Annotated in this window: 112 protein-coding genes, 7 tRNA genes and 1 pseudogene (2 of these 120 cut by a window edge); 83 read left to right on the top strand and 37 right to left on the bottom strand. The window is 60.8% G+C overall.

Annotation, left to right across the window (positions count from 1 at the left end; translation table 11 throughout):
* On the top strand, positions 1–1,330 hold the 3' portion of the coding sequence (gene mepM, locus G4923_RS04475; protein WP_111913439.1) for a murein DD-endopeptidase MepM. Its footprint begins 8 nt before the window's first position; 1,330 of the gene's 1,338 nt are visible here — the last part of the coding sequence; its start codon lies beyond the left edge, outside the window; its stop codon occupies positions 1,328–1,330.
* 66 nt (positions 1,331–1,396) lie between these two features.
* Here mepM and G4923_RS04470 read toward each other — a convergent pair whose 3' ends face one another.
* Positions 1,397–2,341, bottom strand: coding sequence for a D-2-hydroxyacid dehydrogenase (locus G4923_RS04470; RefSeq protein ID WP_163135678.1), 945 nt, complete (start codon positions 2,339–2,341; stop codon positions 1,397–1,399).
* A 161-nt stretch (positions 2,342–2,502) separates the two neighbouring features.
* Here G4923_RS04470 and G4923_RS04465 point away from each other — a divergent pair, with 161 nt between their 5' ends.
* Entirely contained in the window at positions 2,503–3,084 is a 582-nt protein-coding gene (locus G4923_RS04465) for a YjaG family protein (RefSeq protein WP_106885051.1), read from the top strand.
* Positions 3,085–3,149: 65 nt separating this feature from the next.
* On the opposite strand, the gene G4923_RS04460 is transcribed toward G4923_RS04465, so the two are convergent.
* Entirely contained in the window at positions 3,150–3,629 is a 480-nt protein-coding gene (locus tag G4923_RS04460) for a MarR family winged helix-turn-helix transcriptional regulator (RefSeq protein WP_025325615.1), read from the bottom strand.
* 163 nt (positions 3,630–3,792) lie between these two features.
* Between G4923_RS04460 and G4923_RS04455 the strand changes: the two genes are divergently transcribed.
* Positions 3,793–4,320, top strand: a complete 528-nt coding sequence (locus G4923_RS04455; RefSeq protein ID WP_111913441.1) for a hypothetical protein — start codon at positions 3,793–3,795, stop codon at positions 4,318–4,320.
* 9 nt (positions 4,321–4,329) lie between these two features.
* A complete protein-coding gene (locus tag G4923_RS04450) occupies positions 4,330–5,928 on the top strand; it encodes a BCCT family transporter (RefSeq protein ID WP_025325617.1) in 1,599 nt (532 codons plus the stop codon).
* Between the two features lie 78 nt (positions 5,929–6,006).
* Here G4923_RS04450 and mutS read toward each other — a convergent pair whose 3' ends face one another.
* Positions 6,007–8,577, bottom strand: coding sequence for a DNA mismatch repair protein MutS (gene mutS, locus G4923_RS04445; protein WP_163135676.1), 2,571 nt, complete (start codon positions 8,575–8,577; stop codon positions 6,007–6,009).
* A 264-nt stretch (positions 8,578–8,841) separates the two neighbouring features.
* Positions 8,842–9,249 carry a Spy/CpxP family protein refolding chaperone gene (locus G4923_RS04440; protein WP_240455258.1) on the bottom strand — a complete coding sequence of 136 codons (408 nt, stop codon included), beginning with the start codon at positions 9,247–9,249 and terminating at the stop codon, positions 8,842–8,844.
* A 249-nt stretch (positions 9,250–9,498) separates the two neighbouring features.
* On the opposite strand from G4923_RS04440, the gene pncC reads away from it, so the two are divergent.
* The 12 genes from pncC to G4923_RS04380 all read left to right on the top strand — a co-directional run bounded on the left by pncC (position 9,499) and on the right by G4923_RS04380 (position 16,990).
* Complete coding sequence (pncC, locus tag G4923_RS04435; protein ID WP_106887795.1) at positions 9,499–9,990, top strand: nicotinamide-nucleotide amidase; 492 nt, start codon at positions 9,499–9,501, stop codon at positions 9,988–9,990.
* A gap of 80 nt (positions 9,991–10,070) precedes the next feature.
* Positions 10,071–11,132 (top strand): recombinase RecA, encoded by a 1,062-nt coding sequence (gene recA / locus G4923_RS04430; protein WP_106885048.1) that lies wholly within the window; start codon positions 10,071–10,073, stop codon positions 11,130–11,132.
* 40 nt (positions 11,133–11,172) lie between these two features.
* Positions 11,173–11,673 carry a regulatory protein RecX gene (locus G4923_RS04425; RefSeq protein ID WP_163135674.1) on the top strand — a complete coding sequence of 167 codons (501 nt, stop codon included), beginning with the start codon at positions 11,173–11,175 and terminating at the stop codon, positions 11,671–11,673.
* A gap of 277 nt (positions 11,674–11,950) precedes the next feature.
* On the top strand, positions 11,951–14,575 hold the full coding sequence (gene alaS, locus G4923_RS04420; RefSeq protein ID WP_111913720.1) for an alanine--tRNA ligase: 2,625 nt from the start codon (positions 11,951–11,953) through the stop codon (positions 14,573–14,575).
* 16 nt (positions 14,576–14,591) lie between these two features.
* Positions 14,592–15,839, top strand: a complete 1,248-nt coding sequence (locus G4923_RS04415) for an aspartate kinase (RefSeq protein WP_005332431.1) — start codon at positions 14,592–14,594, stop codon at positions 15,837–15,839.
* Positions 15,840–15,932: 93 nt separating this feature from the next.
* A complete protein-coding gene (csrA, locus tag G4923_RS04410) occupies positions 15,933–16,121 on the top strand; it encodes a carbon storage regulator CsrA (protein ID WP_005315760.1) in 189 nt (62 codons plus the stop codon).
* Between the two features lie 213 nt (positions 16,122–16,334).
* A tRNA-Ser gene (locus tag G4923_RS04405) sits at positions 16,335–16,427 on the top strand.
* A gap of 3 nt (positions 16,428–16,430) precedes the next feature.
* Positions 16,431–16,507: transfer RNA gene (locus G4923_RS04400), tRNA-Arg, on the top strand.
* A gap of 98 nt (positions 16,508–16,605) precedes the next feature.
* Positions 16,606–16,682: transfer RNA gene (locus tag G4923_RS04395), tRNA-Arg, on the top strand.
* A 26-nt stretch (positions 16,683–16,708) separates the two neighbouring features.
* Positions 16,709–16,785: transfer RNA gene (locus G4923_RS04390), tRNA-Arg, on the top strand.
* Between the two features lie 26 nt (positions 16,786–16,811).
* A tRNA-Arg gene (locus G4923_RS04385) sits at positions 16,812–16,888 on the top strand.
* Between the two features lie 25 nt (positions 16,889–16,913).
* Positions 16,914–16,990 (top strand) — tRNA-Arg (locus G4923_RS04380).
* 402 nt (positions 16,991–17,392) lie between these two features.
* Here G4923_RS04380 and pbpG read toward each other — a convergent pair.
* From pbpG to pepA, 6 genes are all read right to left on the bottom strand, one after another.
* Positions 17,393–18,220, bottom strand: coding sequence for a D-alanyl-D-alanine endopeptidase (pbpG, locus tag G4923_RS04375; protein ID WP_106885045.1), 828 nt, complete (start codon positions 18,218–18,220; stop codon positions 17,393–17,395).
* A gap of 137 nt (positions 18,221–18,357) precedes the next feature.
* A complete protein-coding gene (locus G4923_RS04370; RefSeq protein WP_106885044.1) occupies positions 18,358–19,023 on the bottom strand; it encodes a DedA family protein in 666 nt (221 codons plus the stop codon).
* 18 nt (positions 19,024–19,041) lie between these two features.
* Positions 19,042–20,334: a hemolysin family protein gene (locus G4923_RS04365; RefSeq protein WP_025325627.1), complete on the bottom strand. Its 1,293-nt coding sequence runs from the start codon at positions 20,332–20,334 to the stop codon at positions 19,042–19,044.
* Positions 20,335–20,577: 243 nt separating this feature from the next.
* Positions 20,578–23,430 carry a valine--tRNA ligase gene (locus G4923_RS04360; RefSeq protein ID WP_163135672.1) on the bottom strand — a complete coding sequence of 951 codons (2,853 nt, stop codon included), beginning with the start codon at positions 23,428–23,430 and terminating at the stop codon, positions 20,578–20,580.
* A gap of 65 nt (positions 23,431–23,495) precedes the next feature.
* Positions 23,496–23,951, bottom strand: a complete 456-nt coding sequence (locus G4923_RS04355) for a DNA polymerase III subunit chi (RefSeq protein ID WP_025325629.1) — start codon at positions 23,949–23,951, stop codon at positions 23,496–23,498.
* Positions 23,952–24,200: 249 nt separating this feature from the next.
* Positions 24,201–25,712, bottom strand: a complete 1,512-nt coding sequence (pepA, locus tag G4923_RS04350) for a leucyl aminopeptidase (protein ID WP_041206455.1) — start codon at positions 25,710–25,712, stop codon at positions 24,201–24,203.
* Positions 25,713–25,884: 172 nt separating this feature from the next.
* Between pepA and lptF the strand changes: the two genes are divergently transcribed.
* Complete coding sequence (gene lptF, locus G4923_RS04345; protein ID WP_162627317.1) at positions 25,885–26,997, top strand: LPS export ABC transporter permease LptF; 1,113 nt, start codon at positions 25,885–25,887, stop codon at positions 26,995–26,997.
* Positions 26,998–27,131: 134 nt separating this feature from the next.
* Complete coding sequence (gene lptG / locus G4923_RS04340) at positions 27,132–28,202, top strand: LPS export ABC transporter permease LptG (protein ID WP_106885041.1); 1,071 nt, start codon at positions 27,132–27,134, stop codon at positions 28,200–28,202.
* A gap of 176 nt (positions 28,203–28,378) precedes the next feature.
* On the opposite strand, the gene G4923_RS04335 is transcribed toward lptG, so the two are convergent.
* Entirely contained in the window at positions 28,379–28,897 is a 519-nt protein-coding gene (locus tag G4923_RS04335; RefSeq protein WP_162520007.1) for an RDD family protein, read from the bottom strand.
* Positions 28,898–29,039: 142 nt separating this feature from the next.
* Here G4923_RS04335 and G4923_RS04330 point away from each other — a divergent pair.
* The 12 genes from G4923_RS04330 to G4923_RS04275 all read left to right on the top strand — a co-directional run bounded on the left by G4923_RS04330 (position 29,040) and on the right by G4923_RS04275 (position 37,661).
* A tRNA-Leu gene (locus G4923_RS04330) sits at positions 29,040–29,124 on the top strand.
* A 261-nt stretch (positions 29,125–29,385) separates the two neighbouring features.
* Complete coding sequence (locus G4923_RS04325) at positions 29,386–30,594, top strand: tyrosine-type recombinase/integrase (RefSeq protein WP_076361844.1); 1,209 nt, start codon at positions 29,386–29,388, stop codon at positions 30,592–30,594.
* Positions 30,595–30,838: 244 nt separating this feature from the next.
* Complete coding sequence (locus G4923_RS04320) at positions 30,839–31,048, top strand: helix-turn-helix transcriptional regulator (RefSeq protein WP_139406556.1); 210 nt, start codon at positions 30,839–30,841, stop codon at positions 31,046–31,048.
* A gap of 10 nt (positions 31,049–31,058) precedes the next feature.
* Positions 31,059–31,472, top strand: a complete 414-nt coding sequence (locus tag G4923_RS04315; RefSeq protein ID WP_163135664.1) for a hypothetical protein — start codon at positions 31,059–31,061, stop codon at positions 31,470–31,472.
* A 14-nt stretch (positions 31,473–31,486) separates the two neighbouring features.
* Entirely contained in the window at positions 31,487–32,071 is a 585-nt protein-coding gene (locus G4923_RS04310; protein WP_163135662.1) for an ash family protein, read from the top strand.
* Between the two features lie 91 nt (positions 32,072–32,162).
* Complete coding sequence (locus G4923_RS04305; RefSeq protein WP_163135661.1) at positions 32,163–32,423, top strand: hypothetical protein; 261 nt, start codon at positions 32,163–32,165, stop codon at positions 32,421–32,423.
* On the top strand, positions 32,416–32,574 hold the full coding sequence (locus tag G4923_RS04300) for a hypothetical protein (RefSeq protein WP_163135660.1): 159 nt from the start codon (positions 32,416–32,418) through the stop codon (positions 32,572–32,574). The genes G4923_RS04305 and G4923_RS04300 overlap by 8 nt, the downstream gene beginning before the upstream one ends.
* The gene (locus G4923_RS04295; protein ID WP_163135659.1) at positions 32,567–32,923 is read left to right on the top strand and encodes a hypothetical protein; all 357 of its coding nucleotides are present in this window, start codon (positions 32,567–32,569) and stop codon (positions 32,921–32,923) included. Before G4923_RS04300 ends, G4923_RS04295 begins: the two co-directional genes overlap by 8 nt.
* The gene (locus G4923_RS04290) at positions 32,920–35,184 is read left to right on the top strand and encodes a DUF927 domain-containing protein (protein WP_163135658.1); all 2,265 of its coding nucleotides are present in this window, start codon (positions 32,920–32,922) and stop codon (positions 35,182–35,184) included. The genes G4923_RS04295 and G4923_RS04290 overlap by 4 nt, the downstream gene beginning before the upstream one ends.
* Positions 35,185–35,628: 444 nt before the next feature.
* Entirely contained in the window at positions 35,629–35,772 is a 144-nt protein-coding gene (locus tag G4923_RS04285; RefSeq protein ID WP_163135657.1) for a hypothetical protein, read from the top strand.
* Between the two features lie 180 nt (positions 35,773–35,952).
* On the top strand, positions 35,953–36,357 hold the full coding sequence (locus tag G4923_RS04280) for a helix-turn-helix domain-containing protein (RefSeq protein ID WP_163135656.1): 405 nt from the start codon (positions 35,953–35,955) through the stop codon (positions 36,355–36,357).
* Positions 36,354–37,661, top strand: a complete 1,308-nt coding sequence (locus G4923_RS04275) for a type II toxin-antitoxin system HipA family toxin (RefSeq protein WP_163135655.1) — start codon at positions 36,354–36,356, stop codon at positions 37,659–37,661. The genes G4923_RS04280 and G4923_RS04275 overlap by 4 nt, the downstream gene beginning before the upstream one ends.
* Before the next feature lie 862 nt (positions 37,662–38,523).
* On the opposite strand, the gene G4923_RS04270 is transcribed toward G4923_RS04275, so the two are convergent.
* Positions 38,524–38,892 carry a VOC family protein gene (locus G4923_RS04270; RefSeq protein WP_163135654.1) on the bottom strand — a complete coding sequence of 123 codons (369 nt, stop codon included), beginning with the start codon at positions 38,890–38,892 and terminating at the stop codon, positions 38,524–38,526.
* A gap of 561 nt (positions 38,893–39,453) precedes the next feature.
* Between G4923_RS04270 and amt the strand changes: the two genes are divergently transcribed.
* Complete coding sequence (amt, locus tag G4923_RS04265; protein WP_139436913.1) at positions 39,454–40,881, top strand: ammonium transporter; 1,428 nt, start codon at positions 39,454–39,456, stop codon at positions 40,879–40,881.
* Between the two features lie 234 nt (positions 40,882–41,115).
* The gene (gene rlmD / locus G4923_RS04260; RefSeq protein WP_163135652.1) at positions 41,116–42,468 is read left to right on the top strand and encodes a 23S rRNA (uracil(1939)-C(5))-methyltransferase RlmD; all 1,353 of its coding nucleotides are present in this window, start codon (positions 41,116–41,118) and stop codon (positions 42,466–42,468) included.
* Positions 42,469–42,914: 446 nt separating this feature from the next.
* On the opposite strand, the gene tppF is transcribed toward rlmD, so the two are convergent.
* On the bottom strand, positions 42,915–43,529 hold the full coding sequence (tppF, locus tag G4923_RS04250) for a type IVa pilus pseudopilin TppF (RefSeq protein WP_163135648.1): 615 nt from the start codon (positions 43,527–43,529) through the stop codon (positions 42,915–42,917).
* A gap of 40 nt (positions 43,530–43,569) precedes the next feature.
* Here tppF and G4923_RS04245 point away from each other — a divergent pair, with 40 nt between their 5' ends.
* The 7 genes from G4923_RS04245 to deoD all read left to right on the top strand — a co-directional run bounded on the left by G4923_RS04245 (position 43,570) and on the right by deoD (position 50,734).
* Positions 43,570–44,361, top strand: a complete 792-nt coding sequence (locus G4923_RS04245; RefSeq protein ID WP_163135646.1) for a TatD family hydrolase — start codon at positions 43,570–43,572, stop codon at positions 44,359–44,361.
* Positions 44,362–44,570: 209 nt separating this feature from the next.
* Positions 44,571–45,845, top strand: a complete 1,275-nt coding sequence (locus G4923_RS04240; protein WP_106885034.1) for a NupC/NupG family nucleoside CNT transporter — start codon at positions 44,571–44,573, stop codon at positions 45,843–45,845.
* A gap of 123 nt (positions 45,846–45,968) precedes the next feature.
* A complete protein-coding gene (locus G4923_RS04235; RefSeq protein WP_005332215.1) occupies positions 45,969–46,139 on the top strand; it encodes a XapX domain-containing protein in 171 nt (56 codons plus the stop codon).
* A gap of 390 nt (positions 46,140–46,529) precedes the next feature.
* The gene (gene deoC / locus G4923_RS04230) at positions 46,530–47,303 is read left to right on the top strand and encodes a deoxyribose-phosphate aldolase (protein ID WP_106885033.1); all 774 of its coding nucleotides are present in this window, start codon (positions 46,530–46,532) and stop codon (positions 47,301–47,303) included.
* Positions 47,304–47,386: 83 nt separating this feature from the next.
* Positions 47,387–48,718, top strand: a complete 1,332-nt coding sequence (deoA, locus tag G4923_RS04225) for a thymidine phosphorylase (protein WP_025325641.1) — start codon at positions 47,387–47,389, stop codon at positions 48,716–48,718.
* A gap of 14 nt (positions 48,719–48,732) precedes the next feature.
* Positions 48,733–49,941: a phosphopentomutase gene (locus G4923_RS04220; RefSeq protein WP_163135644.1), complete on the top strand. Its 1,209-nt coding sequence runs from the start codon at positions 48,733–48,735 to the stop codon at positions 49,939–49,941.
* Positions 49,942–50,017: 76 nt separating this feature from the next.
* Positions 50,018–50,734: a purine-nucleoside phosphorylase gene (deoD, locus tag G4923_RS04215; RefSeq protein WP_106885030.1), complete on the top strand. Its 717-nt coding sequence runs from the start codon at positions 50,018–50,020 to the stop codon at positions 50,732–50,734.
* Positions 50,735–51,039: 305 nt separating this feature from the next.
* Here deoD and G4923_RS04210 read toward each other — a convergent pair whose 3' ends face one another.
* The 3 genes from G4923_RS04210 to G4923_RS04200 all read right to left on the bottom strand — a co-directional run bounded on the left by G4923_RS04210 (position 51,040) and on the right by G4923_RS04200 (position 54,798).
* Complete coding sequence (locus G4923_RS04210; RefSeq protein ID WP_163135642.1) at positions 51,040–51,981, bottom strand: DUF2950 domain-containing protein; 942 nt, start codon at positions 51,979–51,981, stop codon at positions 51,040–51,042.
* Positions 51,981–53,651: a DUF3300 domain-containing protein gene (locus G4923_RS04205; RefSeq protein ID WP_163135640.1), complete on the bottom strand. Its 1,671-nt coding sequence runs from the start codon at positions 53,649–53,651 to the stop codon at positions 51,981–51,983. The genes G4923_RS04210 and G4923_RS04205 overlap by 1 nt, the downstream gene beginning before the upstream one ends.
* A gap of 508 nt (positions 53,652–54,159) precedes the next feature.
* Positions 54,160–54,798: an AhpA/YtjB family protein gene (locus tag G4923_RS04200; RefSeq protein ID WP_106887793.1), complete on the bottom strand. Its 639-nt coding sequence runs from the start codon at positions 54,796–54,798 to the stop codon at positions 54,160–54,162.
* 127 nt (positions 54,799–54,925) lie between these two features.
* Here G4923_RS04200 and serB point away from each other — a divergent pair, with 127 nt between their 5' ends.
* Both serB and G4923_RS04190 read left to right on the top strand, forming a co-directional pair.
* Positions 54,926–55,930, top strand: a complete 1,005-nt coding sequence (gene serB, locus G4923_RS04195; protein WP_163135638.1) for a phosphoserine phosphatase SerB — start codon at positions 54,926–54,928, stop codon at positions 55,928–55,930.
* 29 nt (positions 55,931–55,959) lie between these two features.
* Positions 55,960–56,865, top strand: a complete 906-nt coding sequence (locus tag G4923_RS04190; RefSeq protein ID WP_163135635.1) for an alpha/beta fold hydrolase — start codon at positions 55,960–55,962, stop codon at positions 56,863–56,865.
* Positions 56,866–56,956: 91 nt separating this feature from the next.
* Here the strand turns inward: G4923_RS04190 and G4923_RS04185 are convergent, their stop codons facing one another.
* Complete coding sequence (locus tag G4923_RS04185) at positions 56,957–59,326, bottom strand: PilZ domain-containing protein (RefSeq protein WP_163135634.1); 2,370 nt, start codon at positions 59,324–59,326, stop codon at positions 56,957–56,959.
* A 100-nt stretch (positions 59,327–59,426) separates the two neighbouring features.
* Between G4923_RS04185 and radA the strand changes: the two genes are divergently transcribed.
* Positions 59,427–60,791: a DNA repair protein RadA gene (radA, locus tag G4923_RS04180; protein WP_111912119.1), complete on the top strand. Its 1,365-nt coding sequence runs from the start codon at positions 59,427–59,429 to the stop codon at positions 60,789–60,791.
* Positions 60,792–60,851: 60 nt separating this feature from the next.
* Here the strand turns inward: radA and G4923_RS04175 are convergent, their stop codons facing one another.
* Positions 60,852–61,235, bottom strand: coding sequence for a PilZ domain-containing protein (locus tag G4923_RS04175; protein WP_106887790.1), 384 nt, complete (start codon positions 61,233–61,235; stop codon positions 60,852–60,854).
* 110 nt (positions 61,236–61,345) lie between these two features.
* Positions 61,346–61,819 (bottom strand): sigma D regulator, encoded by a 474-nt coding sequence (gene rsd / locus G4923_RS04170; RefSeq protein ID WP_106885024.1) that lies wholly within the window; start codon positions 61,817–61,819, stop codon positions 61,346–61,348.
* 338 nt (positions 61,820–62,157) lie between these two features.
* Between rsd and hupA the strand changes: the two genes are divergently transcribed.
* Both hupA and G4923_RS04160 read left to right on the top strand, forming a co-directional pair.
* Complete coding sequence (gene hupA / locus G4923_RS04165; protein WP_163135632.1) at positions 62,158–62,430, top strand: nucleoid-associated protein HU-alpha; 273 nt, start codon at positions 62,158–62,160, stop codon at positions 62,428–62,430.
* Positions 62,431–62,543: 113 nt separating this feature from the next.
* Positions 62,544–62,969, top strand: coding sequence for a hypothetical protein (locus G4923_RS04160; RefSeq protein ID WP_106887789.1), 426 nt, complete (start codon positions 62,544–62,546; stop codon positions 62,967–62,969).
* A gap of 74 nt (positions 62,970–63,043) precedes the next feature.
* Here the strand turns inward: G4923_RS04160 and G4923_RS04155 are convergent, their stop codons facing one another.
* Together G4923_RS04155 and dusA are read right to left on the bottom strand one after the other, a co-directional pair.
* Positions 63,044–63,193: a hypothetical protein gene (locus tag G4923_RS04155; protein ID WP_106885023.1), complete on the bottom strand. Its 150-nt coding sequence runs from the start codon at positions 63,191–63,193 to the stop codon at positions 63,044–63,046.
* 2 nt (positions 63,194–63,195) lie between these two features.
* Positions 63,196–64,182, bottom strand: coding sequence for a tRNA dihydrouridine(20/20a) synthase DusA (gene dusA / locus G4923_RS04150; RefSeq protein ID WP_163135630.1), 987 nt, complete (start codon positions 64,180–64,182; stop codon positions 63,196–63,198).
* A gap of 136 nt (positions 64,183–64,318) precedes the next feature.
* Between dusA and zur the strand changes: the two genes are divergently transcribed.
* The 3 genes from zur to G4923_RS04135 are packed head-to-tail and all read left to right on the top strand — an operon-like array spanning position 64,319 to position 65,461.
* Positions 64,319–64,777 carry a zinc uptake transcriptional repressor Zur gene (gene zur, locus G4923_RS04145; protein ID WP_025325656.1) on the top strand — a complete coding sequence of 153 codons (459 nt, stop codon included), beginning with the start codon at positions 64,319–64,321 and terminating at the stop codon, positions 64,775–64,777.
* A complete protein-coding gene (locus G4923_RS04140; RefSeq protein ID WP_025325657.1) occupies positions 64,767–65,228 on the top strand; it encodes a chemotaxis protein CheX in 462 nt (153 codons plus the stop codon). Before zur ends, G4923_RS04140 begins: the two co-directional genes overlap by 11 nt.
* Positions 65,229–65,233: 5 nt before the next feature.
* Positions 65,234–65,461: a hypothetical protein gene (locus G4923_RS04135; RefSeq protein WP_163135628.1), complete on the top strand. Its 228-nt coding sequence runs from the start codon at positions 65,234–65,236 to the stop codon at positions 65,459–65,461.
* Positions 65,462–65,547: 86 nt separating this feature from the next.
* Here the strand turns inward: G4923_RS04135 and brnQ are convergent, their stop codons facing one another.
* Both brnQ and G4923_RS04125 read right to left on the bottom strand, forming a co-directional pair.
* A complete protein-coding gene (gene brnQ / locus G4923_RS04130) occupies positions 65,548–66,855 on the bottom strand; it encodes a branched-chain amino acid transport system II carrier protein (RefSeq protein WP_163135625.1) in 1,308 nt (435 codons plus the stop codon).
* A 191-nt stretch (positions 66,856–67,046) separates the two neighbouring features.
* The gene (locus G4923_RS04125) at positions 67,047–67,757 is read right to left on the bottom strand and encodes a tRNA1(Val) (adenine(37)-N6)-methyltransferase (RefSeq protein ID WP_163135623.1); all 711 of its coding nucleotides are present in this window, start codon (positions 67,755–67,757) and stop codon (positions 67,047–67,049) included.
* 128 nt (positions 67,758–67,885) lie between these two features.
* Here G4923_RS04125 and srmB point away from each other — a divergent pair, with 128 nt between their 5' ends.
* A complete protein-coding gene (gene srmB / locus G4923_RS04120; protein WP_106885020.1) occupies positions 67,886–69,109 on the top strand; it encodes an ATP-dependent RNA helicase SrmB in 1,224 nt (407 codons plus the stop codon).
* A 181-nt stretch (positions 69,110–69,290) separates the two neighbouring features.
* Here srmB and yaaA read toward each other — a convergent pair whose 3' ends face one another.
* From yaaA to tapT, 3 genes are read right to left on the bottom strand one after another with little or no spacing between them, the layout of a single operon-like run.
* Positions 69,291–70,064, bottom strand: a complete 774-nt coding sequence (gene yaaA / locus G4923_RS04115) for a peroxide stress protein YaaA (RefSeq protein WP_025325662.1) — start codon at positions 70,062–70,064, stop codon at positions 69,291–69,293.
* 32 nt (positions 70,065–70,096) lie between these two features.
* Positions 70,097–71,206 (bottom strand): PilT/PilU family type 4a pilus ATPase, encoded by a 1,110-nt coding sequence (locus G4923_RS04110; RefSeq protein WP_163135621.1) that lies wholly within the window; start codon positions 71,204–71,206, stop codon positions 70,097–70,099.
* A 26-nt stretch (positions 71,207–71,232) separates the two neighbouring features.
* Positions 71,233–72,267, bottom strand: coding sequence for a type IVa pilus ATPase TapT (gene tapT, locus G4923_RS04105; RefSeq protein ID WP_111912129.1), 1,035 nt, complete (start codon positions 72,265–72,267; stop codon positions 71,233–71,235).
* Positions 72,268–72,306: 39 nt separating this feature from the next.
* On the opposite strand from tapT, the gene G4923_RS04100 reads away from it, so the two are divergent.
* From G4923_RS04100 to G4923_RS04080, 5 genes are all read left to right on the top strand, one after another.
* Positions 72,307–73,008 carry a YggS family pyridoxal phosphate-dependent enzyme gene (locus G4923_RS04100; RefSeq protein ID WP_163135619.1) on the top strand — a complete coding sequence of 234 codons (702 nt, stop codon included), beginning with the start codon at positions 72,307–72,309 and terminating at the stop codon, positions 73,006–73,008.
* 126 nt (positions 73,009–73,134) lie between these two features.
* The gene (gene proC / locus G4923_RS04095) at positions 73,135–73,959 is read left to right on the top strand and encodes a pyrroline-5-carboxylate reductase (RefSeq protein ID WP_163135617.1); all 825 of its coding nucleotides are present in this window, start codon (positions 73,135–73,137) and stop codon (positions 73,957–73,959) included.
* A gap of 23 nt (positions 73,960–73,982) precedes the next feature.
* Positions 73,983–74,534: a YggT family protein gene (locus G4923_RS04090; protein WP_025325667.1), complete on the top strand. Its 552-nt coding sequence runs from the start codon at positions 73,983–73,985 to the stop codon at positions 74,532–74,534.
* On the top strand, positions 74,534–74,842 hold the full coding sequence (yggU, locus tag G4923_RS04085) for a DUF167 family protein YggU (protein WP_111912133.1): 309 nt from the start codon (positions 74,534–74,536) through the stop codon (positions 74,840–74,842). The genes G4923_RS04090 and yggU overlap by 1 nt, the downstream gene beginning before the upstream one ends.
* A gap of 4 nt (positions 74,843–74,846) precedes the next feature.
* The gene (locus G4923_RS04080) at positions 74,847–75,266 is read left to right on the top strand and encodes a DUF4426 domain-containing protein (RefSeq protein ID WP_025325669.1); all 420 of its coding nucleotides are present in this window, start codon (positions 74,847–74,849) and stop codon (positions 75,264–75,266) included.
* A 78-nt stretch (positions 75,267–75,344) separates the two neighbouring features.
* Here the strand turns inward: G4923_RS04080 and G4923_RS04075 are convergent, their stop codons facing one another.
* The 3 genes from G4923_RS04075 to G4923_RS04065 all read right to left on the bottom strand — a co-directional run bounded on the left by G4923_RS04075 (position 75,345) and on the right by G4923_RS04065 (position 77,091).
* The gene (locus tag G4923_RS04075; protein ID WP_163135615.1) at positions 75,345–76,175 is read right to left on the bottom strand and encodes a CPBP family intramembrane glutamic endopeptidase; all 831 of its coding nucleotides are present in this window, start codon (positions 76,173–76,175) and stop codon (positions 75,345–75,347) included.
* A 194-nt stretch (positions 76,176–76,369) separates the two neighbouring features.
* The gene (locus G4923_RS04070) at positions 76,370–76,666 is read right to left on the bottom strand and encodes a hypothetical protein (protein WP_005332293.1); all 297 of its coding nucleotides are present in this window, start codon (positions 76,664–76,666) and stop codon (positions 76,370–76,372) included.
* Positions 76,667–76,716: 50 nt separating this feature from the next.
* Positions 76,717–77,091 (bottom strand): YacL family protein, encoded by a 375-nt coding sequence (locus tag G4923_RS04065; protein WP_025325672.1) that lies wholly within the window; start codon positions 77,089–77,091, stop codon positions 76,717–76,719.
* A gap of 209 nt (positions 77,092–77,300) precedes the next feature.
* Here G4923_RS04065 and G4923_RS04060 point away from each other — a divergent pair, with 209 nt between their 5' ends.
* The 8 genes from G4923_RS04060 to G4923_RS04025 all read left to right on the top strand — a co-directional run bounded on the left by G4923_RS04060 (position 77,301) and on the right by G4923_RS04025 (position 84,836).
* On the top strand, positions 77,301–77,450 hold the full coding sequence (locus tag G4923_RS04060; RefSeq protein ID WP_371160489.1) for a sugar diacid recognition domain-containing protein: 150 nt from the start codon (positions 77,301–77,303) through the stop codon (positions 77,448–77,450).
* Positions 77,437–78,552, top strand: a complete 1,116-nt coding sequence (locus tag G4923_RS04055) for a sugar diacid recognition domain-containing protein (RefSeq protein ID WP_163135613.1) — start codon at positions 77,437–77,439, stop codon at positions 78,550–78,552. Before G4923_RS04060 ends, G4923_RS04055 begins: the two co-directional genes overlap by 14 nt.
* Positions 78,553–78,671: 119 nt before the next feature.
* Positions 78,672–79,934, top strand: coding sequence for a GntP family permease (locus G4923_RS04050; RefSeq protein WP_025325674.1), 1,263 nt, complete (start codon positions 78,672–78,674; stop codon positions 79,932–79,934).
* Positions 79,935–79,943: 9 nt separating this feature from the next.
* Positions 79,944–81,077 (top strand): glycerate kinase, encoded by a 1,134-nt coding sequence (locus G4923_RS04045; protein ID WP_163135611.1) that lies wholly within the window; start codon positions 79,944–79,946, stop codon positions 81,075–81,077.
* A 202-nt stretch (positions 81,078–81,279) separates the two neighbouring features.
* Positions 81,280–81,843, top strand: coding sequence for an NnrU family protein (locus G4923_RS04040; protein ID WP_163135610.1), 564 nt, complete (start codon positions 81,280–81,282; stop codon positions 81,841–81,843).
* Positions 81,844–81,902: 59 nt separating this feature from the next.
* A complete protein-coding gene (locus G4923_RS04035; RefSeq protein ID WP_163135608.1) occupies positions 81,903–82,439 on the top strand; it encodes a glutathione peroxidase in 537 nt (178 codons plus the stop codon).
* A gap of 82 nt (positions 82,440–82,521) precedes the next feature.
* The gene (locus G4923_RS04030; RefSeq protein WP_163135885.1) at positions 82,522–83,457 is read left to right on the top strand and encodes a LysR family transcriptional regulator; all 936 of its coding nucleotides are present in this window, start codon (positions 82,522–82,524) and stop codon (positions 83,455–83,457) included.
* Between the two features lie 182 nt (positions 83,458–83,639).
* On the top strand, positions 83,640–84,836 hold the full coding sequence (locus G4923_RS04025) for a NupC/NupG family nucleoside CNT transporter (protein WP_163135606.1): 1,197 nt from the start codon (positions 83,640–83,642) through the stop codon (positions 84,834–84,836).
* Between the two features lie 234 nt (positions 84,837–85,070).
* Here G4923_RS04025 and G4923_RS04020 read toward each other — a convergent pair whose 3' ends face one another.
* Positions 85,071–85,571 (bottom strand): methylated-DNA--[protein]-cysteine S-methyltransferase, encoded by a 501-nt coding sequence (locus G4923_RS04020; RefSeq protein WP_163135604.1) that lies wholly within the window; start codon positions 85,569–85,571, stop codon positions 85,071–85,073.
* A 27-nt stretch (positions 85,572–85,598) separates the two neighbouring features.
* Positions 85,599–86,015 carry an alternative ribosome rescue aminoacyl-tRNA hydrolase ArfB gene (gene arfB / locus G4923_RS04015; RefSeq protein WP_005332323.1) on the bottom strand — a complete coding sequence of 139 codons (417 nt, stop codon included), beginning with the start codon at positions 86,013–86,015 and terminating at the stop codon, positions 85,599–85,601.
* Positions 86,016–86,216: 201 nt separating this feature from the next.
* Between arfB and glnK the strand changes: the two genes are divergently transcribed.
* The 6 genes and pseudogenes from glnK (at position 86,217) to G4923_RS03985 (ending at position 91,726) form a co-directional block, all read left to right on the top strand.
* Entirely contained in the window at positions 86,217–86,555 is a 339-nt protein-coding gene (glnK, locus tag G4923_RS04010) for a P-II family nitrogen regulator (protein ID WP_005332325.1), read from the top strand.
* Between the two features lie 242 nt (positions 86,556–86,797).
* Positions 86,798–87,805, top strand: coding sequence for a Fe(3+) ABC transporter substrate-binding protein (locus tag G4923_RS04005; RefSeq protein ID WP_139743703.1), 1,008 nt, complete (start codon positions 86,798–86,800; stop codon positions 87,803–87,805).
* A gap of 39 nt (positions 87,806–87,844) precedes the next feature.
* Entirely contained in the window at positions 87,845–89,470 is a 1,626-nt protein-coding gene (locus tag G4923_RS04000; RefSeq protein WP_163135602.1) for an ABC transporter permease, read from the top strand.
* An 82-nt stretch (positions 89,471–89,552) separates the two neighbouring features.
* Positions 89,553–89,681 (top strand): annotated as a pseudogene (locus tag G4923_RS21485) (ABC transporter ATP-binding protein); the annotation flags it as partial.
* Positions 89,682–89,704: 23 nt separating this feature from the next.
* A complete protein-coding gene (locus G4923_RS03990; RefSeq protein ID WP_106885006.1) occupies positions 89,705–90,739 on the top strand; it encodes an ABC transporter ATP-binding protein in 1,035 nt (344 codons plus the stop codon).
* 81 nt (positions 90,740–90,820) lie between these two features.
* Positions 90,821–91,726, top strand: coding sequence for a Dyp-type peroxidase (locus tag G4923_RS03985; protein WP_163135600.1), 906 nt, complete (start codon positions 90,821–90,823; stop codon positions 91,724–91,726).
* Between the two features lie 78 nt (positions 91,727–91,804).
* Here G4923_RS03985 and argR read toward each other — a convergent pair whose 3' ends face one another.
* The gene (gene argR, locus G4923_RS03980) at positions 91,805–92,275 is read right to left on the bottom strand and encodes a transcriptional regulator ArgR (protein ID WP_005308670.1); all 471 of its coding nucleotides are present in this window, start codon (positions 92,273–92,275) and stop codon (positions 91,805–91,807) included.
* Positions 92,276–92,475: 200 nt separating this feature from the next.
* Between argR and G4923_RS03975 the strand changes: the two genes are divergently transcribed.
* The 6 genes from G4923_RS03975 to G4923_RS03950 all read left to right on the top strand — a co-directional run bounded on the left by G4923_RS03975 (position 92,476) and on the right by G4923_RS03950 (position 97,467).
* Entirely contained in the window at positions 92,476–93,216 is a 741-nt protein-coding gene (locus G4923_RS03975) for an ATP-binding cassette domain-containing protein (protein ID WP_163135598.1), read from the top strand.
* Between the two features lie 24 nt (positions 93,217–93,240).
* Positions 93,241–93,978, top strand: a complete 738-nt coding sequence (locus G4923_RS03970) for a transporter substrate-binding domain-containing protein (protein ID WP_025325686.1) — start codon at positions 93,241–93,243, stop codon at positions 93,976–93,978.
* Between the two features lie 3 nt (positions 93,979–93,981).
* A complete protein-coding gene (gene artQ, locus G4923_RS03965; protein ID WP_163135596.1) occupies positions 93,982–94,632 on the top strand; it encodes an arginine ABC transporter permease ArtQ in 651 nt (216 codons plus the stop codon).
* A gap of 2 nt (positions 94,633–94,634) precedes the next feature.
* On the top strand, positions 94,635–95,297 hold the full coding sequence (artM, locus tag G4923_RS03960) for an arginine ABC transporter permease ArtM (RefSeq protein ID WP_139743708.1): 663 nt from the start codon (positions 94,635–94,637) through the stop codon (positions 95,295–95,297).
* A 242-nt stretch (positions 95,298–95,539) separates the two neighbouring features.
* Positions 95,540–96,475, top strand: coding sequence for a malate dehydrogenase (gene mdh, locus G4923_RS03955; protein WP_111912157.1), 936 nt, complete (start codon positions 95,540–95,542; stop codon positions 96,473–96,475).
* A 413-nt stretch (positions 96,476–96,888) separates the two neighbouring features.
* A complete protein-coding gene (locus G4923_RS03950; RefSeq protein WP_234690161.1) occupies positions 96,889–97,467 on the top strand; it encodes a tetratricopeptide repeat protein in 579 nt (192 codons plus the stop codon).
* A gap of 86 nt (positions 97,468–97,553) precedes the next feature.
* Here the strand turns inward: G4923_RS03950 and hmpA are convergent, their stop codons facing one another.
* Positions 97,554–98,747: an NO-inducible flavohemoprotein gene (hmpA, locus tag G4923_RS03945; RefSeq protein WP_163135594.1), complete on the bottom strand. Its 1,194-nt coding sequence runs from the start codon at positions 98,745–98,747 to the stop codon at positions 97,554–97,556.
* Between the two features lie 111 nt (positions 98,748–98,858).
* Here hmpA and G4923_RS03940 point away from each other — a divergent pair, with 111 nt between their 5' ends.
* A complete protein-coding gene (locus G4923_RS03940; protein WP_163135592.1) occupies positions 98,859–99,326 on the top strand; it encodes an Rrf2 family transcriptional regulator in 468 nt (155 codons plus the stop codon).
* A 31-nt stretch (positions 99,327–99,357) separates the two neighbouring features.
* On the opposite strand, the gene G4923_RS03935 is transcribed toward G4923_RS03940, so the two are convergent.
* Positions 99,358–100,638, bottom strand: coding sequence for an HlyC/CorC family transporter (locus tag G4923_RS03935; RefSeq protein ID WP_163135589.1), 1,281 nt, complete (start codon positions 100,636–100,638; stop codon positions 99,358–99,360).
* A 40-nt stretch (positions 100,639–100,678) separates the two neighbouring features.
* Positions 100,679–101,470, bottom strand: a complete 792-nt coding sequence (locus tag G4923_RS03930) for a cytochrome C assembly family protein (protein WP_041204421.1) — start codon at positions 101,468–101,470, stop codon at positions 100,679–100,681.
* A gap of 286 nt (positions 101,471–101,756) precedes the next feature.
* Between G4923_RS03930 and ffh the strand changes: the two genes are divergently transcribed.
* From ffh to rplS, 5 genes are all read left to right on the top strand, one after another.
* Complete coding sequence (ffh, locus tag G4923_RS03925; RefSeq protein WP_025325695.1) at positions 101,757–103,136, top strand: signal recognition particle protein; 1,380 nt, start codon at positions 101,757–101,759, stop codon at positions 103,134–103,136.
* A gap of 179 nt (positions 103,137–103,315) precedes the next feature.
* Positions 103,316–103,564 (top strand): 30S ribosomal protein S16, encoded by a 249-nt coding sequence (gene rpsP, locus G4923_RS03920; protein WP_025325696.1) that lies wholly within the window; start codon positions 103,316–103,318, stop codon positions 103,562–103,564.
* 24 nt (positions 103,565–103,588) lie between these two features.
* Positions 103,589–104,110: a ribosome maturation factor RimM gene (gene rimM, locus G4923_RS03915; RefSeq protein WP_005332346.1), complete on the top strand. Its 522-nt coding sequence runs from the start codon at positions 103,589–103,591 to the stop codon at positions 104,108–104,110.
* Positions 104,111–104,144: 34 nt separating this feature from the next.
* Entirely contained in the window at positions 104,145–104,894 is a 750-nt protein-coding gene (trmD, locus tag G4923_RS03910) for a tRNA (guanosine(37)-N1)-methyltransferase TrmD (protein ID WP_041206410.1), read from the top strand.
* Positions 104,895–104,926: 32 nt separating this feature from the next.
* Positions 104,927–105,274 (top strand): 50S ribosomal protein L19, encoded by a 348-nt coding sequence (rplS, locus tag G4923_RS03905; protein WP_005313505.1) that lies wholly within the window; start codon positions 104,927–104,929, stop codon positions 105,272–105,274.
* Positions 105,275–105,400: 126 nt separating this feature from the next.
* Here the strand turns inward: rplS and G4923_RS03900 are convergent, their stop codons facing one another.
* Both G4923_RS03900 and mutH read right to left on the bottom strand, forming a co-directional pair.
* Positions 105,401–105,724, bottom strand: coding sequence for an isoamylase early set domain-containing protein (locus tag G4923_RS03900; RefSeq protein WP_005332348.1), 324 nt, complete (start codon positions 105,722–105,724; stop codon positions 105,401–105,403).
* A gap of 83 nt (positions 105,725–105,807) precedes the next feature.
* Positions 105,808–106,482 carry a DNA mismatch repair endonuclease MutH gene (gene mutH / locus G4923_RS03895; RefSeq protein WP_005332349.1) on the bottom strand — a complete coding sequence of 225 codons (675 nt, stop codon included), beginning with the start codon at positions 106,480–106,482 and terminating at the stop codon, positions 105,808–105,810.
* A gap of 733 nt (positions 106,483–107,215) precedes the next feature.
* Here mutH and rppH point away from each other — a divergent pair.
* The 4 genes from rppH to thyA form a co-directional block, all read left to right on the top strand.
* Positions 107,216–107,743: an RNA pyrophosphohydrolase gene (rppH, locus tag G4923_RS03890; protein WP_106884997.1), complete on the top strand. Its 528-nt coding sequence runs from the start codon at positions 107,216–107,218 to the stop codon at positions 107,741–107,743.
* Between the two features lie 13 nt (positions 107,744–107,756).
* Positions 107,757–110,036 (top strand): phosphoenolpyruvate--protein phosphotransferase, encoded by a 2,280-nt coding sequence (gene ptsP / locus G4923_RS03885; RefSeq protein ID WP_106884996.1) that lies wholly within the window; start codon positions 107,757–107,759, stop codon positions 110,034–110,036.
* A gap of 67 nt (positions 110,037–110,103) precedes the next feature.
* A complete protein-coding gene (lgt, locus tag G4923_RS03880) occupies positions 110,104–110,931 on the top strand; it encodes a prolipoprotein diacylglyceryl transferase (protein ID WP_041207083.1) in 828 nt (275 codons plus the stop codon).
* A protein-coding gene (thyA, locus tag G4923_RS03875) for a thymidylate synthase (protein WP_111913475.1) crosses the window boundary here: on the top strand, positions 110,928–111,105 show its 5' portion. The gene runs 617 nt beyond the window's last position; 178 of the gene's 795 nt are visible here — the first part of the coding sequence; it begins with the start codon at positions 110,928–110,930; its stop codon lies off the right edge, out of view. The genes lgt and thyA overlap by 4 nt, the downstream gene beginning before the upstream one ends.

Genomic DNA, 111,105 nt, shown 5'->3' with positions numbered 1-111,105 from the left:
TCTCCGTCCCTTGGTAGCGCAGGCTGCCAACTGGGAACCCCCGGTTCCCCGCAAACATTTTTACGCCATGCTATTGCTCACGGCCATGACGCTGTCAGCGGTAGCCGTATTGCCAGCTCCAGGTGACATCCTTGAGCGGCCATTGCGTCTGGAGTTGCCCATTGCCACCACTGGCACCGCAACCAACGAAGACAATACGGATTTTAACGACATCCCGGATCACGAGCTGGTGGAAGCCGCGGCGCCGGAAGATGACATTCCGGCCGATGCCACTCCCCAGTGGCAGGATTACCGGGTGCGCAACGGCGAGAACCTGACCACCATCTTCAACAATCTCGGCCTCTCCACCACCACCCTCTACAAGGTGCTGGATGCGGATGCCAAGAACAATCTGGCCCGCCTCAAGCCTGGCCAGACCATAGAGTTGCTGATCGATCAGGACAACATACTGCAGCAGCTGAAGATCCGCCTGAACATCAAGCAGACTCTGGTGCTGGAGCGTACCGACGACACTTACAGCGCCAACATGCTCAATGAAGAGGTGCAGTGGCAGCAGAAGAGTTATGACGGCGTCATCAATGGCAGCTTCTACGTCAGCGCCCGCAACGCGGGGATCCCGGCCAACCACATCCAGAAGATTGCCAACCTGTTCCAGTGGCGCCTGAATTTCGCCAAGGATCTGCAAAGAGGCGACAAGTTCAAGGTGTTGGTGAGACAGGAGACGGTGGAGGGCAAGAGCACGGGCAACACCCAGCTGCTGGGCGTCGAAGTGTTCAGCCAGGGCAAGGCGGTATCGGCCTGGCTGTCGGAAGATGGCAACTATTATGACGGTCAGGCGAACAGCCTGGAGCGCGGCTTCCGCCGGTATCCGACCCATAGTCGCTATCGGGTCAGCTCCAACTTCAACCCGGCCCGACGCCACCCCATTACCGGCCAGGTCCGCCCCCATGAGGGGACTGACTTCGCCCTGCCGGTGGGGACGCCCGTGATGGCGACCGGTGACGGTGTGGTACTCAAGGCGACCCGCCACCCCCTCGCGGGCACCTATGTGGTGATAAAGCACGGCCGTACCCTGATGACTCGCTATCTGCACCTGAGCAAGTTGCTGGTCAAACCCGGCCAGAAGGTGAAGATGGGGGACAAGATAGCGCTCTCCGGCAACACGGGCCGCTCTACCGGTGCCCATCTGCACTATGAGGTGCGAGTCAACAACCGCCCGGTGGACCCCATGAAGGTCAAGCTGCCGATGGCGGAGCCGCTCTCCGGCAAGGACAAGCGCCAGTTCCTTGCCAAGGTGAAGAGCTATCGCAAGGAGATGGAGGCGGGTTGAGCCCCTCTCTGCGGATACAAAAAAGGCCCCGCCAATCTGGCAGGGCCTTTTTGCTGGTGGTTGGGCTCAGTAACCCTTGTCGAAGTCGATGCGGCCATCGAGTTGCTGACCGTCGATGAAGCGGATGTAGTTGCGGATGAAGATCTGGGCCACATCTTCCGGGAAGCTGTAGGCGCTGTTGTGGGGGGTGATAATGAGATTGGGCTGATGCCAGAGCGGGCTGTCAGCGGGCAGGGGCTCCTGCTCGAACACATCCAGCACCGCAGTGCCCAGCTTGCCGCCGCGCAATGCCGCCAGCAGATCCCCTTCATGGACCGCATTGCCCCGGCCGACGTTGAAGAAGATGGCCCCCGGCTTGCAGTGGTTGAAGCGATCGGCGGTGAACAGATGGCGGGTCTCGCGGGTCGCCGGCAGTACGCTGACAATGACGTCGGCCTGGGCCAGCATCTTGTTCAGCGTCGGTAGCTGATACACCTGATCGAAGCCGGCGCGCTCATTGCCACTGTGGCTGATGCCGAGCACCCGCATGCCGAAGTGCTTGGCGGTGTGAGCTATGTGCTGGCCTATGCTGCCGGTACCCAGGATCAGCATGGTGCGCCCCTTGAGCCCCTGATAGGGATGGCTCTGCCACTGTTGCTGTTGCTGCTGTTCGCGGTAGAGCGGCAACTGGCGCGACAGGTTGAGCAGGTGGCCGAACACATACTCGCTCATCAGCGGCCCGAAGATGCCGCGCACATTGGTGAGCAGGTAGTCGCGGCGGCAGCTGGCATCCAGCAGCACGTCGACCCCGGCGTAGGTGGACTGGAGCCAGCTCAGCCTGTCGGCCTTGGCCAGCAGGGGTCTGGCCCGTGCCGGTTCTGCCATCAGGATATGGGCATCACCGATCATCTTCTCGGCATCGCTCTGGTTGTCGGCCCGCAGTATGTGCAGATGGGGGAGGCGGGCGGCCTTGAGCAGGCGTTCATAGTGGTTGTTGTCCTGGCTGAGCAGAAGCAGGGTACGTTGGCTCATACTCTTGTTCCTTATCATGTTTGCGGCACGGCGGAGGAGGGGTCTGTCCTCATCTTACCCCAGTTGATCGGGCAAGATAGTCGACCAGGGCGCTTTTTCGTTTTCGCCACGCCCCTCGTGGGCTACAATCTGCCCCACATTTTGCAAAGGATCCGACTCCAGTGTTTGGTGACAAGTTTTATAAGCGACTGGCCGAGCTGCAGCCTTGGCAGCAGACCGTCTACACCCTGGCGCTGGCAGAGCGCATGTACCCCAACTATGTGCTGTTTACCCAGGCAGCCGGTTTCGGGGATGCGAAGGCGTTTCGCCACGCGCTGGATCAGATGTGGAACTACCTCACCGTGAAGGGATCCCGTGTCAATCTGGGGGCCATCCTGGAGGCGTTCGAGGTCTATATTCCCGAGCCTGGCAAGTTTGAATCCTACGGAGCCTACCCGGCGCTGGATGCCTGCGTGGCGCTGGGCTGTGCCTACAACTCGGTGATCTGTCGGGTGGGGGAAGAAGCCATGGATGCCAGCCACGCTTCGGTCGGTACAGTGGCCGGTTTCATCGAGATGCTGGAAGAGCGGGATCTCAGTGACGAAGAGCTCTACGAGCACGAATACATCGAGGCAGAACTGGAGTTCCAGGTCGAGCTGCTCAAGCAGGTCGCCCATGAGCGCGACAGCGATCGCATCCTGGCCATCCGCACCTTTGCGGCCCAGGGCGGCGTCTCCAACATAGGCATCAGCCTGGAAGAGTGATCTCCCCGCACGCTTCCCATAAAAAAAGCTCCCATTCGGGAGCTTTTTTTATGGCCGTCGTTTGTTCAGGCACGCTCTTCGGTGAGCGGTCTGACGCTCAGCACGGGAGCCGCGTCTATGCCGTCGGCATTCATCATGGCCGAGATCCGTTGCAGGGAGGAGAGCAGTAGTCCCTGTTCCCAGTTCTCCAGGGCCTGGAAGCGCTGGATGAAGCTCTCCTGCAGCGGGGTGGGGGCCTGGGCGAGCAGGGCGCGACCCGCGTCAGTCAGTGTCGCATGCACCTTGCGCTTGTCGGTTTCGCTGCGGATGCGCTGCACCAGCTGGCGGCTCTCTAGCCTGTCCATGATGGTGGTCGCGGTGGCCTGGCTCATGTTGGTGTGATCGGCGAGCTGGCGCATGGAGATCTGGCCCAGCTCGTTGATCCCCTTGAGTAGCAGGAGCTGCGGCGACGTCAGCCCGGCCTCCTTGATCAGGCGCTTGGAGTGCATGTCGATGGCACGGATGATCTGGCGCAGAGCAATCAGCACTTCATCATGTTTTTCCATGGAGTCGGGGTCATCGCAGGGCAGTGGAGAGGCGCAAAATTCTCCGCCTAATCCCCAACAAGGTCAATATGGTTTTTGGTGTAATCATTTCTGCTCTAATGAATTTTATGTTAGGTTATTGGACAATTGCCGCATTTAAACCCGATATTTGAGGAGTGACATCATGAATGACGACCTGGATATCAAGTCCCTGGTTGCCGACCTTCGCGTGGTCAGGGTCCGCTATGAACTGCCAGATACCTCGGCTTTCGTGCGTTATCAGCCCGCCTATGACGAAGATCCCAACAACCTGCAGGTGCATCACTACGATGGTGAGCTGCCGCTCTCCTGCAGCGATACAGGTTCTTTCAGTCTAAAGGAGTTGGTGAACGAATTGCGCTACGCCTATGTGCTGGTGCACCTCTTCCCCGACGAGAGTGCCATGAACTTCTACCTGGCCGGTCTGGACAATGGCCTGGCCCAGCTCGAGTTCATCGGCGGCTCCTATGACTTCAACCGGCTCTGGATCACCAGCGGGATCTCCAGTCTGGGGGTGCCCATGGCCATCTTCCTCGGCAAGCGTCACGCCGTGAACGGCCAGCCTTCGGTCACCCTGGTGGATCACCGCGAGCGGGTGGCGGGTCGACTGGTCTATCGCGCCATCGGTGGTGCGGGGGATCACGTGGGTGAAGATTTTTTCAACAATGACTAAGGAGGCCCGATGAGAGCAACCAAAGGGCTATTGAAAGGCCTCAATCCCACCATGGCCATGACGGCCCTCACCGTCGTGACTCTGTTCCTGTTGTTTGGGGTGTTTGACCCGGATACTGCGGGAACCTGGTTCACCGGCGCCAAGGACACCATCATTGCAGGCTTCAAGTGGTACTACATTCTGGTGGTTGCCCTGTTCCTGTTCTTCGCCGTCTACCTGATGTTCAGCCGTTTTGGCAGCATTCGACTGGGCGACGACGACCAGGTACCGGAGTTCGGCTACTTCGCCTGGTTCTCCATGTTGTTCAGCGCCGGCATGGGCATAGGCCTGGTGTTCTGGAGCATAGCCGAGCCCATGTATCACCTGCAGGGCAACCCCTTCGTCACCGAAGGGATGACGCCGGAAGCGGCCCAGATCGCCATGCGCCTCACCTTCTTCCACTGGGGTCTGCACCCCTGGGCCATCTATGTGATCGTCGGCCTGTCGCTGGCCTTCTTCAGCTACCGTCGCAAGTTGCCGCTGGCCATTCGCTCCGTGCTCTACCCTATTCTCGGCGAGCGGATCTACGGCTTCTGGGGTCACGCCGCCGACGTGCTGGCGGTGTTCGGCACAGTGTTTGGGGTGGCCACCTCCTTAGGGCTTGGTGTCTCCCAGATGAACACCGGCCTCAACCAGATGTTCGGCATGGAAGTCTCCCAACACAGCCAGCTCTGGCTCATCGGCGGCATCAGTCTGATCGCCACCCTGTCAGCCATCTCAGGCGTGGGGCGCGGGGTGAAGATCCTCTCCGAGCTCAACATCTGGCTCAGCGCCTTCATCCTCGTCCTCTTCCTGGTGCTGGGTCCAACCACCTATATCCTCAACGCCTATGTGCAGAACATCGGTGATTACCTGCAAAACATCGTCAAACTGAGCTTCTGGACCAACACAGAGGCCAACGGCACCTCGGCCTGGCAATCAAGCTGGACCGCCTTCTACTGGGGTTGGTGGATAGCCTGGGCCCCCTTCGTCGGCATGTTCATCGCCCGCATCTCCAAGGGGCGCACCATTCGTGAGTTCGTGCTCGGCGTGCTGCTGGTGCCCTCCCTGCTCGGCATGTTCTGGCTCACTGTGTTCGGCGGTACCGCCATGCATCTGGAGCTGTTCGGCGGCGGTGGAGTGGTGGCGGCGGTCAACCAGGACGTGACCCTGGCGCTCTACAAGACGGTGGAGCTGCTGCACTGGGAGACCTTCGGCTGGATTGCGAAAGGGGTGCTGACCCTGCTCATCTGCACCTACTTCATCACCTCCAGCGACTCGGGCACGCTGGTCATCACCACCCTGCTCTCCATCGGCGATCAGGATCCCCCCGTGCTGCACCGCGCCATCTGGGGGCTGGGTCAGGGGCTGGTGGCGGCCATTCTGCTGGTATCTGGCGGCCTGGCGGCCTTGCAGGCGGCCAGCATCATAGCCGCGCTGCCCTTCTCGCTGATCATGCTGGCCATGTGCTATTCGCTGATGCAGGGGCTCAAGCAGGAGAGTCAGCATCAGTTCGAATACCGGCAGAAGCTCAAGCGCCACCCCGGCTCGGTCAATCTGAGCCTGCTGGATCGCATAGGTCCGGGCTGATGGCCCAGTGCCATTGAGGCAAAACGAAGGGGAACCGCGAGGTTCCCCTTTTTCATTGCCTGTGTTCCGATGTGGCCGTCAGAGCATCTGCTTGAGGCGATAGAGCAGGTCCAGCGCCTGACGGGGGGATAGCTCGTCCGGGCGTACCGCTGCCAGCTCTTCCACCACAGGATGGGGTTGTGGGGCCAGGGTCACCGGGGCCGGGCGGCTTTCACCGGCTGCGACCGGAGTGGCGCTTTCCAGCTCGTGCAGTTTGTGACGGGCCTGATGGATCACCGATTTCGGCACCCCCGCCAGCGCCGCCACTTGCAGACCGTAGGAGCGGCTGGCCGCCCCTTCCTGCACCGCGTGCATAAAGGCGATGGTGTCGCCGTGCTCGACTGCGTCCAGATGGACGTTGGCCAGCCCCGCCATCAGCTCCGGCAGACGGGTCAGCTCGAAGTAGTGGGTGGCGAACAGGGTGTAAGCGCCAATCTTGCTCGCCAGCTGTTCGGCGCAGGCCCAGGCCAGGGAGAGGCCGTCATAGGTGCTGGTGCCGCGGCCAATCTCGTCCATCAGCACCAGGCTGCGGGCGGTGGCGTTGTTGAGGATGTTGGCGGTCTCGGTCATCTCCACCATAAAGGTGGAGCGGCCGGAGGCCAGATCGTCCGAGGCCCCGATCCGGGTGAAGATGCGGTCGATGGGGCCGATGCGGGCGCTGTCGGCGGGCACGAAGGCACCGATATGGGCCAGCAGCACGATGAGCGCGGTCTGACGCATGTAGGTAGATTTACCCCCCATGTTGGGACCTGTGATGATCAGCATCCGGCGATCCCGCTCCAGCCGGATGGGGTTGGCGATAAAGGGATCGTTCATCACCTGTTCAACGACCGGATGGCGGCCCGCCTCGATCAGGATCTGATCCTCATCGATGAGCGTCGGGCAGCGGTAGTCGAGGGTCTCGGCCCGCTCCGCCAGATTGGCCAGCACGTCCAGCTCCGCCAGTGCGGCGGCAGACTCCTGCAGATCGCCGAGGTGGGGCAGCAGGGCGTCGAGCAGCTCTTCGTAGAGTCGCTTCTCCAGCGCCAGCGCCTGGGCCTGGGCGGTGAGCACCTTGTCCTCGTATTTCTTCAGCTCGTCGATGATGTAGCGTTCGTTGTTCTTGAGGGTCTGGCGGCGGATGTAGTGGGCCGGCACCAGATGGCTGTTGGCGCGGCTCACCTCGATATAGAAGCCATGCACCTTGTTGTATCCCACCTTGAGGGTGTTGATGCCGGTCAGCAGCTTCTCCCGCTCCTCGATGCGGGCGAGGCTGGCGGTGGCGCCGTTGGCCAGATCCCGCAGCTCGTCCAGCTCCTGATTGAAGCCGTCACGGATGACGCCGCCATCGCGGATCAGCACAGGCGGCACCTCCATCACGGCGCGCTCCAGCAGGTCGAGCAGCTCGGGGAAGGTGCTGGCGCGCTCGGCCAGCTGCTGCACCGCCTCGTGCTCGTTATCCGCCAGCAGGCGCTGCAACTCGGGCAACTGGGCGAAGGCCTGACGCAGGCGGGTGAGGTCGCGCGGCCGGGCCGAGCGCAGGGCGAGACGGGCCAGCACCCGCTCCACATCCCCCACCTGACGCAGCAGGTTGCCCAGCTCGTCGTAGAGGTTCTGCTCGATGAGCTCCTTGATGGTGCTCTGGCGACCCTTCAGGATCACCCGATCGCGGATCGGCTGGTGGATCCAGCGCTTGAGCAGGCGGCTGCCCATGGGGGTAGCGGTGCGGTCCAGCACTTCGGCCAGGGTATTTTCATAGCCCCCCGCCAGATTCTGGGTTAGCTCCAGATTGCGGCGGGTGGCGGCATCCATGATGACCGCATGATCGGGCTGCTCGAGGCGCACGCTGCGGATGTGGGGCAGGGCGGTGCGCTGGGTGTCCTTGACGTACTGCATCAGGCAGCCAGCGGCGCACAGGGCTGTCTCGCTCTGCTCGACCCCAAAGCCCACCAGATCCTGGGTGCCGAACTGCTGGCAGAGCAGCTTGCGGGCTGTGCCCAGCTCAAACTCCCACTCCGGGCGGCGGCGCAGGCCGCGGCGACCCTCGACGTGGCGCAGGAACTCGAAGGATTCCGGGTAGAGCAGCTCCGCTGGGTTGGTGCGTTGCAGCTCTGCTAGTAAAGTCTCTTCCTTGTCGAACTGGTTGATGAAGAAGCGGCCCGAGCCTATGTCCATGGTGCCGTAGCCGAAGCGGCGGCCGTCGTGGTAGACGGCGGCGATCAGGTTGTCCTGTCGCTCCGAGAGCAGCGCCTCGTCGGAGACTGTGCCCGGGGTGATGATGCGAATGACCTTGCGCTCCACCGGTCCCTTGCTGGTGGCGGGGTCCCCCACCTGCTCGCAGATGGCGGCGGATTCACCGAGCTGCACCAGCTTGGCCAGATAGCCCTCGATGGCGTGATAGGGCACCCCCGCCATGGGAATGGGGCTGCCCGCGGACTGGCCGCGCTTGGTCAGGGAGATGTCGAGCAGTTGGGACGCCTTGCGGGCATCATCGTAGAACAGCTCGTAGAAGTCGCCCATCCGGTAGAACAGCAGGATCTCCGGGTTCTCGGCCTTGAGGCCAAGGTACTGCTGCATCATGGGGGTGTGGGCGCTCAGGTTGGCGCTGGTGGCTTGGTGCTGTGCTGTCATGTTCTATTCCAGAAGGTGCTCTTGCGGGCAAGCGTCTGCCGTAATGGGTCTGAATCTGGTGGCCATTCTACATGGTCGGGCCGAGATGGTGAGGGGTTATCTCGCTTTGGGGAAGGCAGTCCTGAGGTTTCAGGGGCCGGGTGGCGTTGGCAGGCCGTCATGGGGATCAGAAGCGAGGAGGGGCGGGGGCGAGGCGTGCCGGGGGGAGGGGCAAGATCCCCGCCATCAGCGCGGGGATTGTGATCACAGCGTCAGGATGCGCTCTTAGTACATGGCTTCGTTGCCACTGAGCATCTCGTGCAGCTTGGTTTTCTGCTCCGGGGTCAGCACCTTGCTCACTTCGAACAGGTAATGGGCACGGTAGTAGCGGGCCTCGGCCTGCACGCTGCTGATGGTCTGTAGCTGCTTCCTGGCGGCGGCTTCGTCCCACTTGCCGGTCTTGATCATGTTGATGATGACGTCCTGACCGATGGCGTCGAGCTTGACCGAACCGAGTTCCTTGGCCGCTTTCTCACGCAGGCTCTTGATCTGCTCAACCTGTGCGGTTGAGAGGTTCAGCTCTTGCGCCAGGGTGGTTTCGCTCTGCAGCTCGGGGGCGCTCTCGGCGGCGAAGGTGTTGGTGGCAAAACAGATCGCCAGGGCAGTCATGGCGACTTTAAATTGATGCTTCATCTGCTTTCTCCAGTATCCAAAAAGATAGAAACCGCATACAGGGCGGTGCCTGTTGATTATAGGAAGCCCCCATGTACTGGAGCTTAAGCGTTGGCGACTTGCCGCTGTGGCGCACTTGCGTCCAATGTCCGGCAGGGCCATGCCGGTCGGTCGCTGACGCAGCCGGCCCCGGGTCGGTTGCTCGCGATTCGGGGCGACTGCATAATGACCCCCATGTTTCCCCCGCAAGGGGCCAGAGAGGGCATGATGATGGGGCTTGAGGCAGAGATCGACCGTTTATCCCGGGAGCTCGGCGAGGCATTGCAGGCACGAGGCTGGTTCGCAGCCACGGCGGAGTCCTGTACCGGGGGCGGCGTTGCCACGGCCATCACGGATATTGCGGGCAGCTCAGGCTGGTTCGACCGCGGCTTTGTCACCTACACCAACGAGGCCAAGCAGCAGATGCTGGGGGTGAGCATCGACAGCCTGCTGCGCCATGGCGCCGTCAGCGAGGCCGTGGTGCTGGAGATGGCCAGAGGGGGCCTGGCCCGTTCCGATGCGGGGATCTGCGTCGCCATCAGCGGCATTGCCGGGCCCGGTGGCGGCAGTGACGACAAGCCGGTCGGCACCGTCTGGTTCGCCTGGGCGGATCGCACGGGCCGTCATCAATCCCTGCTCGCCCGCTTCGATGGCGACCGCCATCAGGTGCGCCAGCAGGCGGTCAGGCAGGCCTTGTCCGGACTGCTGGCCCTGCTCAGATAAATTGGACTTGATACTGTATGCATAAACAGTATACTTAGCCCAACTTCACTTCTACATCACGATTCCCAGCGGAGATTGGCATGGATCAGAACAAACAGAAGGCACTGGCGGCTGCGCTGGGCCAGATCGAAAAGCAGTTTGGCAAAGGCTCCATCATGCGTCTGGGCGACAGCAAGACCATGGATATCGAAGCCATCTCCACCGGCTCCCTCTCCCTGGATGTGGCGCTGGGCATCGGCGGTCTGCCGTGCGGTCGTATCGTCGAGATCTACGGCCCGGAATCGTCAGGTAAAACCACCCTCACCCTGCAGGTGATCGCGGAAGCCCAGAAGAAAGGCAAGACCTGTGCCTTCGTCGATGCGGAACACGCACTCGATCCTATCTATGCCGCCAAGCTGGGGGTCAACGTCGACGACCTGCTGATCTCCCAGCCGGATACCGGTGAACAGGCGCTGGAGATCTGCGACATGCTGGTGCGCTCCAACGCCGTTGACGTCATCATCGTCGACTCTGTGGCGGCCTTGACGCCGAAAGCGGAAATCGAAGGCGAGATGGGTGACTCCCACGTCGGCCTGCAGGCCCGCCTGATGTCCCAGGCGCTGCGCAAGCTGACCGCCAACATCAAGAACGCCAACTGCCTGTGCATCTTCATCAACCAGATCCGGATGAAGATCGGTGTCATGTTCGGTAGCCCCGAGACCACCACGGGTGGTAATGCGCTCAAGTTCTACGCCTCCGTCCGTCTGGATATCCGTCGCATCGGCGCCATCAAGGACGGCGACGAAGTAGTCGGTAACGAGACCCGTGTCAAGGTGGTCAAGAACAAGGTGGCCCCGCCCTTCAAGCAGGCCGAGTTCCAGATCTTCTACGGTGCCGGCATCTCCAAAGAGGGCGAGCTGGTTGATCTGGGCGTCAAGCACAAGCTGATCGACAAGGCCGGTGCCTGGTACAGCTACAACGGCGAGAAGATAGGTCAGGGCAAGGCCAACGTGATGAAACTGTTCGCCGAGAACAAGGTGATGGCCGCCGAGGTGGAAGCCCGCCTGCGTGAGCTGCTGCTCTCCGGTGCCGTACCGGTCGAGAAGCCGGTGGCCGCGGTCGCCGAAGAGTTTGAAGACGAAAGCGAACAAGAGTTCGAATAAGGAATAAGGAAGGCCGGGTTAATACCCGGCCTTGTCATTTATGGTCGATGAATCCTCCCCCGAACCCGTTGAACTCTCCTTTGAAGAACTGTTTGCCGCCGCCCGCGCCTTTGCCATGCGCAGTCTGGCTCGCCGTGAGAGCGCCGAGTCCGAGCTGGCCAAGCGGCTACGGCTGCAGGGCTTCAATGAAGAGGTGATCGAGGCGGTTGTCGAGTATTGCCGCGGCTACAACTGGGTCAATGACGATCGTTACGGCGCCATGGCGGTGCGGGCCGGTGCGACCAAGGGGCATGGTCCCATCAAGATCCGCTTCGATCTGCGCCGCAAGGGGCTGGACGATATGCAGATAGACGCCGCATTCGATCAGCCGGAGCTGGATTGGTTCGAGCTGGCGTTCGCCCTGCTGGAGCGGCGTGCCAGAGTCGCCGATCTGGGGGATTTCAAGCTGCGGATGAAATGGCTCAAGTACCTGCTTGGGCGGGGCTTTACCCAGGATCAGGCGCGTTACGCCATCTCGGCATTGCAGCAGGGGGAGGAATAAAGGGCTGGTGCTGGCCATGGAGCAGTGGCGTGTTCCTGCGATGCGTGCAGATAAGAGAGGGCCTTTTCCCTGTTTTATCCTGTTTCTGATGGCCGCGGCGCCATGATCCGCCACCCAGCCGACTCCCCTTTCGGCCTGCTCCTGCACGGCGTCCTGCCGCTGCCCCGTCCATTGGGGGCTTTTTCACCCGTGACGGGCCCGCGCGTTTTACTTTACCCCGCAGAAAACTTACATTATTGCGATTAAAAGTCCGTATCCGAATCAAGCAGGATTTTCCATGTATATGTCCACGTCAGAGTTACGCGCAGCGTTTCTCGAGTATTTCCGCTCCCAGGGGCACCAGGTTGTCTCCTCCAGCTCGCTGGTGCCGCACAACGATCCGACCTTGCTGTTCACCAACGCAGGGATGAACCAGTTCAAGGACGTGTTCCTTGGCGCAGAGAAGCGTGCCTACAACCGCGCGACCACGGCCCAGCGCTGTGTACGGGCCGGCGGCAAGCACAATGACCTGGAAAACGTCGGCTATACCGCTCGTCACCACACCTTCTTCGAGATGCTGGGCAACTTCAGCTTCGGCGACTACTTCAAGCAGGACGCCATCCGTTTTGCCTGGGAATTCCTGACCGGTACCCTCAAGCTGCCCAAAGAGCGCCTGCTGGTGACCGTCTATGAAACGGACGACGAAGCTTTCAACATCTGGGCAAACGAGATCGGCGTGCCGGTCGAGCGCATCGTACGTATCGGCGACAACAAGGGTGCCGCCTTTGCCTCAGATAACTTCTGGCAGATGGGTGATACGGGTCCCTGCGGCCCCTGCACCGAGATCTTCTATGACCACGGTGATCACCTCTGGGGTGGCCCTCCCGGCTCGCCGGAGGAAGACGGCGACCGTTTCATCGAGATCTGGAACGTGGTCTTCATGCAGTTCAACCGTCAGGCTGACGGCACCATGGAGCCGCTGCCCCGTCCGTCCGTGGACACCGGCATGGGTCTGGAGCGTATCTCCGCCATCATGCAGGGCGTGCACTCCAACTACGAGATCGACATCTTCCAGGCGCTGATCAAGAAGGCCGCAGAGATCGTCGGCACCGAGGATCTGAGCAATCAATCCCTGCGCGTCATCGCCGACCATATCCGCTCCTGCGCCTTCCTGGTGGCTGACGGCGTCATGCCCTCCAACGAAGGCCGTGGCTATGTGCTGCGTCGCATCATCCGCCGTGCCGTGCGCCACGGTCGCAAGCTGGGTGCCACCGAGATCTTCTTCTACAAGCTGGCCGCCGAGCTGGCGGTGCAGATGAAGGACGTGGCTGCCGAACTCATCGCCCAGCTGCCGCTGGTCGAGCGCGTGCTGCGCATCGAGGAAGAGCAGTTCGTCCGTACCCTGGACAGGGGCCTGTTGCTGCTCGAAGAGGTGTTGGCGAACCTGGGCGATGCCAAGGTCATCCCGGGCGAGGTGGTGTTCAAGCTGTATGACACCTATGGCTTCCCGGCAGATCTCACCGCCGACGTGGTCCGCGAGCGCGAGATCGGTATCGACGAGGAAGGCTTCAAGGCCGAGATGGAGAAGCAACGCGCCCGTGCGAAGGAGGCCTCCAGCTTCGGCGTGAACTACAACGAGGTGTTGAAACTCGATTTCGAGACCCCATTTACCGGTTACAAGCAGCTGAGCCAAACGACTCAGGTGGTCGGCATCTACAAGGATGCTGTCGAAGTGAGTGGGCTGATCGCCGGTGAAGAAGCGGTGATCGTGCTGGCCGAGACCCCCTTCTACGCCGAGTCCGGTGGTCAGGTGGGCGACAGCGGCATTCTGAAAGTGGATGACGGCATCTTCGCCGTGACCGACACCCAGTATGCGGGCAATGCAATCATTCACAAGGGCTATATGGAGCTGGGTACCCTGGAGAAGGGCGCCGAGGTGGAAGCCGTGGTCGACGGGGAGCGCCGTCAGGCCGTGGCCCTCAACCACTCTGTCACTCACCTGCTGCACGCGGCCCTGCGCCAGGCGCTGGGTGATCACGTGACCCAGAAAGGCTCCCTGGTCGGGGCGGAGCGCATGCGCTTCGACTTCTCCCACTTCGAAGGCCTGACCATGGCGACCATTCGCCGGGTCGAGGAGCTGGTCAACGCCCAGATCCGTGCCAACCACGATGTCGTCACCCAGGTGATGGATCTGGAAGCGGCCAAGTCCGCTGGCGCCATGGCGCTGTTTGGCGAGAAGTACGAAGACGACGTGCGTGTCGTGCGCATGGGTGATTACTCCACCGAGCTGTGTGGCGGTACTCACGCCAAGCGTACCGGTGACATCGGCTTCTTCAAGATCATCGCCGAGAGCGGTGTTGCCGCCGGGGTGCGCCGCATCGAAGCGGTGACCGGCAAGGGCGCCATCGATTTCATGCACCAGCTGGCAGAGCAGTTTGAAGAAGCCGCGGCCCTGGTGAAAGGGGACCAGTTCTCCATCGGCAGCAAGGTGCGCCAACTGCTGGACAAGTCCAGGATGATGGAGCGCGAGCTGGAGCAGCTCAAGGCCAAGCTGGCCGCTCAGGCTGGCAGCGACCTGCTGAGCCAGGTCATCGAGATCAAGGGCCAGAAGGTGCTGATCGCGGCGCTGGACGGGGCCGATCCCAAGTCCCTGCGCGGCATGCTGGACGAGCTGAAGAACCGGATGAAGTCCGGTGTCGTACTGCTGGCAACCAGCAGCGAGGACAAGGTCAACCTGATCGCCGGCGTGACCAACGATCTGACCGCCAAGGTGAAGGCCGGTGAGCTGGTCAACCTGGTGGCCCAGCAAGTGGGTGGCAAGGGGGGTGGTCGTCCTGACATGGCCCAGGCGGGTGGTACCCAGCCTGATGCGGTGCCGGCGGCCCTGCAATCCGTTCACTCCTGGCTGGAAGAGCGCCTGTAAACGGGCGAGGTGATCTGTGGCACTCTATGTACAGAAGTACGGCGGCACCTCGGTCGGCACGCTGGAGCGGATCGAGGCGGTGGCTGATCGTGTTCAGCTGAGCCGCGCCCAGGGGCATGATGTGGTGGTGGTCGTGTCCGCCATGTCGGGCGAAACAAACCGGTTGCTGGGCATGGCCCAGCAGCTGGATCCGGATGCCAACCGGCGCGAGATGGATGTGCTGGTCTCGACCGGTGAACAGGTCACCATAGCGCTGCTGGCCATCGCGTTGAACAAACGGGGATGTCCTGCGGTCTCAATGACCGGTGATCAGGTTCGTATCCACACTGATTCCGCCCATGGCAAGGCGCGCATCACCCAGATCGACACCGAGCAGGTTCAGGCCGAGCTGGGTGCGGGCAAGGTGGTGGTGATCGCCGGCTTCCAGGGCCGTGATGAGCACAACGCCATCACCACCCTGGGGCGAGGTGGTTCGGACACCACGGCGGTTGCCGTGGCGGCGGCCATCAAGGCCGATGAATGCCAGATCTTTACCGATGTGGATGGGGTCTATACCACGGATCCGCGCATCGAGCCCAAGGCACGCCGCCTCTCCACCATCACCTTCGAGGAGATGCTGGAGATGGCGAGTCTGGGGGCCAAGGTGCTGCAGATCCGTTCGGTGGAATTCGCGGGCAAGTACCGCGTACCGCTGCGGGTGCTGTCGAGTTTTGTCGACGGAGAGGGAACCTTAATCACATATGGAGGTGAGAGGATGGAAGCACCCCTGGTATCCGGCATTGCGTTCAATCGCAACGAGGCCAGCCTGACCATTCTGGGTGTACCGGACAGGCCGACGGTGGCCGCGCAGATCCTGAATCCGATCAGCGACGCCAACATAGATGTCGACATGATAGTGCAGAACACAATGGGGGATGGCACCGCCGACTTCACCTTCACGGTGAATCGCGATGACTATCGCCGGGCTCGCGCCTTGCTGGAGGAGACCGCCACCCTGCTGGGGGCCGCCTGCGTGCAGGGCAACGGGGAGATCGCCAAGGTCTCCATCGTCGGGGTCGGCATGTGGAATCATCCCGGGGTCGCGCGCACCATGTTCAAGGTATTGGGCGAGGAGGGGATCAACATGCAGTTGATCTCCACCTCTGAAATCAAGATATCCGTGGTGATTGACGAGAAGTACCTGGAGCTGGCCGTGCGTTCGTTGCACTCAGCGTTCGGGCTGGATAATGAGCCTCATGAGCAGCCCTTGGGGAACAATCCCTGATTGATTTAGTTTCAACCATTTACCATATCGGTATCTTTGTAAGATAATGGCGCATATCGATATAAATACAAAACAGGATACAGGAGCAAGCGAATGCTTATTTTGACTCGTCGTGTAGGGGAAACCCTGATGATTGGTGACGAAGTGACTGTCACCGTGCTGGGCGTTAAAGGCAATCAGGTTCGTATCGGTGTGAACGCACCCAAAGAGGTCTCCGTACACCGCGAAGAGATCTACATGCGGATACAGGCCGAGAAAGTACCGGGCCAACCGAATTTCTAAGCCATCCCATTGGCAGCTTCAAGGCGACATCCCAGGTGTCGCCTTTTGTTTTTCCGGGCCCTGCAAATCGGCTTGCAGGGCCCGGAAGCAGGGGGTAAGTGTCGATATTGCTTGAATATTCCACGCTTTGACCAAATGCTGAGCGAACACGCTGTTTTCTCCAAAAAAGTGTTTGACTAAAAATCCCTGTGAAGTATTATCAGCCCCGCAAACGGAGAGGTGGCCGAGAGGCTGAAGGCGCTCCCCTGCTAAGGGAGTATGCGGCTTATACCCGCATCGGGGGTTCGAATCCCCCCTTCTCCGCCATTTGCGCCCGTAGCTCAGCTGGATAGAGTACCTGGCTACGAACCAGGTGGTCAGAGGTTCGAATCCTCTCGGGCGCACCATATTCGACTCACGATGAGTCATGTATCGACTGTCAGCAGGTTGGTACGCTAGAAAAGGCTTACTGTTGAGTAAGCTTTTTTTATCGCTTTAAATCAGGGCGCCCGTAGCTCAGCTGGATAGAGTACCTGGCTACGAACCAGGTGGTCAGAGGTTCGAATCCTCTCGGGCGCACCATTTAAAGTGAAATCAAAGATTTATGAGCGCCCGTAGCTCAGCTGGATAGAGTACCTGGCTACGAACCAGGTGGTCAGAGGTTCGAATCCTCTCGGGCGCACCATTTTAGGCAGTACCAAAAGTTTGTGAGCGCCCGTAGCTCAGCTGGATAGAGTACCTGGCTACGAACCAGGTGGTCAGAGGTTCGAATCCTCTCGGGCGCACCATTTTAGCAATACCAAAAGTTGATGAGCGCCCGTAGCTCAGCTGGATAGAGTACCTGGCTACGAACCAGGTGGTCAGAGGTTCGAATCCTCTCGGGCGCACCATACAGACAGCCTCGACGTCAGTCGGGGCTGTTTTTTTATGGGCGCTATTCCCCCGACCGTGGGGCTCTGCTGTCCTGATGGCGGTTGATGTGCCGCCGCATTGAACGACGCTTGTCGTTCCCGCCACATCACTCCTCGTCGTCGTCCAATCTTCCCCCGATCCCTATCAGGCCCTGCTACTCGGTGTCTTGTCATCCCCGCCCCATGCCCACCTCCAGCCACACACAGGCGCTGCTGCAGGCACGCTCTGTGCCCGCGGGCATCACGAGGGTGGTTGGGCCTAGGCTCTGGACGTTAAACGCCTTGGCGGCCGGCAGGGGCCTTTGGCGGGCAACAAAAAAGGATGCCGAGGCATCCTTTTTTGGTTTGAGTCGTTCACTCATTTTGGTTTGAATCGTTCACTCAGCTCTTCAGCCATTTGCGAATGCGGTTGGCATCGCCGATCGGGGTGCGTTTACCCACAGAGTTGAGCAGCACTATGGCGAGCTCCTGACGGTCCGGTTTGGCGCGCATCAGCAGGCAGCGACCCGCCTCGTCGGTGTAGCCGGTCTTGGAGAGGCGCACGTCCCAGTCCGGGTTCTTCACCAGGGGATTGGTGTTGTTGAACATCAGGCTGTAGGCCGGCGTGCTGAAGCGCATCTCCTTGTTGGTGTCCTGAGTGAACTGGCGGATCAGCGGCTGGCGATAGGCGGCGGTGATGAGCTTGGCGAGATCCCGGGCGGTGGAGACGTTGCGAGTCGACAGACCGGTGGAGTCGTAGAATCGGCTGTTGCGCATGCCGAGTTGCCTGGCCTTGTTGTTCATGGCGCGAATGAAGGCCGAGCGGCCACCCGGGTAGTGGCGGGCGAGGGCAGAGGCCATGCGATTCTCGGAGGACATCAGCGCCAGGTGCAGGGCATCGCGACGGCTCACCTTGGTACCGAAACGGACCCGGGAGTAGGTGTGCTTGATGTTGTCCCTGTCGTTCTGATCTATGGTCAGGGTCTGATTGAGGTTCTGGCGCGCATCCAGCACCACCAGTGCCGTCATCAGCTTGGTGAGGGAGGCGATGGGGCGCACCTGGGCAGGGTTCTTCTGATAGAGGGTCTTGCCCGTGTTGATGTCCATGACCAGGGCACTGCCCGACTTGATCTGCAGTTTGGCCGGGTTGGGCGCCGCCAGGGCTGCCTGCGATCCGAGCAGTCCTATCAATCCACATACCAGCGCGATTGCGCGAATCCGACACCCCATACAACCGACTCCATCCACAGCGAAAAAAGGCGCTAGATTCACTCATTTTTGCCCTCGCTTTACAAGAGCGGGAGGGTGGAATTCGTCACTATTTTCCATAAAAAAGGGCCGCCTGCCGGCGACCCCTGTGATTTCTCTCAATCCCTGGAGATGTGGACCTTGCGTCTGCTCAACCAGCGCCAGACCAGCGCTATCAAGCCGCCCACCAGCAGCACCAGCGGCAGGCAGAGGATGATGCTGAGGAACTGGGACTCATACTGCGCGGCCAGCTTGGTGTGGCTCAGGTAGTAACCCAGCCCGACCAGCGGGCAGATCCACATGATGGAGCTGATGAGGTTCACCACCAGGAAGCGACCCTGGGGTATCTCGTTGGCGCCGACGATGTAGGGATAGGCGGTGCGCACGAAGGCGATGTAGCGGGCGGTGATCAGGGTGATGATGCCGTACTTGTTGAGCAGGTAGTGCACCTTCTCCTTGTGCTTCTCATCCAGGTGGGACATCAGCCTGTGGTACATCTGGGTGTGGCCGAGGAAACGCCCCTGCATGTAGCCGAGCCAGGTGCCGACGAAGGTGGCCAGGATCAGCAGCGGGACGACAGCGAGCGGCAGTACCCCCTGATAGATGAGCACGCCGGTCAGGATCAGCAGGGTGTCACCGGGCAGGAAGGCGGTCGGGATGAAGCCATTTTCCAGCACCAGGAAGGTCAGCAGGACTATGTAGACCATGAAGACCATGTTGGGGTCGGACAGGGTCGCCAGATCCTGATTAATGAAGGCGTGAGCCAGGTGGTAAAACTGCTCCATACATGCAAACTCCGCAGGTTAGCTGGGTTGGTCGGTCAAAGGCATGGCAAGCACCTTGTCGATGCGCAGGCCGTCCATATCCACGATTTCCAGTTGCCACTGTTCCAGGGTGACCAGGTCTCCGGTCTGGGGAAGGCGGCCAAGGAGCAGCATGATAAGCCCTCCGAGGGTGTGATAGTGATGTTTTTCTTCTTCCGGCAGGCGAACCAGTTCCAGACAGTCCTTCAATTCCGGCAGCGGGATCAGGCCGTCGAGCAGCCAGCTGCCATCGGCACGCTGGAAGGCCCAGTTGTCCTCCCCGTCTTCCTGCTGGAAGTCGCCCGCCAGCGTCTCCAGCAGATCCTGCTGGGTGACCAGCCCCTGCAGCTCGCCGTATTCATCCACCACCAGCACCATGTGTTCGGCGTGGGCGCGGAAGTGGTTGAGCAGCTCCAGGCCGTTGAGGGTCTCCGGTAGCAGGCTGCCGTCCTGGGTGAGGGCCGCCAGATCGATGGGCTCCCCCTTGATGTAGGCGTGCAGCACCTTGCTGACGTTGAGTATGCCCACCAGATCAGAGAGGCTGCCGTCGCAGACCGGGAAGAAGCTGTGGCGATACTCCACCAGGCGCTGCAGGTTGGTTTCCAGCGGCAGGGAGAGATCCAGGTAGCGGATGTCGCTGCGGGGCACCATCAGGGAGGAGAGGCTGCGTTCGTCGAGGCGGAACACATTCCGTAGCATGGTGTGTTCGTGGTCTTCGATCACGCCGGCTTCGGAGCCCTCCACCAGCATGGCGTGGATCTCCTCCTGGGTGACGTTGTTGCTGTTGTTCTGATCGACCCGCAGCAGGCGCAGGCTGGCGTGGGTGGAGGCGGACAGCAGCCAGACGAAGGGACGGGTCAGGGTCGCCAGCCAGAGCATGGGGCGGGCCACCAGGCAGGCGATGCGCTCGGCACTGAGCTGACCGAGGCGCTTGGGCACCAGTTCCCCCACGACGATGGAGAGGTAGGTCACCAGCACCACGACAATCACGGTGGCGAGCAGGCTGCTGCTCTTGGGAGACAGCCCCCACTCCTGCAACCACTGCGCGAAGGGCTGGGCCAGCAGCGACTCACCGTAGATGCCGTTGAGCAGGCCTATGCTGGTGATGCCGATCTGGACGGCGGAGAGGAAATGGGTCGGATTCTCCCCCAGCTTGAGGGCGATGGCGGCAGAGCGGCTCCCCTCGCTGGCCATCTTGCTGAGACGGGCCTTGCGTGCGGTGACGATGGCGATTTCCGACATGGCGAAGACGCCATTGAGCAAAATCAATCCAAGCAGGATCAATATTTCCATACTGCAGCAGCACTCCCGGTAGAAAAGATCGCTGGCAGTGTAATGAATTTGCGGGCGATGCGCTTGTGAAAGGAAGTGATTTGGCCCGTGAATTTTTCAATTCCATCCATGACAAGAGGGCATCAGCCCTGAACGGACTCGTCGTCAGATTGGCAGCGGGACTATATAAGCGGGCTTGTCATCCGGGGGCGGAAAATGAAAAGCCCCCGATAAACGGGGGCTTTTTGGACTGGCGAGGGCCACTTAGAGGGCGGCGATCTCGGCCTGCTGGGCTTCCAGCTTGGTCAGCTGGAGACGGTAATCTTCCAGCTTCTCGCGCTCCTTGGCGATGACGGCGTCCGGCGCCTTGGCCACGAAGGCCTCGTTGCCGAGCTTGCCTTCGATACGGCCGCATTCACCGACGAGACGGGCAACCTCTTTGGCCAGACGGGCCAGTTCGGCCTCCTTGTCGATGAGACCCGCCATCGGGATCATCAGCTCGGTGGCACCGATCAGCTTCTTCACTGACAGGGGGGCGACTTCACCGTCCGCCAGCACGCGGATGGACTCCAGACGGGCCAAGGACTTGAGGAAGGCCTCGTTGTCACCGGCGCGCTGGGCGTCCTTGCCATCGCACTTGAGCAGCACGTTGAGGGCGACGCTCGGGGCCACGTTCATCTCGGCGCGGATGTTGCGGATGCCGACGATGAACTCCTTCACCCACTCCTGATCCGCCATGGCGGCATCGTCTACCTTGGCGGCATCGAATTGGGGGAAGGCCTGCAGCATTATGGTGTCGGCGTTGACACCGGCCAGCGGGGCCACCGACTTCCAGATGGTCTCGGTGATGAAGGGGATGATGGGGTGCGCCAGACGCAGCAGGGTCTCCAGCACTGTGACGAGGGTGTGACGGGTGGCGCGCTGCTCGGCCTCTGAGCCCTTGCCCAGCACCGGCTTGGTCAGCTCCAGATACCAGTCGCAGAACTGGTTCCAGATAAATTCGTACAAGACGCCGGCCGCGATATCGAAGCGGTAGGTATCGAGCGCGGTACGGAAGTCACGGATGGCCACCTGCAGCTGGGACTGGATCCAGCGATCCGCCAGGCTGAACTGCATCTCGCCACCGTGCAGACCGCAATCCTGATCTTCGGTGTTCATCAGCACGTAGCGGGAGGCGTTCCACAGCTTGTTGCAGAAGTTGTTGTAGCCGTCCAGGCGCTTCATGTCCCAGTTGATGTCGCGACCTGTGCTGGCCAGCGCCGCCAGGGTGAAGCGCAGGGCGTCGGTGCCGTGGGCCTCTATCCCTTCCGGGAACTGCTTGGCGGTGCGCTTGCCGATCTTCTCGGCCATCTGCGGCTGCATCATGTTGCCGGTGCGCTTCTCCAGCAGATCCTCCAGGGAGATGCCGTCGATCATGTCGAGGGGATCCAGCACGTTGCCCTTGGACTTGGACATCTTCTGGCCTTCTTCATCGCGGATCAGGCCGGTGATGTAGACGGTCTTGAACGGGACCTGCGGCTGGCCGTTCTCGTCCTTGATGAAGTGCATGGTCATCATGATCATCCGGGCAATCCAGAAGAAGATGATGTCGAAGCCGCTCATCAGCACGTCGGTCGGGTGGAAGGTCTTGAGCGCCTCTGTGTTGTTCGGCCAGCCCAGGGTGGAGAAGGTCCACAGGGCGGAGCTGAACCAGGTGTCGAGCACGTCTTCGTCCTGACGCAGTGTGGTCACGGACGGTATGCTGTGCTTGGCACGTACTTCCGCCTCGTCACGGCCCACGTAGACATTGCCGGCGTCGTCATACCAGGCCGGGATGCGGTGACCCCACCACAGCTGACGGGAGACGCACCAGTCCTGAATGTCGCGCATCCAGGAGAAGTACATGTTCTCGTACTGCTTGGGCACGAACTGGATGCGGCCATCTTCCACCGCCTCGATGGCGGTCTTGGCCATGGGCGCCACGCGCACGTACCACTGGTCGGTCAGCATGGGCTCGATGGGCACGCCGCCGCGATCGCCGTAGGGCTGTTGCAGCACGTGATCCTTGATTTCGGCCAGCAGGCCCAGCTCGTCCAGCCTGGCGACGATGGCCTTGCGGGCGGCGAAGCGCTCCATGCCGGCGAACTCGCTCGGCAGGGCGGCGTCATAGGCGGTGCTGGGGTTGCCGTTGGTGTCGACCACTTCGGCCTCGGCGCGCACGTGGGCGTCCAGGGTGAAGATGTTGATCATCGGCAGGTTGTGGCGCTTGCCCACTTCGTTGTCGTTGAAGTCGTGGGCCGGGGTGATCTTCACGCAGCCGGTGCCCTTTTCCATGTCGGCGTGTTCGTCGGCGACTATGGGGATCAGACGGTTCACCAGCGGCAGCAGTATGTGCTGGCCGATCAGCGCCTTGTAGCGCGGGTCTTCCGGGTTCACGGCGACCGCGGTGTCACCCAGCATGGTCTCCGGACGAGTGGTGGCGACGATCAGGTGATCCTGGCCTTCGGCGGTCTTGGCGCCGTTGGCCAGCGGGTAACGAAGGTGCCACATGTGGCCCTTGATCTCGCGGTTTTCCACTTCCAGATCGGAGATGGCGGTGTTGAGCTTGGGATCCCAGTTCACCAGACGCTTGCCGCGGTACATCAGGCCATCTTCGTAGAGACGCACGAAGACTTCCTGCACGGCCGCCGAGAGGCCCTCATCCATGGTGAAACGCTCGCGCTCCCAGTCCACGGAGTCGCCGAGGCGGCGCATCTGGTGGGTGATGGTGCCGCCGGACTCTTCCTTCCACTGCCAGATCTTGTCGATGAAGGCATCACGGCCGTAGTCGTGACGGGTCTTGCCCTCTTCGGCGGCGATCTTGCGCTCAACCACCATCTGGGTGGCGATACCGGCGTGGTCTGTGCCCGCCTGCCACAGGGTGTTCTTGCCCTGCATGCGGTTGTAGCGGATCAGGGTGTCCATCAGGGTCTGCTGGAAGGCGTGACCCATGTGCAGGCTGCCGGTGACGTTCGGCGGCGGGATCATGATGCAGAAGGAGTCTTTGCTGGTGTCGCCGTGGGGCTTGAAGTAACCCTGGGCTTCCCAGTGCTGATAGAGCGCCTGTTCGATGGCGTTGTGATTAAAAGTCTTTTCCATGGTCTCGCCGTATTCTGGATGGATGGAGTCTGGTGTTGAGTCGTCGTGGATCGAGGGTGGCGCAGTCAGGGCTGCGCCGGATCCGGTGCGGCAAGGACGGGCTGATCCCTCATTTCGAGGGTGTGGCCCGCCTGGCGATAGTGCTTGTAGCGCTCGCGGGCTTGCTGCTTTTGCGTTTCGTCAGTGGGGACAAAATCTACCACTTGAGCGAAGTGTCCTGCAAACAAAGGTGTCTGCTCGGCCAGGTTGATGAGGCGGGCATAGCGCCGTTTCGGCGGCTGATGGCCTATCTCCACCGGGGCCTGGCCGCTCTCCCCCTGCAACTGGTGCGGCACGAAACGATCCGGTGGCAGTTGCCACAAGAGCTCGTCCAGGCGCAGGGCCTGGGCCTCGTCGTTGCAAAACAGATAGAGGTGGCCGGCACTCCAGCCATCGGCCGCCAGCTGGCAGGCGAGGCGTTCGACCGCAGACGCCTGCGCGTCGTCCGGCTCACTCATCAGGTAAAAGGTCACTTGGCTCATCAGGTTGGTCCCGTTTGGCTGTGACGGACAGCGATTGGCCGTCTGCGGGGAGCCGTGCCAGGCACGGTCTTCCCGGATTCTCTCAATGAAACAAGGAAGAGGCAGGCCTCTTCCTTGTGGTACCACTCCCCTGATGCGGGCATCCGAAGAGAGGGGTTACTCCTTGTCTTCGACATCCGCCACGCCGGCTCGATTGAGCAGGAAAATGCTGGCTCGGCAGGGGCAACGGACTGTCGGGCAAGGATGGTTTTACTCTTTATCCTCAACGTCTGCCACGCCGGCTCGATTGAGCAGGAACTGGGTCAGCAGGGGCACGGGGCGACCGGTGGAGCCTTTATCCTTGCCGCTCTTCCAGGCGGTCCCTGCGATGTCGAGGTGGGCCCAGTTGTACTTCTTGGTGAAGCGCGACAGGAAGGCGGCGGCCGTGATGGTGCCGGCCGGGCGGCCCCCTATGTTGGCCATGTCGGCAAACGGGCTTTCCAGCTGTTCCTGATACTCGTCGAACAGCGGCAGGCGCCAGGCGCGATCGCCAGCCTGCTCGGAGGCGTTCAGCAGCTCGTGGGCCAGGGGGTTGTGGTTGGCCAGCAGACCCGAGGTGTGGTGACCCAGGGCGATGATGCAGGCGCCAGTCAGGGTCGCCACGTCGATGACGGTTTCGGGATCGTAGCGATCCACATAGGTGAGGGCATCACACAGCACTAGGCGGCCCTCGGCGTCGGTGTTGAGCACCTCGACGGTCTGGCCGGACATGGTGGTGAGGATGTCACCCGGGCGATAGGCGTTGCCGCCCGGCATGTTCTCGCAGCCCGCCAGCACGCCTATGACGTTGATGGGCAACTGCAACTGGGCCAGGGCGTGCATGGTGCCGAGCACGGAGGCGGCGCCGCCCATGTCGTACTTCATCTCGTCCATGCCGTCTGCCGGCTTGATGGAGATGCCGCCCGAATCGAAGGTCAGCCCCTTGCCCACCAGCACTATGGGCTTGGCATCGGCGTTGCCCTTGTACTCTATGATGGCCATCATGGCTTCGTTCTCGGAGCCGCGGGCCACCGCCAGGTAGGAGTTCATGCCGAGTTCGGCCATCTCCTGCTCGCCTATCACCTTGGTGGTGATGTTGTCATAGGCATCCGCCAGACGGCGGGCCTGGGAGGCGAGGTAGGCCGGATTGCAGACGTTGGGCGGCATGTTCGCCACGTCGCGGCAGATGCGCACCCCTTTGGCCACGGCCAGGCCGTGGGTGATGGCGCGCTCGCCTATGGTCAGTTCCCGACGCGTCGGCACGTTGAAGACCAGCTTGCGCAACGGGCGGCGCGGCTCGGCCTTGTTGGTCTTGAACTGATCGAAGCTGTAGAGGCCCGCCTTGGTGGTTTCCACCGCCTGACGCACCTTCCAGTAGGTATCCCGGCCCTTGACGTGCAGCTCGGTCAGGAAGCAGACGGCTTCCATGGAGCCGGTCTCGTTCAGGGTGGTGATGGTCTTGTTGATGATCTGCTTGTACTGGCGTTCGTCGAGTTCCCGCTCCTTGCCGCAACCGACCAGCAGTACGCGCTCGCTGAGCACGCCCGGTACTTGATGCAGCAACAGCATCTGGCCTGGTTTGCCTTCCAGATCGCCGCGGCGCAGCAGCGAGCTGAGGTAGCCGTCGCTGATCTTGTCCAGCTGTTCGGCAACCGGAGAGAGGCGGCGAGGCTCAAAAACGCCGACCACGACGCAGGCGCTGCGTTGCTTCTCAGGACTGCCACTCTTTACACTGAACTCCATGGAATCTCCTACATCCTAAAGACAAAAGGCACCATTTATTGAATAATGCGGTGCTTGTTGGGGTATCAGAGGCGGAGCGAACAGCCACAGGCTCCGCAGTTCAAACTGGTAAAAATCCAATATAGGGCCCTATTTTTCAGGCATTCGACTAAAAACACAAGTTTACTTGGGAATGACTGTGATCGTTTTCCGATATTTGTTCAGGGAGACCCTGAAAACCCAGCTGGCGGTGCTGTTCGTACTGCTGCTTATCTTCGTCAGCCAGCAATTTATCCAGATCATTGGCGACGCCGCCGATGGCGAGGTGCCGACGCGCCTGGTTTCCACCCTGCTGCTGCTCAACCTGCCGAATATGGCCCTGTTGATGCTGCCTATCAGTCTGTTTTTAGCCATTCTGTTTGCTCACGGTCGTTTGTATGCGGAAAGCGAGATGACGGTGATGCATGCGGTGGGCTTCAGCCACCGCTTCGTGATGGGCAGCGCCCTGCTGCTGGCTCTGCTGACGGCCGCCGTGGCGGCCTTCAACACCGGCTGGATAGCCCCTCAGGCCAAGGAGCGCGAGTACCAGGTGATCGACGAGTTCAAGGCCGATCCGGGTATCTCCTTCCTGCAGGCCGGTCGCTTCATGGAGCTCGACAAGGGACGCCTGGTGGCCTACATCCAGGATCTGAACGACAAGGGCTCCGAGCTGCAGAAGATCTTCGTGCTGCAGCGGGCCGAAGGGGGCTCGCCCCCTTCAGTGGTGGTGGCCAACGAGGGACAGGTGACGGCCGACAGCAACGGCTTGCAGTGGCTGACCCTGAGGGATGGCTCCCGCTACGAGGGCCAGTTCACCGGCAAGCAGTTCCAGGTCTCCGAGTTCAGCGAATACAGCCTGGTGATCCGTCAGCAGGAGATGGAGCGATCCAACCGCAAGGCGGCGGCCAAGCCGACCCTGGAGTTGCTCGGCACCCAGAGCAACCAGTTGATGGCCGAGCTGCAGTGGCGCCTGTCGCTGCCCTTCTCCATCCTGGTGCTCACCTTCCTGGTGGTGCCGCTGGCCCGGGTCAACCCCCGCCAGGGGCGTTATGCCAAGCTGCTGCCGGCCATACTGCTCTATCTCTCCTATTTCCTGCTGCTCAGTGCCGCTCGTTCGGCCATCGACAGCGGGCGTCTGCCCCACTGGCCCGGCATGTTCCTGGTGCCGCTGATTTATCTGCTGCTGATCGGGGTGCCGCTCAACCTGCAGGGCACCAGCTGGTGGAACGGGGTCAAGGGCCACTTTTTCAAAGGCAAGTCAGCATGATGCTGCAACATAGGAGTTTCTGCTGATGTTCGGCATTCTCGATAGTTATGACAGTCGGGTCATTTTGATGCCGATCTGGTGCACCGCATTGCAGGAGAAATCAGCATGAAGCTACAAGATAGGGGTCTCGGCTGATGTTCGGCATTCTCGATAGATACATCGGTCGGGTCATCTTCATGTCGATCCTGCTGTGCGAACTGACCCTGGTCGGGCTGGCGGCGCTCATCAAATATGTGGAGCAGCTCAGGGCCGTGGGGGAGGGCAACTACGACATGCTCAACGCCCTCTACTTCGTGCTGCTCTCCATGCCCAAGGAGGCTGTGCTCTTCTTCCCCCTGGCGGCCTTGCTGGGGGGCCTCATTGGCCTCGGCCAGCTGGCGACCAGCTCGGAGCTGGTGGTGATGCAGGCATCGGGCCGCTCCAAGATCAGCATCGTCATGGCGGCGCTCAAGACGGCTATTCCCCTGATGCTGCTGGTAGGCCTGATGGGCGAATACGTGGCCCCGGCCGCCAAGCGGATGGCGGATGACATCAAGGCGGGCGCCATGTCGGAAGGGCGGCTGACCGTCTCGGCCTACGGTGTCTGGGCGCGGGATGGCAACAACTTCGTCAACATCAACGGAGTGCGCAACGACGGCGCCCTGACCGGCATCACCCTGTATCGTTTCACCCCGTCTCGCAACCTGATCGACGTGGTCCAGGCGCAGGAGGGGGTGTTCGAGCAGCATCACTGGCTGCTCAAGCAGGTGCACATCACCCGTTTCGACGATCCCAAGCAGATCCTTGACGAGAAACATGCCGAGATGGCGTGGCAGTCCGAGCTGACCCCCAAACAGCTGGGGGTGGTGAGCATAGACCCCGAGAACCTGCCCATCTCGGGGCTGCGGGACTACATCGGCTATCTGGATGCCAACAAGCAGGATGCCGGGCGCTACAAGCTGGAGATGTGGCGCAAGCTGCTGTCACCGCTCTCCGTGGTGGCCATGATTTTGCTCGCCTCTTCCTTCATCTTCGGCCCGCTGCGTTCGGTGAGCATGGGAGCCCGGATGCTGATGGGGATCATGACCGGCTTCGCCGTCTATGTGAGCGACCGGGTATTCGGCCCCGTCAGCCTGGTGTATGCGGTGCCACCCATCCTTGCGGCCATAGCCCCCAGTCTGCTGTTTGGCGGCATCTCCTTCTATATCCTGAGCCGCAAGCAGTAGCGAGAGAATGAGAAGTGCGGCGGTGCCAACCCTATGCTGGCGGCCATAGCCCCCAGTCTGCTGTTTGGCGGCATCTCCTTCTACATCCTGAGCCGCAAGCAGTAGCGGCCTGTATTAGCCAACAAGAAGGGCACCCAGTGGGTGCCCTTCTTGTTTCTCATCTCGTACTCACTGGGTCACTTGTTCAGCTGCTCCAGGTTCTCCTGCTTGCTCAGCACTACAACTTCACACTCGGCCCAGATGTCCTGGAAGGCGCGGGGCCGCTCGCGATTGAACACGCACATCAGGTTGCCGAGGCCGAAGGCCGAGGTCGCGAGCCGGATCAGGGCCTGGGTGATGCGAATGTTGCTGCCGTCCAGATTTTGGATGCGCAGACGCCAGGCACGCATGCCTATGGTCTGGCCGGCACGGGTCCAGAACCAGGTGTAGAAGCCGCAGATCACCAGAGCGAGCCAGGCGCTGTAGAGGGGGCTGGTCAGCAGCCAGGCCGCATCCTTGCCCTCGGGGACTGTTGCCATCCCGGTGGCCAGCAGCAGGTAGGCTACCCCCATGCCGATGAAACCGGCGATGATCAGCAAGGCGATGACCACCAGGTAGTCATAGAGCAGGGCACCCAGGCGCCGCAGCAGGCCGGCCGAAGGGTGCTGGTGCTGGGGGGGGGGCTGGAGAGAGGAGGGGGTCTTGCGCTTGGCCATGATGATTATTCCATTAATATGATGCGGGCATTCTATGTAACTGGCCGAACATCGGCAAGGCGTTGAATAATTGAGCAAACGGTGGCTGCGCAAGAAAAACACCTTGCATGCCAAAACGCCATTCGTATAATCCCTCGCAGTTGCCCGGGTGGCGAAATCGGTAGACGCAGCGGATTCAAAATCCGCCGTTGCAAGACGTGTCGGTTCGAGTCCGACCCCGGGCACCATATTACAGTTTCATGCCGTATCACGGCAGACCAGAAACCCGCATAGCGTAAGGCTTGCGGGTTTTTTGTTGTCTCTCGTCGTATCATAAAGCCTCATGACATCCCCCCATTATTGGGGGTATCTCTGGGGGTACTAATCCCAGTAGGGGTAAAAAGTACCCCCACCTGTCCGCTATCCCGCGCCATTCCTGGCCTGTGAGGTGGTGGCTTATACCCCCAGCGTCAGCCATGTACCCCCAAGTTAAAACGGGAGATACCCCCATGCCGCTATCCGATACCGCCGCCCGACAAGCCAAGTTCAATGGCAAGCAGCAGAAGCTGTCTGATGAAAAGGGCCTCTTTTTGCTGATCACCTCGTCAGGGAAATACTGGCGCCTCAAGTTCCGCTTCGCTGGAAAGGAGAAGGTGCTGGCTCTGGGTGTCTACCCAGAGGTTTCCTTGAAAGAGGCGAGGGCTAAGCGAGAGGAGGCTCGCAGGCAGCTGGCAGAGGGTATCGACCCCAGTCTTGCCCGTAAGCAGAGCAAGGTGGCCAGCCGGCTCGCCAGTGAACACAGCTTTGAGGCCATAGCCAGGGAGTGGCACCAGAGTCAGTTAGCCCGCTGGAGCCCAGGTCATGCCAAGCGGGTCATCGAGTCTTTGGAAGTGGATGCCTTTCCCGATCTGGGGTTGGTGCCGGTTGCTGAGCTGACAGCGCCCATCATGTTGGATGCTCTGCGCAAGGTTGAGGCAAGGGGAGCCACCGAGACAGCTGGACGGGTACTGCAGCGGATCAGCTCTGTCATGCGTTACTCAATCCAGACTGGACGGGCCAGCTACAACCCAGCCCAAGATCTGAAAGGGGCACTGAGGGCCACCAAGCAGGAACACCGGCCGGCACTCCCGCGGGCTGAACTGCCGGAGTTTTACCGGCGCTTGGCTGCTGAACCGTTGAACCCTGCAACCCGCCTAGCCTTCCACCTGCTGATGTTGACGATGACCCGCCCTGGTGAGGTGCGCTTTGCTCGTTGGGATGAGTTCGACATGGAGCGAGCCGAGTGGCGGATCCCGGCTGAGCGGATGAAGATGCGGGTACCCCATATCGTACCTCTCTCCCGGCAGGCACTTGCTGTGCTTGAGGAGCTGCGCCAGATAACCGGGCACTGTGAGCTGCTGTTCCCGAGCGAGCGGAAGCTGACTGACCCCATGAGCGAGAACACCCTGAGTTATGCCATGGGACGAATGGGCTATAAGGGGATTGCCACCCCACACGGCTTCCGGGCGCTGGCATCCACCACCCTCAACGAGGAGGGCTTTGATCCGGATGTCATCGAGCGCCAGCTTGCCCATGCTGAGCGCAACAAGGTGCGGGCGGCCTACCATAGGGCCGAGTACCTGGATGACCGCCGCAAGCTCTTGCAGTGGCTTGCTGACTTCTATGAGTCACAACAGGGCGGCAATGTTCGTCCGGTGAACTTCCACAGAGCAGGGTAAGAGGTAGGAGGGGGTGACACGCTAAGCGACTGCTTGACTCGTTATCACACCAGCGTTAGGATTTCCCCATCATGACCCATTCTCTCGAGATTGGGCCTTTTTCATATCCAAACCCGGCCATCGTGCCGGGTTTTTACGTTGGAGGATAACAAGTCAAAACCAGCTCCACTCATCATCGACAACTGCTTTTATCCCTCTTAAGCCCGACCACTGTGTCGGGCTTTTTCATTTCAGGAGAACTCACATGACAATACCGGAAACAGGGTTTATTCGAGAGGCACAACTGGTGACCACGGCCAGCAAGGTGGGTCCATTGCCGTTCAGCAAGTCAACGCTGTGGAGGATGGTTGGTGAAGGCAAGTTCCCGAAGCCAATCAAGCTGGGAGCCCGGGTCACCGCCTGGCGCTGTGAAGAGGTTCACGAGTGGATCAACGCTCAAGGCCAAGCTGCGTAAGGAGGAGAAGATGCAAAAAGAAAAAGGCCGCACCGCGAACGGCACGACCCAGCTTGAGCAGGGCCAGAATATCACCAAGTACGAATTGGTCGCCACCCACCTACTGGAGCAGGGAGCCCAGGGTGTTAGCGCCTTATCTGGCCTGGCTGGGCTGCATGACCTCAACTTGCGCAACAGCATCGGCCTACTCCGTCGAAACCACGGGGTAGCTATCACCGATGCGTTCTTTGAGCACCAGCATAGTGGCGGCGGGACCACTCGCTTCAAGCGCTATTGGCTGGCCGACCGTGAGCAAGCCCATAAGCTGGTGGCTCTGATCAACCACTGGCGACACCAACGCCAGGCTGCCCCATTGGCAGATGACTACGCCGCCACTCTGTGCGCTCGCACGCCGGCAGTCACCCCCCTCCCTCCCGCCGCCTAACCCCGAGGTATGCCATGAAAGAACAATATGGGCTCACTGCCCAGGGCGAAGCCTTGCCCAAATTCCAAGGGGTGGGCTTGTCCCACAACGTCCAACAGAGTACGATTCTTCTCGCAACGGCAAAATCCGCTGCCGAGATTGGCGTCTCGATATTCAGACAGGAGCCGACCCACGCTCTCGCGTGGTTTTTTGTCGGTACTCGATCCCCATTTCTTGGGGCGCTGCTGGCCTACCTGGTTGGCGGTGCCTGCCGTGTTATGGCGGTTCGGGCGAGGGCTCCGCAAGGGGCGCTGGGTTCCTTTCTGACCAGTTACGCCAACCTCGTCCGGGCTGCCACCAGTTGGAGATTGGCGTCTTCCTGTGGCAGAGACAATCTGACCAGAAAGGAGGCTGCCATCATGGCTACTGTCCCCACCCCTGCTTTACCCAAAATCTTCACCTTCTTGATCCAGCGTCCTCGCGTCTGTCGCCTGGCCGAGCTTCGGCGTATCCGCACTATCGCCATCATCGCAAATACCGAGGCTCAAGCCCGCGCCAACTTGCCTGGCTTGTCGTTGGTGTTTATGTCCCGCACCCCTAGCAAGGGGGTGGCCGCATGACCCAATCCACTCCATCCCGCCTAGAGGCACTGCTCGAGCAGTTTGCCGATGCCCTGCGCATTGAGGTTGTGCTCTGTCAGGAGGTGCTGGCATGACCTATTTCGCATGGGCCAACGGCAGCAAGCCGGCTACCTTCATCGGCCCCACGCCCCCCCGTACCGGGAAACGTTCACAGCAGGGCAGCCTGAGCGCCTTCCTGTGGCGAAGTGATCGGGACCGTTTCATTGCCCAGACCAAGGGCGCCGCGGTGGCTGTCACCACCAAGGAGGCTCGAGAACTAAAAGCCGGTTTGGATGACCGGGCGTTCAAGGAGCTGGTTGCCGTTCTGCTGGGAGGGACACGCCATGAATAATCGACTGTTCAACACCCTGAATGGCCGGATGTGGCGCGAGTTGTCACGCAATCCATTGCGCCCCGCGGTACTGCGGGAACTCTTCAAGCGGGTGACCAAGGCCCAGAAACAACCAGGCGAGCGCAATGCAAGAGGTGGTTGCCATGACTGAGATAAATAAGCTGGTGGAGCAGTTGGCCCAGGCCTACCTGGCCGCCCGGGGCAATGTGTTTACTCACCTGGGGATCCAGCTCCCCCTTGCTGCTGACTCTCTGACGATGGCCATTCAGAACAACATCGTGGCCGCTCACCTGGAAAACACCGGGGCGCAGCAGGGGCAGGCCGATGCCTTGCTGATGCTGCGGCACATGGTGGTGGACGGGACTTTGACCCCGCTGGGTGCCTTGGTGGTGGATCAGATGTATTGCGCCTTCTGCGCCGATGTTCACCAGATGCTGGAGGAGGGAAAGGACCCTATCGTTGAGCTGGCCCAGGAGAGCAAGCAGAGGGCGATGCAATGACAGCGATACACCAAGGGGCAGCAGGCCCCGGTCATCAAAGCAGCCCGCCATCCCGGGCCGGCGCCTTCCTCAAGTTCGCAGACCTGGACGATCTGCAGGTGGTCGTGATCCACACCGGCGAGCAAGCAAGTAGGGATGCCGGCATCAGGGCTACCCTGCAGCGTGCTCACAACGAGGCGGTGGCCATAGACAACCCGATTGACCCAGAGGTGGAACCAGAACAGGCGCTGTATGTGGGGCCCACTCAGTTGGATGACGGCGCCAGGCTCTACAAGATGGCCGATCGGGATGCCACCAAGAGGGTCATCGTTCACCAGTTCGGCAACCTCGCCCCCGAGAAGGCCAAGCGGCTGATCGTGGCTCTGCGCAAGCAAGCCCCCAAGGCCGAGCTCTACCGCGGCAACCCGGGCCATAATGCCGAGCCCTGGCAGCTGGTGGATGTGGTGGCCTTCGAGCAGACTCTGGCGGCAGACACCCCACCGGACGAGGCGCCCTGGCCAGACAATGTGGCTCCGCTCCATCTGGTGAAAAGCAGCCCAGAGGAAGGGCCAGAGCTGCCAACAGGGTTTGAGGTGCGGGGCTCGCGCCTGTGCGCCCTGATGACAGTGGGCCGGGGTGAGGATGCCCGGCAAGAGTGGGTACCCATTGCCAGCCCCGTCCATGTGCTGGCAGAAACCGCAGATGAGCAAGGCCGAGGCTATGGCCGCTTGTTGGAGTGGCGGGACAGCGCCGGGCGGGTGCGCCAGTGGGCCATGCCGGTGCGTTCCCTGGTCCCGCGCAACGGTGAGGAGGTGTTTGCCGCGCTGCTGGATGCGGGGCTGCCCTTTATCGAGCTGAGCCATAAGCGCAGGCTGGCAGCCTACCTGATGAGCTGCCAGCCCAAGCGGCGTATCACCTGTGTCGAGCGCACAGGGTGGCATGGCCATGCCTATGTGCTGCCCGGTGGGTCCATTGGGCCGGATGCCGAGGGGGTCATTCTGCAGACCGCCGGCTACACCGCTAGCGACTTTACTGAGCGCGGTACCCTGGCCGGTTGGCAACAGGGGGTTGCAGGACTGGCCGTGGGCAACTCTCGGCTTTGCTTTGCACTGTCCCTCGCCTTTGCCGCTCCCCTGCTTTCTCTGGTAGGCATGGAGGGCGGTGGCTTCCATCTCAAGGGTGAGAGTACCGACGGCAAAACCACGGTGATGAAGGCGGCTGCCAGTGTCTATGGTCACCCGGACCGCTATGCCCAAACCTGGCGCGCCACCGGTAACGCCATCGAGGGGATCGCCAGTCGGCGCAATGATGCCTTGCTCTGTCTGGATGAACTGGGCGAGCTGGACGGCCGGGAAGCAGGCCAAACGGCCTACATGCTGGCCAACGGCCAAGGCAAGGGCCGCAGTAAGCAGGATGGGGAGCTGAGAGAGCGTAAGGCCTGGCGGTTGCTGTTCCTCTCCACCGGTGAGCTAAGTCTCGAGGACCATGCCGCCAGTGTCGGGAAGAGTACCCAGGCCGGGATGGAGGTGCGGACAATTCAGATCCCCAGCGATACCGGGCACCATGGCGCCTTTGAGTGGCTGCATGGCATGGATGGAGGGCGCAGCTTTGCCGACACCCTGAAAGCCAACACAGAAGCACATCACGGCATCGCTTTTCGCACCTATGCCCATGCCCTGACTCAGACCATGGATGAGCAGAGAGAGCGGCTGAGGGCTGAGATTAAGCAATTGGCAGCCGAGCTGACTCCCAAGGGCGCGGGTAATCAGGTTGGCCGAGCTATCAACCGGTTTGCGCTGGTGGCCGCAGCCGGGGAGCTGGCCACCCGATTGGGGGTGACCGGCTGGCCAGAGGGGGAAGCCATCAGGGCGGTGAGGGTCTGCCTCAAGGCTTGGCTGGCAGAACGTGGGCACTTGGGCAACCAGGAGGACGCTGCCACCTTGATGCAGGTACGTGGATTTGTCTTTGCCCACCAGTTCACACGCTTTGCCGACTGGTTCGACTCTAGCCATCGTCCTGCCAACATGGTGGGCTTTCGCAAGGTGGAGTCGGATGGGGTGAGCTTCTTTGTGCTGCCCCAGGGCTGGCTTGAGATCACCAAGGGGCGAGATCCCAAGCGAGCGGCCATCTTGAGCCTTGAGGCTGGCTATCTGCTGACAGGCAAAGACAAGAAGCGGCTCCAGCGACAGGTCAGATTGCCAGGCATGGGTAAGGGGATGAGGGTTTATGTGCTGGGTGAGCGAGTATTGGGTGATGAAGGGGATGGCTTGGAGGACGAATAACCTCTGCCAACAGGAGCTAAAGGGCCACCGAGTGTGGCCCTTGCCTTTTCTGCCTCAGGCGCGCGCGTGAAAGAAGAAACAAAAATGGTGGCTACAGTGGCTACACCACAACGAAACACCTCTGCAGGCCTTATGTATCAAGGGATAGAGGTGTAGCCACTAGGCTGATTTTTAGTGGCTACACATTGGCTACAGTGGCTACAAAAGGGGGCTGTAGCCACCGAGTAAGGGGTGTGTAGCCACCTGTAGCCACCACCTTTTTGGGTAGTGGCTACACGACAAACCCAGCAATGGCGCGGTCTAGAGGGGAGTTGTAGCCGCGTAGCCACTGTAGCCACCGTTTTTTTTCATATATACAGTGCAACTAGCCGATCGAGCTCACCCTTTTACTGCAACAGGGCCATTAGCTGTGCTCACCAGGTGGCCCTCTACATAGACTGTGTCATGGTTTCCCTGACCCTGACCCTGACCCTGACCCTGACCCTGACCCTGACCCTGACCGAGATCCAGTCCATGCTCCACCGCTCCGATAGCGGTAACTCCGCACCAAGCTCGTCGAGGCTCCGTTACACTCGGCACCACCACTGACCGCAAAATTTGCGCTTTACTCGCCGTCATTGGGGCAATCCGCTCCTCTGTGTAGTGATCTAATCCCCCCCCGGAGAAGTAGAGACTGGATAGACATGTCATGTTCATGTTTGTAACGTATACTTTCCCAAAATAGAGCTATAAAGCCATAATGGAACGTATACGATACGGAGGGTGACGATGAAAATCACCATGGCCATGACTGATAAAGCAATTGCCAAGGAGCTATACGAGCGCCTTGAAGCCAATAGGCAAGCAAGTGGAATTAGTCAGGAAACGCTGGCTGAGAATCTTGGTATCAGCCGACCAACTTACTCACGACTACGAAATGGGACTTGCAGTCTCGGTACCTTCATAGCTGTTCTGCGGGCACTGAACCTGCTTGAAGGCCTCAATTCACTAGTACCAGTGCAAGCACTGCGCCCTTCTGAAATAGTCAACGCACGTAAAACGAAGAGGCGTGGCTTGATAGGTAGAGTTCTCTCATCAAGCTCGATTGTAGAGTCAAAACCAAGAGCTATGGCAGCTCAAGGTTCAGTAAGAGAAATGTTAGAAAGGCGGCAGAAGAATAAGGTACCACAATGATAGCAACCGGATGTGAAGTGCTTTTTGATGGAATCCTTGTAGGTTACTTGGCTTACACTGATGAAACAGGAATGGCTACATTTGAGTACACCGATGAGTGGGTGAGTGGGGGCTTTAGCCTGGCACCACTACACATGCCGTTAAGTAATCGCATTTTTACTTTCCCTTTGCTGGCATGGGATACCTATCATGGGTTGCCTGCCGTATTTGCAGATTCCCTGCCCGATGATTTTGGTAATGCATTGATTAACGCTTGGTTGGCCAGAACCGGACAGGACAAGTCCCAATTCAAAGCTATTGATCGTCTGCTATACACCGGCACCCGTGGAATGGGGGCCTTGGAGTACCAACCAACTAATGCGCCAGGGGGACTACAAAGCGAGCCCCTGTTAATAAGTGAATTGGTTAGCATGGCTCAAAAGGTTTTGGACTCACGTAACGGTCTTGAGTTATCTGACCACGAAGAGTCCTCTATGGCAAAGCTACTTCAAATTGGTACTTCTGCTGGTGGCGCAAGGGCAAAAGCAGTCGTTGCAGTAAACGAATCTAGAACTGAAATCCGTTCTGGACAAGTAACAGCCCCTGATGGCTTTGAACATTTTCTTCTAAAGTTCGATGGTGTTGAGGAACACCAGTCCAGTAACCAATCCTTCGGCGATCCAAAGGGGTATGGAGTGATGGAATATGTCTATCACCTAATGGCGAAGGAGGCTGGAATTAGCATGTCTCACTGTGAGTTGCTACGTGAGGAAAACACCAGTAGAGCTCATTTTATGACCAAGCGCTTCGACCGTGAGTTTGATCAAAAGTATCATGTCCTGAGCCTGTGTGGGATGGCGCATGCAGACTTTAGAAAACCAGGAGCTTTTAGTTATGAAGAGATGTTGGAAATTGCTCGCCAAATAGGTCTCAATAATCAGGAGCAAGAGCAGATCTATCGCCGGATGGTCTTCAATGTCGTAGCCAGAAATCATGATGACCACACCAAAAACTGGAGCTTCCTAGTCAATGACGACTATAAGTGGACATTGGCGCCAGCTTTCGACTTAGCGTGGAGTTATAAGGTTGGCTCGCCTTGGGTCGAGTCTCATCAGCTTTCGTTAGCGGGCAAGCGTGATAACTTCCAGCGCAGCGACTTACTCTCTGTTGCTACTCTAATTTCAAGCCTACGACCATCCAAAGCAAACAAAATTATTGATGATACTATCGAGGTTGTCTCCGGTTGGCGTGAGTTAGCTGAAGCGGAGGGCGTACCTGAATTGTTGAGGGATAGTGTGTGGAGCTCTTTGCGACTAAAACTGTAACGTTTGCGATGCGAAATTTGCTTTTTTGACGGATTTTGTAACGTTAACGATGCGATGATGGTCGTGGTTAGATACATTGAATGCTGCTATGTTGGCCGCAAGTCATGGCCACGAATCACCCCATTCTCACTGATACGGCTGCCAGCCGTCCGGATATGCAGTTGTTCAACAGCATATCTGTGGCCAAGTTACGACAATGAGTCGCTTCCCCAAGTGGCCAATATCGAGCCATCTCAATCGTGCGCATTCATAATTGCTCCATGGTAGAGCGAGGTCTGGATTATCACTGGTACAGCGCACCACAAACTGCGCAAAATCGAAACACAATGGTGAGCCCATATAGGAGGCGCCTGGTGCGGCAGGGCCTGGGGAAGTGATGAGGGGGTTGGAGATTGCGCAATTGCGCAGTTCTGCGCAAAACGAAATACATCGGCGCGAAGAACAACACGGTGAGTGAAGTCAGAGGGGTGAGAGCGGTAGGGAACTGACCTCTACTGAGTTGCTCTTGGTGTTACTGATGACCGGATCCGAGATTTCGGCGGAGCAGACCGGTACGCAGGTGACCATATCAAGGGGGGTTACCTGGGTGACACGGCCCTTCACCGCACCCTGATAGGGATAATTTCCCCGGAACAGGGAAGGGGCTTACCCCTGAGACATCCCGCACTGATTCGAGGAGGCAGCAACCACTGTCACTGATGTGGGGGTATTTTTGGGGGTATAAGTAAAATTCACATCCATGTTTTTCCTTTAAAATCACACTAATAAATTCACGATTCGATAGAGACCCCGGCACCATCAGATTCCATGACAAAAGGCCATCCTCGCGGATGGCCTTTTGTTTTTCTGCGTTCGCGGCCCTTCAGTCGATATTCTGTGCGATGCGCCACAGCACGCCGGAGGGGTCGTACAGGCAGAACTCCTTCATGTGCCAGGGCTGGGTGGCGATCTCGGTGACCCTGACGCCGTAGCGTGAGGCGACCTGGCTCGCCTCCACCTGGGCCCGCCAGGCGGCCACATCCTCCACCAGGATATGCATCATGAAGTGCTCGGCCAGCGCCTCGTGGTAATAGTCCTGCAGCAGGAAGCTCACCTGCCCGAAATGGAAGTAGGCCACCCCGTCGCCGTCGGAGGCCAGGGTGAACCCGAGATCCTGATAGAACTGCCTGGAGAGGCTGAAGTCGCGGGCAGGCACGAATGCCTTGATTTCGGTCACGGTGAGATTGGGCATGGGTTCCTCGTTCGGGTGACAGGGCAAACCTGGTTGCGCCAGTATGGCCTGGAAGATCGGGCGCAGGCCAGATCCGGCGCTGCATCCCCCCTTTGTGATCCCCTCCTTCCCCTCAGATAGGTGAGCTCCCCCCTCTGTCATCATTTGATTATTTAATGCAAACGCATCTTTCATTTGTTCAATAAATGATCTCGAGGGCAAAACGGGTCAGCCGGGCCCCCATTGTCCCGGGATCCTCCCCGTTTGGCCTGCCCAGGTGCCATCTTGGTGCAGTTGCCCGGCGCTGCACAGCCGAAGTGCGCCCCCCTTACTGATAGTGGGCAGGATGCGCCAATATGGTGCATCAAATCGTGCAGCCAAAGTCAACCAATTGAAAATAAAGGATTATATTTTTTGGCCTGCTTTATGCTTTAGATAAGCCAGGTCGCCATGAAGAGCCCGCCGAGTCATGCCCGAGGGGGTGGGCAAGCTGGATGTGACGATGCGTGCAAGTGGCCAAGTTTGACATTCATATCAGGAAATGGACCCGGCCGGGCGCCGGGACGACAAGGAGAGGGCTGTATGTTCAAGAGACTCGTAATGACTGGCCTGCTGGCGCTGAGCGCCACCATGGCTGCCCCTGGTTGGGCTGAAGAGGTGGCCGCGCAGGCCGAGGTGGTGCAGGCTGCCGCGACCGTGACCATCAACAAGGGGGACAACACCTGGCTGATGCTGGCGTCCGCCCTGGTGATCCTGATGTCCATCCCGGGGCTGGCCCTGTTCTACGGTGGCCTGGTGCGCGCCAAGAACATGCTGAGCGTGCTGATGCAGGTGTTCACCCTGTTCTGCCTGATCACTGTGCTCTGGGTCATCTACGGCTATTCGCTGACCTTCACCGAGGGCGGGGCCTTCTACGGTTCCTTCGACAAGCTGCTGCTGGTCGGGGTGACACCTGAGTCGATTGCCGCCACCTTCAGCAAGGGAGTGGGGATCAGCGAGTTCATCTATGTGGTGTTCCAGGGGGCCTTTGCCGCCATCACCTGCGGGCTTATCGTCGGTGCCTTCGCCGAGCGGATGAAGTTCTCGGCCGTGCTGCTGTTCGCCGTGATCTGGTTCACCTTCGCCTACATTCCGATGGCGCACATGGTGTGGTACTGGGCCGGTCCGGATGCCTACACGGATGCCGCCGCCGCCGAGGCTGCCGGTGCCACCGCAGGCTATCTGTTCCAGCACGGCGCCCTCGATTTCGCCGGCGGCACTGTGGTGCACATCAACGCGGCGGTCGCCGGTCTGGTCGGTGCCTTCATGGTCGGCAAGCGGGTTGGTTACGGTCGTGATCCCATGGCCCCCCACAGCCTGACCATGACCATGATAGGGGCCGCCCTGCTCTGGTTCGGCTGGTTCGGCTTCAACGCCGGCTCCGCGCTGGAAGCCAACGGCACGGCCGCCCTGGCCTTCGTCAACACCTGGCTGGCGCCAGCTGGTGCCGCGCTCTCCTGGACCTTGGCCGAATGGGTGATGAAGGGTCGTCCTTCCCTGCTGGGTGCCGTGTCCGGTGCGGTAGCGGGCCTGGTGGCCATCACTCCCGCCGCCGGTTTCGTCGGTGTCGGTGGTGCCCTCATCATAGGTCTGCTGAGCGGCGTGGCCGGTCTGTGGGGCGTGCATGGTCTCAAGCGCCTGCTGGGGGCCGATGACAGTCTGGACGTGTTCGGCCTGCACGGGGTGTGCGGCATCCTGGGTGCCGTGCTGACCGGGGTGTTCGCCAGCCCGGATCTGGGTGGTACCGGGGTGTGGGACTATGTGACCAATCAGGTGGCCGAGGGCTACTCCATCCTGACCCAGGTGAAGATCCAGGTCATAGGTGTGCTGGTGACTGTGGCATGGACTGCCCTGGTCTCCGCCGTGGCCTACAAGCTGGTGGATCTGCTGATTGGCCTGCGGGTCAAGGAAGATGCCGAGCGGGAAGGGCTGGATGTCACCAGCCATGGGGAGAAAGCCTACAGCCTGTGATCCCCTCGGGCTACCGTCGACCACCTGCCGCCGGCCTTGTCCGGCGGTTTTTTTATGGCGACCCATGAGGCGCCGCCCATCCAGAGTTCCCAGATCCCGCCCGTTGTTATTTCCTTCAAGGGGTGTTTTATGCCTGCAATTTGGCCGGATCTCCGCTAAACTCTGCCACCCTTTATTTGGGGTAGCCGGGTCAGCCCTGCTTCCACCCTTTCTTCTATGCCTTCGGAGCCGCTCATGCCGTTAGTGGGACACCAACATCAGATCGATATTCAGGAACTGACCGACAAGGGGGATGGCAAGGGTCGCCTGTTCGATCGCCCCCTGTTTGTCGAGGGTCTGCTGCCCGGTGAGCAGGCGCTGGTCGAGTTGACCGAGGTCAAGCCGAACTATCTGCACGGCAAGCTGGTCGAGCTGACCCAGCCGTCCGCCGACAGGGTTCCCGACTTCTGCCCCAACACAGAATGCGGCGGCTGCCAGGTGCGCCCGCTGGCCTATCCGGCCCAGCTCAAGCTGAAACAATCCCTGGTGCAGAGCGCGCTGGAGCAGGTCGGGCTGGGTGAGACCCAGGTCAACAGCATCCTCGGCATGGACAGCCCCTTCGCCTACCGCAACAAGGCGCAGTACGCCGTGCGTGGCAGCGAGGCCGGCGCCGAAATAGGCTTCTACCGCAAGCACTCCCACGATCTCATCACCGCCGACGACTGCGCGGTGCAGGACTCCCTGCATGTGGAGCTCAATGCCCGGGTGCGTGGCTGGATGCGCGCGCACGACATCGCCGCCTATGACGAGGTGGCCCACACCGGCTGCGTGCGCAACCTGATGACCCGCAAGGGCTTCAAGAGCGGCGAGCTGATGGTGGTGCTGGTGACCCTGGGTGAAGCGCTGCCCTTCGAGGCCGAACTGCTGGCGGCCCTGAGCGATCTGCCCATCACCACCCTGGTGCAGAACATCAATGACGAGCGCACCAACCGCATCCTGGGAACGAGCAACCGGGTGCTGCTGGGGGAAGGGGTGATCCGCGACAAGATCCACGAGCTCGCGTTCGAGATCTCGCCCCTCTCCTTCTTCCAGAACAACCCGAGCCAGACCGATGTGCTCTACTCCAAGGCGCTGGAATACAGCGAGCTGACCGGCAACGAGACTGTGTTCGACATCTATTGCGGCATTGGCACCATCTCCCTGTTCCTGGCTGGCAAGGCCGCCAAGGTGGTGGGCATCGAGTCGGTGGAGAGCGCCATCTCCGATGCCCGTCGCAACGCCGCCCTGAACGGCATAGAGCACACCGAATTCCACGTGGGCAAGGCCGAGCAGTTGATGCCCGAGCTGCACGCCCAGGGCGTGACCGCCGACGTGGTGGTGATGGATCCGCCCCGCAAGGGTTGTGACAAGGCGGTGCTGCAGACCCTGGTCGCCATGGCGCCGCGCCGTCTGGTCTATGTCTCCTGCAACCCCCAGACCCTGGCCCGGGATCTTGCCTGGCTGGTCAAGCAGGGCTTCGTGCTGGACGAGGTGCAGCCGGTGGACATGTTCCCGCACTCCATGCACGTGGAAGCAGTCGCCCGCCTGAGCCTGCCAGCGAAAGACTGAGCGGGCATTGGCGCGGAGAGGTTGGCATGTTCCTCCTCCACGCCATGCGCGTCGAGGCCGTTGCCTGCCTAAGCCTGCCGGCCAAGGAATCAATGGCATTAGCCAGATGGCTCTGATAAAACGACTCCAAATGGAGTCGTTTTTTTATGGCTGCCAGCGGCTGGCCAAGAGGTTGGGAGCCTGAGATATATACGTTTGGCCGAAGGTTTGGATGCCGCCGATCCATGGCATTGGCCCGGTGAGGGGCCCCGGGGCAGGCGGTGTCAGGAGAGTGAAGCAGGCAAGGAGGGGTCTTATGAAAGGCGTGTTGCTGCGTTGGCTGGCTCGCTACGATGCCTGGTGCCAGGAGTGGGGACTGGTGCCCGAGAACCGGCGCTGCTGCGCGCCGGTGCGTTATGACGAAGACGAGCAGGAGGAGCCGACGTCGGAGGGCGATGCCTCGCCACTCAATCAAAATTGCGCGTCACGGCCCCGTTAACGCTGTTGTACTCAAATCCCAACCCGTCCGGATAAGCGGGGAAGCGGCCGATGGAGTCGCGCAGGGTATAGCGGCAGTTGTCGTGGCGAAGCTTGCCATCAGCCTGCCCGTCTACCGGGATGAGCCGGGAAATGTAGTCACTCTTTGAATCTTTATGACGTTCATCGGCCGCCGTCAGATCGGTATCGAGAAGGGCGCCGAACAGGCTCTCGCAGTCATCCCGGCTGCTGACGGAGATCTGATCGCTGTCGCCACCGGGGAAGATTGCATCAGGGAGTTGACCACCCTGATCCTCCTTGGTGCCCACCGGCCAGCCGTGGCTGTTGATGTCGAGATCCTGCTTGCCCATGCCGCTAAAGTTATAGAGTGCCAGCGGCTCCCCCTTCACCTTGACCGCCCAGCCCGCATGGGCGAGTTGCACGGCGCTGGCAAAACTGCCCGCGGTCGCCGAGACGCTGCTCTTGAGCGCATCGTCCTGGATGTTGATGAAGCGGGGCAGGGCGGTGACAGCCAGTATGGCCAGCACCACGATGACCAGCACCAGTTCTAGCAGGGTAAAGCCGTGGGAAAGGTGTTTTGGCATGGAATCAACCCATTGAGTACGACGAACAGGTAAGCGCGACATGGAACTGATAGATACCCACTGCCACCTCGATTTTCCGGTCTTCGATACCGATCGGGAGGCATTGCTGGCCCAGTGGCGCCAGCTGGGGGTGGGCGAGTATATCATCCCCGCCGTGGGAGAGGAAAACTGGGGACGGGTGATGGCGCTGGCCGAGCGTCATCATGACATTCGTTATGGTCTGGGGGTGCATCCCTGGTATGTGGGGGCCAAGACGGAGGGGGCGCTGACAAGGCTGGAGGCCCTGCTGGCGGGCAAGCCCCGGGGGCTGGTGGCCATCGGCGAATGCGGGCTGGACTTGCGCACCCAGGTGCCCCAGGAGGGGCAGTTTGAGCTGTTCGAGGCGCAAGTGAGGTTGGCCATGGCCCATGACCTGCCCCTCATAGTCCACTCGGTGCGGGCCAACGACACTGTTGCCAAGATCCTGCGGCGCTTCAAACCGGCGAGGGGGGGCGTGATCCACGCCTTCAGCGGCTCCCTGCATCAGGCCGAGGCGTTCTGGCAGCTGGGTTTCAGGCTGGGAATAGGAGGGGTCATCAGCTATGAGCGGGCCAACAAGACCCGGGAGGCGATCCGTGCCATGCCACTGGAGGCCCTGCTGCTGGAAACCGACGCCCCCGACATGCCGCTACAGGGGCGCCAGGGAGAGATCAACACCCCAGCCAGCCTGCCGACCATAGCCCGGCTGTTGGCGCAATTACGGCAGCAGCCGCTGGCGGATGTTATTTCGGTGTTACATGAATCCACTCTGCGGCTTTTCCCGCGGTCGACCACGAATTTAACAACTGATTAACGCTCGATGCCGGTGTGATAAAAAACAGGACCCATAAAAATCGTTTGCGGTCTAATTAAACGACGTTCAGCCCATTTCAGGCTTATAAAATGTGACCAGTATTCTATTTTGTCGCACCGTAATTAGTATAATGCGCACCCTTGATTAGCGGCTTTAATACACAAAACGTTAACAAGCTGGCAGGTGCTACTAAAGAGGAAGTGTTAATAATGAATCTGATAATGGGTCTGGTAGGGATGGCGACGCTCATCCTTATCGCGGTGCTGTTCTCCAGCAATCGCAAGGCAATCAAAATCCGCACCGTGGGTGGTGCCTTCGCAATTCAGGCCGGTCTGGGTGCCTTCGTGCTGTATGTCCCGGTTGGTCGGGATATTCTGGTGAGCGTGTCCGATGCCGTCTCCAGCGTCATCGGTTATGGTCAGAACGGTATCGAATTCCTGTTCGGTGGTCTGGTCAGCAACAAGATGTTCGAAGTGTTCGGTGGCGGTGGTTTCATCTTCGCCTTCCGTGTACTGCCCGTCATCATCTTCTTCTCTTCCCTGATCGCGGTTCTTTATTACCTCGGCATCATGCAGTGGGTGATCAAGCTGCTGGGTGGTGGTCTGCAGAAGGTGCTGGGTACCTCCCGTACCGAATCCCTGTCTGCCACTGCCAACATCTTCGTCGGCCAGACTGAAGCCCCGCTGGTGGTGCGTCCCTTCATCTCCAAGATGACCGACTCCGAGCTGTTCGCCGTCATGTGTGGTGGCCTGGCCTCCGTTGCCGGCTCCGTGCTGGCCGGTTACGCCTCCATGGGCGTCAAGATGGAATACCTGATCGCCGCCTCCTTCATGGCTGCCCCGGGTGGTCTGCTGTTCGCCAAGCTGCTGGTACCGGAAACCGAGACCCCGAGCTACGACGAGAACTCCGCCGATGGCGAGCTGGACGACAAGCCGGCCAACGTGATCGACGCCGCCGCTGCCGGTGCCTCCGCCGGTCTGCAACTGGCCCTGAACGTGGGTGCCATGCTGCTGGCCTTCATCGGCCTCATCGCCATGATCAACGGCATCTTCTCCGGCGTGGGTGGCTGGTTCGGCATGCCTGAGCTCTCCCTGGAGCTGCTGCTGGGCTGGCTGTTCTCCCCGCTGGCCTTCCTGATCGGTGTGCCCTGGAGCGAAGCCGTGGTGGCCGGTTCCTTCATCGGTCAGAAGCTGGTGGTGAACGAGTTCGTGGCTTACCTGAACTTCGCCCCCTACCTGAAGGATGAAGTGCTGATCAACGGCGTGGCCATGTCCGACCACACCAAGGCCATCATCTCCTTCGCCCTGTGCGGCTTCGCCAACCTGTCCTCCGTTGCCATCCTGCTGGGTGGTCTGGGCTCCATGGCACCGAACCGTCGCGGCACCATAGCGCGCTTCGGCCTGAAGGCCGTGCTGGCCGGCTCTCTGTCCAACCTGATGTCTGCCACCATCGCAGGCTTCTTCCTGGCACTGACAGCCATGTAATGCTTGTCTGACAGACAAGTTGAAACGAGCGCCACAGCGAAAAGCTGTGGCGTTCTCGTTTGGGGCGGTGACAACCGTTTTCCTTTCTAGACTAATAATAAAATGAGTCAAATCGGAGGTTTTATGAATGAAGTGCTACTGGCGATTGCTGCCGGCTTTATCGTTGGCGTGTTGTTTTCTTTCCTCAAGTTGCCGATCCCGGCACCTCCCGTACTGTCCGGGGTAATGGGGATTGTGGGGGTCTATCTGGGGGGGATTGCCTACTCCTGGATCCTGACCCGCTTCTTCTCTTAAGCACCTTCCAGTGCTGGATTTGCCGGGTGTGAGGTACCTCTGAAATTGGCAAATCCGGCTTGCAAACACGGGGTATCTCGGCTGAAATAGGCGATGCCAGCAGGGTGCTGGCATTGACTAATGCCCACATGAGGTGGGTGTTGGCGGTCAAATGGAATTGATTGGGAAGTCGGGTCTGCGGTTGTCGGCCTTTCTCAAGTCTTCATGGAACCAAGTCCGCACTTTTGTAAGAAAGTGACAGGGCTCTTGCCTTATTTGCAGCCGTATTGCCTGTGCATTTGCGCTGTAATTCCATATCCCTTTCGCTTGGGATCTTCGTTTGCCGATCCTCTGTGTTCGGTGGCGGCGGATCGCGGCTGAGGGGACTTATCGAGACTTTGGAGACATAGCATGACTGATCTGAAACTGGCCGCCCAACGCGCCCTGAACCTGATGGACCTGACCACCCTGAACGATGACGACACCGATCAGAAGGTTATCGACCTGTGCCGCAAGGCCAAGTCTCCGGCCGGCCTCACCGCCGCCGTCTGCATCTATCCCCGTTTCATCCCTATTGCTCGCAAGACCCTGCGTGAGATCGGCGCCGCCGACGTGCGCATCGCCACCGTGACCAACTTCCCTCACGGCAACGACGACATCGAGATCGCCGTGGCCGAGACCCGCGCCGCCGTCGCCTACGGTGCCGATGAAGTGGACGTGGTGTTCCCCTACCGCGCCTTCATGGCCGGCAATGAACAGGTCGGCTTCAGCCTGGTCAAAGCTTGTAAGGAAGCCTGTGGTGACAAGGCGCTGCTGAAGGTGATCATCGAGACCGGTGAGCTGAAAGAAGAAGCGCTGATCCGTCGTGCCTCCGAGATCTCCATCGATGCCGGTGCCGACTTCATCAAGACCTCCACCGGCAAGGTGCCGGTCAATGCGACCCCGGAAGCGGCCCGCATCATGATGGAAGTGATCAAGGCCAAGAACCCGAAGGTGGGCTTCAAGCCTGCTGGTGGCGTGAAAGACGCAGCCGTTGCCGGTCAGTACCTGGCCATGGCCGAAGAGATACTGGGCAAGGACTGGGTCTCCCCGCGCACCTTCCGCTTCGGCGCCTCCAGCCTGCTGGCCAGCCTGCTGGCGACCCTGGGCCACGGCGACAAGCCGGCCAATACCAGCGGTTACTAAGCGGTGACAGGGGGCGGCCTGCCGCCCCCTCTTCGGATCCTGTTCGGTCTGTGTTCGTGCAAGGCGCACGGAGGGAATGAAAGATGTTTTTGCCTCAAGAAATTATTCGCAAGAAGCGCAACGGTGAAGCGCTCAGTACCCAAGAGATTCAATTCTTCGTCCAGGGCATTACCAACAACAGCATAGGCGAGGGGCAGATAGCGGCCCTGGCCATGGCGGTCTACTTCAAGGACATGACCATGGATGAGCGGGTCGCCCTGACCTGCGCCATGCGCGACTCCGGCATGGTGCTGACCTGGGATCACCTGAACCTGGGTGGCCCCATAGTCGACAAGCACTCCACCGGTGGCGTTGGTGACGTCGTCTCCCTGATGCTTGGCCCCATGGTCGCCGCCTGCGGCGGCTTCGTGCCCATGATCTCCGGCCGTGGCCTGGGCCACACCGGCGGCACCCTGGACAAGCTGGACGCCATTCCCGGCTACCAGACCTCGGTCGACAACGATCGCTTCCTGAAGGTGGTGAAAGAAGCGGGCGTGGCCATCATAGGCCAGACCGGCGATCTGGCACCGGCCGACAAGCGTATCTATGCGGTGCGTGACATCACGGCCACCGTCGAATCCATCGCCATGATCACCGGCTCCATCCTCTCCAAGAAGCTCGCCTCCGGGCTCGAAGCCCTGGTGATGGATGTGAAAGTGGGCTCCGGCGCCTTCATGCCGACCTTCGAGGCCTCCGAAGAACTGGCCAAGAGCATAGTGGCCGTGGCCAACGGTGCCGGTTGCCGTACCTCTGCGCTGCTGACCGACATGAACCAGGTGCTGGCCTCCAGCGCCGGCAACGCCGTGGAAGTACGTGAGGCGGTACGCTACCTGACCGGTGAATATCGCAACCCGCGCATCCACGAAGTGACCATGGCGCTCTGTGCCGAGATGCTGATCTCCGCCAAGCTTGCGAGCGACGAGCAAGACGCCCGTGCCAAGCTGCAGGCGGTGCTGGACAACGGCAAGGCTGCCGAGATCTTCGGTCGCATGGTGACCGGCCTCGGTGGTCCGGCGGACTTCATGGAGCGTTACGATGCTTACCTGCCCAAGGCCGGCATAGTGCGCCCCGTGTATGCGGCGCAGAGCGGCTTCGTGACCGCCATGGATACCCGCGAACTGGGCCTGGCCGTGGTCGCCATGGGCGGTGGTCGCCGCGCCGCCGGGGACAAACTCGATTATGCGGTCGGTCTGACCGACTTTATCCGCCTGGGGCAGAGCGTCGAGGCTGACAAGCCGCTCGCGCTGATCCACGCTCAGACAGAAGCTCAATTTGCCGAGGCCGCCCGCATGGTGCAGGCAGCCGTCAAGATCGGTGACACCCGACCAGAGGCACTGCCCGAGGTTTATCGTCGCATCGGTCTGGCCGATTTGTAACAAGGGGAAGACCCATGAAACGTACCTTTATTCTGATGATGGACTCCTTCGGTATTGGCGCTGCCGCCGATGCCGAGAAGTTCGGAGATGTGGGCGCCAACACCCTTGGCCATATCGCCAAGGCCTGCGCCGCCGGTGAGATTGAAGGCCGTGGTGCCCTCAACCTGCCCAACCTCAACAAGCTGGGCCTGGGCCACGCAGGGGAGCAGGCTTCCGGCTACTTCCCGGCAGGCTTGAAGAAAGATATTGAGGTAGTCGGTGCCTACGGCTTCGCCCAGGAGCTCTCCTCCGGCAAGGACACCCCGTCCGGCCACTGGGAGATCGCAGGCGTGCCCGTGCTGTTCGAGTGGGGCTACTTCCACGATCACCACAACAGCTTCCCCCAGGAGCTGCTGGACGCCATCGTCGAGAAGGCGGGTCTGCCGGGTTACCTCGGTAACTGCCACGCCTCCGGTACCCAGGTGCTTGATGACTTGGGTGAGGAGCATATGCGGACCGGCAAGCCGATCCTCTACACCTCTGCCGACTCAGTGTTCCAGATCGCCTGCCACGAAGAGACCTACGGCCTCGAGAAGCTCTATGAGCTGTGCCACATAGTGCGCGAGCTGCTGGAGCCCTACAACATCGGTCGGGTCATCGCCCGTCCGTTCGTGGGCACTGGCAAGGGCAACTTCAAGCGCACCGGCAACCGTCACGACTACTCGGTGCTGCCGCCGGCACCGACCGTGCTGGATTACATGAAGGATGCGGGTGGCCAGGTGGTCTCCATCGGCAAGATCGCCGACATCTATGCCCAGCAGGGCATCACCAAGCAGGTGAAGGGCACAGGCCTGACCGAGCTGTGGGACAGAACCCTGGAAGAGGTGAAGGCCGCCGGTGACAACACCATCGTCTTCACCAACTTCGTGGACTTCGACTCCTCCTACGGCCACCGCCGTGACGTCAAGGGCTACGCCGATGCGCTGGAGTATTTCGACTCCCGTCTGCCGGAGCTGTTCGAGATACTGCAAGATGGCGATGTGGTGGTGCTGACCGCCGACCACGGCTGCGATCCGACCTGGAGCGGCACCGACCACACCCGTGAATACATCCCTGTGCTCTTCTACGGCAAGCCGGTCAAGGCCGGTTCCGTCGGTCGTCGCGAGACCTTCGCCGACATCGGCCAGAGCATAGCGGCCTACCACGGTCTGCCCAAGCTGCAATACGGTACCAGTTTCCTGTAACTGACCCGCCCGCCACTTCGGCGGCGGGCAATTTTAAAAACAATAAAACTCAACCTAGTGTGAAGGAATCAAGAGAATGGCAACTCCTCATATCAATGCAAAAGATGGCGCCTTTGCTGACACAGTGCTGATGCCGGGCGACCCCCTGCGTGCCAAGTACATCGCCGAGACCTTCCTGGAGAACGTCGAGCAGGTGTGTGACGTGCGCAGCATGCTCGGCTTCACCGGTACCTACAAGGGCCGTCGCATCTCCGTCATGGGCCACGGCATGGGCATCCCGTCCTGCTCCATCTATGCCAAAGAGCTGATCACCGACTACGGCGTGAAGACCCTAATCCGCGTGGGCTCCTGCGGTGCCGTGCGTGAAGACGTCAAACTGCGTGACGTGGTGATCGGCATGGGTGCCTGCACCGACTCCAAGGTCAACCGTCTGCGCTTCAAGGATCACGACTTCGCCGCCATCGCCGACTTCGACCTGGTTGCCAATGCCGTGCAAGCCGCCAAGAACAAGGGCACTCCGGTGCGCGTGGGCAACATCTTCTCCGCCGACCTGTTCTACACCCCGGACCCCTCCATGTTCGACGTCATGGAAAAATACGGCATCCTGGGTGTCGAGATGGAAGCCGCCGGCATCTACGGCGTGGCCGCAGAGTACGGTGCCCGTGCACTGACCATCTGCACCGTCTCCGATCACATCCGTACCGGCGAGCAGACCACCTCCGAAGAGCGTCAGCTGACCTTCAACGACATGATCGAAATCGCGCTGGACTCCGTCCTGCTGGGCGACAAGTAATCCCCATTCACATCATGCAAAACGGCGACCCTAGGGTCGCCGTTTTTTTATGCGTCATTTGGGGAGTCAGCCCGGAGGGCCTGGTGTGCCGTCTATACACTCTGGTTGCGCACCGCGAGAGCAGCACCATGAAACCAATGCATATCCTGACTCAGCTGATCTTCATTCTGATGCCGAACATCGCGTGGGCCAGCGAGGGGGCGGCTGGCCCCGCATCCCCTCCGGTGATCTCAATCACTCCGCTCTGGGCCCCTGCTATTCGCCAAGATTCGATGGTAGAGAAAGAGCCCTAATCACCCTCTTGGCTAATCACCCTCGTTACTCACTACTAGCGACCAGCTCTCATCGGGATCGAACAGCTGGATCGCCTCAACGGCCGTTGCCGTGTCTGCCCCCAGATCCTTTTGATAAACCCGCCCCTCGTGATTCACCATGAAGGTCATCACCCCGCTGTTGGCATAATCGGCCGGCCAGGCGATCAGGGCGACACCGTCTCTTAACAGCCCTTCGACAAAGTACTCTTTACTCCCCCCATTGGCCGCAGCTCCTTGGGCATACAAGATACGGTAGTAGTAGCCATGATAGGGTGTGCGTTGACCGACCACGGCCTTGTAGCCCTCTGCGGCGGCACTGACGACCTCCTCTCCGGCCGGGCTTGCTGGTTCACCCTCGCCCACAGGCCAATAGAGTCCATTTTGTTGTCCTGCATCACTGCGTAGTTTGGCCGCAAAGAGTCCCGCGGTTTGACCATCATGCCCCATGGCGGCGTACTCTATCTGCGCGTCGATAAAGCCGCGGCACACCGCAATCGCCCCCAACTCATTCCGACCGATGCGGCGATAGGCGATCTCTTTGGCACCTGCGGCGCCATCGAGATACCACTTGCCATCTGCGGCCACAAGGGGGATGGGCAGTGGCCAATCCGACTCCCCCACGACCAGGACCATTTTATCCTTACCTTCGGCCACCAGTTGGTGCTTGCTCTTGAAGCTCGCGACGAAGGCGGTGCGATCATTGGCATCGGCCACCTCATCCCCCGAGGTGATGGCCTCCTCACTATTTTCGCCGAGCAACAGCGTCAGTGCGGTGACATCGTTCCGCTCCAGGGCCGTGATCAGGGCCTGCACCGCCTCATCCGGGGTGGCGAAGGTGCGTTGCGCTATGGCGCTTGCGTCGCAGGCAGCGGTCAGGGCCAGCAGGGCCAACCCCCATGAGGGGGCCCAACTCCATTTCAACAAACGCTTCATTATCGCGTACTCCGTCTGGGTTGAGTGTTGCGCCCGGCATGCGCGCTACTAGCCACACTTTCACGCCCACGATGGCTGGCGGCGCGCTCGGTTCTGCCCGAATTCTGCACCCCTTGGAAGGCACTCTTTGAGGCTGCTGGTGCCCTGCGTGTCGCCGTCTGTGTTGCGCTCTTGCTGTGGGTAGCGCGTGGCTGGACATAGCCGCGATCACGCGCCCCAGCGGTCTGTGGAGTGATTTGCTGCCGCTTGACCTTGTCTCCTGCGTAGTTGCCCTGGCGCGGCGTGCGTTGGGCCACATTCGCCTCCCTGCTCACCTGTCTAGCGTCGCGTGTTGCCTTGGCAGTTTCGCTTTTGGGCTGGCGGTTGGCTCCCGTATAGCTCCCCTTCGGCGCTGTTGCGCGAGCCTCCCTGTTCACCTCATTGACTGCGCGTGGTGCGCCGGCGTATTCGCTTTTAGGTTGGCGATTGGCCCCCGCATAAGTCCCCTTAGGTGTGGCATCTCGTCGGCCCCCAGCCTCGTTATTCAGCGAGCGTGGCTCCAGGGTAGCCAGCTCAGCACGCTGGGGGCGCGCCGCCGTGATGGGGCTGTCGGCTTGGCGCAGGTAGTTATTGGGGCCGCGCTCAAACTTGTTGAAGTAATCGTTCCCCTTGGCATTGATATAAATATTGTTGTTGGATCCCCGCTGATAGTTGGCCGGACGGTTGTAGCCATTGGCGGGACGAAAACCATTGCCATAGTTGGGGTTATAACGATAGGGAGCGTAACCGCCGGGATAATCGGATCCCCACCGCGGGTAATAATAATCGCCCTCATCATCATCGTCGTTGAAGACCTCGTTGACCAACATGCCCGCCCCAAAGGCGAGCAAACCCGTCAAGACCATATCACCGCGGTCGTACTCATCCTCGTCATCATCATTTTCTACCACTGTCGTGGTCGTTGTCGCAGGCGCGGTCGTTGTCGTGGTTTCTGTGGTCACCGGCGCGGGAGCTGGCCCGGCAGCTGGCGGGCTATAGGCGGCGGTTGGGTCGTATTGCGGGACGTAAATGACGTCAGGGTTGGCAGGCGCAATGGTGACAATCTGCTGATTGTTCTGTTCATCCTTGGCCACTTTCATCTGCTCTGAGTCTTTCAGGTTGCCCACCTCCATCGCCTGTTGACGCAGGCGCTGAACGGCTGCCAATACGCCCGGTTCATCGGCCAGGAAGGCGCTGCCCAGCTCAGTCGTCCACTCCATCTTCAAGCACATCATGTCCATGACGGTTGGGAAGTGCATCAGCGACATGGTGGGCGGCGTAAAGCCCAGCGGCGCAATGGCGGCGGTCAGCTCTTTCCCCTTGAGATCGGGGTGGGCAACCAGCCAGTTGCCGGCATCGAGCACCTCTTGCGGATTGGTGGCGCTGGCCAGCACCTGAGCCAATACCGCATCAGGGTAAAGGGCTACGGGCGCAAGCAGGGTCTCGAGCGCCTCTGGGGTATATTTCGATGCTTGTGTGTTAATCGGCTGAGGCTGCGTTTGCGGTGCGACCGCAGCGCTGGCTGTGCTGGCGGCCGCGCTGGGCTGGACGCTTTGCGCGACGGGAGGGGGCTCCTCTTTGCATGCCGCCAATACCGTGCTGAGGGCGATCACGGCCGCCAACGCGCTACGGCGAAATAGGGGTTGCTTCATGATCTTGCTTCCTTCTGCTGGAGTGGCTGATGCGCCTCTTGCCTGATGATTTCCACACATGTTGTATCTCAATGCATTCAATGCGGGCGTTTCATACCGAAAACATAAACCACTAATCGAGATCACACCCAAAACCGGCTGGAAAGGCGTGAAAAATTCGTTTGCTCCTGTCCCAAGCTACCCCTGAACACCTTAACGTGACCAAAATCAGATGGACAAAACTGAGAAGTGAAGGGCTATGGGATACCGCCTTCGGTGGCGCTAGAGATTCAATCAATGCACTTGGGGATGGAGAGGATCTAGGCGCAGCACAATGGGACTGCGGATGCAGCGCAAATGGCTGGACAGGCTGGTCAAGGAACTGCGGCATGAAGTGATCGTGGATCGTCACTTGGTCAACGAGCGCTTCAGAGACGACGGCGGAACCAAGCGACTCGATACACTGCTCGAGCAGCTACTCGAACCGCTGGGGGTAATAACAAGAGCAAGGCGTTTCGCGAACGGCGCCTTATTCGATGCCGGGCGGTGGGGCGTTGTCGGCGGAGGCCTGGCTCTGCACCGCTCTCTTCTTGTGCTTGCGGACCCGCATGTAGTTGCGGCGCACCCCGTAGGAGATGAGCAGGCCGGCCAGCAGCATCACCAGCAGCATCAGCCGCTGTTTCTCCTGACTCACCTTGAGATGGGTATCCTGCGCGGCGAGCAGCCGTTGCTCCTCCAGGGTGATCCTCAGGTAGCCCAGGGTCAGGTTTCCCTCCTGGATCTCCTGCACGAACTGGGTGCGCCCCTTGCCCTGCTCCGGTAGTGACTTGTTGTCGGTGCCGATGGGCAACAGGTTCTCGAGGGGAACGGCCTGATCCGACTGTGCTAGGGGGATGCCGCGGGCGTCGTAGAGGGTGACGTCTAGGATGTCGGGCTCGGCGGCCAGATCCTGTGCCAGGCGCTCCAGCTCGCTCTCCTTGTCCTCCTTGATCCAGCGTCGCATGTCCCGGGCGGCGTAGGCGACCAGCGCCTGGGCCCTATCCCGCGCCGCGCTGTGCAACGCGGCCTGGCTTGCTCCCTGCATGTGGATCATCAGCACCAGCACCCAGAGACCGAGCAGGATCCCCGCTGCCAGGCTGATAACTCGTTTGATGGGGAGATGACGCACAGCGCTGAGCCTCTTGGGGTGAATGGACAATGGTGGCGGGATCTTGGCGCTTGCCTGTACAAAAAGCAATACGCTACTCTGGGCCCGCATGATGAACCCCATGATCTCCAAGGAAGGCGTCTCTCTTATGTTGTTGTCCCAACTCCCCCGCTCCCCGCACGACTGGTCCCAGGCTCTGTGCGGTGCTCCCTGCTGGCAGCTCTCCCCCGAAGCCCTGCTGCCCGCGGCCAGTGCCCATGACGGCGCCTGGCTGGTGCTGTTTGGCAAGGCGCTAGGTGCCCGCCACCTGACACAAGTGGCAACGCTGCTGGCAGACCATAGGGTCGAGGCCAGCCTCTACCCCGTGGGGGAGCAGGCCGGTGTGTCCCTGCTGCTGCTCGGCGCTAGCCGTTTCTCCCCCGAGCTGGTGCTGGCCCTCAAGGGGCAGGAGTGGGACATAGATGCCTGCCATCTCGCCACCTTGCCCACCCTGGGGGCACCCGGGCTGCTGGTGATGGACATGGATTCCACCGCGATCCAGATCGAGTGCATCGACGAGATCGCCCGCCTGGCGGGTGTGGGTGAGCAGGTGGCGGCCGTGACGGCGGCGGCCATGCAGGGCAAGCTGGAGTTTGCCGACAGCCTGCGCAGCCGGGTCGCCCTGCTGAAGGGCGCCCCTGTCGCCATCCTCGATGAGGTGGCGGCCGCCATGCCCTGGATGCCCGGCTTGCAGCTGATGGTCGACACCCTCAAGCAGGCGGGCTGGACAGTGGCAATCGCCTCCGGTGGTTTTACCCGTTTCGCCAGCGAACTGCAGCAGGCGCTGGGGCTGGATGCCATTTTTGCGAACGAGCTGGCGGTGGAGGGGGGCATGCTGACCGGCCTGGTGAGCGGTCCCATAGTGGATGCCGCCGCCAAGGCCGAGGCGCTGCTGCAACTGGCGCGGGAGCATGGGATCCCCGCTGCCCAGACGGTGGCGGTCGGCGATGGCGCCAACGATCTCAAGATGATGGGGGTGGCAGGGCTCGGCATCGCCATTCATGCCAAACCATTGGTGCGGGCCCAGGCGGCGGCCACCCTCAATCATCATGATCTGGAAGGGGTGCTCTGCCTGCTCGGCGCGCTCGCCTGCCGCGACAGGCGCTGGAGTTGAAACCCGCTCAAGGAGGAGCAGAGAACAAGATGGAACTGTTGCAACAATCCCTGTTTGTCCCCTGTGGCGAACATCGGCTCCATGTGCGCCATATCCAGCCCGGTGTTGCCATCCATGCCGATCCCATCCTGATGGTGCACGGCGCCATCGAGAACGGGCGTATCTTCTACACCGAATCCGGCAAGGGGCTGGCCTGTTTTCTGGCCAGACACGGCTATCAGGTGTACGTGGCCGATCTGCGTGGACGAGGCCAGAGCACGCCAGCCATCGCCGAGCGTGCCGGCCACGGCCAGCATGAGTTGATCACCGAGGATCTGCCCGCGTTGCAGCACTGGGTGGCGGCGCGCCATCCCGCAGCCAGGGTGCACTGGATGGCCCACTCCTGGGGCGGGGTCATCATGGCCTCGACTCTGGTGCGCTTCCCCGAGCTGGCGGATCAGATAGCGAGCCTGGTGTTCTTCGGCACCAAGCGGGGGGTCTCGGTGCAGAGCCCCGAGCGCTGGCTGAAGGTGGACCTGATCTGGAACCGGCTGGCGCCCTGGCTGGCGCGCCGCCAGGGGTTTCTGGCTGCCCGCAAGTTGAAGATAGGGGCCGATGATGAGCCCTTGCGTTACCTGCAGGAGACCATTCCCTGGGTGAAATGCGGGCCCTGGCAGGATCCCCACGACGGCTTTGCCTATGACGAGGCCGCCGCCAGGGTGAGCTGGCCGCCGCTCTGGATGATCTCGGCCAAGGCGGACAAGGTGCTGGGTCACCCCACAGACGTGCGCCGCTTCAGTGCCGAGATGGGGTCGGCGACCCGCCACACCCGCCTCGGCCGGGATAACGGCAACCGGCTCGATTACGATCACATCAACATGCTGACGGCGCCCCAGGCCCAGGAGGATCACTTCCCCGAGATCCTCGCCTGGCTGCTCAACCCCCAGGCGGCCTGAGCGCTCGCTGAAACGGGCAGCCATCTGCCCGCCACCGGCCCCTGATGCCGACACCTGACGGGTGAGGGCACCAGGGGCTGGCCTCTTCGGGCTACTTCGCCGGGGGCTTGATGCCGAGCCGGAACAGGGTGGCCTCTGTGGTATCGGTCAGCTCACCGACCCCCACCACGCTCCACAGCTCCTCTTCCAGCTGCTTGGCCTTGTGAATGGCGAACTTGGCGATGTAGTCCAGCTCGCCCGCGATGAAGCTGGTGTCGGGGCGACCGGTGCGGGAGATGCCGACCAGCACCGAATAGAACTCGCCCTGCTGCAGGGCCAGCTCGATGAAGCGGCGCTTCGCCTCCGGCGAGGAAAAGCTGCTGGCCAGGTGGCTGCGAAACAGGGGAGCCCCGCCCTGGGAGTGCAGGCTGGCGATGTAGACCTCTTCCTCTTCCGGTTTGTCTTCCCGCGCCATGGTGCGCAAGGGGTTGAGCAGCACCGTCTTGAGCAGAGCCCCCTGGAACAGGGGGTAGAGGTTCAGCTGCTTCTCCTGCCCGGCGCAGGCCTGCAACAGGCGGGAGAGGCTGCGCGGTCGGGGGGCCATGCCCACGGCGGCAGGTCTTGCGGCCGCCTTGAGCTTGTTGACATAGACCGGCGAGTTGAACAGGTGGTGGGTATAGAGGTTGCGCAGCGCCCGTGCCATGCCGCGGTAGCGCTTGTGCTCCCGGGTGGTCTTGAGCTTGTTCTGGTTGCTCTCGATCAGCAGGCTGAAGAACTGATGGCCTATGTGGCGCTCCGCCGTGCCTTCGATGCACAGATGCAGCACGGTACGGCTCAAATTGAGGCTGACCAGCCGGTAGGGCAGGCGCTGCAAGTCCATGGTCTTGGCGAGCTCCTGCAACCTGGGCAGGGCGACAGTGACTGTCTCCCCCTTCTCCCCCTCGAATGCCTCCTCCAGCTCGATCTGCATGCCATGGGCCGAGATGTCACGGGTCCAGCCGATCCAGGCGCGGTCCTTGTGCCTGAGCACTATCGCCGTCTTGTGAACGTAGCGGGCCTCCTTGCGCAGTTGCACATAGTGCAGCGTCTCTATCTCGAAGGGGGCCGCCTGGGTGTCGTGGCCGAAGCGTTGCAAGGCGTTGGCATTGGGCTGCTGGCTGTCGTAGTGGAATTCGCTGCGCTGGTGGTCCAGCCCTATCTCCTGCAGCAGGCCGACATAGCCTATCTGGCCGAGGCGCTCGCGCAGCAGCATGTCTTGCAACTGGTGCGACTCCCCCTGCTGGCTGTCGAGGTCGGCTTCGCTCAGGGTGCAGGCCTCCAGGCTGAACTTGTAGACGCGCCAGCTGGGGCGACGGGCCCCGACCTGGAAGAAGAGGGCGGCCAGGCCGCTCTGTTGCAGCTCTTCGCGGGTGGCGGAGAAGAAGTAGAGGTGACTTCGCACCGAGTGGGTGAAGCTGTAGATCAGGGTCTCGCGCAGTCCCCCTTTGGCGGGCAACAGGGAGGGCATGCGCGCCGCCGTGAAGAGGCTGGCGAGCATGTCGCGGTTCTTGGCGTCGCGCCAGTACTCGAGGATGTGCTGGTTGTTCTCGGTGCGCAGGGCGATCTCGAGGCCTGGCGTGTCGCCCCGCCCGAAGTAGAGCGGCATGCCGGTCATGCGCGGCAGGTAGAACTGCTCGTATCCCTTGATGATGGCGGCCGACAGCAGGTAGTCGACGCTGACTCGATAGCGACTGCGGTTGCGCTCGATGAAGTCGCGCAGGAATTCGTCGAAGGCGGGATGCTCGCCGCTCTTCACCAGCCGCAGCCAGAATTTCCCCTCTTTCTGCTCCTGCCCCAGGATCTGGTAGCTGATCGGCTGGTGCAGTATGGGGAGGGGGTTTTCGCGCTCCAGTCCGGTGAAGAAGACCTCTATGTGGTCGCCGGTCTGGTAGTCGGGCAGATAGGGAACCGAGACCCGGATCCCGCCGAGGGAGAGATCCGAGCTCTTGGCCAGCAGCTTCTCCCCGTTCGCCAGCCTGAGCACCATGGGGGAGCTGAAGTGCATCCGCTCCTCCTGCCGACCGTAGTGGCTGGCGAAGGGGATGGCGTTGACATCGAAGGGGCTGAACGGGCTGACGGGCAGGGAGAGGCTCTCGCTGCGCCCCTGATTGAGCTTGTACCAGGCTTGCAGCGCCTCGTAGACCCCGAGCGTGTAGCTGTCCCGGTAGAGATAGCACTGGGACTGGAACTGCTCGACGGCCTCGGCGGGCATGAAGTGGGTCACCCCTTCAAACTCGTGTACCTGGCAGAGGGCCCCCAGCTCGTTGCGCATGTCGATCACGCGCCGACAGGGGGTGCACTTGCGCTTCAGTTCCATCTTCAGCAGGAAGCGGCCGTTGGTATTCTCGTTCTGGGTCAGGCGGTTGAAGATCTCGTCGAAGTCCTTTTCCCGGAGCAGGGGGACAAGTTGTTCAATCAGGTGTAGTGGTTGTTCTGAATCCATGTATTCCTGCCGCGGAAAGTCACTTTTCCGATTCTGGGTTTGATCTGCCGGTCGCAAACCAGTATATCAAGCAGGAATTCATCCTGTCCCCGAGTTATCCATGGCCAAAAACAAAACCGCCTATGTTTGTTCCGAATGTGGCGCCGACTTCACCCGCTGGCAAGGTCAGTGCAGCGAGTGCAAGGAGTGGAACACCATCACCGAGGTCCGGCTGGGCGTCACTACCCCCGGCAAGAGTGCCCGCTACACAGGTTATGCCGGTGCCGTCGGCAGCCAGGTGCAGACCCTGGCCGAAGTTGCGACCACAGAGATCCCCCGCTTCAGCTCGGGCTTCAAGGAGCTGGATCGGGTGCTCGGCGGCGGTGTGGTGCCGGGCTCGGCCATCCTCATCGGCGGCAACCCGGGGGCGGGCAAATCGACCCTGCTGCTGCAGACCATGTGCGGTCTGGCACAGCGGATGAAGACCCTGTATGTGACCGGGGAGGAGTCCCTGCAACAGGTGGCGATGCGAGCCAGCCGGCTGGGCTTGCCCACCGACAAGCTGCGGATGCTGTCGGAAACCAGCGTGGAGCAGATCTGCATCATTGCCCAGCAGGAGCAGCCGCAGATCATGGTCATCGACTCCATCCAGGTGATGCATGTGGCGGATGTGCAGTCATCCCCCGGCTCCGTCTCCCAGGTGCGCGAGTCTGCGGCCCTGCTCACCCGCTATGCCAAGCAGAATCATGTCGCCATCTTCATGGTGGGCCATGTCACCAAGGACGGTACCCTGGCAGGCCCCAAGGTGCTGGAGCACTGTGTCGACTGCTCCGTGCTGCTGGATGGTGCCCACGACTCGCGCTTTCGGACCCTGCGCTCCCACAAGAACCGCTTCGGTGCGGTCAACGAGCTTGGCGTTTTCGCCATGACGGGGCAGGGGATGAAGGAGGTGAGCAACCCCTCCGCCATCTTCCTGAGCCGTGGTGACGAGCAGGCCCCCGGCTCCATCGTCATGGTGATCTGGGAGGGGACGCGCCCCCTGCTGGTGGAGTTGCAGGCGCTGGTGGACTACTCCCAGGTTTCCAATCCGCGGCGGGTGGCGGTGGGCATGGATCACAACCGTCTCGCCATGCTGCTGGCGGTGCTGCACCGTCACGGTGGCCTGCAGATGGCGGATCAGGACGTCTTCATCAACGTGGTCGGCGGGGTCAAGGTCGAGGAGACCAGTGCGGATCTGGCGCTGCTGCTGGCCATGGTCTCCAGCTTCCGGGATCAGCCCCTGCCCAAGGATCTGGTGGTGTTCGGCGAGGTGGGGCTGTCTGGGGAGATCCGGCCCGTGCCCTCCGGCCAGGAGCGGTTGCAGGAGGCGGCCAAGCACGGTTTCCGCCGTGCCATAGTGCCTCATGCCAATGCGCCCAAGCACCCCATCGAGGGAATGGAAGTGGTGCCGGTGAAGAAGCTGTCCGATGCCCTCGAGGCCTTGTAACAGCGTAAAGGAGCACAAAAAAGGAGCCTGTGAGGCTCCTTTTTCATTGATGACGGCGGATCAGGAGGGGGGATTGTGCTCCCTGTGCTCTTGCAGCAACTGCTCCAGCTCGCGATACAGCAGCTGCTCCTCACCTATGTTCAGTTCTATCATCCGCTTGAGGTGAGTGGCGCTGTCGATGTCGATGTGGTGGCAGTAGAAGCCCAGCTTCTTGCTGGCCTCGTGGGTCAGTTCGACCTGCATCTTGATCTCGATGTCACTGCCGCCCAGCATGAAGCAGATCTCGTACTCCTTGTCGTCGCTGCCGACCCAATCCTCGGGCCTGATGAGCAGTGCGCCCTGCAGGGAGACATCCACCAGCTGGGTACGCCACTGGTGCACCCCCTGCGTCAGCTTGGCGGCGGTCAAATAGAAGATTCGGGTAAAGTGGCGGCGCTCGGCCATGTTCATCTCCGGTCTGCGTGCGAGCACAGTGCTAACCATCCATGCCCAGAGTGTAATCTAGCCGGCGCATCAGGATGTTGAACTGGCTCCGATATTGAGCATCAGACCCGCTAGCGGCTGAGGGATTCGACCACCTGAAGCGCCTTGACCAGCCTGTCCTCCTGCTTGAATCTGTCCTCCAGCACCGGACCCAGCTGATTCAGATCCTCATCGAGCTGCAACAGCTGGGCCTCGTCGGCATTGCTGTATTTGTCGTTGAACTCCAGGGCAAACTCGGTGCAGGCGCGGATATGGGGATAGATGCGTTTGGCCAGCTCCAGCTTGTCACCGCTGGCTTGCTCGAAGGCGGTGACCACGTGATTGTAGATCTCGAAATGACCGGCGCTGACGTAGTCGACCAGCTGCTCGCAGAAGCGTTGCAGTTCGACATGACCGGGAAGGGAGCGTTGCTTGGACTTGGTGGGCATGAGCCCGGCCAGTCGCATGTACTCGACCAGCAATGCCTGCCTGGCATCCAGCCAGTCATCGATTGCCCTGTGCTTGCCTGCCAACGCGCGCTTGGTTTGTTCCAGTTCAGTTAACATAGTCCCTCCATGGGCATGGCATGAAGCGCGATGGCTGCAGGCCTTCGGTCATTCTCAGCGACTGACGACACTCCTATAACTAGGGAAAATCCTGTTGACCGTCAATAGGAGTGTGGGGATATTGTTACATCAGGCGGGGGTTTGCATACAAGTCTCCGTCGGTTTCTGGTCCCGTGTCGCTTGTCAGGAGGACGCAGGGGCGAGATATGTGACTATTTCCGCAGATCTTGATGAAAACCCCAGCATTCAAGCCAATCCGGCTGATAAAGCCTTTGCCTGAGTGTTTTTTTTTGAATAGAGTGGCCCGGTGCTAAATGCCCGATCATAAAGGAAATGTTATGAACAAAGCTCAACTTGTCGATGCAATTGCCGCCAAAGCAGACCTGAGCAAAGGTCAGGCCAAAGTTGCTCTGGAAGAGATCATCAATGGTATTACCCAGAGCCTGAAAGAGGGCGATGCCGTTCAGTTGGTGGGTTTTGGTACCTTCAAGGTCAACCATCGCGCGGGCCGCACCGGTCGCAACCCGCAAACTGGTAAAGAGATCCAGATTGCAGCCGCCAATGTGCCGTCCTTTGTGGCAGGCAAGGCGCTGAAAGACGCCGTCAAGTAATCGCGTAAAGTAATCAAATGAAACCCGGCGCCTGCCGGGTTTTTTCTTGCCATCTTCGTTAAAATTTGTTTCAGATACACTCAGGATATGGCATGCGCTGTAGTGAGGTGGATATGGAACAGAAGAATGCCATCCGGCAGGTGGCCGTGCCCTGGGCACCCTCCCGCCAACTTCCCCCCGGCCTGGTTGTGGCCGAACTGCATCAGGATATCTGGAGTGACAATCTGACGGTTGTGTTGGGGCGTGCCCGCAGCATAGATCTGCCGCCGCAGCCGCTGTGCCGGGTCAGTTTCCGCCATATCTTCGCCGTGAGGGTGATGGAGGATTGCGATCTGGCGGAAGGGCGGGACAGCCACGTCATCGAGGAGCAGATCCAGCTGATCACCCCATCCCGCTTCGCCAGCTGGTTCCATCAGGAGTCCGATGGCCTGCACCTGGACGAGGACTTGCAGCACTATCGCATCTCGACCTGGGATTACTGCGCCGATGTGCTGACCTCTTCCCCTCCGGAATTGCAGTTTGTGGCGCTGGAGGAGTGAGCGGGCGCCACCATCCAGATAAAAAAGCCGGAACATCGCTGTTCCGGCTTTTTCTTGCCTGGGGGCCGACGGGGTCAGCCGAGCAACTGCTCCCTGTGCAGACCGAGCACTATCAGGAGCCCGAGCAGGTAGAAGGCGCTGAGCTTGATGCCGAGGATGGCCAGCATGCCGGCACAGAGGCGAACCAGCGCCTTGTGCAGCCAGGAACCGGTGAAGCGATACATGTTTACTCCACCGATTCGGTCGGGGCGAATTCGGGCACCTTGGCCATGGCGTCCAGCACCACTTGGATACCTGCCCCGGGTTTGCAGGCGTTCTCGCTCAGGTGGCGGCGCCAGGCACGGGCCCCCTGCATGTTCTGGAACAGGCCCAGCATGTGACGGGTCATGTGGGAGAGGTAGTTGCCCTTGGCCAGCTCCTGTTCCATGTAGGGCAGCATCATGCGCACCACCTCGTGGCGGCTCGGCACCTCGCCCCCCAGACCGAATATCCGACTGTCGACTTCGGCCAGGATATAGGGGTTCTGGTACGCCTCGCGCCCCATCATGACCCCGTCCACCTGTTGCAGGTGCTCCAGGGTCTGTTCGAGGGAGTTGACCCCGCCGTTGAGGGCTATGGTCAGCTCGGGATAGTCCTGCTTGATCCTATAGACGCGCGGGTAGTCCAGCGGCGGGATCTCGCGGTTCTCTTTCGGGCTCAGGCCGCTCAGCCAGGCCTTGCGGGCGTGGACGATGAAGGTCTCGCAGCCGGCATCGCGCACCTGCTCGATGAAGGCCTGCAAGAATTCGTAGGAGTCCTGATCATCGATGCCGATGCGGGTCTTCACTGTCACCGGAATGCCCACCACATCGCGCATCGCCTTGACGCAGTCGGCCACCAGGGCGGGCTCCCCCATCAGACAGGCGCCGAAACGGCCGTTCTGGACGCGATCGGAGGGGCAGCCCACGTTGAGGTTGATCTCGTCATAGCCGCGCTCCTCGGCCAGCTTGGCACAACGGGCCAGGTCCGCCGGATTGCTGCCACCCAGCTGCAGGGCGAGGGGATGTTCCTGCTCGCTGTAACCCAGATAGTCCCCTTTGCCATGGATGATGGCGCCCGTGGTCACCATCTCGGTATAGAGCAGTGTCTGGCGGGTCATCAGACGGTGGAAATAACGGCAATGCCGATCGGTCCAGTCCAGCATGGGGGCGATGGAGAAGCGCTGCGCCTGCATAAAAATCATCCGGGTTGGCAAAATAAGGGGCCGGATTCTACCACAAGGTGAGACGGCCTCAGAAAATGAATTTTGTCGCCGCGCACAGGGGGCCCTGTGATAGTATCCGGCTAATTGACAGGGTATCTGCGTGATCATGAATCAAGACCTACTTCTACAACGAGCGGAACGTCTCTGCGACCAGCGGGGGATCCGTTTCACCCCGACCCGGCGCCAGGTGTTCCGGCTGCTTGCCGCCCATGGCAATGCCATCAGCGCCTACGATCTGCTGGCCCAGTTGCAGCAGACCGAGGCACATGCCAAACCCCCCACCGTCTACCGGGCGCTCGACTTTCTGCTCGAGCAGGGGTTTGCCCACAAGGTGGAGTCGCTCAACGCCTTCATCTTCTGCTGCCACTTTGACCATGCCCATCCCATGCAGCTGCTGATCTGCGATCGCTGCAAGGAGGTGGTGGAGCTGCACGATCCGGCCATCGACAGCGCCTTTTCCGAGCAGGCTCACCAGCATGGTTTTACTATTACCAACAAGACCATAGAGGCCCATGGTCAATGTGCTCGTTGCTCTGACACCCTAGGAAGTGAAGATGAAGGCTGATTTTGTAAACCCGTTCTTGCTCTCCCTGCTCAATGTGCTCTCTACCATGGCACAGCTGGAGCTCAAACCCGGCGCGCCCAAGCGCAAGACGGACGAGCTGGCGCGGGGGGATGTCTCCGGCCTCATCGGCATGGTGGGTCCGCAGACCCGGGGATCGCTCTCCATCAGCTTCGAGAAGGGGCTGGCGCTGGAGATCATGCGCCGCATGCTGGGGGAGGCACCGGCCACCATCAACGAAGAGGTGACCGACATGGTGGGCGAGATCACCAACATGGTGACCGGCGGCGCCAAGCGCATGCTGGGGGAGAAGGGCTATGAGTTCGACATGGCGACCCCCATCATAGTCTCCGGCCCCAATCACACCATCACCCACAGGGCTGACGGTGCCAAGATCATGATGCCGTTCGATTCCGAATACGGCCGTGCCACCATAGAGATCTGCTTCGAGTAACCGCCATGTGGACGATGCTGAAATGGACTGTCATCTGTGGGGTGCTGCTGCTTATCCTGTCGGATATCCAGATCAGCACTTCCCTCTACAAGTACGAAGACAACAGCGTGCAGATCAACTTCCCGCGCTGGCAGAGTGAGCAGCCCTGGGGCAGCCTGCGCTGGCATGCCGGCCAGGTCGAGAGCCACTGGTACGGCCTGGCCGGCAAGCCCAAGCCGGCATCCGTGCTCTGAGTACTAACCCGATTTGCCATGCACAGTTGCAAAAATGAAAGAGGCCAGCGAAAGCTGGCCTCTTTTTCATGTCGTTGGGATGAGGATCAGGCGGCTTCGGCGGCCAGCTTGTCACCACCGCGCACCAGGGTGCCCAGGCCGCAGGCCAGCAGGGTGGGCAGCAACCAGGCCAGGCCCTTGTCGAACAGCGGCAGGAAGGCGAACGCATCCATCTTCATGCCGGCGGCACCCAGACCATCCAGGCAGCCGAACAGGAAGGCAACCAGCAGCACGGAGCGGAACACCAGGCGGGGACGCCCGAAGTAACCCTTCAGGAAGGTGACCAGCACCAGGGCCACGGCCACCGGATAGATGGCGACCAGCACCGGGATGGAGAGGCTGATGAGCTGGCTCAGGCCGACGTTGGCCACCACGGCACAGACGACACCCAGCAGTACCACCAGCTTCTGGTAGCTCACGCCGGTGAGATTGTGGAAGAAGTCGGAGCAGGCGGAGATAAGGCCCACGGCCGTGGTGAAACAGGCCAGGGTGATGATGGCTGCCAGGATGAACTGACCCGGCTGACCGAACAGGCTCAGCACGTAGGCGTTGACGATGGCGCCGCCATTGCTGACGTCGGTGGCGACACCGGCCGCGGTGTTACCCAGCTGGAACAGGGAGACATAGACCACGGACAGGCCGATGGCGGAGATGATGCCGGCGATGGCCAGGTACTTGAACTGGCTCTGATAGTCGTGAATGCCTTTCTTGCGCAGCAGATCGACGATCAGGGCGCCGAACATCAGGGACGCCAGGGTATCCATGGTGTTGTAGCCTTCCAGGATCCCTTTCACCAGGGGGCTGTGCTGATAGTCGCCGGACGCGGCGGGCATGGTGCCCTGGGGGGCGACGAAGACGCCGACGGCCAGGGTCAGCAGCAGCAGCATCAGCACGGGGGTCAGGTATTTGCCGATGGCATCCATCAGCTTGCCCTGATTGAGGGAGACCAGGATGGCGATACCGAAGAAGACCACGGTGTAGGCGGCCAGACCGGATTGACCCATGTCGCCGAGGAAGGGCTTGAGACCAATCTCGTAGGCCACCAGGCCGGTACGGGGAGCGGCGAAGGCCGGGCCTATGATGATGTAGATGGCGACGGCCAGCGCGGTGGCAACGCCTGTGGGCAGCAACTTGGTCATGCCGGCCCAGCCGTTGCCGGCCTTGGCGACGGCGAGAATGGTGATGAGGGGCAGGCCCACGGCGGTCACCAGGAAGCCCAGCATGGCCAGGGAGAGGTGCTCACCCGCCATGTAACCGGCCAGGGGCGGGAAGATGATGTTGCCTGCGCCCAGATAGAAGGCGAAGGTCATGAAGCCCAATCCGAGTACATCGGACAATGTGAGTGATTTCGTCAAGTTCAACCTCGTCTGTCTTGTAAACTATTGCTTGTTATAGTTTTTTATTGGTCAGTGACCGGCGTTGTTCAGGGGTAAAAAAAAGGAGCCCCGCTGCTTTTTTCATCGCCACCAGTGGTTTGAGCTGGTCTTGAGCGGGCGCTCGTTTGCTAGTCAGCATAATGATGTGAAAAAATAGTTCAAGGCGAAATTTACATCTTCAAATAGAAGGGGTTGGTTAGTTGGATGTATCTGTCGGAATAGCCTCCGGCAGTAGAATGGATCACAATCTCACCCTGCTCACACCTGCTTAATCCTCTGCCAAGTAGCAATAAAACGCGATTTGCCTCTTTCCCCTCCCTGGTGATAACAGCTGTATAACAAAGGCTGTACAGATCATAATCTGCCGAGATGCATAAAATTTCATCTGCCATGGCGGTGGGCAGCACCAGCGCCAGCCGTCCATTCTGACTCAGCAGACGACGGCTTGCCGCCAGCAGCGCATGGGGATCGAGCGCGCCAGTGTGACGGGCTAGTGCCCTGGCCGGATCGCTAAATACCTGGCCTGCCACGAAATAGGGAGGGTTGGAGACGATGAGATCGTAAGGAGCCGCCTGATAATCCTGAATGGCGCTCTCTATGATGCTGACCCGGGGGGCCCAGGGGGAGGCTGCCACGTTATCCCTGGCCTGGTCCGCTGCATCCTTATCCAGCTCCACCCCGTCGATCCGGCAGTCGTTCGTGCTGCGCTGTGCCAGCATCAGGGCGATCAGGCCGCTGCCGGTGCCGATGTCGAGGATTCGGTGGGCGTTGTCGACCGACGCCCAGGCCCCCAGCAGGATGCCGTCGGTGCCCACCTTCATGGCACAGCGGTCATGGTCGATGTGAAATTGTTTGAAGGTAAAACCGCTGCTACGTCCCATCTGACCCTCGTTGCTCGTCTGCCATGGCGAAAATGGTCGGCGATTATAGCGGCTAAGCCACAGTCGCCATAGGAGCCGGCGGCATAATCGCCTATAATCAGCCGCTTCCTTAATGACCGAGTATTGCCATGAGCCAGTCCTTTGATGATTTCGACCTGAATCCAGCCCTCAACCGGGCCTTGGCCGAGATGGGTTTCACCCGCCCCACCACCATTCAGCAGATGGTGCTGGAGCCAGCCCTGGACGGCCGCGATATTCTGGCATCAGCTCCGACCGGTACCGGCAAGACAGCCGCCTTCCTGCTGCCCGCCATGCAGCACCTGCTGGACTTCCCGCGTCGCAAGCCGGGCCCGTGCCGCATGCTGATCCTGACTCCGACCCGCGAGCTGGCGCTGCAGGTCAGTGCCCATGCCAGGGCGCTGGCGGTGCATACCCACCTCAGCATCGAGACCATCATCGGCGGCGTCAGCCATGAAGAGCAGCTGCCTGCCCTGACCAAGACCACCGACATAGTGGTGGCCACCCCGGGTCGCCTGCTGGAGTACATAGAAAAGGAAGAGTTCGAGAGCCACGACATCGAGGTGCTGGTGCTGGATGAAGCGGACCGCATGCTGGACATGGGCTTCATCAAGGATGTGAACCGGATCGTGGCCGAGGCGCGCTACCGCAAGCACACCATGTTGTTCTCCGCCACCCTGGAAGGGGCCGGTCTCGAGAAGTTCGCGAGCGAGATCCTCAAAGATCCGGTGGAGCTGCATGCCGAGCCGCCCCGCAGCGAGCGCCGCCCCATCACCCAGTGGGTGCACCTGGCCGATGACGCCGCCCACAAGCTGGCGCTGCTGATCCACATTCTGAAGGATCCCCAGACCCAGAAGGCCATCGTCTTCGTCAAGACCCGCGAGCGGCTGGCGGAGCTCTCCGGCCAGTTGCAGGCGGCCGGTGTCTCCTGTGCCTGGATCCGTGGCGAGATGGAGCAGAGCAAGCGCGTCGAGTCGATCCGCAAGTTCCATGAAGGGGAGGTACCCTTCCTCATCGCCACCGATGTAGCCGCCCGGGGCATCGACCTGCCCAACGTCAGCCACGTCATCAACTACGACATGCCCTACGGCACCGACGTCTACGTCCACCGCATCGGCCGTACAGGCCGCGCCGGCAACCGTGGCTGTGCCATCAGTCTGGTAGAAGCCCACGACATGGCCATGGTCGCCAAGATAGAGCGCTACACCGAGGAGCGCCTCAAGCGCCGGGTGATCGATGAGCTGCGCCCACGACACAAGGAGGCGCGGGTGCCGGTGAAGAAGAAAAAGCCGAAGGATGGTAAGAAAAAGAGCGCCAAGAAGAAAAAGAAATAAGCTCATGCCTGCTGCAACGGCCATCCTCGGATGGCCGTTTTGCTGCCTGTCACCCGGGCCCGTGGAGATAAGCGCGCAGAAAAAAGCCGACGCATGAACGTCGGCCAACAAAAAGTGCTTACAACAGAGGATTCATAGGTTCAGACCCGGGGATCCCGAACTTGGTTCCCTCCATTTGTAATTAATTTTCAGCGCGCTTGAACATCAGGGTGCGATCGTCGGACTCTTCTGGCACGAAATAGTAGCCAGCCTCATTGAACCCGGTCAGCTGGGTCACCTCGGTCAGCCTGTGCTTGATGATGTGGCGGGCCATCATGCCGCGGGCCTTCTTGGCGTAGAAGCTGATGATCTTGAACTGGCCGTTTTTCTCGTCCTTGAACACCGGAGTCACTATGCGGCCCTTCAGGGCGCCCGGGCGAACCGACTTGAAGTATTCGTCAGACGCCAGATTGACCAGCACCTCGCTGCCCTGTGCGGCCAGCACCTTGTTCAGGTGCTCTGTGATGATGTCACCCCAGAACTGATAGAGATCCTTGCCGCGCTCGTTGTCGAGGCGGATCCCCATCTCCAGCCGGTAGGGCATCATCAGATCCAGCGGTCGCAACACCCCGTAGAGGCCGGACAGCATGCGCAGGTGCGCCTGGGCAAAGTCGAGGTCGGCCTCGCTGAAATCCTCAACGGCCAGACCGGTGTAGACGTCACCCTTGAAGGCCAGCAGCGCCTGGCGGGCATTGCTCGGGGTGAAATCCGGCTGCCACTGGGCAAAACGGGCGGCGTTGAGTCCCGCCAGCTTGTCGCTGATCTTCATCAGGCTGGCGATCTGATCCGGGGCCAGCTGCCTGGCCCTGTGGATCAGCCGGGCGGAGTGATCCAGCAGCTCGGGCAGGGTGAAACGGGAGGTCACCAGCGGCGACTCGTAATCCAGCGTCTTGGCCGGGGAAACCACAATCAGCATAACTGTCCTTTACTAGCGGTGACGCACGCCCCTCATTCATCCAGGGTCACGTTGTCGAGTGTGCCTGCACCCAGCTGCTCGCGACCCGACAGCTTGATCAGCAGTCGCAGGTCGTTGGCGGAGTCGGCATGGGCAAGGGCCTCACTGTAGCCAATTTGGCCGGCGCAGAACAGGGCGAACAGCGCCTGATCGAAGGTCTGCATGCCGAGTTCGCCGGATTTGATCATCACCTCCTTGAGCCTGTGCACCTCTCCCTTGCGGACTATGTCGGTGATGAGCGGGGTGTTGAGCAGTATCTCGAAGGCGGCGACACGGCGCTGCCCGTGAAGGGAGGGCAGCAGTTGCTGTGCGACTATGGCGCGCAGGTTGAAGGAGAGATCGAACAGGAACTGGCGATGCTTCTCCTGCGGCACCAGATGGAGGATGCGATCCAGCGCCTGGTTGGCATTGTTGGCGTGCAGGGTGGCGAGACAGAGGTGGCCCGTCTCGGCAAACTGGATGGCCAGCTCCATGGTCTCCTGGGTGCGGATCTCGCCGATGAGGATGACGTCCGGCGCCTGGCGCATGGAATTCTTGAGGGCCACGTTGAATGATTCGGTGTCTATCCCCACCTCCCGCTGGGTCACCAGGCAGCGCCCATGCTGGTGGACGAACTCCACCGGATCCTCCACCGTCAGTATGTGGCCGTCGCCGTGCTGGTTGCGGTAGCCTATCATGGCCGCCTGGGTGGTGGACTTGCCGGCCCCTGTGGCGCCGACGAACAGCACCAGGCCGCGCTTGGCCATGGCGACCTCCTGGAGTATGAGGGGCAGCGTCAGTTCCTCGAAGGTGGGAATGCGGGTCTCGATGCGGCGCAGCACCATGCCCGGCAGATCCTGCTGCCAGAAGGCGCTGACCCGAAATCGCCCCAGCCCCTCGCGGTGAATGGCGTAGTTGGCCTCCCGGGTGTGCAGGTAGCGCTCGAAGTGCGCCTCGTCCAGGCTCTCCCTGACCAGCGCCAGTGCCGCCTGCCTGTCCAGGGGCTTATCGCCGAGTGGTACCAGTCGTCCGTTGACCTTGAGGGTGGGGGGGGCATCGACCGTGATGAAGAGATCCGAGCCCTTTTGTTCAACCAGTGCAGCGAGCAGAACATCCATGTTCATAGCGACTCCTTGGGTGTGAAAACGTCTTAAATGCTGTTGGGATCGGCCGCCTTGGCCTTGGCGTCCAGGGCGGCAACCACGCCCCGGTTGACCAGCTGCTTGAGGCTCTGATCCATGGTCTGCATGCCGTGGGTCATCCCGGTCTGGATGATGGAGTAGAGCTGGGCGACCTTGTCTTCCCGGATCAGGTTTCGCACCGCCGGGATTCCCAGCATGATCTCGTGGGCCGCCACCCGGCCGCCGCCGATCCGCTTGAGCAGGGTCTGGGAGATGACAGCCCGCAGGGATTCGGAGAGCATGGAGCGCACCATGTCCTTCTCCGAGCCGGGGAAGACGTCGATAATACGGTCTATGGTTTTGGCTGCCGACGAGGTGTGCAGGGTGCCGAACACCAGATGGCCCGTCTCCGCCGCCGTCATGGCCAGGCGTATGGTCTCCAGATCGCGCATTTCCCCCACCAGTATGATGTCCGGATCTTCACGCAGGGCCGAGCGCAGGGCGTTGGCGAAACTCTTGGTATCGCGATGCACCTCGCGCTGGTTGACCAGGCAACGCTTGTTCTCGTGCACGAACTCGATGGGATCCTCGATGGTGAGGATGTGGTGGTGGAAGTTGTCATTGATGTAATCGACCATGGCCGCGAGCGTGGTGGACTTGCCCGAACCGGTCGGGCCCGTGACCAGCACCAGGCCGCGGGGAAACTCCGCTATCTTGCGAAACATCTCCGGCGCCCCCAGATCTTCCAGGGTCAGGACTGTGCTCGGTATGGTACGAAACACGGCGCCAGAGCCCCGGGACTGCTGGAAGGCGTTGACCCGGAAGCGCGCCATGCCGGGCACCTCGAAGGAGAAGTCCACCTCGAAATTCTCCTCCAGCTCCTTGCGCTGGTGGTCGTTCATGATGTCGTAGATGAGGGCGTGCACTTCACGGTGATCCAGGGCGGGCAAATTGATCTTGCGAACCTCCCCATCAACCCTGATCATCGGGGGAACCCCGGCCGAGAGGTGTAGATCCGAGGCCTTATGCTTTACACTGAAAGCCAATAACTCTGTGATATCCATAGATTTGTTATTCTCCCATCACAAGATCACGAACGAAATATGAGCCAGATTGCCCAGCACCTGCTTCAGGTAAAGGAACGTATTGTACAGGCCGCCAGGCGAGTTGGCCGTGGCGCCGATCATATCCAGCTGCTTGCGGTCAGCAAGACCAAACCGCTTGAAGACATCCAGGCCGCCTATGCCGCCGGTCAGCGCCGCTTTGGCGAATCCTATGCCCAGGAGGCCGCGCTCAAGATAGATACCCTGCGTGAGCAGGCGGCCTGCCAAGACATAGAGTGGCACTTTATCGGCCCGCTGCAATCGAACAAATCCAGGCTGGTGGCGGAGCGATTCGATTGGGTGCAAAGTGTCGATCGTGACAAACTCATCGAGCGCCTCAACAACCAGCGTCCAGCCGGGTTGGCACCGCTAAATGTCTGTCTGCAAATCAATATTAGCGGAGAGAGCAGCAAATCCGGTACGTCGGAGCAAGAGATTTTCCGGCTGGCCGCCCTGGTTGACCAGAGCGAGCGACTGGTGCTGCGTGGCCTGATGGCGATCCCGGAGCACACCAGCGACGAGGCGGTTCTGGCCGTGCAGATGCGGCGCATGCAGGCTCTGTTCACCGAGCTTGCGCAACAATACCCGAGCGTCGACACCCTTTCGATGGGCATGACCGAGGATCTCGAGGCCGCCGTCGCCCATGGCAGCACCATGGTCCGGGTCGGCACCGCCATCTTCGGGGCTCGTGACTATTCATGAGCAAGAGCCGGGGCGAGAAACACCCCGGCCGTGCTTTTTTTCAGGTAAACAGGCGCGTGTGATGCCGGTGTCAGCCCGCACAGGCTGGGTCGGCATCCGCTGCGATGTCAGTAACAGGAGTGTTTGATGCAACATAGAACCCTCGCCTTTATCGGGGCGGGAAACATGAGCCGCAGCATCATTGCCGGTCTGATCCAGGCCGGTTATCCGGCCGAGCGGATCACCGCCGCCAATCCCAGCCGGCCCAAGCTGGACGAGCTGGCTGACCAGTTCGGCATCCGCATCACCCAGAACAACGCCGAGGCGGCCCGTGAGGCCGAGGTCATAGTGCTGGCAGTCAAACCCCAGCTGATGGCGGCCATGCTGGAGGCGCTGGTGGCCGAGCTGGGCTCCCTCGAAGGCAAGCTGCTCGTCTCCATCGCCGCCGGCATCAAGGTCGAGCGGTTGCAGGAGATGGCGGGGGGACATGCCCGCATCATCCGCACCATGCCCAATACTCCTTCCCTGCTGGGATTGGGGATGACGGGCCTCTATGCCCCGACCGGCATAGCGCAGGCGGATCGCGACTTCGCCGAGCAGATGATGCAGGCCGTCGGCAAGACCCTCTGGGTCGCGCAGGAGAGCGGCATCAACGGCGTCATCGCCGCAGCGGGCAGTGCCCCGGCCTACTTCTTCCTGTTCATGCAGGGGATTGCCGAGGAGGCGGAAGCCATGGGCTTCACTCCCGAGCAGGCCCGTCTGCTGGTGCAGCAGACCGCCCTTGGCGCCGCCGCCATGGTGGAGCAGAACCCCGAGCTATCCCTGCAGGTCCTGCGCGAGCAGGTCACCAGCAAGGGCGGCACCACGGCCGAAGCCGTCAAGACATTCCAGGAGCAGGGGCTGAAGCCGCTGACCGCTCGTGCCATGCAGGCGGCCGTCACCCGGGCCGCCGAGATGGAAACCCTTTTCTGAACCTTTTGTAGCAAGGAGCCCGGATGAACACGGCTTACTTTTTGATTAACACGATTTTTGATCTCTACCTCATGGTGGTGCTGCTGCGAGTCTGGTTGCAGTGGGCCCGCGCCGATTTCTACAACCCCATGAGCCAGATGGTGGTCAAGGTGACCAATCCCCTGGTGATCCCGCTGCGCCGCATCATCCCCGGCTTCGGCGGGCTGGACATGGCCTCGGTGTTGCTGGCGCTCATCATCGCCTTCGCCAAGCTGGCGCTGCTCAAGAGCATGAACGTGCTGCTGACCGACTGGCTGACCCTCAGCCTGTTTGCCGTGCTTACCATTCTGAAGAAGACGGGCTCGATGATCTTCTGGGTGCTGCTGATCCGCGCCATCCTGAGCTGGGTCAGCCAGGGCCGCAACCCCATCGAGTACGTGATGCATCAGCTGACCGAGCCCTTCCTGGCCCCTATCCGCCGCATACTGCCGGCGCTGGGTGGCCTGGATCTCTCCGTGCTGGTCGCCTTCATCGCGCTGCAGGCCATAAACTATCTGTTGGGGGATCTGTTCGGTCAGCTGTGGTGGATGATCTGATGCCAGCCGTCCTGCTGGAAGGGGACGCACTGATACTGCATCTGATGATCCAGCCCAAGGCGAGCCGGGATCAGATCGTCGGCTTGCACGGGGACGAGCTGAAAGTGGCCATCACGGCGCCGCCGGTGGATGGTCAGGCGAACAGCCATCTGATCAAGTATCTGGCCAAGCAGTGCAAGGTGGCCAAGGGGCAGGTCCGCATAGTGCGGGGGGAGCTGGGACGGCACAAGACGGTCGCCATAGAGGCACCGAGGCAGATCCCCGCCGAGATCGCCGCCCTGCTGGAGAGTGGAACAGGAGAAGGATGACATCATGAAAACAGTCTGGATGAGCTGCCTGCTGGCGCTTTTGATGACGCTGCCGGTGCGGGCCGAGCAGATGAAGGAGCTGGGCCCCTGGCAGGTTCACTACAGCGCCTTCAACTCCAGCTTCCTCACCCCTGAGGTAGCCAAGGCCTATGGCCTGGAGCGCAGCCGCTACAACGGCATCGTCAACATTGCGGTGCAGAACAAGCAAGGGGTGGCTCAGGCGGTGGGCATCAGCGGCGAGGCCAAGAACCTCACCGGCACCATACGTACCCTGAGCTTCCAGGAGGTGAAGGAGGGTGACTCCATTTACTACCTGGCGGTGCTGCCCTACCGGAACGAGGACACCTACCAGTTCACCCTGAAGATCATGGGGGAGGGGCAGCAGCAGACGCTGACCTTCCAGCAGACCTTCTATGTCGACTAGCTGTCCGGATGCGATGAAAATGCCCCGAACCCACAGGTTCGGGGCATTTTTTTATCCGGCGAGAGCCTGCCTCCGTATCTAGCGGCTGGCCAGCGGGTAGGTGAACAGGGCCAGGTGGGCGAAGTTGAACAAAAAATGCAGCAGTATGGCGACGCTCAGGCGGCCACTCAATTGGAATGCCAGGCCATAACAGGCCCCCGCCAGGGCGGCAAACAGCACCAGCAGCGGACCACCGGCCAGGTGAGCGGCCCCGAACAGCAGGCTGGCAACCAGGAGGCCGAGCCAGGGCTTGCTGTGACTCGCCACCCCTTGCTGGATGAGGCCGCGAAACAGCGCCTCTTCCGCCACGCAGGTGAACACCAGGTTGTTGAACGCGAACAGCCACCACCAGTGGGGCAGCCCCACTTCGGGCTTGAGGGCCCCCAGTTGCCAGGCGGTGATCAGCAGGGCCGCCAGCGGCAGTATGAGCAGGACCAGCGGTCGCCAGCGCATAGTGCCACCCGGGCCGAGCAGGGCGGGCCAGGCCAGCAGCAGGCCGAAGAAGATGAGCGGCTTGTCCAGATTCAGGTAGAGGGTGAAGGGGACGCTGGCGGGGCCGGCCTGTACGCGATCCAGCACCTTGAGGTTGTCAAAGCCAGGCACCAGGTGCAGCGTCAGGGCCATGGCCCACAGCAGCACCAGCGTCAGTGCCACGCCACGCCAGGGTTGGTGCAGGCCGGGCGTGCGCCAGGCCAGCAAGAGACCGGCGAGGCTGACCAGCGCGGCGACGGGGCTGAGTCGTTCCAGCCAGAGGGCGGTCAGCAGGGCGACCCCCAGCAGGATCAGACCGCTCCTCTGCTGGCGGGCCAGGCAGAGCAGCACGGCCAGTCCCAGGGCGAGCCAGATGAGGGTGTCAGGGAGTGGTAACATTGAGTCTCCTTGTGGGTTCCAAGGGGCGCACCTTAACCAGCCTCTGTCTCTCGCACAAGGCGCAATGGACTGGTCGGAGCCCTGGCGTGCTCCTTCTTGCCGATGGTCCTGGCCAGCCTGGACAATAAAAAAGCCGGAGCAAAGGCTCCGGCTTTGGGGTAGATGGTGGCCCGGATGAAGGGGCCCAAGCCAGATTAACGGCCGGATTCGGCGATGACGCGGGCTATGATGTCGGCGCGTTTGGTCGCTTCCAGCTCGCCCAGGGCGATGAGGCCAGCCTTGAAGATGACGTTCTTCGGCAGGCTGACGTCGTCCAGGGTGGTGATGGCTTCGACGTGCAGGCCGTTCAGGCGGCTGGCATCGCGCGGGCTCAGGTTGACCTGGGTATTCATCACCTGCTTGCCTTTCTTCTTGGCAGGCACGGCGGCTTTCTGGCTGGATTCCTGTTCTTCGTCTTCCGGCAGTTCGTCATCAAAATCGTAAATGGACATAGTCAATCCTGTTGGGTTGCAAGGGGCATGCTCGCCCGAAATGTGGGTATTCAGCCCATATCCTCGTTGCGGATAAAGGCGCGCCAGGAGCCGAGCACCTGGGCAAAGTCTTCCAGTCCGCACATGGCCAGCTGCTCATCATCGTAGTAGGCGAGATCGTCAAGATCCTCATCCAGCTCGATATTGAGGACGTTGGCTTTCACCTCGGCCTCCTCAGGGGTGAGCAGCAGCGAATAGTCACCGCCGTGACGCCTGTACTCCGTACGGGTTCGATTGGAGAGCTGGTCGATGATGGAGAAGAGCTCGTCGAGGGTCTCCTCATCCTTGCCAACTTCATCGATCAGCCACTGACCTATGGCCTCATGGCCCATGGAGAACCGGGCGCGATAGCCACCGAACGGGTCGCGGCGAAATTCATAGTCCATAGCGGAGTCCCTATCGGAAGGGTGGAGCCACCACAACACGGAGCGGCGTGACGCCGGATCCATGATCCAGGGTGGGGCACAGATAGCGTAAAGTGGCCTATTCTAGCGATCCCCCCCGCGCTTGTCTTGATGATGTGGGATCTTTAACGGGTCTGTCCCCCCGAACCAGACCACCCGGGGGCCCTGTCAACGAATGGTATGGAGAGGCAATGCAGCTCAATGACACCCTTGCTCGTCAGATAGTGAGCCGGGCGATGAAGATACTGTCGTTCTCGGTGAACGTGATGGACGAAAGGGGCCTTATCATCGCCTCCGGAAACCCTCTGCCATCTATCCGGAGATGTTATGCAGCTCAATGACACCCTTGCCCGTCAGATAGTGAGCCGGGCGATGAAGATACTGTCGTTCTCTGTCAACGTGATGGACGAGCGCGGCCTCATCATCGCCTCCGGCAACCCGGAGCGGCTCCATCAACGTCACGAGGGGGCCGTGCTGGCGCTGACCGAGAATCGGGTGGTGGAAATAAGCGAAGCGACCGCCCAGCAGCTCAAGGGGGTGAGGCCCGGCATCAACCTGCCCATCGCCTATCAGGGGGAGTTGCTCGGGGTCATCGGCATCTCGGGGGATCCGGAGGAAGTGCGTGCTTACGCCGAGCTGGTGCGGATGACGGCCGAGCTCATTCTGGAGCAGGCGGCGCTCACCGAGCAGTTGCAGTGGGACAAGCGTCACAAGGAGGAGCTGGTGCTGCAGCTCATCCGCGGCGAGGGGCGGGCCGATCAGTTGCTGCAGGCGGCCCGCTTCCTCGATCTCGATCTGGCCCAGCCTCGCGTCGTCGCCGTGCTGGCGCTGGAGGAGGCCGATCCCGCCCGGCTGCGGGAGCTGGTGCACTTGCTGGAGAATCCGGAGCGGGACAATCTGGTGGCCATCAACGGCCTGGACGAGATAGTGGTGCTCAAGCCGGCCCAGCTTAGCGACGGCATCTGGCAATCGGCGCAGGAGCGCAACCGCATCAAGCAGCTGCTGGCCCGCATACCCCATTTCAAGGTGCGCATCGGGGTGGGTGATTACTTCGGCGGGACGGGCGGGTTGGCGCGCTCCTACCAGACCGCCCGCGACACCCTGCGCCGCGGCATGAGCCAGGCACCGCGCAAGCAGGTCTACTTCTTCGAGGATTACCGCCTGCCGGTGCTGCTCGGGAGCCTGGCGGACTCCTGGCAGGCGGATCAGCTGCGGGCCCCCCTGCTCAAGCTGGCAAAGGAGGATGCAAAGGGAACGCTGCAAAAGACACTGCGCCAATATTTCTTGCAGGATTGTGATCTGCATCCCTGTGCCGAAACGCTCTTCATCCACCCCAATACCCTGCGTTACCGACTGACCCGGATAGAGCAGATAACTGGCTTAAATTTCAACAAGTTAGATGACAAGTTTCTGCTTTATCTCGGGCTTAATCTCGACGGCTGATTTGTTCATATGAACAAAATAGAAGGCTCCTGAAGCACAAGCTTTGGCTTTTCAGCCAAAGCATTCCGGGTGGGGATCACCATAATGGCCACCACTTACTTCCACTCAAGGTGCCCGTCATGATCCCTGTATCCGCGCTCGGTGCTCTCGCTGCGCTCTCCATCGCCATCTTCCTCATTCTGAAGAAGGTGCCGCCCGCCTACGGCATGATAGTCGGTGCCCTGGCCGGTGGCCTGATCGGCGGCGCCGACCTGACCCAGACCGTCGCCCTGATGATCGGCGGCGCCCAGGGGATCACCACGGCCGTGATGCGGATCCTGGCGGCCGGTGTGCTGGCAGGCGTCTTGATCGAATCGGGGGCCGCCACCACCATCGCCGAGACCATAGTCCGCAAGCTCGGCGAGACCCGTGCCCTGCTGGCCCTGGCGCTGGCCACCCTGATCCTGACCGCGGTCGGCGTCTTCGTGGACGTGGCCGTCATCACTGTCGCCCCCATAGCGCTCGCCATCGCCCGTCGCGCCGATCTCTCCAAGGCCGCCATACTGCTGGCCATGATAGGGGGCGGCAAGGCGGGCAACGTCATGTCCCCCAACCCGAATGCCATAGCCGCGTCCGACGCCTTCCATCTGCCCCTCACCTCTGTGATGGCGGCTGGCATCATCCCGGGCCTGTTCGGTCTGGTGATGGCCTACTGGCTCGCCAAGCGCCTCAACAAACGGGGCAGCAAGGTCGCGGCCGACGAGGTGGTGAACTTTGACGGTGGCAAGCTGCCCGGCTTCTTCGCCGCCATCAGCGCCCCCCTGGTCGCCATACTGCTGCTGGCCCTGCGCCCGGTGGCCGGCATAGTCGTGGATCCCCTCATCGCCCTGCCCCTCGGCGGCCTGGTCGGCGCCCTGATGATGGGCAAGTTCAGCAAGGTGAACCAGTTTGCGGTCTCGGGTCTGGCCCGCATGGCACCGGTGGCCATCATGCTGCTAGGGACCGGTACCCTGGCGGGCATCATAGCCAACTCGGGTCTGAAGGATGTGCTGATCAGCGGCCTGACCGCCTCCGGCTTGCCCTCCTACCTGCTGGCCCCCATCTCAGGTGCCCTGATGTCGCTCGCGACCGCCTCGACCACGGCCGGCACTGTGGTGGCCTCCAACGTGTTCAGCTCCACCCTGATTGAACTTGGGATCAGCAGTCTGGCGGGGGCCGCCATGATCCATGCCGGTGCCACCGTATTTGACCACATGCCCCACGGCTCCTTCTTCCATGCCACCGGTGGCAGCGTCCACATGGGTGTGGGTGAGCGCCTCAAGCTCATCCCGTACGAAACCGCGGTCGGTCTGACCATTGCAACTGTCTCCACCCTGATGTTTGGCGTGTTTGGCCTCGCCTAAGGAATTGATATGAAAATTGTTATTGCCCCCGATTCATTCAAGGAGAGTCTGAGCGCCATGGCGGTGGCCGATGCTATCGAGGCCGGTTTCAAGCTGGTGCTGCCGGATGCCACCTATGTCAAATTGCCCATGGCCGATGGCGGCGAGGGCACTGTGCAGTCCCTGGTGGATGCCACAGGTGGTCACATACTGCCGGTCGAGGTGACCGCGCCCCTTGGCAACAAGGTGCAGGGTTTCGTCGGCCTGCTGGGTGATGGCAAGCGTGCCGTCATCGAGATGGCGGCGGCCTCCGGTATCCATCTGGTGGCACCGGAGCAGCGCAATCCGCTGCTCACCTCCAGCTTCGGCACTGGCGAGCTGATCCTGGCCGCGCTGGAGATGGGGGTCACTCACCTCATCCTCGGCATCGGTGGCAGTGCCACCAACGACGGTGGTGCCGGCATGATCCAGGCGCTCGGCGGCAAGCTCTTGAAAGAAGATGGCACCCCCATAGCCCTGGGCGGTGCTGGTCTCGCCGAGCTTGCCACCATAGACCTGAGCGGGCTGGACCCCCGCCTGAGCGAGCTGGTCATCGAGGTGGCCTGCGATGTGAACAACCCGCTGTGCGGCCCGAAAGGTGCCTCCGCCGTGTTCGGCCCGCAGAAGGGGGCGACCCCCGAGATGGTGGCCCAGCTGGACGCCAATCTGGCCCACTACGCCGACTGCATCGAGCAGGCCCTCGGCAAGCAGGTGAAGGAACTGCCGGGGGCGGGCGCCGCTGGTGGCATGGGCGCTGCCCTGGTCGGCCTGCTCGGGGCCGAGCTCAAGCCCGGCATCCAGATAGTGATCGAAGCCTTGAAGCTGGCCGATGAAGTAGCCGACGCGGATCTTGTCATCACAGGGGAAGGGCGCATCGACAGCCAGACCATCCACGGCAAGACGCCAATCGGTGTCGCACGCTGCGCCAAGCAGTTTGGCAAACCGGTGATCGGCATCGCCGGCTGCCTCACCGACGATTGCGGCGTGGTCCATGACCATGGCATCGACGCCGTGTTCGCCGTGGTCAACCGGGCCATGTCCCTGCCGGAGGCGATCGCAACCGCCACCACCAACCTGCAGCTCACGGCCCGCAACGTCGCCGCCCTCTATCTGCTGCGTCGTTAACCCTCTTCTGGCCGGTGCCCGTCACCGGCCACACCCAGCCCCGTGTAGCGGATGTGGTTGCTCGCCTGAGGGCGGACCCTCTGACGCACCTTGCCGATCCCAGGATCGGCTTTTTTATTATCCTGCTGTCTTTTATATGGTTTTTGTATTCTGCCAGGGGCCTTTGCGGCATAGTGATCCCCCATAGTACAAGGAGCAACCCATGATCTTGCTGACCCTGGGGGTACTGCTATTTACCCTTATCCATCTCTATCCCTGCTTCGCCGCGGCGCACCGTGCCCGCCTGCGCGATCGGTTGGGGGAGAACCGTTACAAGGGACTCTTCTCGCTGCTGGTGTTCGTCGCCATCGGCTGCATCCTCGCTGGCTGGCGCAGCGCCAGCCCCATGCCGCTCTATTTCCTGCCTGCCTGGGGGCCCATGCTGGTGATGGCGGCCATGCCGATCGCGCTGATCCTGCTGTGCGCCGGCCAGGGGCCCAACCACCTGAGGCGTTGGCTGGTACACCCCCAACTGCTCGGCACCCTGCTCTGGGCCTGTGCCCATCTGGCGGTCAACAGCGAGGCACGCTCCCTGGTATTGTTCGGGGGGCTAGGCGCCTGGGCGCTGGTCAGCATCGTCTGGATTTCGGTGCGGGACTGGCGCACCAAGCCGAGGCCAGCGGCCACCTGGCAGGGGACGGGGATCAGCGTGGGCGCCGGTCTGGTACTCACGGCCCTGCTCATCTTCTGGGGCCACGGCTGGTTGACCGGGATCCCGCTGTACTGATCCCTGAACCTTGTTCGGGGATCTCGCGTATGATGGAGAAAACCCGAGGAGTCACGTCAATGAAATGGTTCACCCTGCTGCTGTTGCTCGGATCTGGCGCGGCATCTGCCGCCTGTCCCAATTACTTCAATGTGGAGATGCGGGAGCTCAACAATACCCAGCGCCACAACCTCTGCCAGCTGACCGAGGGCAAGGTGGTGCTGGTGGTCAATACAGCTTCTTATTGTGGTTACAGCGGCCAGTTCCGGGATCTGGAGGCGCTCTATCAGAGCTACAAGGACAAGGGCTTGATGGTGCTGGGGTTCCCCTCCAACGACTTCTGGCAGGAGGCGGGCAATGAGAACAAGACCGCCGAGGTGTGCCGCCGGGATTACGGTGTGACCTTCCCCATGTTCAACCGGGTCTCGGTGCGTGGCGCCGATGCGGTGCCCCTGTTCAAGGGGCTGGCGGCCGCCGCCGATGGGGATGCACCCAACTGGAACTTCCACAAATACCTGGTGGGCCGCGATGGCAAGCTGATTGCGAGCTATGGTGCCAATCAGAATCCGGCCGATGAACCTCTCAAGGAGCAGTTGATCCAGGCGCTGGGACGCTGACCCTACCCCCTGGCGGGCGGCTCTGGAATAATGGGGGCCCGCCACCCACTCTGGTTACCCCGTGCTGCAACGTCTTCCCCAAATGGTGATCTTCGATGCCCTGGTCCGCGAGCAGGGCATCTCTGCCGCCGCGCGGCGGCTCGGGGTCTCCAAGTCCCACATCAGCAAGCAGCTGGCCCAGCTTGAGACAGCGCTAGGGGCCCAGCTGGTGCAACGCACCACACGCCGCTTCTCCCTGACCGAACTCGGTCAGGAGTATGCCCGTCACTGCCGCGCCCTGGTGGCGGTGGCCCTGGAGGCGGACTCCATGGTGGCGGAGCGACGCGGCAAGGTGAGCGGCGTGCTGCACCTGGGGGTGGGCCAGTCTTTCGGCCGCTTGCACGTGATCCCGCGGCTCAAGGCATTCCAGGCGCGCTACCCCGATCTGGAGCTGGAAGTCTCCCTGTTCGATCACAGAACCAATTTGGTGGATGAGGGGCTGGATCTCTGGATCACCACCTACGAGGACAAGCCCGAGGGGCTGGTGGGGCAGCGGCTGGCGGACATCGGCTTCGTGCTGGTGGCCTCGCCGGACTATCTGCTGAGCCACGGCACCCCGCTGCACCCCAGGGATCTGGCCAGGCACAACTGCATCACCTACCAGAGCCGGGAGCGGCGCTACCACGAGTGGTCGTTTCGCCAGGGCAAGGAGCGCCAGACGGTGCAGGTGGCCGGCAACTACAGGGTGGATCTGGCGGAGGCTGTGCGGGATGCCGCCCTGGCCGGGCTCGGCATCGCCTATGTTGCCAACTACCTGCTGGACAAGGAGCTGCAATCCGGTCAGCTCATTCCCCTGCTGCCCCAGTGGCGCCCGAACCAGAAGATGGCGGTGCACGCCGTCTATGCCAGGCGCGAACACCTGGATCCCAAGATCCGCCTCTTCATCGACTTCCTCAAGGAGAGCTTCGGCCCCGAACCCTATTGGGCGCAGCGGCTGGCCCCCTGGCTTGGGGGCAGATTGTCCGGTGTGGAGGAATAATCGTTTCCATACAAGAACACTGACTTTCGCCTGATACCAAACACGAGCCAAATCAGCCAGTTGGCGCAACCGATATCGTGCAAACGTTTTTGCTAACAGGGTTGTAACCAGGTGGACTTGCAGTGATGGGGGTAGGGGAGCAGAATCCGCGCCCATCTTCAGTCCCACTAGATGGAATCCCTATGATCGCCCTGCTCGGCATCTTGAGTATCCTGGCACTAGCCGCACTCTGTTCTGATAATCGTCGTCGTATCCCGTTGAGAACAGTGGGTCTCGCCCTCTGCCTGCAAGTCCTCTTCGCCGCCCTGGTGCTCTGGCTGCCTGCCGGTCAGAGCGTGCTCAACGGCGTCAGCGAGAGCGTCAGCAGCGTGATCGGCTACGGCCAGGAGGGGATTGCCTTCCTGTTCGGCGACCTGGCCAAGTTCAAGCTGGGCTTCATCTTCGCGTTCAACGTGCTGCCGGTCATCATCTTCTTCTCCGCGGTGATCGCTATCCTCTACCACATAGGCCTGATGCCGCGGGTCATAGCCCTGCTGGGAGGTGGCCTGCAGAAGCTGCTGGGCACCGGCCGTGCCGAGAGTCTCTCCGCCACCGCCAACATCTTCGTCGGCATGGTGGAGGCGCCTCTGGTGGTCAAACCCTACCTCTCCAAGATGTCTGACTCCCAGTTCTTCGCGGTGATGAGCTGCGGTCTCGCCTCAGTGGCCGGTGGCACCCTGGTGGGCTATGCCAGTATCGGGGTCGAGCTGAAATACCTGATCGCCGCCGCCTTCATGTCGGCCCCTGCCGGCCTGGCCATGGCCAAGATCCTGGTGCCGCCCGGTGCCGATGAGGTGGATCACCATCAGGACGTGGAGATCCCCCGCGCCACCAACGTGATCGAAGCGGCGGCCGATGGCGCCATGTCTGGCCTCAATATCGCTGTGGCGGTAGGCGCGACCCTGCTGGCCTTCGTCGGCGTGATTGCCATGCTCAACGGCCTGCTGGGCTGGGCCGGTGATCTGGTGGGGCTGGATCTGAGCTTCCAGATCATCCTGGGCTGGCTGTTCGCCCCCGTCTCCTGGCTCATCGGCGTGCCCTGGGATCAGGCTCAGGCAGCCGGGGCGCTTATCGGCACCAAGATCGTCATCAACGAGTTCGTCGCCTTCATCGCCCTGGTGCAGGATCAGACGCTGGACGAGTCGAGCAAGGCCATAGTCACCTTCGCCCTGTGCGGTTTCGCCAACATCTCCTCCATGGCGATCCTCATCGGCGGCCTGGGGGCCATGGTGCCAGAGCGCAAATCCTTCATCGCTCGTTACGGCATGCGCGCCATCCTGGCGGGGGTGCTGGCAAACCTGATGAGCGCCTCGCTGGCGGGTCTGTTCCTCGCCCTCTGAGTGGCCTCGAGGCTAGCGCCTTCAGATCAAAGCCCGCTTCGGCGGGCTTTCTTGTGACTGTTGTCGGGCAAAAAAAAAGCGCCTCAGAGGAGGCGCGGGGAAAAAGACAGATTGGAAGCGTCACATGGGTGCCACTTGAATGAGGGATGAGCCGTGCCATCCAAGTGTGAAGCCATGATGCCTGACCCTGTCTGAAGCCCTTCTGAGGCGATTCTTCATACTATGTTCATTTTGCTAAACGCCCGGTGGGGTCAGTTCAAAGCCGCTGCCCTCCTGCTCCAATGCCAGCAGCCAGCGCTTGATGGGAATGCCGCCGGCGTACCCCGTCAGCGCGCCGCTACTGCCTATCACTCGGTGGCAGGGCACTATGATGCTGAGCGGGTTGCGGCCGTTGGCAGCCCCCACTGCCCGCACCGCCTTGGGGTTACCGATGGCCTGGGCAATCTCGAGGTAGCTGACGGTCTCGCCGTAGGGAATGTCGCACAGGGCGCGCCACACCGACTGCTGGAAGGGGGTGCCTCTGGCGGCGAGCGGCAGCGTGAAGCGCCGCAGCCGGCCAGCAAAATAGGCTTCGAACTGCTCGAGGTAGGGGGCCAGGGCCACATCGTCCCGCTGCCACTGCGCTCTGGGCGTCACCGGCTGCTCCCCTCGCACGAACTCCACGAAGCGCAGGCCATCCTGGTCGATGGCGACCAGCAGGGGGCCCTGGGCGCTGTCACAAAAACTGTATCTCATGAGTCTCTCTTTCTCGGCCTGAACGGCTCACTCCATCCCGGGCTTGCCACGGGCCGACTTGATCTCGCCCTTGCGCTTCTTGGCGTCGACCCGCTTGCGCTGGGAGCTTCGGGTCGGCTTGGTGGCATGGCGGGCCTTGGGGCGCCAGGCGGCCTTTTTCAGCAGTTCGGTCAGGCGGCTCATGGCCTCCTTGCGGTTCATGTCCTGGCTGCGGTGGGTCTCGACCCTGATCTGGATGAAGCCATCGTGGACCCGGCTGTCGCTCAGTTTCTCCAGCCCCTCCTTGTAGAGATCCGGCAGGCTGGGGGAGTCGCGGTAATCGAAGCGCAGCCAGACGGCGGAGTCCGTCTTGTTGACGTGCTGGCCCCCGGCACCCTGGGCGCGCATGGTCTGAAACTGCAGCTCATGCCAGGGAATGATCACGCTGTTGGAGATGACTAACATGGGGTGATGCTCTCATTTGGTGCATCAAGGGAGTCTGGTGCAGCTTGGTGCCTCATTATGGGGCGAGATGCGCTTCCTTGGTGATCCTGGGCCGAAACGGCTCAAGGGTTAATGGCTATCTTTATGAAAATAAACAATAAAAATACTTGGCACAAGAATTGATGACCCCTTCATGACATACCATGGATTGGGAGCAACCAGATGAAGCTGATTACTGCGATTATCAAACCTTTCAAGTTGGACGACGTGCGCGAGGCCATCGCCAACCTGGGGGTCGAGGGTCTGACCGTGTCCGAGGTCAAGGGCTTCGGTCGCCAGAAGGGGCACACCGAATTATACCGGGGAGCCGAGTACCAGGTCGACTTCCTGCCGAAGGTAAAGCTGGAGATCGCCACCGCCGACGAGAACGTGGAAGGGGTGATCGAGGCCATCTGCAAGGCGGCTTATACCGGCAAGATAGGGGACGGCAAGATTTTCGTCTATGACCTGCTGCAGGCAGTGCGCATCCGTACCGGCGAGAGCGACGACGAGGCGCTGTGATGCCGCGCCAGGGCCCCGGCCACTGAGCCGACCGGGTTGAGCGCTCAGGCCCTGCCGGGTCGATAGCAAAAAAGAATGCGTGGTCATGGAGAGACTGGGTGGGATTCCATCCGGTCTTTTTGTTTTGGCGACGATTAAATATGTGGCCTTACCTCTGCAAACCGCCTTGATCCTCTCATCCCGATTCATGCAGAATGCAAACGAAAATAGTTATCACTATATGCACAGACAAGGAATGGATGATGAAAATGAAGATGTTGGCGCTGCTGTTCTCCTCGCTGATCGCCCAGTCGGCCTTTGCCGCGGCTGAAGTGAATGTCTACTCCAATCGGCAGGATGAGCTGATCAAGCCCATCATCCAGCAGTTCGAGAAAGAGACCGGGATCAAGGTCAACGTGGTGTTTGCCAAAGAGGGGCTGAACGAGCGCCTGGAGCGCGAAGGCAAGCTCTCCCCGGCGGATCTGATGCTGACCGTCGACATCAGCCGTCTGACCGATCTGGTGGACAAGGATCTGGTGCAGCCGGTGGACAGCAAGACACTGCAGGAGAACATCCCCTCCATCTATCGTGATCCGGACAACAAGTGGTTCGCCCTGACCACCCGGGTGCGCGCCATCTACTCCAGCAAGGATCGTCTCGGCAAGCTCGACACCATCCGCTACGAAGATCTGGTCAAGCCTGAATTCAAAGGAAAAATTTGTACCCGCAGCGGCAAGCACGAGTACAATGTGGCGCTGGTTTCGTCCATGATTGCCCATCACGGCATGGCGGACACCAAGACCTGGCTGGAAGGGGTCAAGGCCAACCTGGCGCGCAAGCCGCAAGGCAACGACCGGGATCAGGTCAAGGCGATCAAGGATGGTATCTGCGATCTGTCGCTGGGCAACAGCTACTACCTGGGCGCCATGCTGAAAGATCCGGCGCAGAAATCCTGGGCTGAGGCGGTTTACATCAACTTCCCGAACCAGGCTGATCGCGGTGCCCACGTCAACGTGAGCGGCGTGGCCATGACCAAGTACGCCAAGAACAAGGAAGCCGCCCAGAAGCTGATGGAGTTCCTCTCTGGCGACACAGCCCAGCACATGTATGCGGACGTGAATGCCGAGTATCCGGTCAAGGCCGGGGTCGAGCCTTCCGCCATGGTCAAGTCCTGGGGTAGTTTCAAGTCTGACCCCATGCCGGTCAGCGACTATGCCAAGCACCGCAAGGACGCCTTGCAGCTGCTGGATGAAGTGAAATTCGACTTGTAATCAGATGGGGCCTAAGGCCCCATCAATCGCTGTGGTCTCATGAAAAATTTTGGATGGATTGCCGGCAGCTGGGCCACCGCCCTGCTGCTGGGTTTGCCGGTGCTTGCCCTCATCTTCTCTGCCTTCTCGGCAGACGGAGACCTGTTTCGCCACCTCGCCGATACGGTGCTGCTCGATTACCTTGGCAACACCTCAGGGCTGGTGCTGTGGGTAGTGCTGCTCAGCCTGCTGTTCGGGGTGCCTACCGCCTGGCTGGTCGCCATGTGCCAGGTGCCGGGGCGCCGCGCCCTGCAGTGGGCGCTGATGCTGCCCATGGCCATGCCCTCCTACATAGTGGCTTACGTCTATACCGACCTGCTTGACTACTCGGGCCCGCTGCAGGCGGGGCTGAGATCCCTGTTTGACTGGCAAAGCCCGGCCGATTACTGGTTCCCGGCCATCCGCTCCCTCGGCGGTGCCGCCTGGGTGCTGGCGCTGGTGCTCTTCCCCTATGTCTATCTGCTGGCGCGCGCCTCCTTCCTGGAGCAGTCGGTCAGCCTGATCCACTCCAGCCGATTGCTCGGTTGCACCCCCTGGCAGAGCTTTCGTCGCCTCAGCCTACCCCTGGCCCGTCCTGCCATCATGGTGGGGGCGTCGCTGGTGGCCATGGAGACACTGGCGGACTTCGCCACAGTCCACTTCTTTGCCATCAACACCCTGACGACGGCCATTTACGACACCTGGCTCGGCTATGGCAGCCTGGCCACAGCCGCACGACTCTCCTGCCTGATGTTGCTGGCTGTGGTGCTGCTGATCGCCCTGGAGCGCCGCTCCCGTCAGCGCCAGCAGGTGTTCCAGAAATCCATGGGCCATGAGCAGCCCCTGCGCTACCCCCTCAAGGGGGCGAGCCGTCTGCTGGCCGGGCTCTGGTGCTGGGGGCTGGTGCTGGCCGGTTTCGGCCTGCCGTTCGTGATCCTGCTGGACTACGGGGTGCGCTACTTCGAGTTGTCGTGGACGCCGGAGTTCGTGCGTTTCGCTGGCAACAGTCTGCTCATCTCGGCCCTGACTGCCCTGCTCGCCATGGCCATAGCCCTGTTGCTCGGCTTCTTCCGCCGCCTCGATGGCGGCACCCGCAGCCTGCTGCCTCTGCGCATCGCCGCTACCGGCTATGCCATGCCGGGCACAGTGCTGGCCATCGGGGTGCTGGTGCCGCTGACGGCGCTCGATTTTGGTCTCAACGATCTGGCCGAGTGGCTCGGAATGCAGGGGCCCGGCCTGCTGCTGACCGGCACCCTCACCGCCATCGTATTTGGCTACCTGGTGCGCTTCGTGGCCATCGCCATCGGCTCGGTGGAGAGCAGCATGGGCAAGATCTCCCCCAGCCTTGACATGGCGGCCCGCTCCCTGGGGCAGGGGACGGGGGGCATGCTGCGCCGGGTGCATCTGCCCCTGGTGCGACGCGGCCTCTTTGCCGGTGCCATGCTGGTGTTCATCGAATCCATGAAGGAGCTGCCCGCGGCTTTGCTGCTGCGGCCGTTCAACTTTGAGACCCTGGCCACCCACGTCTACCAGTTCGTCTCGGACGAGATGCTGGAGCGGGGGGCGCTCGGCGCCATCGTCATAGTGCTGGTGGGGCTGGTGCCGCTTATCTGGGTCAACCGCAGCCTGGACAGCCCGGGGCATTGAGTCGCCACGTCGGCCAATGAAATTGCATGCGGTGTGCTTGACCGAAAGGCAGCGCACCGCCAGAAACGAGAGGAAGTCTGTCTTGTCTTGCTTGCAAGTAGAGAAGGTAAGCTGCCGTTACAACGGCCAGAACGTGCTGGAGCAGCTCTCCCTGACGGTGGCCGACAACGGGATCGTCTGCCTGAGCTTGGTAGCGAGTGGCTGCGCTGAATTTAACACGAGAGGAACCGAGTCGTGTCTTGCTTGCAAGTAGAGAAGGTAAGCTGCCGTTACAACGGCCAGAACGTGCTGGAACAGCTCTCCCTGACGGTGGCCGACAACGAGATTGTCTGCCTGCTCGGGGCGAGCGGCTGTGGCAAGACCACGCTGCTCAAGGCCGTCGCCGGCCTGCTGCCGCTGGCGGAAGGCAGCATTCGTCTCGGCGAGACCCTGCTGGATGGGCCCGGTGTGACTGTGTCGCCTGAGCGCCGCCACATCGGCATGATCTTTCAGGATTACGCCCTCTTCCCCCACCTGACGGTGGCCGAGAACATCGGCTTCGGGCTGACTCGGGTGCCTCGCGACAGCCGCCAGCAGCAGATCGACGAGGCGCTGACCCTGGTCAACCTGCAGGGGCTGGGGGATCGCTATCCCCATCAGCTCTCCGGTGGCCAGCAGCAGCGGGTTGCCATCGCTCGCGCTTTGGTCTGCAAGCCCAAGTTGATGCTGCTGGACGAGCCCTTCTCCAACATTGATACCCAGGTGAGAATGAAGCTGATCCTCGAGATCCGCGCCCTGCTCAAGCGTCAGGGAATCGGCGCCATCTTCGTCAGCCACAGCAAGGAGGAGGCGTTCGCCTTCGCCGATCGGCTGGCGCTGTTCCGGGCCGGTCATATCGAGCAGGTGGGCCAGCCGGAGCAGCTCTATCGCCGCCCCGAGAACCGCTTCGTGGCGGAATTTCTCGGCGGGGTCAACTATCTGGCGGCCGAGGTGGTGGACAGCCACTGCGTGCAGACAGCGCTCGGGGTCATCTGTGGCCATGAGCCGCACGGTCGCGTCCCCGGAGAGCGGCTGCAGCTGATGCTCAGGCCCCAGCAGTTGGCGTTGGCAGCCGCCGCTGACGGCGACTTGCTGGTGCGGGAGCAGCAGTTCCTCGGCCATCACTGCCGGGTGTTGGTGGAGTGTGCAGGTCAGGTGCTGGAGGCCAGCATAGGGGAGCCTCTCGAAGGGGAGAGGGCGCGGGTGACCGTGGCCCCCCATGCCCTGGTGCTGTTCGAACAGATGCCCTGATAGTGATGTGAAATCAAGGAATTGACCCGGTTCCGGTTTATAATCGCGCCACGCCCATAGCCAATGTCTTTGGAGAGAGAAATGAAAGCCCAAGCCGGGATCTGCGCAGAGCCGAATCTGCATGTCCTCTATCTGATGTTCAATCGCACCAGTGACGGTGCCGAGCTGGCGGCCCGTCTGGCCAAGCTGCCGGTTCTGTGGGATGCGGTGAGTGCCGATTTCCCCGACGCCGGTTTCAGCGGTCTGGTCGCCGTCGGCGCCGAGGGCTGGGATGCCATCTACCCTGCCGCCCGTCCGCCCCAGTTCCGTGGTTTTATGGCGCAGTCTGCCAACGGCCAGGAGGCCCCGAATACCCCGTTCGATCTCTTCGTGCAACTGCGTGCCGATCGGGTCGACGTGCTCCATCACGCCGGGCAGCGGGTGATGGCGCTGCTGACCGGACTGGTGGAGCTGGCCGAAGAGGTGCGTGGTTTCCGCAATCTGGACTGCCGGGATCTGACCGGTTTCGTCGACGGCACCGAGAACCCCCAGGATGAGCACAGGGCCGAGGTGGCACTGCTGGAGGGGGGCGAGTTTGCCGGCGGATCCTATGTCCATGTCCAGCGCTGGGTGCATGCCATGAGCGACTGGGAGAAGCTGGCCCTGAAGGAGCAGGAAGACATCATTGGCCGTACCAAGGCGGACAACATCGAGTACGAGTCGGCCGACAAGCCGCTGACCTCCCACATCAAGCGGGTCAACCTCAAGACCCCGAAGGGGGAGTCCATGGAGATACTGCGCCAGAGCATGCCCTGGGGCACCATGACCGAGCAGGGGCTCTACTTCATCTCCTGCTGCCGCACCCCGCAGCACTTCAATGCCATGCTGGCCAGCATGTACAAGGGGGAGGGCAGCCACTTCGATCACCTGCTGCGCTTCACCAGGGCGGTGACAGGGGCCGCCTTCTTCGCCCCCTCCATCGATTTTATGGTCGCCCAGGGTAAGTAACGACTTGCCGAACGCGCAGAAACAAAAATCCCGGCCTTGGCCGGGATTTTTCGTTCAGGTGGCGCGAGCGCGACCCGATCAGGGGGTCTGTTCGAACAGCTCGAGGGCGGAGAGGTAGAGCTCTTCGATGTCGGTGTCGCTGGTCGGGGTGATGAAGATGGTGTCATCACCGGCTATGGTGCCGAGGATACCTTCGGCCTTGCCGAGGGAGTCGAGCAGGCGGGCGATGAGCTGGGCCGCACCCGGGCTGGTGTGGATCACCACCAGGGCGCCGTTGTGGTCGACATCCAGTACCAGATTCTTGAGCGGGCTGGAGGTGGTGGGCACACCCAGCTCCACCGGCAGACAGTAGACCATCTCCATCTTGGCATTGCGGGTGCGTACGGCGCCGAAGCGGCTCAGCATGCGCGAGACCTTGGACTGGTTGATGTTCTCAAAGCCCATCTCTTGCAGGGCAGTGACTATCTCTGCCTGGGAGCCAAATCGCTCCTCTTTCAGCAAGGCTTTAAAGGCCTTGGCCAGTTTTTCTTGCTTGTCGTTATGTTTCATCTTGGACTCACGAATGAGGGAGGTGACCGCCTGTCACGCTCAGGCGGCAGATACGAACAGCGCTGCTATTTTGCATTCATATGCCTGTTTTGGCAAGGAAGCGGCGCTTGTTCTGCATATTGATTCAAATATAGCTTGCATCAACTTATGCTGGCGCTAGAATCAGGACGAAATTTTGAAAACTTATTCAATTGGGCTGTATGGGTATCGAATTAATCGGCATCGAAAAATCCTGGCACAAGGTGCCGGTACTGCAACAGGTCAGCTTCCGGACCGCACCCGGCGAGACCTTGGTATTGCTGGGCCCGAGCGGTGCGGGCAAGAGTTCGCTGCTGCGGATGATGAACCTGCTGGACACCCCGGATGCGGGTGTGCTGCGCATTGCTGACAGTGAATTTTCTTTCCCGTCCAGCCTCTCTGCCGCGGAATTCAACCGTCAGGCCCAGGCCTTGCGCCGCAAGGTGGGCATGGTGTTCCAGCAGTACAATCTGTGGCCCCATCTCACCGTGATGGAGAACCTGATTGAAGCCCCCGTCAAGGTGCTGGGCATGAGCCGCGAGGCCGCCATCGAGAAGGGCGCCTACCTGTTGGCCCAGTTGCAGCTGGCCGACAAACGGGATGCCTGGCCTGCGCGCCTCTCCGGCGGTCAGCAGCAGCGGGTGGCCATAGCCCGTACCCTGATGATGGATCCCCAGGTGCTGCTGTTTGATGAACCGACCGCGGCGCTCGATCCTGAAATAACCAAAGAGGTGGCGGAGATCATCCGCACCCTGAGCCAGACCGGCATCACCCAGGTGGTGGTGACCCACGAGGTGGAGTTCGCCCGCAAGGTGGCCAGTCAGGTGATTTATCTGGAGAAGGGGCGGATCATCGAATCCGGCACCGCCGCCATCTTCCAATCTCCGCAAACCAGCCGGTTTGCCGAATTCTTGATGCATTGATACTGAATCGATAAGGAAGCTGTCATGAAAAAGAGTCTGTTGCTGGTTGCTGCCATGGGTCTGCTGAGCACCTCGGTGCTGGCCAAGGAGATCAAGTTCGCCACCGAGGCCACCTATGCGCCGTTCGAATACCTGGATGACAAGAACGAATTCCAGGGCTTTGACATCGATCTGGCCCGCGCCGTCTGCGAGCAGGCCAAGCTGGAGTGCAGCTTCCACAACCAGGCCTTCGACAGCCTGATCCCCAGCCTCAAGTTCCGTCGCTATGACGCCGTCATCGCCGCCATGGACGTGACCCCGGAGCGGGCCGCCCAGGTCGACTTCTCCGACATCTATTACGAGAACTCGGCGGTATTCGTGGCCAAGAAGGGTGCCTTCAAGGGGCCTGAAGAGCTGGTGGACAAGACGGTCGGCGTGCAGAACGGCACCTCCCACCAGTCCTACCTGGTGGACAACTGGGTGAGCAAGGGTCTGCTGACCGTGCCCTACGCCAGCTACCAGAGCGCCTTCCTCGACATGATGAACGGCCGTACCGACGGCGTCTTCGCCGACACCGCCGTCGCCGCCGACTGGCTCAAGCAGCACAAGGAGTACGCTGTCATCGGCACGCCTGTGACCGACGCCAAGTACTTTGGTACCGGCTTTGGCATCGCTGTGGCCAAGGGCAACCAGGAGCTGCTGACTCAGCTGAACAAGGGGCTGGCCGAGATCAAGGCCAACGGCACCTATCAGAAGATCTATGACAAGTACTTCGCGCAGTAAGCCATGCTGAGCCTGTTGTTGGATGCAGCCTGGATGACCCTGGGGCTGGCCTTGGCATCACTGGTCGGGGGCATGGCGCTTGCGCTGGGGTTCAGCGCCGCCGAGCTCAGCAAGCGCAGTTGGCTGGTGTGGCCTGTGGCCACGCTGACCACGCTCATTCGTGGTTTGCCCGAGCTGCTGGTGGTGCTGTTCATCTACTTCGGCTCGACCCAGGTGCTCTTCCTCATCACCGGCGAGTATGTGGAGTTCAGCCCCTTCGCCTGCGGCGTGCTGGCGCTCTCTCTGCTGTTCGCCAGTTACGCCACCCAGACCCTGCGGGCCGCCCTTAATGCGGTGCCCGCCGGGCAGCGGCTGGCGGCGTTGGCGCTGGGCCTTGGCAAGAGCCACATCTTCTTTCGCATCGTGCTGCCCCAGGCCTGGCGTCATGCCTTGCCGGGGCTCGGCAACCAGTGGCTGGTGTTGCTCAAGGACACTGCCCTGGTCTCCCTCATCGGGGTGAACGAGATGATGCGCCAGGCACAGATGGCTTCGGCCAGCACCTATGAACCCTTCACCTGGTATGCCGCTGCGGCCCTCATCTACCTGGCCATCAGCCTGGTGAGCGAATTTGGCTTGAAGCAGGCGTCCCGCTATACCCGCCGTTACGGAGGCTGATCATGCAGGATTACCTGATGACCCTGCTGGGGGGGCTGGCCATCACCCTGCAGCTCACCGCGCTCAGCCTGCTGCTCGGCGTGCTGCTGGCGGCTGGCATGACCTGGGTGCTGGAGCGCCGCATTCCCGTGGCGACCCAGCTGGTGCAGCTGTGGGTACTGATCTTCACCGGCACGCCGCTGCTCATCCAGATCTTCCTCATCTACTACGGGCCGGGTCAGTTCGAGTGGCTCAAGGCCGGGCCGCTCTGGCCGCTGCTCAAGCAGCCCTGGTTCTGCGCCGTGCTGGCGCTCGGTTTCAACACCGCGGCCTACTCCACCCGGCTGTTCAAGGGGGCGCTCGATGCCATCCCCGCCGGCGAGGTGGAAGCCTGCCGGGCGCTCGGTTTCTCGGCCGGCCAGACCCTGTGGATGAAGGCGCGTCACGCCGCCCGTCGGTTGGTGCCCGCCTACTCCAACGAGGTGATCCTGGTGCTCAAGGGCAGTTCCCTCGCCAGCACCATCACCATCATGGACATCATGGGGCTGGCCCAGCGTCTCAACGCCCAGACCTATGACACCCTGGCGGTGTTCACCGTGGCCGGGGGCCTCTACCTGACCATGAATGGTTTGTTAACAATTGGTTTCCGCTGGTGCGAGAAGCGAGCACTGGCATTCCAGTCCTGAAGCAGTCGTATTTACCTCTTAATGGTGAGGGAAGCACAGGAAATCTGTGTCTTTCCTCCCATTTATCGCATATTCCTCTCCGCTTTCGTCGCCGCTTGTTCCCTGGCTCACAGAACCCGTGATTACAACTGTTATCAGATTGTTTTTTAGCAGGGGATCCTTTAAGGTGAGGCGCACAATAAGAAACAGCGTTAACCCAACTAGAAACAACCTTAAACCTACGCTTAGACATGGAGTTGATCATGAAAGTTGCCGTTCTGGGTGCCGCCGGTGGCATCGGCCAAGCCCTCGCTCTGCTGTTGAAAAATCGCCTGCCTGCCGGTTCCGAATTGAGCCTGTATGATATTGCCCCGGTCACTCCGGGCGTGGCGGCGGACCTGAGCCATATCCCGACTGACGTGAAAGTAAAAGGTTTCTGCGGTGAAGATCCGAGCCCTGCTCTGGTCGGCGCCGATGTCGTGCTGATCTCTGCCGGCGTGGCGCGCAAGCCCGGCATGGATCGTTCCGATCTGTTCAACATCAACGCCGGTATCGTCAAGAACCTGGTGGAGAAGTGTGCCGTTACCTGCCCCAAGGCACTGATCGGCATCATCACCAACCCGGTCAACACCACGGTCGCCATCGCCGCCGAAGTGTTGAAGAAGGCCGGTGTCTATGACAAGCGTCGCCTGTTCGGCGTGACCACCCTGGACGTCATCCGTGGCGAGACCTTCGTGGCCGAGGCCAAGGGCCTGAACATCGACAAGATCCGCGTCAACGTGATCGGTGGCCACAGTGGCGTGACCATTCTGCCGCTGCTGTCCCAGATCGAAGGGGCCAGCTTCACCGCAGAAGAAGCGGCTGCCATGACCAAGCGCATCCAGAATGCCGGTACCGAAGTGGTGGAAGCCAAGGCCGGTGGCGGTTCTGCCACTCTCTCCATGGGTCAGGCAGCCTGCCGTTTCGGTCTGTCGCTCATCAAGGGTCTGCAGGGCGAAGCCAACGTCATCGAGTGCGCCTATGTGGAAGGCAATGGCGAGCACGCCACCTTCTTCGCGCAGCCGGTACTGCTGGGCAAGAACGGTGTCGAGAGCGTGCTGGACTACGGCAAGCTGAGCGCCTTCGAGCAAGAGTCCATGGACAGCATGCTGGCTACCCTGAAGGCCGATATCCAGCTGGGTGTCGACTTCGTCAAATAAGCCGCAGCGTCGATCATGAGGGGAGCCCAGGCTCCCCTTTGTCATTTCCGGGGTTTGCCATGGCGGACTAAGGAGATGGACCTGGCTGCCGATAAAGAGGGCAGCAGGAGATCCCTATGATGAAACCCAGTACCCTCATCGGCCTCGTCGGTCTATGCAGCCTCCCCTTGCAGGGAGCCGAGCCGATATCCGCAGCCACGCCAACCCAGTCGGTGGCGGCCACCTCCTTCCCGGTGCCCTCGGCGGCCTTGCCATCGAGCGCACCAGTGCCGGTTGCGCCAGCGACCCCACCGGCCACCGCAGCTGTACCGTCAGCCGCGGTGCCGGCGGCTGATCCGGCCCCTGTGCTGTCGACCGTTGCAGCACCTGCCCCCGTGGTATCAGCCCCGGCGGCAGCGCCGCTACCCAAGGCGGTGAATCCTGGCTCCCTGGTCACCGCAGATCTGCAGGCGGTGCCGCTCTATCGCCAGGACGAACTGCTCAACTGGATAGAGCAGGGACGTCATCTGACCCGGGTGAAGCAGGACAGGTGCCAGCTGACCCAGGACATAGAGGCGCGCGCCTCTGTGATGAAGATCCCGGCCTATCAGTTCCTGTGGGGGGACATGCTGGCCTGGGGCGTCTGCATCAAGCCGGACGCCCAGGTCGGCGTGCAATACATGTGGGAGGCGGCCAATCAGGGCCTGGCCCCGGCACTGGAGCAGCTGGGGCGCTATTACTGGAAAGGCATCCTGGTCCAGAAGGATCTGGTGCGGGCCGAGACCCTGATGCGGGAGGCCGCCAGTCTTGGTTTCCAGCGGGCCCAGATAGAGTGGGTCGAGATGCTGCTGCAGGGCATGGGCAGTCCGCTGGATTACGAAGAGGCCTATCATTGGCTGCACGGCGCCGTCATCGGCGACAAGGCGACCCACCAGAAAGCCGCTAGCCTGCTGAGCCGGCTCGGCAATCGCATGCCCGCCAATGCCATCGCCCGCGCCAAGGCGATGCACTAGGCCCGGCAAGCCAGGTCACTGGATACAACAAGGCCCACGAACCTGCGTTCGTGGGCCTTGTGCATTTCCCCAGGCAGGAGGCAGGATCAGAGATCCTGATGGGGGCCGAATACCTCGTAGTGCATTCTGTCTGCTGGGACGCCTAGGGCCAGCAACTGGGTCTTGATCGCTTTCATGAAGCCCAGGGGACCGCAGAAGTAGTAGTGGGCGTTGGCCGAGATGAGGTCCGTGACCTGTTCCAGCGCCATGGTGCCGCTGAAGTCGTAGTCCTTCCCCTGCACGTCCTGCTCGGCAGGCACCCTGTACCAGATCCGGCTCTGCAAGTTGGCGTGCTGGCGGCTCTTGGCCTGGATCTCATCCTTGAAGGCGTGCTGGGCGCCATGCTCGCAGGCATGGAGCCAACGGATTTCAGTTCCCGCTTGTTCGGCCAGCAACTGGTTGAGCATGCTCAGCATGGGGGTCAGGCCCACACCGGCGGAGAGCAGCACCACCGGGGTGGCCGTCTCGGTCTGCAGGAAGAAGTCCCCCGCCGGCGGCATCAGCGCCACCTCGTCACCGACATGAAGCTTGTCATGCAGCAGGTTGGAGACCTGGCCCTGGGGCTCGCGTTTGACGCTGATGCGGTAGTCGTGGCCATTGGGGGCATCGGAGAGGGAGTATTGACGGATCTCCTGATACGCCAGCGACGGGTGATTGAGCCTGATGCTGATATATTGCCCCGGCTTGAAGCGCAGCACGGGCTTGCCGTCGACGGGCGCCAGCACGAAGGAGGTGACAAGCTCGCTCTCCTGGCGCTTCTCCTTGATGAGGAAGGGGCGGGCCCCTTGCCAGCCACCGAGCTCGCTCACCTTCTCCCGGTAGAGCTCCCCCTCCCGACCTATGAAGATATCGGCCAGCACGCCATAGGCTTTGCCCCAGGCCTCCAGCACCTCGTCCGTCACCGCATTGCCACCCATTTCTTTGAGCGTGGCCAAGAGATGACTACCCACAATGTGATATTGTTCCGGCTGGATCAGGAAACCCGTGTGCTTGTGGGCGATGCGTTCCACGGCTCCGGCCAGGGCCCCCAGGTTGTCGATATTCCTGGCGTAGGCCGCCACGGCACTGAACAGCGCCAGGGGCTGACCGCCACTGCGCTGATGGGCCAGGTTGAACACATCCTTCAACTCGGGGTTGTGGTTGAACATGCGCTGGTAGAAGTGCTGGGTGAGGGCAGGCCCCGCCGATTCGAGCAAAGGAATGGTGCTCTTGATGACGGCGATGGTGGCTTGGTCTAACATAGGAGGTCCTTTCTAATTGAACATCTGGAATGTCACTTAATAAGTTGCATCCTAAATGTTTAATTGATCTGGATCAATCATCAATTCTTTGCGCTATGCGCCACAGGCACTATGAGACTAACAAGCTATACCGATTTTGGATTGAGAGCCCTGCTCTATCTGGCCACCTTGCCGGAGGGGGAATTGTCGAGCGTGGCCAAGGTGTCTGCCTTGTATGACGTCTCTCGCAATCACATGGTGAAGGTGGTTAACCAGCTGGTGAAGCTGGGTTATCTGCAGTCCCAGCGTGGCAAGAATGGCGGGATCCGCATGGCCTGTTCCCCTGAGAGCGTGAACATAGGCCAGGTGATCCGGGCGCTGGAAGGCAACCTGGACGGCATCGACTGCAACTCGCCGGTGTGCCACATCGTCTCTGTCTGTCTGCTCAAGAGTGCCTTGAAGGAGGCGATGAACGCCTTCCTCGCCGTGATGGACGGCTATACGCTGCAAGACTTGCTGGCCAACCGCGACGAGCTGCAGCAGGTGTTCGGCGAGTTGATCCCGACCCTGGTGCTGGAGCCGGATGACGAGAGCGATTGAGACGAAAAAGGCTGCCATCGGCAGCCTTTTTTCAATCCTCGTAACCCGACTCGTTACGGTAGAGATGTGGCATGATCCTCGCCATCTTCACCATGTTGTTCTCGACTTCGAGGATCTCGATGGGATAACCCGCCAGCCTGACGCTGATGTTGGGCTGGGGGATCTCCTCCAGGTACTCCAGGATCACCCCGTTGAGGGTACGCGGGCCGTCGATGGGCAGGTGCCAGTGCATCTCCTTGTTCAGCTCGCGGATGCTGGCGGAGCCTTCCACCAGGAAGGAGCCGTCCGGCTGGGGGTGGATCTCGTCGCTCGGCGCCGGGGCCATGGAGGTGGTGAAGTCACCCACTATCTCTTCCAGGATGTCATCCAGGGTGATCAGCCCCTGAATATCGCCATACTCGTCGACAATCAGCCCGATCCTCTCCTTGTTGCGCTGGAACTTGGCCAACTGCACGTTGAGCGGCGTGCCCTGTGGAATGAAGTAGATGGGATCGACTTCCCGCAGCAGGCTGGACTTGCTGAACTGGTCTCTGGCGACCAGCCTGAGGGCGTCACGAGAGTGTAAAAATCCGACAACATCGTCGATATTGTCGCGATACAGCAGGATCTTGGTATGGGCGCAGTGAGCCAGCTGGCGCAATATGCTCTTCCAGTCGTCATTGATGTCGATGGCAGAGATCTCGCTGCGTGGCACCATGATGTTCTCCACCGTCATCTTGTCCAGATCCAGAATACTGATCAGCATCTCCTGATGGCGCTGGGGGATGAGGCTGCCCGCCTCGTTGACTATGGTGCGCAGCTCTTCGGTGTTGAGGGAGTCATCCTTGCGATGTTCCAGTCGCAGCAGCTTGAGCAAGAGGTTGGTGATGCTGTTGATGAGCCAGACCAGGGGGGCGAAGGGCACCATCAGCCCCTTGAGGACCCAGGAGGCGGGATAGGCGATGCGTTCGGGAAACATGGCCGCCAGTGTCTTGGGGGTGACTTCCCCGAATACCAGCACCACCAGGGTGAGGCCGAAGGTGGCAACGGCGACGCCGATGTCCCCGAACAGCCGGATGCAGACTATGGTGGCGATGGCGGAGGCCAGGATGTTGACCAGGTTGTTGCCGATCAGGATGAGGCCAAGCAGGCGGTCCGGTCGGGCCAGCAGCTTTTCGACCCGACGGGCCGCCTTGTGCTTGGTTTGGGCCAGATGCCGCAACTTGTAGCGGTTGAGGGACATCAGACCGGTTTCAGAACTGGAGAAGAAGGCTGACAAAACAATCAAAATAACGAGAACAATCAGTAATGTGCTCGTTGAGATACTGTCCAAGAAGGGCTCCTGTTGGGGTGGATTTGGGGTGGCTGAACCGTCAGCTCAGCAAGACTTCCTTGACGAAGCGGCTGCCAAAGTAGGCCAGGGTCAGGATGACGCTGCCGATGAGGCTCAGCATGATGACCTTGCGACCACGCCAGCCACGGGTGTGGTGACCCCACAGCAGCAAGGCATAGACGCACCAGGCCAGGATCGAGAGGATGGCCTTGTGGGATTTGCCTTGGGCGAACATGTCTTCCAGAAAGAACAGACCCGAGGCGATGGAGAGCGTCAGCAGCAAGAGGCCCGCGGAGATGAGCTGGAACAGCCGCTTCTCTACCGTCATCAGGGGCGGCATGGCGGGCAGATGGCTGATCTTTCTGGACTTCAGCTGCCGATCCAGACAGGCAAGCTGGAGCGCAAACAGGCAGGCGATCATCAGCACCGAATAAGCCATCAAGGCGAGTCCTATGTGCAGCAGCAGTTGGGGATGCGCTTCCAGATGGGTGATGTAGCGACCCGGTATGAGGGCGCTGGCGGCGAGCAGCAAGGCCGAGAAGCTGTAGACCACGGGCAGCAGGATCCAGCCGTTGAAACGGCGGGTGACGCAGGTCATGAAGCAACTGATGATGAGGCTGACCAGGGACGCGACGTTCAACATGCTGAGATTCTGGCCGGAATGGGTGGCCAGCACCTCGCTTCCCACCGCCACGCCATGGGCGGTCAGGGCCAGGCCGACACAGGCAAACAGCGACACCTGCCCGACGGGCTTGGCGCTGAGCAGCAGGTGCAGAGAGGCGATGATGGCCAGCAGGTAAAACGCCAGGGCCAGAACAGAGATCACGATCATAACCAGGTCGTTGTCGAACAAGCTTTTATGGATAAGAGGGGCAGTATACCTTGCACAAGATATGCTCGCCAGTTGTGCCAGGGGCTAACTGCCCATATATAAGTAGCAGCTGACGGCCCCGTGCGGCGAATAATCGTCCTCCGGCGTTGACTGGGGTATAATGCCCTCCATTTATTACACCCGCTCATTCGATGGCGGGTCACCGCCGCAAGCGGTGAGTAATCGTCCTCACAGTGCTGACTGGGGTATAATGCCCCACTAGTTACGCCAAGAATCGGAATGCGTCATGTTTGAGAATTTGACTGAACGACTCTCGCGCACCCTGCGCAATGTCAGTGGCCGTGGCCGGCTGACCGAAGAGAACATCAAGGATACCTTGCGTGAAGTGCGCATGGCGCTGCTCGAAGCGGACGTGGCCCTGCCGGTGGTGCGTGACTTCGTTGCCCGCGTGAAAGAGCGTGCCGTCGGCCAGGAAGTGGCCAAGTCCCTGAGCCCGGGCCAAGCCTTCATCAAGATAGTGCATGGCGAGCTGGTCTCCGTCATGGGGGAGGCGAACGAGCAGCTCAATCTGGCCGCTCAGCCGCCAGCCATCATCCTGATGGCGGGTCTGCAGGGCGCCGGTAAGACCACGACTGTGGGCAAACTCGCCAAACTGCTCAAAGAGCGCCACAAGAAGAAGGTGCTGGTGGTCAGTGCCGACGTCTATCGCCCCGCGGCGATCAAGCAGCTCGAGACCCTGGCCAATGACATCGCGGTCGATTTCTTCCCGAGCGATGTGACCCAGAAGCCGGTGGCGATCGCTACCGCTGCCATCGATCAGGCGCGCAAGAAATTCTATGACGTGGTGATCGTCGATACCGCCGGTCGTCTGCACGTGGACACCGAGATGATGGCGGAGATCCAGGATCTTCACGCCACCATCAAGCCGGTCGAGACCCTGTTCGTGGTGGATGCCATGACAGGTCAGGATGCCGCCAATACCGCCAAGGCGTTCAACGAAGCGCTGCCGCTCACCGGCGTCATCCTCACCAAGGCGGACGGCGACGCCCGCGGCGGTGCCGCCCTGTCGGTGCGCCACATCACCGGCAAGCCGGTCAAGTTCATCGGTATGGGCGAGAAGACCGACGCCCTTGAGCCCTTCCACCCGGACCGACTCGCGTCCCGTATCCTCGGCATGGGCGATGTGCTGTCGCTTATCGAGGAAGTGGAACGCACCGTCGATAAGGAGAAAGCCGCCAAGCTGGCCAGCAAGGTCAAGAGCGGCAAGGGTTTCGATCTGGAGGATTTCCGCGAGCAGCTGGCCCAGATGCGCAACATGGGCGGCATGATGGGCATGCTCGACAAGCTGCCCGGCATGTCCGGCCTGCCGGATAACGTGAAAGATCAGATGGATGACAAGATCACAGTGCGGATGGAGGCCATCATCAGCTCCATGACGCCCAAGGAGCGTGCCCATCCCGATCTCATCAAGGGATCCCGCAAGCGTCGCATCGCCGCGGGTTCCGGCATGCAGGTGCAGGACGTGAACAAGCTGCTCAAGCAGTTCACCGAGATGCAGCGCATGATGAAGAAGATGTCCGGCAAGGGCGGCATGCGCAAGATGATGGGCCAGATGAAGAACATGCTGCCGCCCGGATTTGGTGGTGGCGGACGCGGTCCGTTCTGATTTTCCTGCTTGTCAGGCAAAAAGGCTCACCGTGGTGAGCCTTTTTCATGCCAGCTCCTGCGCAAAAAATAGCAGGCTTGGTTGCAATTATTACGAATCCAAGTAGAATTACGCGGCTTATTTTAAGCTAGGGTCTGCGTATTTGCAGGCCTTGTTCATTAGATGTTCATGAGGACGATATGGTAACCATTCGTTTACAACGTGGTGGCGCGAAAAAGCGTCCGTTCTACCAGGTAGTAGTTTCTGACAGCCGTTGCGCCCGTGACGGTCGCTTCATCGAGCGCGTTGGTTTCTTCAACCCGGTTGCTGCTGGTAACGCTGAAAAGCTGAACCTGGACCTGGCTCGTATCGAGCATTGGGTTGCTACTGGTGCCGCTGTTTCTGACCGCGTTGCCAAGCTGATCAAAGACGCTAAAAAAGCTGCTTAATCAGCCAAACGGTAAGGAGTTAAGGTGGAAAAACCTATAGTTCTGGGCACCCTGGGTACCGTCTACGGCATCAAGGGTTGGCTTAAAGTGAACTCCTTCACCGATGTTGCCGAAGCGATTTTCGATTACAACCCCTGGCTGATCAATCAGAACGGGGTGTGGCGTGAGATTCAGGTTTCGGCCTGGAAGCGTCACAACAAGGGTCTGATCTGCAAACTCGATGGTATCGATGTGCGCGAGGATGCCCTGGCATTGACCAATGTCGAGATTGGCGTAGCCGCCGATCTGTTGCCTGCGTTGCCTGAAGGTGAGTTCTACTGGCGTGACCTGATTGGTTGCTCCGTGATGACCACCAAGGGATACGACTTGGGCAAGGTGACCGAATTGATGGAAACCGGCTCCAACGATGTGTTGGTGGTTGAGGCCAATGTAAAAGATGCCTTTGGTGCAAAGGAGCGGCTGATCCCGTTCCTGGAAGAGCAGGTGATCAAGAACATTGATCTGACTGCTCGAACAATCGAAGTTGATTGGGATCCTGGTTTCTAGTTTCCCGCGCTAACACGGGTGCCGGAGGTTTCTTATGTGGATTGGGGTGATTAGCCTCTTCCCGGAAATGTTCCGAGCCATTACCGAGCACGGGGTAACGGGTCGGGCCGTCAAGAGTGGCCTGCTGCAGATTGAGTGCTGGAACCCGCGGGATTTCACCCACGACAAACACCGCACGGTCGATGATCGTCCTTATGGTGGTGGGCCTGGGATGCTGATGATGGTTCAGCCGCTGCGTGATGCTATTCATGCAGCCAAGCAAGCGGCGGGAGACGGGGCGAAAGTCATCTATCTCTCTCCTCAGGGGCGCAAGCTGACTCAAGCGGGCGTAACCGAGTTGGCGACGAATCAGACACTGATTCTGGTCGCCGGTCGATACGAAGGTATCGATGAACGCGTGATACAAACCGAAGTCGACGAAGAGTGGTCTATCGGGGATTACGTGTTAAGTGGTGGCGAGTTGCCTGCCATGACCCTGATCGATGCGGTTTCGCGTCTGGTTCCGGGGGTTTTGGGCGATCAGGCCAGTGCCGAGCAGGACTCCTTCACGGATGGCCTGCTGGATCATCCCCACTACACTCGGCCGGAGTTGTTGGATGGATTGGCGGTGCCCGAGGCGCTGACAAGCGGCAATCACGAAGTGATTCGGCGCTGGCGTCTCAAGCAGTCGCTCGGACGAACCTGGCAGAGAAGGCCGGAACTTATTAACAACCTAGCTCTGACTGACGAGCAAGAATCACTTCTTGCCGAGTATGTCCGCGAAGTGCGTGACAGCGTTAAGTAGAGTTTTCAGTTTATCCTAGGTAAGGAAAGACAATGAGCAAGATTATTCAGCAGCTTGAACAAGAGCAACTGCGTACCGACATCCCGGCTTTTGCCCAGGGCGACACCGTACGTGTTCAAGTTCGTGTTAAAGAAGGTGGTAAAGAGCGTCTGCAGGCTTTCGAAGGCATCGTCATTGCCAAGCGTAACCGCGGTCTGCACTCTGCTTTCACCGTTCGCAAGATCTCCAACGGCGAAGGTGTTGAGCGTGTATTCCAGACTCACTCTCCGCTGATCCACAGTGTAGAACTGAAGCGTCGTGGTGATGTTCGCCGCGCCAAGCTGTACTACCTGCGCAACCTGTCCGGCAAAGCTGCTCGTATCAAAGAGAAGCTCAACTAATTCGATTCGAATTGGTGTCGGTATGTCGGCGAAAAGCTCGACAGGTAGTGAAAAGGCTCGCCAATGGCGAGCCTTTTTTGTGTCTGTAATTCGGGTACCGGTCAGAGGTGTTAGTGTTCTGGTCGTCTACTGGCTGACCCGCACCACAGAGTTGTCGCGCCCGAAGGGGCCGGGCACGTAGTCGTCCGCTTCCCAGTCGTTGTCATAACGGGTCTCCCCGTCCGGCTGCACCAGTTGGTAGCAATACTCGAAATGGCTGGGGCCATCGGTGGGAAGGTTGAGGGTCGCCTTGAACTCCCCGCTCTTCATTCTTTTCAATTCAATGGGTTGCCACTGGCTGAACTCCCCCAGCAGCAAGACCTGTTCGGCCTCACCCGCGGCCTCTTTTTCCACTGCGAAGGTCACCTTGACCTCGGGGCGGGACTTGAGAAATTGCTTGTTGATCGGCATATCGACTCCTTGTCACTGACTGCGAAGAAAGTAGTGCTGGTTATTTTTATATCACTTTATGACAAGGATGTTGATAGCAATCGTCAGGCAGGCAGGGCGAAATGACGCCGAAGCAACTGGTGAGTGAAGTCAATCTTGAGGTAGAAGCCCCTTGGCAGTGTCTGGATCGGCTGGCCATTGCGGCCGATGGCGCGGGTCAGTGCCTTGCTGTTGGCCGCCTTGGGGCGCAGTTGCATGACCTGGCCGTGGCGGGCGCTGATCTGCTCCACTTCCCCCAGCACTATCATGTCCATCAGCTCCTCCCAATCCTGACGCAGCAACCTGTCTTCTTCTTCGTTCGGGCTCCACAGCAACGGCATGCCGACCCGGCGCTCACCGACGGGGATGGTGCGGCTGCCCTCCACCGGGATCCAGAGTACCCGCGACAGCTTGTTGCGCACATTGGACTCCTCCCAGCGCTGGCCACTGATCCCGATGAGGGGCGCGACGCAGACGAAGGTGGTTTCCAGCGGTTTGCCCTGAGGATCGATCGGGATCGTCTTGAGCTCTATGCCGAGATCGGGGAAGTCCTGCTCCGGTCGGCTACCCGCGCTGGCGCCCAGCTGCCACTCGATCAACTGGCCGATCCAGCCCTTGTCCCGCCGGAGATCCCGTGGCACCGGGATGCCGGCCGTCGCGGCGAGTTGAGCCAGGGTGAAGCCCGCCATGGCGTAGGCGCGCGCCAGCAATTCCTGCTCTGACTGTGGGTTGTCGGGCATGAGGGGCTCCTGTTGGCGAGAAGGGGTGGACAAGTGTGATCCTGACAGAGGATCGCTGTTTTTGTAACCGATCCTTGCCCGGCTATACACAGGGGGGGCAGGATTGTGAATTTTAATCTATGGCAATGATTTTAAAGGAATTTGACTTTTTTCTCCAGCCTGGATAACGGGAGGATCCCGGTTGCTGCGAGTTGTCCAAGGGTTTGGCCTGGCTGTTGCACATAGTTATCCACAGAAATCTTGGATAACTGACATAAAGTGGTGATACAGGGCCCGGCATCAGAAATAAATGTGAGAGCACGCCGATTTTTCTCGCCATATCGGTGCAGATAATGCGCCATCCTTGTGGATAAACTAGCCTTGATGGATCTTTGAACAGTCGAACTTGTTCACAATTGACAGCCAGGATCCTCGGGCGCAAAAGACATGGATCTTGATCCAGTCTTTAAATATTAACTGTATGTATTTAAATGAATATTTTGTTTTTATATGAATCGGGTATGATACGGCATGATTTGAAGTCGTAGTATAAAACTACTGTATATACCCGCTTGATCACAGGCTTATGCACAGTCTGGGTGGGCAACTTGCGGAGCTTGTCCTTCCGGTTTGTTTATAACTTTGCTTGAAATGCCAAGTTATTCATGAGTGGAAGATGACAGTCCCTGTTTGCCGCCACGGGGTGAATGTGGAACAATCTCTTTATAGATTCAGCCTTTAATAAGGTGATCACGTGATAGATGGCGACGGATTTCGTCCCAATGTCGGCATCGTGATCTGTAACCGTGACGGGCAAGTATTGTGGGCTAAGCGCTATGGGCAGCACTCCTGGCAGTTTCCGCAGGGGGGAGTTGATGATGGTGAATCGCCGGAACAGGCCATGTATCGTGAGCTGTATGAGGAGATAGGCCTCAAGCCCGAGGATGTGACCATACTGGCGACCAGTCGCAACTGGCTGAAGTATCGCTTACCCAAACGACTCGTTCGCTGGGACAGTTCACCGGTCTGTATTGGCCAGAAGCAGAAATGGTTTTTGTTGCAGCTCGATCCTGGCAGAGAGTCCAGGATCCAGTTCGGCTGTCATGGTCACCCGGAATTTGATGATTGGCGTTGGGTCAGCTTCTGGTACCCGGTTCGTCAGGTCGTCTCCTTCAAGCGGGAAGTTTACCGCCGGGTGATGAAGGAGTTTGCCCCGCTGGCCATGCCGGTGCCGGTGGTGCAGGTTAATCGAAAGGATGGGCGGCGCAACCGCTCGCGCTAAGGAGCACAATTAGTTGCTGACGGAACTCAGACGCATCGTCGAGAGCATGGCCGAGGCCAACACCCTCGAACAGGCCTTGCAAGCATTGGTGAGCCAGACCCGGCTCGCCATGACGGTGGACTGCTGCTCCGTTTATGTCGCCGAGCCCGACATGCGCCGCTATCGACTGGCGGCCACCGATGGCCTGGCCGAGTCGGCGGTGGGCAAGGCCACCTTGCCGTTCGAGCAGGGCATAGTCGGTCTGGTGGGTCAGCGGGAAGAGCTGATCAACCTGGCCGATGCGCCTTCTCACCCCAGTTTCAAGTTCCTGCCCGATGTCGCGGAAGAGGCATTTCGCTCCTTCCTCGGCGCCCCCATCATGCACCAGCGTCAGGTGGTGGGCATTCTGGTGGTGCAGCAGAAAGAGAGCCGGCTGTTCGATGAGGGGGAAGAGTCCTTCATGGTCACCCTGGCGGCGCAGCTGGCGGCGCGCATCGCCCAAGCCCAGGCCAAGGGCTGGTTGCAGAAGACCGACTGGAGCAAGCCGCTGCGCGGCATCGCCGGCGCCAGTGGCATCGCCATCGCCAAGGCCTGGGTGTGGCGCCCGCGCAAGGCGCTCAACAGCATCACCCCGCGCAAGGACGAGGACCACGGCAAGCAGCTGGCCCGACTGGAGCTTGCGGTGGAAGAGGTGCGCCACGATCTGGAGAGCCTGGCGCTACGCTTTCGCGAGAGCTACAGCCAGGATTCGGTCGCCATCTTCGACATCTATCTGCACCTGCTGAACGATCCCGGCTACATCAAGCCCATCCGCAACAAGGTCGGCAAGGAGCACTGGACCGCCATCTCCGCGGTCAAGATCATCAGCGATCGGCTGATCGAGCAGTTCAAGGGGATGAAGGATCCCTACCTGCGGGAGCGCTCCACCGATGTGAAAGACATAGCCCAGCGGCTCATCAGCCGTCTGGTGCAGGACGAACCCGAGCAGCTCACCATAGGGGAGCCGGTGGTGCTGGTCGCCGACGAGGTGACCGCCACCATACTCGCCGAGATCCCGCGGGAATTCCTGAGCGGCGTGGTGTCGCTCAAGGGGGGGACCAACTCCCACGCCGCCATCCTGGCCCGTGCCATGGGGGTGGCGGCCATCATGGGGGTGGATCTGCCCCTGGGTGACATAGGTGGTCGCACCCTGGTTGTCGATGGTTACAGCGGCGATCTCTTCATCGAACCCAATCAGGTGATCCTGACCGAGTACCGGCAGCTGCTGAGCGAGGAGCGGGCGCTCGATACCCTGGTGCGCAGCGTCGACAACCAACCCTCGGAGACGGCTGACGGCACTCCTGTCTCTTTGCTGCTCAACGCCGGCCTCAGTGCCGACACCGAGATCTCCCTCAACCATCTGGCGGACGGGGTCGGGCTCTATCGCACCGAGATCCCCTTCATGCTGCAGGACAGCTTCCCCTCCGAATGGGAGCAGACGGCGCGCTATCGCGGGATCCTGGAGACTTATCGGGATCGCCCGGTCTGCATGCGCACTCTGGACGTGGGGGGGGACAAGCAATTGCCCTATTTCCCCATAGTGGAGGAAAATCCCTTCCTTGGCTGGCGGGGGATCCGGCTCACCCTGGATCACCCCGAGTTGTTCCTGGTGCAGCTCAAGGCCATGCTGCGCGCCAGCGAAGGGCTGGACAATCTGGCCATCATGCTGCCGATGATCAGCAGCGTCAGTGAAATCAAGGCTTCCCGCCGGCTGCTGGATCAGGCCTGGCGTGAAGTGTCGGAAGAGGCGGCGAGCCGCGATGCGGTGATCCGCTACCCCAGCCTGGGGGTGATGATAGAGGTGCCTTCCGCCCTCTACATCCTGCCGGAGATGGCCCCCCTCATCGACTTCTGGTCGGTGGGCAGCAATGACCTGACCCAGTATCTGCTGGCGGTGGATCGCAACAACGCCCGGGTCGCCAGCATCTATGACGCCTTCCATCCCGCGGTGATCCGCGCCCTGCAACTGCTGGTCGATGCCTCCCATCGCTACCAGAAGCCGGTCTCGGTCTGTGGCGAACTGGCCGGGGATCCGGTCGGCGTGCTGCTGCTGCTGGCCATGGGCTATCGCCGTTTCAGCATGAACACCCACAACATATCCCGCATCAAGTACGTGCTGCGTCAATCCGATCTCGGCGAGCTGAAGGCGCTGATGGCAGATGGCCTCAAGCACGACAATCCCCACGTGCTCCGTGGCCTGTTTGCCCGCTACCTGGAAGAGCACGGTCTGGGCGGTTTGCTGCGCGCGGGCCACAAGACCAAGTTGCCCGATTGATATTCAGTCTTGTTCCTGCTGACGAATGATCGGAGAATGCGGCTTTTCTTATGACTGGGGCCGCGCCATGCAGCACGACGGATATTGGGTTTTCTCGCAGATTGATCCCGTAGCATTCAGTTTGGGACCACTATCGGTACGCTGGTACGGTCTCATGTATTTGTTTGGTTTTGCCTTTGCCATGTGGCTTGCGGGCCGCCGCGCCGATGCGCCCAACAGTGGCTGGACTCGCAACGAGGTCTCCGACCTGCTGTTCTACGGCTTCCTCGGGGTGATCCTGGGTGGTCGTATCGGCTATGTGCTGTTCTACAACTTCGATCTCTTCCTGGCCGATCCCACCTACCTGTTCAAGATCTGGACCGGCGGCATGTCGTTCCACGGCGGCCTGATCGGGGTCATCACCGCCATGATCTGGTTTGCCCACAAGACCAAGCGTCACTTCTTCACCGTGGCTGACTTCGTGGCGCCGCTCATTCCGTTCGGCCTCGGTGTCGGCCGCATCGGCAACTTCATGAACGGCGAGCTGTGGGGCCGGGTCACAGACGTGCCCTGGGCCATCATCTTCCCGGAGGCCGGCCCCGAGCCGCGTCACCCCTCCCAGCTCTACCAGTTCGCTCTGGAAGGTGTGGTGCTCTTCATCATCCTGAACCTGTTCTGGCGCAAGAACCCGCCACGGGGCGCCATCTCCGGCATGTTCCTGCTGTTCTACGGCCTGTTCCGCTTCCTGGTGGAGTTCGTACGCCAGCCTGACAGCCAGCTCGGTCTCTACTTCCAGGAGATCAGCATGGGCCAGATCCTCTCCACTCCGATGATCATCATCGGCGCCCTGATGATCTGGGTCGCCTACAAGCGTCCGCAGTTGTTCGGCAACGCGGCGAAGGAGGCAAAGCAATGAGGGCCTATCTCGACCTGATGCAGAAGATCCTGGATGAAGGTACCGTCAAATCCGATCGCACCGGCACGGGGACAGTCTCCCTGTTCGGTCATCAGATGCGCTTCAATCTGGCGGAAGGCTTCCCGCTGGTCACCACCAAGAAGTGCCACCTGCGCTCCATCATTCACGAGCTGC

This window comes from Aeromonas rivipollensis (genome assembly GCF_010974825.1).
GTDB lineage: Bacteria > Pseudomonadota > Gammaproteobacteria > Enterobacterales > Aeromonadaceae > Aeromonas > Aeromonas rivipollensis.
Note: the sequence above shows the minus strand (reverse complement) of the source record. Positions and strands in the feature narration are given on the sequence as shown.

What these genes read in the sequence shown, in the direction of transcription:
- G4923_RS04270 (WP_163135654.1), bottom strand. Translation starts at nt 38,892, where the DNA reads ATGCCCAATCTCACCGTGACCGAAATCAAGGCATTCGTGCCTGCCCGC.
- G4923_RS04000 (WP_163135602.1), top strand. Translation starts at nt 87,845, where the DNA reads ATGAAAAATTTTGGATGGATTGCCGGCAGCTGGGCCACCGCCCTGCTG.
- G4923_RS03930 (WP_041204421.1), bottom strand. Translation starts at nt 101,470, where the DNA reads ATGATCGTGATCTCTGTTCTGGCCCTGGCGTTTTACCTGCTGGCCATC.
- dusA (WP_163135630.1), bottom strand. Translation starts at nt 64,182, where the DNA reads ATGCAGGCGCAGCGCTTCTCCATCGCCCCCATGCTGGACTGGACCGAT.
- pepA (WP_041206455.1), bottom strand. Translation starts at nt 25,712, where the DNA reads ATGGAGTTCAGTGTAAAGAGTGGCAGTCCTGAGAAGCAACGCAGCGCC.
- rlmD (WP_163135652.1), top strand. Translation starts at nt 41,116, where the DNA reads ATGCCGTTAGTGGGACACCAACATCAGATCGATATTCAGGAACTGACC.
- G4923_RS04305 (WP_163135661.1), top strand. Translation starts at nt 32,163, where the DNA reads ATGACCTATTTCGCATGGGCCAACGGCAGCAAGCCGGCTACCTTCATC.
- G4923_RS04220 (WP_163135644.1), top strand. Translation starts at nt 48,733, where the DNA reads ATGAAACGTACCTTTATTCTGATGATGGACTCCTTCGGTATTGGCGCT.
- G4923_RS04070 (WP_005332293.1), bottom strand. Translation starts at nt 76,666, where the DNA reads ATGTCCATTTACGATTTTGATGACGAACTGCCGGAAGACGAAGAACAG.
- recA (WP_106885048.1), top strand. Translation starts at nt 10,071, where the DNA reads ATGGATCAGAACAAACAGAAGGCACTGGCGGCTGCGCTGGGCCAGATC.
- G4923_RS04050 (WP_025325674.1), top strand. Translation starts at nt 78,672, where the DNA reads ATGATCCCTGTATCCGCGCTCGGTGCTCTCGCTGCGCTCTCCATCGCC.
- hupA (WP_163135632.1), top strand. Translation starts at nt 62,158, where the DNA reads ATGAACAAAGCTCAACTTGTCGATGCAATTGCCGCCAAAGCAGACCTG.
- G4923_RS04005 (WP_139743703.1), top strand. Translation starts at nt 86,798, where the DNA reads ATGAAAATGAAGATGTTGGCGCTGCTGTTCTCCTCGCTGATCGCCCAG.
- G4923_RS04210 (WP_163135642.1), bottom strand. Translation starts at nt 51,981, where the DNA reads ATGAAGCGTTTGTTGAAATGGAGTTGGGCCCCCTCATGGGGGTTGGCC.
- G4923_RS03975 (WP_163135598.1), top strand. Translation starts at nt 92,476, where the DNA reads ATGGGTATCGAATTAATCGGCATCGAAAAATCCTGGCACAAGGTGCCG.
- G4923_RS04205 (WP_163135640.1), bottom strand. Translation starts at nt 53,651, where the DNA reads ATGAAGCAACCCCTATTTCGCCGTAGCGCGTTGGCGGCCGTGATCGCC.
- G4923_RS04290 (WP_163135658.1), top strand. Translation starts at nt 32,920, where the DNA reads ATGACAGCGATACACCAAGGGGCAGCAGGCCCCGGTCATCAAAGCAGC.
- G4923_RS03985 (WP_163135600.1), top strand. Translation starts at nt 90,821, where the DNA reads ATGAAAGCCCAAGCCGGGATCTGCGCAGAGCCGAATCTGCATGTCCTC.
- G4923_RS04280 (WP_163135656.1), top strand. Translation starts at nt 35,953, where the DNA reads ATGAAAATCACCATGGCCATGACTGATAAAGCAATTGCCAAGGAGCTA.
- yggU (WP_111912133.1), top strand. Translation starts at nt 74,534, where the DNA reads ATGCCAGCCGTCCTGCTGGAAGGGGACGCACTGATACTGCATCTGATG.
- G4923_RS04245 (WP_163135646.1), top strand. Translation starts at nt 43,570, where the DNA reads ATGGAACTGATAGATACCCACTGCCACCTCGATTTTCCGGTCTTCGAT.
- G4923_RS04020 (WP_163135604.1), bottom strand. Translation starts at nt 85,571, where the DNA reads ATGAGATACAGTTTTTGTGACAGCGCCCAGGGCCCCCTGCTGGTCGCC.
- G4923_RS04185 (WP_163135634.1), bottom strand. Translation starts at nt 59,326, where the DNA reads ATGGATTCAGAACAACCACTACACCTGATTGAACAACTTGTCCCCCTG.
- G4923_RS04035 (WP_163135608.1), top strand. Translation starts at nt 81,903, where the DNA reads ATGAAATGGTTCACCCTGCTGCTGTTGCTCGGATCTGGCGCGGCATCT.
- G4923_RS04140 (WP_025325657.1), top strand. Translation starts at nt 64,767, where the DNA reads ATGAAGGCTGATTTTGTAAACCCGTTCTTGCTCTCCCTGCTCAATGTG.
- G4923_RS04470 (WP_163135678.1), bottom strand. Translation starts at nt 2,341, where the DNA reads ATGAGCCAACGTACCCTGCTTCTGCTCAGCCAGGACAACAACCACTAT.
- lgt (WP_041207083.1), top strand. Translation starts at nt 110,104, where the DNA reads ATGCAGCACGACGGATATTGGGTTTTCTCGCAGATTGATCCCGTAGCA.
- G4923_RS04125 (WP_163135623.1), bottom strand. Translation starts at nt 67,757, where the DNA reads ATGGGACGTAGCAGCGGTTTTACCTTCAAACAATTTCACATCGACCAT.
- rplS (WP_005313505.1), top strand. Translation starts at nt 104,927, where the DNA reads ATGAGCAAGATTATTCAGCAGCTTGAACAAGAGCAACTGCGTACCGAC.
- G4923_RS03940 (WP_163135592.1), top strand. Translation starts at nt 98,859, where the DNA reads ATGAGACTAACAAGCTATACCGATTTTGGATTGAGAGCCCTGCTCTAT.
- G4923_RS04335 (WP_162520007.1), bottom strand. Translation starts at nt 28,897, where the DNA reads ATGGCCAAGCGCAAGACCCCCTCCTCTCTCCAGCCCCCCCCCCAGCAC.
- G4923_RS03970 (WP_025325686.1), top strand. Translation starts at nt 93,241, where the DNA reads ATGAAAAAGAGTCTGTTGCTGGTTGCTGCCATGGGTCTGCTGAGCACC.
- deoD (WP_106885030.1), top strand. Translation starts at nt 50,018, where the DNA reads ATGGCAACTCCTCATATCAATGCAAAAGATGGCGCCTTTGCTGACACA.
- G4923_RS04440 (WP_240455258.1), bottom strand. Translation starts at nt 9,249, where the DNA reads ATGAAGCATCAATTTAAAGTCGCCATGACTGCCCTGGCGATCTGTTTT.
- mutH (WP_005332349.1), bottom strand. Translation starts at nt 106,482, where the DNA reads ATGCCCGACAACCCACAGTCAGAGCAGGAATTGCTGGCGCGCGCCTAC.
- pbpG (WP_106885045.1), bottom strand. Translation starts at nt 18,220, where the DNA reads ATGGGGTGTCGGATTCGCGCAATCGCGCTGGTATGTGGATTGATAGGA.
- deoC (WP_106885033.1), top strand. Translation starts at nt 46,530, where the DNA reads ATGACTGATCTGAAACTGGCCGCCCAACGCGCCCTGAACCTGATGGAC.
- mdh (WP_111912157.1), top strand. Translation starts at nt 95,540, where the DNA reads ATGAAAGTTGCCGTTCTGGGTGCCGCCGGTGGCATCGGCCAAGCCCTC.
- G4923_RS04080 (WP_025325669.1), top strand. Translation starts at nt 74,847, where the DNA reads ATGAAAACAGTCTGGATGAGCTGCCTGCTGGCGCTTTTGATGACGCTG.
- G4923_RS04030 (WP_163135885.1), top strand. Translation starts at nt 82,522, where the DNA reads ATGGTGATCTTCGATGCCCTGGTCCGCGAGCAGGGCATCTCTGCCGCC.
- radA (WP_111912119.1), top strand. Translation starts at nt 59,427, where the DNA reads ATGGCCAAAAACAAAACCGCCTATGTTTGTTCCGAATGTGGCGCCGAC.
- pncC (WP_106887795.1), top strand. Translation starts at nt 9,499, where the DNA reads ATGGGGCTTGAGGCAGAGATCGACCGTTTATCCCGGGAGCTCGGCGAG.
- G4923_RS04300 (WP_163135660.1), top strand. Translation starts at nt 32,416, where the DNA reads ATGAATAATCGACTGTTCAACACCCTGAATGGCCGGATGTGGCGCGAG.
- artM (WP_139743708.1), top strand. Translation starts at nt 94,635, where the DNA reads ATGCAGGATTACCTGATGACCCTGCTGGGGGGGCTGGCCATCACCCTG.
- argR (WP_005308670.1), bottom strand. Translation starts at nt 92,275, where the DNA reads ATGAAACATAACGACAAGCAAGAAAAACTGGCCAAGGCCTTTAAAGCC.
- glnK (WP_005332325.1), top strand. Translation starts at nt 86,217, where the DNA reads ATGAAGCTGATTACTGCGATTATCAAACCTTTCAAGTTGGACGACGTG.
- G4923_RS04235 (WP_005332215.1), top strand. Translation starts at nt 45,969, where the DNA reads ATGAATGAAGTGCTACTGGCGATTGCTGCCGGCTTTATCGTTGGCGTG.
- ffh (WP_025325695.1), top strand. Translation starts at nt 101,757, where the DNA reads ATGTTTGAGAATTTGACTGAACGACTCTCGCGCACCCTGCGCAATGTC.
- G4923_RS04110 (WP_163135621.1), bottom strand. Translation starts at nt 71,206, where the DNA reads ATGAACATGGATGTTCTGCTCGCTGCACTGGTTGAACAAAAGGGCTCG.
- rsd (WP_106885024.1), bottom strand. Translation starts at nt 61,819, where the DNA reads ATGTTAACTGAACTGGAACAAACCAAGCGCGCGTTGGCAGGCAAGCAC.
- amt (WP_139436913.1), top strand. Translation starts at nt 39,454, where the DNA reads ATGTTCAAGAGACTCGTAATGACTGGCCTGCTGGCGCTGAGCGCCACC.
- G4923_RS04425 (WP_163135674.1), top strand. Translation starts at nt 11,173, where the DNA reads ATGGTCGATGAATCCTCCCCCGAACCCGTTGAACTCTCCTTTGAAGAA.
- G4923_RS04055 (WP_163135613.1), top strand. Translation starts at nt 77,437, where the DNA reads ATGCAGCTCAATGACACCCTTGCCCGTCAGATAGTGAGCCGGGCGATG.
- G4923_RS04370 (WP_106885044.1), bottom strand. Translation starts at nt 19,023, where the DNA reads ATGGAGCAGTTTTACCACCTGGCTCACGCCTTCATTAATCAGGATCTG.
- G4923_RS04275 (WP_163135655.1), top strand. Translation starts at nt 36,354, where the DNA reads ATGATAGCAACCGGATGTGAAGTGCTTTTTGATGGAATCCTTGTAGGT.
- srmB (WP_106885020.1), top strand. Translation starts at nt 67,886, where the DNA reads ATGAGCCAGTCCTTTGATGATTTCGACCTGAATCCAGCCCTCAACCGG.
- G4923_RS04240 (WP_106885034.1), top strand. Translation starts at nt 44,571, where the DNA reads ATGAATCTGATAATGGGTCTGGTAGGGATGGCGACGCTCATCCTTATC.
- arfB (WP_005332323.1), bottom strand. Translation starts at nt 86,015, where the DNA reads ATGTTAGTCATCTCCAACAGCGTGATCATTCCCTGGCATGAGCTGCAG.
- serB (WP_163135638.1), top strand. Translation starts at nt 54,926, where the DNA reads ATGTTGTTGTCCCAACTCCCCCGCTCCCCGCACGACTGGTCCCAGGCT.
- G4923_RS04065 (WP_025325672.1), bottom strand. Translation starts at nt 77,091, where the DNA reads ATGGACTATGAATTTCGCCGCGACCCGTTCGGTGGCTATCGCGCCCGG.
- G4923_RS04460 (WP_025325615.1), bottom strand. Translation starts at nt 3,629, where the DNA reads ATGGAAAAACATGATGAAGTGCTGATTGCTCTGCGCCAGATCATCCGT.
- artQ (WP_163135596.1), top strand. Translation starts at nt 93,982, where the DNA reads ATGCTGAGCCTGTTGTTGGATGCAGCCTGGATGACCCTGGGGCTGGCC.
- G4923_RS03900 (WP_005332348.1), bottom strand. Translation starts at nt 105,724, where the DNA reads ATGCCGATCAACAAGCAATTTCTCAAGTCCCGCCCCGAGGTCAAGGTG.
- G4923_RS04075 (WP_163135615.1), bottom strand. Translation starts at nt 76,175, where the DNA reads ATGTTACCACTCCCTGACACCCTCATCTGGCTCGCCCTGGGACTGGCC.
- proC (WP_163135617.1), top strand. Translation starts at nt 73,135, where the DNA reads ATGCAACATAGAACCCTCGCCTTTATCGGGGCGGGAAACATGAGCCGC.
- G4923_RS04100 (WP_163135619.1), top strand. Translation starts at nt 72,307, where the DNA reads ATGAGCCAGATTGCCCAGCACCTGCTTCAGGTAAAGGAACGTATTGTA.
- G4923_RS04285 (WP_163135657.1), top strand. Translation starts at nt 35,629, where the DNA reads ATGGTTTCCCTGACCCTGACCCTGACCCTGACCCTGACCCTGACCCTG.
- trmD (WP_041206410.1), top strand. Translation starts at nt 104,145, where the DNA reads ATGTGGATTGGGGTGATTAGCCTCTTCCCGGAAATGTTCCGAGCCATT.
- csrA (WP_005315760.1), top strand. Translation starts at nt 15,933, where the DNA reads ATGCTTATTTTGACTCGTCGTGTAGGGGAAACCCTGATGATTGGTGAC.
- G4923_RS04160 (WP_106887789.1), top strand. Translation starts at nt 62,544, where the DNA reads ATGGAACAGAAGAATGCCATCCGGCAGGTGGCCGTGCCCTGGGCACCC.
- tppF (WP_163135648.1), bottom strand. Translation starts at nt 43,529, where the DNA reads ATGCCAAAACACCTTTCCCACGGCTTTACCCTGCTAGAACTGGTGCTG.
- G4923_RS04295 (WP_163135659.1), top strand. Translation starts at nt 32,567, where the DNA reads ATGACTGAGATAAATAAGCTGGTGGAGCAGTTGGCCCAGGCCTACCTG.
- G4923_RS04315 (WP_163135664.1), top strand. Translation starts at nt 31,059, where the DNA reads ATGCAAAAAGAAAAAGGCCGCACCGCGAACGGCACGACCCAGCTTGAG.
- G4923_RS04360 (WP_163135672.1), bottom strand. Translation starts at nt 23,430, where the DNA reads ATGGAAAAGACTTTTAATCACAACGCCATCGAACAGGCGCTCTATCAG.
- rpsP (WP_025325696.1), top strand. Translation starts at nt 103,316, where the DNA reads ATGGTAACCATTCGTTTACAACGTGGTGGCGCGAAAAAGCGTCCGTTC.
- G4923_RS04355 (WP_025325629.1), bottom strand. Translation starts at nt 23,951, where the DNA reads ATGAGCCAAGTGACCTTTTACCTGATGAGTGAGCCGGACGACGCGCAG.
- zur (WP_025325656.1), top strand. Translation starts at nt 64,319, where the DNA reads ATGAATCAAGACCTACTTCTACAACGAGCGGAACGTCTCTGCGACCAG.
- yaaA (WP_025325662.1), bottom strand. Translation starts at nt 70,064, where the DNA reads ATGCTGATTGTGGTTTCCCCGGCCAAGACGCTGGATTACGAGTCGCCG.
- G4923_RS04135 (WP_163135628.1), top strand. Translation starts at nt 65,234, where the DNA reads ATGTGGACGATGCTGAAATGGACTGTCATCTGTGGGGTGCTGCTGCTT.
- G4923_RS04040 (WP_163135610.1), top strand. Translation starts at nt 81,280, where the DNA reads ATGATCTTGCTGACCCTGGGGGTACTGCTATTTACCCTTATCCATCTC.
- G4923_RS04450 (WP_025325617.1), top strand. Translation starts at nt 4,330, where the DNA reads ATGAGAGCAACCAAAGGGCTATTGAAAGGCCTCAATCCCACCATGGCC.
- lptF (WP_162627317.1), top strand. Translation starts at nt 25,885, where the DNA reads ATGACTGTGATCGTTTTCCGATATTTGTTCAGGGAGACCCTGAAAACC.
- tapT (WP_111912129.1), bottom strand. Translation starts at nt 72,267, where the DNA reads ATGGATATCACAGAGTTATTGGCTTTCAGTGTAAAGCATAAGGCCTCG.
- deoA (WP_025325641.1), top strand. Translation starts at nt 47,387, where the DNA reads ATGTTTTTGCCTCAAGAAATTATTCGCAAGAAGCGCAACGGTGAAGCG.
- hmpA (WP_163135594.1), bottom strand. Translation starts at nt 98,747, where the DNA reads ATGTTAGACCAAGCCACCATCGCCGTCATCAAGAGCACCATTCCTTTG.
- alaS (WP_111913720.1), top strand. Translation starts at nt 11,951, where the DNA reads ATGTATATGTCCACGTCAGAGTTACGCGCAGCGTTTCTCGAGTATTTC.
- G4923_RS04325 (WP_076361844.1), top strand. Translation starts at nt 29,386, where the DNA reads ATGCCGCTATCCGATACCGCCGCCCGACAAGCCAAGTTCAATGGCAAG.
- G4923_RS04175 (WP_106887790.1), bottom strand. Translation starts at nt 61,235, where the DNA reads ATGGCCGAGCGCCGCCACTTTACCCGAATCTTCTATTTGACCGCCGCC.
- G4923_RS04060 (WP_371160489.1), top strand. Translation starts at nt 77,301, where the DNA reads ATGCAGCTCAATGACACCCTTGCTCGTCAGATAGTGAGCCGGGCGATG.
- G4923_RS04310 (WP_163135662.1), top strand. Translation starts at nt 31,487, where the DNA reads ATGAAAGAACAATATGGGCTCACTGCCCAGGGCGAAGCCTTGCCCAAA.
- G4923_RS04155 (WP_106885023.1), bottom strand. Translation starts at nt 63,193, where the DNA reads ATGTATCGCTTCACCGGTTCCTGGCTGCACAAGGCGCTGGTTCGCCTC.
- G4923_RS04090 (WP_025325667.1), top strand. Translation starts at nt 73,983, where the DNA reads ATGAACACGGCTTACTTTTTGATTAACACGATTTTTGATCTCTACCTC.
- G4923_RS04025 (WP_163135606.1), top strand. Translation starts at nt 83,640, where the DNA reads ATGATCGCCCTGCTCGGCATCTTGAGTATCCTGGCACTAGCCGCACTC.
- lptG (WP_106885041.1), top strand. Translation starts at nt 27,132, where the DNA reads ATGTTCGGCATTCTCGATAGATACATCGGTCGGGTCATCTTCATGTCG.
- mutS (WP_163135676.1), bottom strand. Translation starts at nt 8,577, where the DNA reads ATGACAGCACAGCACCAAGCCACCAGCGCCAACCTGAGCGCCCACACC.
- G4923_RS04045 (WP_163135611.1), top strand. Translation starts at nt 79,944, where the DNA reads ATGAAAATTGTTATTGCCCCCGATTCATTCAAGGAGAGTCTGAGCGCC.
- G4923_RS04190 (WP_163135635.1), top strand. Translation starts at nt 55,960, where the DNA reads ATGGAACTGTTGCAACAATCCCTGTTTGTCCCCTGTGGCGAACATCGG.
- G4923_RS04320 (WP_139406556.1), top strand. Translation starts at nt 30,839, where the DNA reads ATGACAATACCGGAAACAGGGTTTATTCGAGAGGCACAACTGGTGACC.
- G4923_RS04455 (WP_111913441.1), top strand. Translation starts at nt 3,793, where the DNA reads ATGAATGACGACCTGGATATCAAGTCCCTGGTTGCCGACCTTCGCGTG.
- G4923_RS04365 (WP_025325627.1), bottom strand. Translation starts at nt 20,334, where the DNA reads ATGGAAATATTGATCCTGCTTGGATTGATTTTGCTCAATGGCGTCTTC.